The organism is Phycicoccus sp. Soil803 (assembly GCF_001429685.1).
Lineage (GTDB): Bacteria > Actinomycetota > Actinomycetes > Actinomycetales > Dermatophilaceae > Pedococcus.
Genome location: NZ_LMST01000001.1, coordinates 114,811 through 230,153, shown reverse-complemented (window position 1 = coordinate 230,153; position 115,343 = coordinate 114,811). Strand labels below are relative to the sequence as shown.

Annotated in this window: 103 protein-coding genes and 4 tRNA genes (2 of these 107 only partly in view); 61 read left to right on the top strand and 46 right to left on the bottom strand. The window is 71.3% G+C overall.

Going from position 1 to position 115,343, the window contains the following annotated elements; translation table 11 throughout:
* Positions 1-58: the start of an NAD(+) synthase gene (locus ASG95_RS01035; protein ID WP_057376236.1), read on the bottom strand. Its footprint begins 2,048 nt before the window's first position; the window shows 58 of its 2,106 coding nt (coding positions 1-58); its start codon is at positions 56-58; its stop codon lies beyond the left edge, outside the window.
* Positions 59-107: 49 nt separating this feature from the next.
* Here ASG95_RS01035 and ASG95_RS01030 point away from each other — a divergent pair, with 49 nt between their 5' ends.
* Both ASG95_RS01030 and ASG95_RS01025 read left to right on the top strand, forming a co-directional pair.
* Positions 108-425 carry a hypothetical protein gene (locus ASG95_RS01030; RefSeq protein ID WP_057376235.1) on the top strand — a complete coding sequence of 106 codons (318 nt, stop codon included), beginning with the start codon at positions 108-110 and terminating at the stop codon, positions 423-425.
* A 166-nt stretch (positions 426-591) separates the two neighbouring features.
* Positions 592-984 carry a cyclic nucleotide-binding domain-containing protein gene (locus ASG95_RS01025; protein WP_057376234.1) on the top strand — a complete coding sequence of 131 codons (393 nt, stop codon included), beginning with the start codon at positions 592-594 and terminating at the stop codon, positions 982-984.
* A gap of 30 nt (positions 985-1,014) precedes the next feature.
* Here ASG95_RS01025 and ASG95_RS01020 read toward each other — a convergent pair whose 3' ends face one another.
* The 4 genes from ASG95_RS01020 to ASG95_RS01005 all read right to left on the bottom strand — a co-directional run bounded on the left by ASG95_RS01020 (position 1,015) and on the right by ASG95_RS01005 (position 4,402).
* A complete protein-coding gene (locus ASG95_RS01020) occupies positions 1,015-2,175 on the bottom strand; it encodes an RNA polymerase sigma factor (RefSeq protein WP_057376233.1) in 1,161 nt (386 codons plus the stop codon).
* Between the two features lie 10 nt (positions 2,176-2,185).
* Positions 2,186-2,599, bottom strand: coding sequence for a YciI family protein (locus tag ASG95_RS01015; RefSeq protein ID WP_057376232.1), 414 nt, complete (start codon positions 2,597-2,599; stop codon positions 2,186-2,188).
* Positions 2,600-2,677: 78 nt separating this feature from the next.
* Positions 2,678-3,604: an alpha/beta hydrolase gene (locus tag ASG95_RS01010; RefSeq protein WP_057376231.1), complete on the bottom strand. Its 927-nt coding sequence runs from the start codon at positions 3,602-3,604 to the stop codon at positions 2,678-2,680.
* 9 nt (positions 3,605-3,613) lie between these two features.
* Complete coding sequence (locus ASG95_RS01005; protein WP_157581670.1) at positions 3,614-4,402, bottom strand: MOSC N-terminal beta barrel domain-containing protein; 789 nt, start codon at positions 4,400-4,402, stop codon at positions 3,614-3,616.
* 113 nt (positions 4,403-4,515) lie between these two features.
* On the opposite strand from ASG95_RS01005, the gene ASG95_RS01000 reads away from it, so the two are divergent.
* A complete protein-coding gene (locus tag ASG95_RS01000; protein WP_057376229.1) occupies positions 4,516-5,067 on the top strand; it encodes a dihydrofolate reductase family protein in 552 nt (183 codons plus the stop codon).
* Between the two features lie 15 nt (positions 5,068-5,082).
* Here ASG95_RS01000 and ASG95_RS00995 read toward each other — a convergent pair whose 3' ends face one another.
* Both ASG95_RS00995 and ASG95_RS00990 read right to left on the bottom strand, forming a co-directional pair.
* On the bottom strand, positions 5,083-5,907 hold the full coding sequence (locus ASG95_RS00995; RefSeq protein WP_057376228.1) for a hypothetical protein: 825 nt from the start codon (positions 5,905-5,907) through the stop codon (positions 5,083-5,085).
* Positions 5,908-6,079: 172 nt separating this feature from the next.
* A tRNA-Leu gene (locus tag ASG95_RS00990) sits at positions 6,080-6,162 on the bottom strand.
* A gap of 175 nt (positions 6,163-6,337) precedes the next feature.
* On the opposite strand from ASG95_RS00990, the gene ASG95_RS00985 reads away from it, so the two are divergent.
* The 7 genes from ASG95_RS00985 to pknB are packed head-to-tail and all read left to right on the top strand — an operon-like array spanning position 6,338 to position 15,015.
* A complete protein-coding gene (locus ASG95_RS00985) occupies positions 6,338-7,186 on the top strand; it encodes a DUF3662 and FHA domain-containing protein (protein WP_057376227.1) in 849 nt (282 codons plus the stop codon).
* A gap of 9 nt (positions 7,187-7,195) precedes the next feature.
* Positions 7,196-7,693 (top strand): FHA domain-containing protein, encoded by a 498-nt coding sequence (locus ASG95_RS00980; RefSeq protein ID WP_056921327.1) that lies wholly within the window; start codon positions 7,196-7,198, stop codon positions 7,691-7,693.
* Positions 7,694-7,705: 12 nt separating this feature from the next.
* The gene (locus tag ASG95_RS00975) at positions 7,706-9,040 is read left to right on the top strand and encodes a PP2C family serine/threonine-protein phosphatase (protein ID WP_056921328.1); all 1,335 of its coding nucleotides are present in this window, start codon (positions 7,706-7,708) and stop codon (positions 9,038-9,040) included.
* Complete coding sequence (locus tag ASG95_RS00970) at positions 9,037-10,413, top strand: FtsW/RodA/SpoVE family cell cycle protein (protein WP_057376226.1); 1,377 nt, start codon at positions 9,037-9,039, stop codon at positions 10,411-10,413. The genes ASG95_RS00975 and ASG95_RS00970 overlap by 4 nt, the downstream gene beginning before the upstream one ends.
* Entirely contained in the window at positions 10,410-11,867 is a 1,458-nt protein-coding gene (locus ASG95_RS00965; RefSeq protein WP_057376225.1) for a penicillin-binding protein 2, read from the top strand. The genes ASG95_RS00970 and ASG95_RS00965 overlap by 4 nt, the downstream gene beginning before the upstream one ends.
* The gene (locus ASG95_RS00960; RefSeq protein WP_082592239.1) at positions 11,864-13,171 is read left to right on the top strand and encodes a serine/threonine-protein kinase; all 1,308 of its coding nucleotides are present in this window, start codon (positions 11,864-11,866) and stop codon (positions 13,169-13,171) included. The genes ASG95_RS00965 and ASG95_RS00960 overlap by 4 nt, the downstream gene beginning before the upstream one ends.
* Complete coding sequence (pknB, locus tag ASG95_RS00955) at positions 13,168-15,015, top strand: Stk1 family PASTA domain-containing Ser/Thr kinase (RefSeq protein ID WP_057376224.1); 1,848 nt, start codon at positions 13,168-13,170, stop codon at positions 15,013-15,015. Before ASG95_RS00960 ends, pknB begins: the two co-directional genes overlap by 4 nt.
* Positions 15,016-15,036: 21 nt before the next feature.
* Here the strand turns inward: pknB and ASG95_RS00950 are convergent, their stop codons facing one another.
* The 4 genes from ASG95_RS00950 to ASG95_RS00935 are packed head-to-tail and all read right to left on the bottom strand — an operon-like array spanning position 15,037 to position 17,341.
* On the bottom strand, positions 15,037-15,693 hold the full coding sequence (locus ASG95_RS00950) for an aminodeoxychorismate/anthranilate synthase component II (RefSeq protein ID WP_057376223.1): 657 nt from the start codon (positions 15,691-15,693) through the stop codon (positions 15,037-15,039).
* The gene (locus ASG95_RS00945) at positions 15,693-15,887 is read right to left on the bottom strand and encodes a hypothetical protein (protein ID WP_369820344.1); all 195 of its coding nucleotides are present in this window, start codon (positions 15,885-15,887) and stop codon (positions 15,693-15,695) included. Before ASG95_RS00945 ends, ASG95_RS00950 begins: the two co-directional genes overlap by 1 nt.
* A gap of 3 nt (positions 15,888-15,890) precedes the next feature.
* On the bottom strand, positions 15,891-16,592 hold the full coding sequence (locus ASG95_RS00940; protein ID WP_057376222.1) for a class E sortase: 702 nt from the start codon (positions 16,590-16,592) through the stop codon (positions 15,891-15,893).
* Positions 16,589-17,341 carry a DUF881 domain-containing protein gene (locus ASG95_RS00935; protein ID WP_056921334.1) on the bottom strand — a complete coding sequence of 251 codons (753 nt, stop codon included), beginning with the start codon at positions 17,339-17,341 and terminating at the stop codon, positions 16,589-16,591. The genes ASG95_RS00940 and ASG95_RS00935 overlap by 4 nt, the downstream gene beginning before the upstream one ends.
* Positions 17,342-17,405: 64 nt before the next feature.
* Between ASG95_RS00935 and ASG95_RS00930 the strand changes: the two genes are divergently transcribed.
* Positions 17,406-17,654, top strand: coding sequence for a cell division protein CrgA (locus tag ASG95_RS00930; RefSeq protein ID WP_056921335.1), 249 nt, complete (start codon positions 17,406-17,408; stop codon positions 17,652-17,654).
* Positions 17,655-17,782: 128 nt separating this feature from the next.
* Here ASG95_RS00930 and ASG95_RS00925 read toward each other — a convergent pair whose 3' ends face one another.
* Together ASG95_RS00925 and ASG95_RS00920 are read right to left on the bottom strand one after the other, a co-directional pair.
* Complete coding sequence (locus ASG95_RS00925) at positions 17,783-18,664, bottom strand: rhomboid family intramembrane serine protease (protein ID WP_057376221.1); 882 nt, start codon at positions 18,662-18,664, stop codon at positions 17,783-17,785.
* A 96-nt stretch (positions 18,665-18,760) separates the two neighbouring features.
* A complete protein-coding gene (locus tag ASG95_RS00920) occupies positions 18,761-19,279 on the bottom strand; it encodes a peptidylprolyl isomerase (protein WP_057376220.1) in 519 nt (172 codons plus the stop codon).
* Between the two features lie 185 nt (positions 19,280-19,464).
* Here ASG95_RS00920 and ASG95_RS00915 point away from each other — a divergent pair, with 185 nt between their 5' ends.
* The 6 genes from ASG95_RS00915 to ASG95_RS00890 all read left to right on the top strand — a co-directional run bounded on the left by ASG95_RS00915 (position 19,465) and on the right by ASG95_RS00890 (position 24,530).
* On the top strand, positions 19,465-20,286 hold the full coding sequence (locus ASG95_RS00915) for a hypothetical protein (RefSeq protein ID WP_057376219.1): 822 nt from the start codon (positions 19,465-19,467) through the stop codon (positions 20,284-20,286).
* Positions 20,287-20,325: 39 nt separating this feature from the next.
* Positions 20,326-20,865: a MauE/DoxX family redox-associated membrane protein gene (locus ASG95_RS00910; protein ID WP_057376218.1), complete on the top strand. Its 540-nt coding sequence runs from the start codon at positions 20,326-20,328 to the stop codon at positions 20,863-20,865.
* Between the two features lie 20 nt (positions 20,866-20,885).
* The gene (locus ASG95_RS00905) at positions 20,886-21,740 is read left to right on the top strand and encodes a hypothetical protein (RefSeq protein ID WP_162259337.1); all 855 of its coding nucleotides are present in this window, start codon (positions 20,886-20,888) and stop codon (positions 21,738-21,740) included.
* Positions 21,741-21,831: 91 nt separating this feature from the next.
* The gene (locus ASG95_RS00900) at positions 21,832-22,431 is read left to right on the top strand and encodes a hypothetical protein (RefSeq protein WP_057376216.1); all 600 of its coding nucleotides are present in this window, start codon (positions 21,832-21,834) and stop codon (positions 22,429-22,431) included.
* A 36-nt stretch (positions 22,432-22,467) separates the two neighbouring features.
* Entirely contained in the window at positions 22,468-22,977 is a 510-nt protein-coding gene (locus ASG95_RS00895; protein WP_057376215.1) for a hypothetical protein, read from the top strand.
* Positions 22,974-24,530: an LGFP repeat-containing protein gene (locus ASG95_RS00890; RefSeq protein ID WP_057376214.1), complete on the top strand. Its 1,557-nt coding sequence runs from the start codon at positions 22,974-22,976 to the stop codon at positions 24,528-24,530. The genes ASG95_RS00895 and ASG95_RS00890 overlap by 4 nt, the downstream gene beginning before the upstream one ends.
* 75 nt (positions 24,531-24,605) lie before the next feature.
* Here the strand turns inward: ASG95_RS00890 and ASG95_RS00885 are convergent, their stop codons facing one another.
* From ASG95_RS00885 to ASG95_RS00875, 3 genes are all read right to left on the bottom strand, one after another.
* Positions 24,606-26,066: a selenocysteine-specific translation elongation factor gene (locus ASG95_RS00885; RefSeq protein ID WP_057376213.1), complete on the bottom strand. Its 1,461-nt coding sequence runs from the start codon at positions 26,064-26,066 to the stop codon at positions 24,606-24,608.
* Between the two features lie 6 nt (positions 26,067-26,072).
* The gene (selA, locus tag ASG95_RS00880; protein ID WP_057376212.1) at positions 26,073-27,374 is read right to left on the bottom strand and encodes an L-seryl-tRNA(Sec) selenium transferase; all 1,302 of its coding nucleotides are present in this window, start codon (positions 27,372-27,374) and stop codon (positions 26,073-26,075) included.
* A gap of 15 nt (positions 27,375-27,389) precedes the next feature.
* Positions 27,390-27,485: transfer RNA gene (locus tag ASG95_RS00875), tRNA-Sec, on the bottom strand.
* Between the two features lie 24 nt (positions 27,486-27,509).
* Here ASG95_RS00875 and selD point away from each other — a divergent pair.
* From selD to ASG95_RS00850, 5 genes are all read left to right on the top strand, one after another.
* Entirely contained in the window at positions 27,510-28,508 is a 999-nt protein-coding gene (selD, locus tag ASG95_RS00870; protein ID WP_057376211.1) for a selenide, water dikinase SelD, read from the top strand.
* Positions 28,509-28,564: 56 nt separating this feature from the next.
* Positions 28,565-28,885 (top strand): hypothetical protein, encoded by a 321-nt coding sequence (locus ASG95_RS00865; RefSeq protein WP_057376210.1) that lies wholly within the window; start codon positions 28,565-28,567, stop codon positions 28,883-28,885.
* A 72-nt stretch (positions 28,886-28,957) separates the two neighbouring features.
* On the top strand, positions 28,958-29,392 hold the full coding sequence (locus ASG95_RS00860; RefSeq protein WP_056921348.1) for an SRPBCC family protein: 435 nt from the start codon (positions 28,958-28,960) through the stop codon (positions 29,390-29,392).
* A gap of 110 nt (positions 29,393-29,502) precedes the next feature.
* Positions 29,503-29,685 carry a YegP family protein gene (locus ASG95_RS00855; protein ID WP_056921349.1) on the top strand — a complete coding sequence of 61 codons (183 nt, stop codon included), beginning with the start codon at positions 29,503-29,505 and terminating at the stop codon, positions 29,683-29,685.
* 50 nt (positions 29,686-29,735) lie between these two features.
* The gene (locus tag ASG95_RS00850) at positions 29,736-30,188 is read left to right on the top strand and encodes a hypothetical protein (RefSeq protein ID WP_157581669.1); all 453 of its coding nucleotides are present in this window, start codon (positions 29,736-29,738) and stop codon (positions 30,186-30,188) included.
* A gap of 214 nt (positions 30,189-30,402) precedes the next feature.
* Here the strand turns inward: ASG95_RS00850 and ASG95_RS00845 are convergent, their stop codons facing one another.
* The 9 genes from ASG95_RS00845 to ASG95_RS00810 all read right to left on the bottom strand — a co-directional run bounded on the left by ASG95_RS00845 (position 30,403) and on the right by ASG95_RS00810 (position 39,882).
* Positions 30,403-30,891 (bottom strand): DUF6584 family protein, encoded by a 489-nt coding sequence (locus tag ASG95_RS00845; RefSeq protein ID WP_157581668.1) that lies wholly within the window; start codon positions 30,889-30,891, stop codon positions 30,403-30,405.
* A 148-nt stretch (positions 30,892-31,039) separates the two neighbouring features.
* The gene (locus ASG95_RS00840) at positions 31,040-31,960 is read right to left on the bottom strand and encodes an SMP-30/gluconolactonase/LRE family protein (protein ID WP_057376207.1); all 921 of its coding nucleotides are present in this window, start codon (positions 31,958-31,960) and stop codon (positions 31,040-31,042) included.
* 197 nt (positions 31,961-32,157) lie between these two features.
* Positions 32,158-32,233, bottom strand: a tRNA-Ala gene (locus tag ASG95_RS00835).
* A gap of 44 nt (positions 32,234-32,277) precedes the next feature.
* Complete coding sequence (locus ASG95_RS21925) at positions 32,278-32,397, bottom strand: DLW-39 family protein (RefSeq protein ID WP_235543224.1); 120 nt, start codon at positions 32,395-32,397, stop codon at positions 32,278-32,280.
* Between the two features lie 43 nt (positions 32,398-32,440).
* Positions 32,441-32,517 (bottom strand) — tRNA-Ile (locus ASG95_RS00830).
* 163 nt (positions 32,518-32,680) lie between these two features.
* Positions 32,681-33,133, bottom strand: a complete 453-nt coding sequence (locus ASG95_RS20630) for a DUF3566 domain-containing protein (RefSeq protein WP_235543222.1) — start codon at positions 33,131-33,133, stop codon at positions 32,681-32,683.
* 53 nt (positions 33,134-33,186) lie between these two features.
* Entirely contained in the window at positions 33,187-35,883 is a 2,697-nt protein-coding gene (gyrA, locus tag ASG95_RS00820; RefSeq protein WP_057376206.1) for a DNA gyrase subunit A, read from the bottom strand.
* A gap of 107 nt (positions 35,884-35,990) precedes the next feature.
* Positions 35,991-37,985 (bottom strand): DNA topoisomerase (ATP-hydrolyzing) subunit B, encoded by a 1,995-nt coding sequence (gene gyrB / locus ASG95_RS00815; RefSeq protein WP_057378654.1) that lies wholly within the window; start codon positions 37,983-37,985, stop codon positions 35,991-35,993.
* 436 nt (positions 37,986-38,421) lie between these two features.
* Complete coding sequence (locus ASG95_RS00810) at positions 38,422-39,882, bottom strand: protealysin inhibitor emfourin (RefSeq protein ID WP_057376205.1); 1,461 nt, start codon at positions 39,880-39,882, stop codon at positions 38,422-38,424.
* 83 nt (positions 39,883-39,965) lie between these two features.
* Here ASG95_RS00810 and ASG95_RS00805 point away from each other — a divergent pair, with 83 nt between their 5' ends.
* The 5 genes from ASG95_RS00805 (at position 39,966) to ASG95_RS00785 (ending at position 46,400) form a co-directional block, all read left to right on the top strand.
* Entirely contained in the window at positions 39,966-40,547 is a 582-nt protein-coding gene (locus tag ASG95_RS00805) for a hypothetical protein (protein WP_057376204.1), read from the top strand.
* A gap of 156 nt (positions 40,548-40,703) precedes the next feature.
* Positions 40,704-43,331, top strand: a complete 2,628-nt coding sequence (locus tag ASG95_RS00800; RefSeq protein WP_235543220.1) for a response regulator — start codon at positions 40,704-40,706, stop codon at positions 43,329-43,331.
* Positions 43,328-43,711, top strand: a complete 384-nt coding sequence (locus ASG95_RS00795) for a response regulator (protein WP_057376203.1) — start codon at positions 43,328-43,330, stop codon at positions 43,709-43,711. The genes ASG95_RS00800 and ASG95_RS00795 overlap by 4 nt, the downstream gene beginning before the upstream one ends.
* Entirely contained in the window at positions 43,708-44,838 is a 1,131-nt protein-coding gene (locus tag ASG95_RS00790; RefSeq protein WP_056921355.1) for a response regulator, read from the top strand. Before ASG95_RS00795 ends, ASG95_RS00790 begins: the two co-directional genes overlap by 4 nt.
* A complete protein-coding gene (locus tag ASG95_RS00785; RefSeq protein WP_057376202.1) occupies positions 44,835-46,400 on the top strand; it encodes a peptide ligase PGM1-related protein in 1,566 nt (521 codons plus the stop codon). Before ASG95_RS00790 ends, ASG95_RS00785 begins: the two co-directional genes overlap by 4 nt.
* Before the next feature lie 27 nt (positions 46,401-46,427).
* Here the strand turns inward: ASG95_RS00785 and ASG95_RS00780 are convergent, their stop codons facing one another.
* Positions 46,428-46,613, bottom strand: a complete 186-nt coding sequence (locus ASG95_RS00780) for a hypothetical protein (protein ID WP_057376201.1) — start codon at positions 46,611-46,613, stop codon at positions 46,428-46,430.
* Between the two features lie 143 nt (positions 46,614-46,756).
* Between ASG95_RS00780 and ASG95_RS00775 the strand changes: the two genes are divergently transcribed.
* Positions 46,757-47,413, top strand: coding sequence for a Crp/Fnr family transcriptional regulator (locus ASG95_RS00775; protein ID WP_056921358.1), 657 nt, complete (start codon positions 46,757-46,759; stop codon positions 47,411-47,413).
* A gap of 51 nt (positions 47,414-47,464) precedes the next feature.
* Here ASG95_RS00775 and ASG95_RS00770 read toward each other — a convergent pair whose 3' ends face one another.
* The 6 genes from ASG95_RS00770 to dnaA form a co-directional block, all read right to left on the bottom strand.
* Entirely contained in the window at positions 47,465-47,923 is a 459-nt protein-coding gene (locus ASG95_RS00770) for a thioesterase family protein (protein WP_057376200.1), read from the bottom strand.
* A 51-nt stretch (positions 47,924-47,974) separates the two neighbouring features.
* Positions 47,975-48,580: a DUF721 domain-containing protein gene (locus ASG95_RS00765; RefSeq protein ID WP_369820343.1), complete on the bottom strand. Its 606-nt coding sequence runs from the start codon at positions 48,578-48,580 to the stop codon at positions 47,975-47,977.
* A complete protein-coding gene (gene recF / locus ASG95_RS00760) occupies positions 48,573-49,775 on the bottom strand; it encodes a DNA replication/repair protein RecF (RefSeq protein WP_057376199.1) in 1,203 nt (400 codons plus the stop codon). Before recF ends, ASG95_RS00765 begins: the two co-directional genes overlap by 8 nt.
* Before the next feature lie 29 nt (positions 49,776-49,804).
* Positions 49,805-50,866 (bottom strand): phosphogluconate dehydrogenase (NAD(+)-dependent, decarboxylating), encoded by a 1,062-nt coding sequence (gene gnd, locus ASG95_RS00755; protein ID WP_057376198.1) that lies wholly within the window; start codon positions 50,864-50,866, stop codon positions 49,805-49,807.
* A 111-nt stretch (positions 50,867-50,977) separates the two neighbouring features.
* A complete protein-coding gene (gene dnaN / locus ASG95_RS00750; protein ID WP_056921362.1) occupies positions 50,978-52,111 on the bottom strand; it encodes a DNA polymerase III subunit beta in 1,134 nt (377 codons plus the stop codon).
* 704 nt (positions 52,112-52,815) lie between these two features.
* Positions 52,816-54,318 (bottom strand): chromosomal replication initiator protein DnaA, encoded by a 1,503-nt coding sequence (gene dnaA / locus ASG95_RS00745; RefSeq protein WP_057376197.1) that lies wholly within the window; start codon positions 54,316-54,318, stop codon positions 52,816-52,818.
* A gap of 469 nt (positions 54,319-54,787) precedes the next feature.
* Here dnaA and rpmH point away from each other — a divergent pair, with 469 nt between their 5' ends.
* The 8 genes from rpmH to ASG95_RS00705 all read left to right on the top strand — a co-directional run bounded on the left by rpmH (position 54,788) and on the right by ASG95_RS00705 (position 60,895).
* Positions 54,788-54,925 carry a 50S ribosomal protein L34 gene (rpmH, locus tag ASG95_RS00740; protein ID WP_056882794.1) on the top strand — a complete coding sequence of 46 codons (138 nt, stop codon included), beginning with the start codon at positions 54,788-54,790 and terminating at the stop codon, positions 54,923-54,925.
* Positions 54,926-54,935: 10 nt separating this feature from the next.
* Positions 54,936-55,304, top strand: coding sequence for a ribonuclease P protein component (rnpA, locus tag ASG95_RS00735; RefSeq protein WP_057376196.1), 369 nt, complete (start codon positions 54,936-54,938; stop codon positions 55,302-55,304).
* Positions 55,301-55,552, top strand: coding sequence for a membrane protein insertion efficiency factor YidD (gene yidD / locus ASG95_RS00730; RefSeq protein ID WP_056921365.1), 252 nt, complete (start codon positions 55,301-55,303; stop codon positions 55,550-55,552). The genes rnpA and yidD overlap by 4 nt, the downstream gene beginning before the upstream one ends.
* Before the next feature lie 102 nt (positions 55,553-55,654).
* Complete coding sequence (gene yidC / locus ASG95_RS00725) at positions 55,655-56,695, top strand: membrane protein insertase YidC (protein ID WP_057376195.1); 1,041 nt, start codon at positions 55,655-55,657, stop codon at positions 56,693-56,695.
* An 11-nt stretch (positions 56,696-56,706) separates the two neighbouring features.
* Entirely contained in the window at positions 56,707-57,408 is a 702-nt protein-coding gene (locus tag ASG95_RS00720; RefSeq protein WP_057378653.1) for a R3H domain-containing nucleic acid-binding protein, read from the top strand.
* Between the two features lie 40 nt (positions 57,409-57,448).
* Entirely contained in the window at positions 57,449-58,270 is an 822-nt protein-coding gene (gene rsmG, locus ASG95_RS00715; protein WP_082592235.1) for a 16S rRNA (guanine(527)-N(7))-methyltransferase RsmG, read from the top strand.
* Between the two features lie 406 nt (positions 58,271-58,676).
* Positions 58,677-59,747 (top strand): ParA family protein, encoded by a 1,071-nt coding sequence (locus ASG95_RS00710; RefSeq protein ID WP_082592234.1) that lies wholly within the window; start codon positions 58,677-58,679, stop codon positions 59,745-59,747.
* An 11-nt stretch (positions 59,748-59,758) separates the two neighbouring features.
* Positions 59,759-60,895, top strand: a complete 1,137-nt coding sequence (locus ASG95_RS00705) for a ParB/RepB/Spo0J family partition protein (protein WP_057376194.1) — start codon at positions 59,759-59,761, stop codon at positions 60,893-60,895.
* Between the two features lie 51 nt (positions 60,896-60,946).
* On the opposite strand, the gene ASG95_RS00700 is transcribed toward ASG95_RS00705, so the two are convergent.
* From ASG95_RS00700 to ASG95_RS00660, 9 genes are all read right to left on the bottom strand, one after another.
* Positions 60,947-62,119: an N-acetylmuramoyl-L-alanine amidase gene (locus ASG95_RS00700; RefSeq protein WP_082592233.1), complete on the bottom strand. Its 1,173-nt coding sequence runs from the start codon at positions 62,117-62,119 to the stop codon at positions 60,947-60,949.
* A gap of 228 nt (positions 62,120-62,347) precedes the next feature.
* On the bottom strand, positions 62,348-62,806 hold the full coding sequence (gene trxA / locus ASG95_RS00695) for a thioredoxin (protein WP_255358345.1): 459 nt from the start codon (positions 62,804-62,806) through the stop codon (positions 62,348-62,350).
* On the bottom strand, positions 62,803-63,807 hold the full coding sequence (trxB, locus tag ASG95_RS00690; protein WP_057376193.1) for a thioredoxin-disulfide reductase: 1,005 nt from the start codon (positions 63,805-63,807) through the stop codon (positions 62,803-62,805). Before trxB ends, trxA begins: the two co-directional genes overlap by 4 nt.
* Before the next feature lie 188 nt (positions 63,808-63,995).
* A complete protein-coding gene (locus ASG95_RS00685) occupies positions 63,996-64,829 on the bottom strand; it encodes a hypothetical protein (protein WP_157581667.1) in 834 nt (277 codons plus the stop codon).
* Positions 64,830-64,914: 85 nt separating this feature from the next.
* A complete protein-coding gene (sigM, locus tag ASG95_RS00680) occupies positions 64,915-65,463 on the bottom strand; it encodes an RNA polymerase sigma factor SigM (RefSeq protein WP_057376191.1) in 549 nt (182 codons plus the stop codon).
* 28 nt (positions 65,464-65,491) lie between these two features.
* On the bottom strand, positions 65,492-67,588 hold the full coding sequence (locus tag ASG95_RS22185) for a hypothetical protein (protein ID WP_157581666.1): 2,097 nt from the start codon (positions 67,586-67,588) through the stop codon (positions 65,492-65,494).
* A gap of 66 nt (positions 67,589-67,654) precedes the next feature.
* Positions 67,655-69,298, bottom strand: a complete 1,644-nt coding sequence (murJ, locus tag ASG95_RS00670; protein ID WP_057376189.1) for a murein biosynthesis integral membrane protein MurJ — start codon at positions 69,296-69,298, stop codon at positions 67,655-67,657.
* Between the two features lie 10 nt (positions 69,299-69,308).
* A complete protein-coding gene (locus ASG95_RS00665; protein ID WP_157581665.1) occupies positions 69,309-71,420 on the bottom strand; it encodes a DUF6049 family protein in 2,112 nt (703 codons plus the stop codon).
* Positions 71,420-71,914 carry an NUDIX hydrolase gene (locus ASG95_RS00660; RefSeq protein WP_057376187.1) on the bottom strand — a complete coding sequence of 165 codons (495 nt, stop codon included), beginning with the start codon at positions 71,912-71,914 and terminating at the stop codon, positions 71,420-71,422. Before ASG95_RS00660 ends, ASG95_RS00665 begins: the two co-directional genes overlap by 1 nt.
* A 74-nt stretch (positions 71,915-71,988) precedes the next feature.
* On the opposite strand from ASG95_RS00660, the gene ASG95_RS00655 reads away from it, so the two are divergent.
* Positions 71,989-73,449 carry a CCA tRNA nucleotidyltransferase gene (locus ASG95_RS00655; RefSeq protein ID WP_057378650.1) on the top strand — a complete coding sequence of 487 codons (1,461 nt, stop codon included), beginning with the start codon at positions 71,989-71,991 and terminating at the stop codon, positions 73,447-73,449.
* Positions 73,450-73,502: 53 nt separating this feature from the next.
* Complete coding sequence (locus tag ASG95_RS00650) at positions 73,503-74,744, top strand: lamin tail domain-containing protein (RefSeq protein ID WP_082592231.1); 1,242 nt, start codon at positions 73,503-73,505, stop codon at positions 74,742-74,744.
* 50 nt (positions 74,745-74,794) lie between these two features.
* On the opposite strand, the gene ASG95_RS00645 is transcribed toward ASG95_RS00650, so the two are convergent.
* Complete coding sequence (locus ASG95_RS00645) at positions 74,795-75,724, bottom strand: class I SAM-dependent methyltransferase (protein ID WP_057376185.1); 930 nt, start codon at positions 75,722-75,724, stop codon at positions 74,795-74,797.
* A gap of 121 nt (positions 75,725-75,845) precedes the next feature.
* Between ASG95_RS00645 and ASG95_RS00640 the strand changes: the two genes are divergently transcribed.
* Positions 75,846-77,018 (top strand): acyltransferase, encoded by a 1,173-nt coding sequence (locus tag ASG95_RS00640; RefSeq protein WP_157581664.1) that lies wholly within the window; start codon positions 75,846-75,848, stop codon positions 77,016-77,018.
* A gap of 26 nt (positions 77,019-77,044) precedes the next feature.
* Here the strand turns inward: ASG95_RS00640 and ASG95_RS00635 are convergent, their stop codons facing one another.
* The gene (locus tag ASG95_RS00635) at positions 77,045-79,747 is read right to left on the bottom strand and encodes a glycosyltransferase (RefSeq protein ID WP_057376183.1); all 2,703 of its coding nucleotides are present in this window, start codon (positions 79,745-79,747) and stop codon (positions 77,045-77,047) included.
* Between the two features lie 401 nt (positions 79,748-80,148).
* Here ASG95_RS00635 and ASG95_RS00630 point away from each other — a divergent pair, with 401 nt between their 5' ends.
* The 14 genes from ASG95_RS00630 (at position 80,149) to ASG95_RS00565 (ending at position 103,897) form a co-directional block, all read left to right on the top strand.
* Positions 80,149-80,622 (top strand): hypothetical protein, encoded by a 474-nt coding sequence (locus ASG95_RS00630; RefSeq protein WP_057376182.1) that lies wholly within the window; start codon positions 80,149-80,151, stop codon positions 80,620-80,622.
* Complete coding sequence (locus tag ASG95_RS00625; protein ID WP_235543218.1) at positions 80,619-81,440, top strand: PP2C family serine/threonine-protein phosphatase; 822 nt, start codon at positions 80,619-80,621, stop codon at positions 81,438-81,440. Before ASG95_RS00630 ends, ASG95_RS00625 begins: the two co-directional genes overlap by 4 nt.
* A complete protein-coding gene (locus tag ASG95_RS22255) occupies positions 81,437-83,014 on the top strand; it encodes an FHA domain-containing protein (RefSeq protein WP_057376181.1) in 1,578 nt (525 codons plus the stop codon). The genes ASG95_RS00625 and ASG95_RS22255 overlap by 4 nt, the downstream gene beginning before the upstream one ends.
* On the top strand, positions 83,011-84,648 hold the full coding sequence (locus ASG95_RS00615) for a serine/threonine-protein kinase (protein WP_057376180.1): 1,638 nt from the start codon (positions 83,011-83,013) through the stop codon (positions 84,646-84,648). Before ASG95_RS22255 ends, ASG95_RS00615 begins: the two co-directional genes overlap by 4 nt.
* 2 nt (positions 84,649-84,650) lie before the next feature.
* Positions 84,651-85,376, top strand: a complete 726-nt coding sequence (locus ASG95_RS00610) for a hypothetical protein (protein WP_057376179.1) — start codon at positions 84,651-84,653, stop codon at positions 85,374-85,376.
* Positions 85,373-91,726, top strand: a complete 6,354-nt coding sequence (locus ASG95_RS00605; RefSeq protein ID WP_235543205.1) for a fibronectin type III domain-containing protein — start codon at positions 85,373-85,375, stop codon at positions 91,724-91,726. Before ASG95_RS00610 ends, ASG95_RS00605 begins: the two co-directional genes overlap by 4 nt.
* 90 nt (positions 91,727-91,816) lie before the next feature.
* Positions 91,817-92,785: a MoxR family ATPase gene (locus ASG95_RS00600; protein WP_056921384.1), complete on the top strand. Its 969-nt coding sequence runs from the start codon at positions 91,817-91,819 to the stop codon at positions 92,783-92,785.
* A gap of 2 nt (positions 92,786-92,787) precedes the next feature.
* On the top strand, positions 92,788-94,296 hold the full coding sequence (locus tag ASG95_RS00595) for a DUF58 domain-containing protein (protein WP_057376177.1): 1,509 nt from the start codon (positions 92,788-92,790) through the stop codon (positions 94,294-94,296).
* Positions 94,293-96,728 carry a transglutaminase domain-containing protein gene (locus ASG95_RS00590; protein WP_057376176.1) on the top strand — a complete coding sequence of 812 codons (2,436 nt, stop codon included), beginning with the start codon at positions 94,293-94,295 and terminating at the stop codon, positions 96,726-96,728. The genes ASG95_RS00595 and ASG95_RS00590 overlap by 4 nt, the downstream gene beginning before the upstream one ends.
* The gene (locus ASG95_RS00585; protein WP_057376175.1) at positions 96,725-101,221 is read left to right on the top strand and encodes an FtsK/SpoIIIE domain-containing protein; all 4,497 of its coding nucleotides are present in this window, start codon (positions 96,725-96,727) and stop codon (positions 101,219-101,221) included. The genes ASG95_RS00590 and ASG95_RS00585 overlap by 4 nt, the downstream gene beginning before the upstream one ends.
* 123 nt (positions 101,222-101,344) lie before the next feature.
* Complete coding sequence (locus tag ASG95_RS00580) at positions 101,345-101,614, top strand: WXG100 family type VII secretion target (RefSeq protein WP_157581663.1); 270 nt, start codon at positions 101,345-101,347, stop codon at positions 101,612-101,614.
* A gap of 70 nt (positions 101,615-101,684) precedes the next feature.
* Complete coding sequence (locus ASG95_RS00575; RefSeq protein WP_057376174.1) at positions 101,685-101,981, top strand: WXG100 family type VII secretion target; 297 nt, start codon at positions 101,685-101,687, stop codon at positions 101,979-101,981.
* A 105-nt stretch (positions 101,982-102,086) separates the two neighbouring features.
* Entirely contained in the window at positions 102,087-103,334 is a 1,248-nt protein-coding gene (locus ASG95_RS00570) for a WXG100 family type VII secretion target (protein WP_057376173.1), read from the top strand.
* Between the two features lie 86 nt (positions 103,335-103,420).
* Positions 103,421-103,897, top strand: a complete 477-nt coding sequence (locus ASG95_RS00565; protein ID WP_057376172.1) for a hypothetical protein — start codon at positions 103,421-103,423, stop codon at positions 103,895-103,897.
* Positions 103,898-104,089: 192 nt separating this feature from the next.
* Here the strand turns inward: ASG95_RS00565 and ASG95_RS00560 are convergent, their stop codons facing one another.
* Both ASG95_RS00560 and ASG95_RS00555 read right to left on the bottom strand, forming a co-directional pair.
* The gene (locus ASG95_RS00560; protein ID WP_057376171.1) at positions 104,090-105,181 is read right to left on the bottom strand and encodes an inositol-3-phosphate synthase; all 1,092 of its coding nucleotides are present in this window, start codon (positions 105,179-105,181) and stop codon (positions 104,090-104,092) included.
* Positions 105,182-105,192: 11 nt separating this feature from the next.
* Positions 105,193-105,807 (bottom strand): PadR family transcriptional regulator, encoded by a 615-nt coding sequence (locus ASG95_RS00555; protein ID WP_057376170.1) that lies wholly within the window; start codon positions 105,805-105,807, stop codon positions 105,193-105,195.
* A gap of 269 nt (positions 105,808-106,076) precedes the next feature.
* Here ASG95_RS00555 and ASG95_RS00550 point away from each other — a divergent pair, with 269 nt between their 5' ends.
* From ASG95_RS00550 to ASG95_RS00520, 7 genes are all read left to right on the top strand, one after another.
* Positions 106,077-108,314 (top strand): transglycosylase domain-containing protein, encoded by a 2,238-nt coding sequence (locus ASG95_RS00550; protein WP_057376169.1) that lies wholly within the window; start codon positions 106,077-106,079, stop codon positions 108,312-108,314.
* Entirely contained in the window at positions 108,311-109,714 is a 1,404-nt protein-coding gene (locus ASG95_RS00545) for a glycosyltransferase 87 family protein (protein ID WP_057376168.1), read from the top strand. Before ASG95_RS00550 ends, ASG95_RS00545 begins: the two co-directional genes overlap by 4 nt.
* Positions 109,715-109,873: 159 nt before the next feature.
* Positions 109,874-110,161 carry a 30S ribosomal protein S6 gene (rpsF, locus tag ASG95_RS00540; RefSeq protein WP_056921396.1) on the top strand — a complete coding sequence of 96 codons (288 nt, stop codon included), beginning with the start codon at positions 109,874-109,876 and terminating at the stop codon, positions 110,159-110,161.
* 73 nt (positions 110,162-110,234) lie between these two features.
* Positions 110,235-110,786 carry a single-stranded DNA-binding protein gene (locus ASG95_RS00535; protein ID WP_056921397.1) on the top strand — a complete coding sequence of 184 codons (552 nt, stop codon included), beginning with the start codon at positions 110,235-110,237 and terminating at the stop codon, positions 110,784-110,786.
* Between the two features lie 189 nt (positions 110,787-110,975).
* A complete protein-coding gene (gene rpsR, locus ASG95_RS00530) occupies positions 110,976-111,212 on the top strand; it encodes a 30S ribosomal protein S18 (protein WP_056884210.1) in 237 nt (78 codons plus the stop codon).
* Positions 111,213-111,231: 19 nt separating this feature from the next.
* Complete coding sequence (gene rplI, locus ASG95_RS00525; protein WP_056921398.1) at positions 111,232-111,678, top strand: 50S ribosomal protein L9; 447 nt, start codon at positions 111,232-111,234, stop codon at positions 111,676-111,678.
* Between the two features lie 144 nt (positions 111,679-111,822).
* Positions 111,823-113,496 carry a DUF3352 domain-containing protein gene (locus ASG95_RS00520; RefSeq protein WP_057376167.1) on the top strand — a complete coding sequence of 558 codons (1,674 nt, stop codon included), beginning with the start codon at positions 111,823-111,825 and terminating at the stop codon, positions 113,494-113,496.
* A 12-nt stretch (positions 113,497-113,508) separates the two neighbouring features.
* Here the strand turns inward: ASG95_RS00520 and ASG95_RS00515 are convergent, their stop codons facing one another.
* On the bottom strand, positions 113,509-114,246 hold the full coding sequence (locus tag ASG95_RS00515) for a GntR family transcriptional regulator (RefSeq protein ID WP_057376166.1): 738 nt from the start codon (positions 114,244-114,246) through the stop codon (positions 113,509-113,511).
* A gap of 155 nt (positions 114,247-114,401) precedes the next feature.
* Between ASG95_RS00515 and ASG95_RS00510 the strand changes: the two genes are divergently transcribed.
* Positions 114,402-115,343 carry the 5' portion of a Gfo/Idh/MocA family oxidoreductase gene (locus ASG95_RS00510; RefSeq protein WP_057376165.1) on the top strand. Its footprint extends 63 nt past the window's final position, so the window shows 942 of its 1,005 coding nt (coding positions 1-942); its start codon is at positions 114,402-114,404; its stop codon lies beyond the right edge, outside the window.

The window sequence follows — 115,343 nt, the reverse complement described above, 5'->3', positions numbered from 1 at the left end:
GGGCGAAGCCGTGCCGGTAGGCCGACGCGAAGTTCGAGGGTGCAGCCCCGGTGTCCATGGTTCCGAGTCTGTCAGAGAAGGCGCGACCGCCAGGACGGATCGCTACGGTGCGGGCGCTCGACATCTACTCGGACAAGGCCCCGGCGGACGTGACCGCGGACGCGTTCGGCGACCCCTTGCCGTTCGAGGTCCCGTACTGGGCCGGCGAGCACGCCGAGGTCGACGACTACCCGCATCCGTTCCACCCGTTGGAGCTGGGCGAGGCCGCGATGGCGTGGATGTTCGGCAGCTCTGGCGAGGGCGCCCCCGGCGATGCGGTCCAGCGCGAGCTCGGCGAGCTGCTCGACCCGTTCGACGTGCCGATGCGCGGGTTCCGGATCGGCAAGCCGGCACGGAAGGGACTGCTCAGCCGCCTCTTCAGCTGACAACCGGCCAATTGCCCGGTTCTCGGCGCGCAGAGTCCCCCTGTGCGGCCCACAACCGGGCAATTGGCCGGTTTCCTCGGGCCAGCGGCGTGCGTTCGGTGGTGGTTGACGGGATCACGCGCGGGGTTCATCGTGAGGCGAGGGTCACCGGGTTCAGGGAGGCGTCATGGATGCTGAGGAGCTTGCCTCGATACCGCTTCTGGCCGACCTGACCACGGAGCAGCGGGCGATGGTCGCGGAGAAGCTGAACGAGCGCGAGGTCGACGTCGGCACCGTGCTCGCGCGCGAGGGCGACTACGCGTACAGCCTGTTCTTCGTCGTCGACGGCCTGGCCGCCGCGGCCCACGAGACCAGGCTGCTGACCACGCTGCGCCCGGGCGACTGGTTCGGGGAGATCGGGGTGCTGACCCACAGCACGCGTTCGGCGAACGTCGTCGCCCTCAGCAGGATGCGGCTGCTAACCCTGATGGCCTGGGACTTCTCCGACCTGATGCACGAGCTCCCGGCGCTCGGGACCCGGATCCGCGAGCGGGCGCTGGAACGGCTGGAGCGCGACTGACCGCTCGCCCGCGGCAGCAGCCCGGGCGACTCAGGTGCCGGCTGCGTGCAGCCGCGCTGCCTGTCGGGTGAGGTGGTCGCGCTCCGCAGCGCTGGTCGCCGCCCTGGCGGCCACGGCATACAGGTCCCTCGCCTCGACGAGGTCGCCGGCGCGTTCGTGGAGGTATGCCGCGACGGCGGCATGGCGGGGTACGCCCGGGTCGACGGCGGCGAGGGCGCGCAGGCCGGCCAGCGGTCCGTCGGCCTCGCCGACAGCGACGGCCCGGTTGAGGGCGACGACCGGGCTGTCGGTGAGCCGGGTCAGCTCGTCGTACCACTCGAGCACCTGGGTCCAGTCGGTCTCCTCGGCGGACCGGGCGTCGGCGTGCAGCGCGGCGATGGCGGCCTGCGCCTGGTACTCCCCGAGCCGGTCGCGGGCCAGCGCGAGCTGGAGGAGGTCGACGCCCTCGGCGATCAGGGCGGTGTCCCACAGCGACCGGTCCTGCTCGGCGAGCGGCACCAGCTCACCCGCAGGGGTGCGGCGTGACGCCCGGCGCGCGTGGTGCAGGAGCATCAGCGCCAGGAGTCCCTGCACCTCGGGCTCGTCGCTGCCCGCGGCGAGCTGACGGGTCAGCCGGATCGCCTCAGCCGCCAGGTCGACCTCGCCGCCGTAGCCCTCGTTGAAGATCAGGTAGAGGACGTGCAGGACGGTGCGCAGGTCGCCCGGCTGGGTGAGCCGCTCACCGGAGATGGTGCGCTTGGCCCGGCTGATCCGCTGGGCCATGGTCGCCTCGGGCACCAGGTAGGCCTCGGCGACCTGCCTCGTGGTGAGCCCACCCACCGCCCGCAGGGTCAGTGCCACCGCCGACGCGGGGGAGAGTGCGGGGTGGCAGGACAGGAAGAGCAGGAGCAGCGTGTCGTCGGCCTGTTCGGTGGCACCGGGCTCGGGTTCGTCGTGGAACCGCTCCTCGCGACGGCGGCGGGCCACCTCGGACCGCACGATGTCGAGGTACTTGCGGGAGGCGACCGTGACCAGCCAGGCCCTCGGCTCGTCGGGGAGCCCCTCCGGCCAGCGCCGGAAGGCCTCCACCATCGCCTCCTGCACGGCGTCCTCGGCCGCTGCGAAGTCGTCTCCGCGGCGGACGAGGACACCGAGCACCTGGGGGCCGAGGTGCCGGAGCAGGTCCTCGAGCTCGGCGGGTCGGGGGGTCACGGCGAGCTGGTCACTCGGTGACGGTGGGCGGCTCCGCCATGAACGCGCGCACCTCGATCCACTCCCGCAGCGGCACCCCGCCCGGGCCGGGCGCCGACGACAGGAAGGCTGCGGCCTCGTGCGCCCGCTCCTGCGAGTCGACGTCGATGATCATCCAGCCGGCGATCAGGTCCTTGGTCTCCGCGAACGGCCCGTCCGTCACTGGGGGCCGGCCCTCGCCGTCGAACCGGACGAACGTCCCGTCGGGCGACAGCCCGTCTGCGCTGACGAACTCCCCACGGTCACGCAGCGTGTCCGCCACGTGGTGCATGAAGTTGATGTGGTCGGTGATCTCCTGGGGCGTCCACTGGTCCATCGGGACGCAGCCCTCGGGAGTGCGCTCGGGTCCACCTTGGTAGTGCTTGAGCAGCAGGTACTTCGCCATGGTTCCTCCTCGGTCCGTGCCGGCCATTCTGGCCGCCATCACCCCGAGGACGGAGTCACCGGCCGGTTCTCGACATCCTCAGGGAAGGTGCGCGTCGAGCCACTCGACGACGGAGTCCATGACCTCGTCGCGGTTGGTCTCGTTCAGCATCTCGTGGCGACCCTCCGGCCAGAGCCGGAGCGTGACGTCACCCACCCCGAGGCGGCGCAGCTGGTCGGCCACGGCCGTCGGGCCCTTGCCCTTGTCGCCGACCGGGTCCTGCGCGCCCGAGAAGACGAAGACCGGCAGCGTCTTGGGCACCCGGCTGACCGAGGCGTCGGAGTTGATGGTGCCGAGCCCACCCAGCAGGTCGGCGAAGAACCCGCTGGTGAAGACGTTGCCGCAGCGCTCGTCCGCCACGTACTTGTCGACCTCGGCCTCGTCCCGGGAGAGCCAGTCGAACTTCGTGCGGTTCGGCTTGAACGCCGCGCCGTACTGGCCGAAGGTCAGCTGGTCCATCAGGCCACTGGGGTGTCGCCGGCCGCGGAGCCGCGCCTGGGCGGTCGCGAGCGCCAGTCCCACCTTGCCGAGCGCACCGGGGTCGCCGGCCGTGCCGGACAGGACGAGACCGTCGAGGTCGCCGCCGAACCGGGTCGCGTAGGACCGGCTCAGGAACGAACCCATGCTGTGGCCGAAGAGGAAGAACGGCAGGCCCGGGTTCTCCTCGCGGGCGTGGTCGCTCACGAGGTGCAGGTCCTCGACGACGGTGTCGAAGCCGTGGTCGTCGGCGAAGTAGCCGGCCTCTGCAGCGGTGCGCGCCGTGGCACCGTGGCCGCGATGGTCACTGGCGTACACGGCATACCCGGCAGCGGTGAGCCGCTCGGCGAACCGGGCGTAGCGGTCGGAGTGCTCGGCCATGCCGTGAGCGACCTGGACCACGGCCTTCGGGGGGCCGTCGGGCAGCCACCGGTTCACGTGCAGCTGGGTGCCGTCGGGGGTGGCCAGGGAGAAGCTGCTGGACTGCATGCGCTGACCCTAGTGCGACGGGTTCTCCGGCGTCGCCGGGTCGCCCATCTCCACTCGCCCGGGCTGCACGACGCGGGCATCCACGCCGAAGGTGAGCAGGCCCTCGTGGCGGTCCAGGTGGGCGAGCACCGGGACGTCCCGGCGGCCGGTGGCCGGGTCGACGTCCACGACGGCGCAGCGGTCGATGCGGCGGGCCACCTCGATCGTGGCCGTCCCCACCCGCAGCCGGGTGCCCGGCTCCGGGTCCTGCTCGGCGTCGAGCGTGATCGTGGCCCGGAACCGCTCGTCCAGTGCGATCGGTGCCGTGAGTCCCGCGCCCAGCATCCGCTGCCTCAGCCGGTCGAGCTCGCCGGTGGTGACGACCGAGACCGCGCCCGCCCAGACGACCTCGCCGGGCTGGGTGGCAGCCAGCCGCACCGGACGACCGAGGTATGCCGCGAGCGCGGTGCTGTGCGGGCCGTCCAGGAGTCGTGCGGTGGCAGCTCGACCCCAGTAGTCGACAGTGAGCAGAGGGTCGACCGTGAGCGGTGCCTCGTCGGTCGCCTCGAGTGGGCCGACGACCTCTCGACCGTCGGGCCAGCGCAGGCGCAGCTCGCCGCCGTCGCCGGTGGTGGCTTCGACGCAGGTCAGCGTCGGGTGCTCGACGGTGCGCAGCACCCGCGCGGACTCCGGGTCGACCAGGCAAAAGGCGCGGTCGCCCACCGGCCCGTCCGCCGCCAGGGTCACGGCGTCGCGGGCGAGGTGCCGGGTGCCCTTCACCGCGGCGAACCCCAGCCTGCGGACCCGGGCGCTCGTCATGGCGACCACGGTAGGGCCGTCCGCGCGCGATGACTTCCCGGGGCTGGCAGGGTCTGCATCGACACCACCACCCGGAACCCTGCACCGGATCGCCCACCCAGGAAGGCCGCACCATGCCACGCAAGGTCACCGCCCACCAGTTCAACTCGGTCAACGGCGTCGTCGAGTCGCCGAACGAGTGGCAGTTCGACGCGTTCGGCCCCGAGGAGGGGCAGCTGATGGGGGAGGCGATCGGGGGCATCACCGACGTCGTCATCGGCCGCAAGCTGTGGCAGGAGTGGTCGGAGTTCTGGCCGGCGGCGGCGGAGGGCGACTTCTTCGCGGGGTTCATCAACCCGGTGCGCAAGCACGTCGTCACCTCGACGCTGTCCGGCGACCTCGGCTGGAACAGCACCGTCGTCCACGGTGACCCGGTGGCCTACGTGTCGGAGCTCAAGGAGGGAGAAGGAGAGGGCGGGATCAGTGTCGTGGGCGGCATCGACACGATCCGCTCGCTCTTCCTCGCCGGGGTGATCGACGAGCTCACCCTCACGACGCACCCCGTGGTCGGGGTCGGCCGACGGCTGTTCGACGAGTCGGTGCCGGTCACCCGGCTCGAGCTGGTCCGCAGCCAGAGCACGCCCGCCGGCAACGCCGTCCTGACCTACGCCCTGAAGCAGGACTGACGCCGGGGGAACGCCTCAGTCGGCCGGACGGAAACCGGCGCGCTGGGCGGCGTCGGCGTCGGTGAACCACACGTCCGGCTCCGCCTCGTCGTAGTGGTCGTGGTCCTCGGTGACGAAGGTCTTGGTGTCCTCCCAGGCCTTGACCGGGTGGCCCAGCGGCAAGGCGCCGTCGTGGAGGGTGGCCGCCGAACCCACGCTGTAGCCACCGTCCCTGACCTCGTCGAGCTCGGAGACGCGGCGCCCGCCACCGGACGACGAGCCGGCAGGGGCACCGTCGCCGCTGTCCGTCTCGTCGGACGCACCGGTCGGCTCGCCTCCCTCGGAGACGAGGTTGCCCTCGTCGTCGAAGACCTGTGGACCTCCGGCCTCGTCCGCGGTCCAGTCCCCGGGCTGGCGGAACTCCTCACCGGCAGCGACGTCGTGGTTCGCGGGGTCGTGCTCGGCCGCGAACTCCTCGGCCGACTTCTGCCGGTCATCCTCCGACTTCTCGTCCGGGCCGTCGTCCGGGCCGTCATCCGACGCCCGTTCGGTGTCCCGTTCGGTGTCCCGTTCGGTGTCCTTGTCGGTGTCCTTGTCGGTGTCCTTGTCAGGCGAGGTGGAGCGCGACGGCGTCGGGGCGGTCGGCGGTGCTGCCTCGCTGCCATCCGCATCGGAGGCGGTGTCGGCCTCCGTGTCCTCGGCCTCCGTGTCCTCGGCCTCCGTGTCCTCGGCCTCGGTGGCGTCGGTCTTCTCGGTGGTCTCGGGTTCCACGGCCTCAGCGGTCTTCGTGGCCTCGACGGCTTCGGCCTCGTCGGGTCCGGTTGCGGCAGTAGAGCTGGCCGGCTCAGGCGTCGTGCTCATGGCGTCCTCCTTGACGAGTGCGGCGGAAGGCTCCGCTGTCGTCAGGCTATGCCCGATGGGCGTCGCCCGCAGTCCGGCGCAAGTCCCTGACCTGCAGGTTTCCGCCCTCCACGGCCTCCACTCACGACGGAAGGCCCCCAACCGAAGTGGTTGGGGGCCTTCACTGTCAGGGTGCGCGAGGGGGGATTTGAACCCCCACGCCCTTTCGGACACTGCGACCTGAACGCAGCGCGTCTGCCGTTCCGCCACTCGCGCGTGGGACCGGCCAATTGTGGCGGACACCCCCCGGATTCACCAAACCGGCTCACTGGGGGGTTTCTCCCGGCGCGCGTGAGCGACCAGCCCAGACCAGCCGGTTACGATCGTGGACCAGACCGGACCGGCCGATGTCCGACTGGCGTCCCGGGCAACACGTGAGGAGGTGGCACCGATGGGTCTGTTCGACCGCGTCGAGCAGCGTCTCGAGCGTGCCGTCAACGGTGCCTTCGCGCGCGCCTTCAAGTCCGAGGTGCAGCCGGTGGAGATCGCCTCGGCGATCCGCCGCGCCATGGACGACCGCGCCGCCGTCCTCGGCCAGGGCCGCACGATCGTGCCCAACCTGTTCACCGTGGAGCTCTCCGACACCGACTACGACCGCCTCGGCGGCTACGACGAGGAGCTCGAGGTCGAGCTGATCGCCGCCGCCCAGGAGCACGCCGAGTCGCAGCGCTACCAGCCGGGCGGACCGCTCCAGGTCACCTTCGCCAGCGCCAACGACCTCGAGACCGGCGTCTTCCGGCTGCGCACCTCCACGGCCCGCCGCCCCGGCACCAGTCCCGGCCGGGGTGAGGAGGGGTATGCCGCCGCGCCGGCTCCCAGCCCCGTCGCACCGGCGCCGGCCGCGCCGGTCCCGAGCCCGCGGCACACCGAGGACGACGGGCTTGAGGCGACCCAGCGCCAGGCCCCGGTCGCACCCCCGGCCCAGCCGCGGCGGGTCAACCCGGCCGACCGGCCATGGCTCGACGTCGACGGCGAGCGCTACCCGCTGATGGGCGCCATGACGGTGCTCGGTCGCGACGACAGCGCCGACATCATCCTCGACGACCCCGGGATCTCCAGGCGGCACAGCGAGATCCGGGTGACCAACGACGGCCCGCACCTGGTCGCGAGCATCCGCGACATGGGGTCGACCAACGGCACGTTCGTCAACAGCGAGCGGATCACCAGTCAGCGCCTGTCCGACGGGGACCGGATCACGGTGGGGCGCACCTCCGTCATCTACCGCGCCGGGCGGCGGTGATCCCCACGCATGAGTGAACTCACCCTCACGATCATCCGCCTCGGGCTCCTCGTCCTCCTGTGGATCTTCGTCTTCAGCGTCGTCGGCGTGCTCCGGGGCGACCTCTACGGCACCCGGGTCGTGAGCCGCACCGCCCGCAAGCCCGCGCCGGCCGCCCGTCGGGGCGACGGCCAGGGGGCACCCCAGAAACGCCCGAAGCGACAGCCGCACTCGACTGCTCCCCGCACCCTGGTCGTCACCGGCGGCGCACTGACCGGCACCAGCCTGCCGTTGCGCGAGGCCGGCACCGTCATCGGCCGCAACCCCGAGTGCGCGCTGGTCCTGGACGACGACTTCGCCAGCGGTCGGCACGCGCGGATCTTCCACCGTGACAACGCCTGGTTCGTCGAGGACCTCGGCTCCACCAACGGCACCTTCGTCGGCACCGAGCGCCTCACCGGACCCGTGCGCGTCGAGGCCGGCAGCACCCTGCGGATCGGCAAGACCGTCATCGAGCTCAGGCGATAGGCAGCGACGACGATGCCCTTCGCCTTCCACTACGCCGCACGCTCCGACGTCGGCATGGTCCGTTCGGAGAACCAGGACTCCGGCTATGCCGGGCCGCGCCTCCTCGCGATGGCCGACGGCATGGGCGGCCACGCCGGGGGTGACATCGCGTCGTCCACCGTCATCGGTGCCCTGGTCGACCTCGACGGCGAGGCGCTGGGCAGCAAGGAAGCGAGCACCGCTCTCCTGCAACGGATCTCGGCCGCCAACGATGAGCTCGCGGAGATGGCGAAGGCCGAGCCGCGCCTGCAGGGGATGGGCACGACGCTGATCGCCATCCTGCGCTCCCAGAACAAGCTGGTGCTGGCCCACATCGGCGACTCCCGCGCCTTCCTCGCCCGCGACGGCAAGCTGACCCAGATCACCAAGGACCACTCGTTCGTCCAGAGCCTCGTCGACGAGGGGCGGATCACCGAGGACGAGGCGATCGGCCACCCGCAGCGCTCCCTCGTGACCCGCGTCCTCACCGGCCAGCAGGACGACGAGCCCGACGTGATGGTCCGCGAGGCCCGCATCGGCGACCGCTACCTGATCGCCTCCGACGGCCTCACCGACTACGTCGCGGGCGACACCATCGCCGAGATGGTCCTGGCCGGGCAGCCGCCGGGCGCCACGGCCGACCGCCTGGTCGACCTCGCGCTGAAGGCCGGCGCACCCGACAACGTCACCATCGTCATCGGCGACGTCGTCGACCTCACCAAGGTCGCCGCCCCGCCGACCCAGCCCCAGATCGTCGGCGCCGCGGCCACCCGCACCAGGGGCACCCGGCCGATCCCGGTCACGCCGGCCGCCAAGGCGGCCGCCCTGTCGCGCGAAGCCTCCGGTGAGGAGGACGTCGAGGACGTCACCCTCGCCGAGGAGGGCCCGGCCTCGGGGCCGGGACGCTGGCTGCGCCTGATCGCCGTGCTACTGGTCGTGCTCATCGTCGTCGGTGGGGGCGCGTATGCCGCGTACACCTGGTCGCAGCGCCAGTACTTCGTCGGCGCGCACGACGGCAACGTCGCCATCTACCAGGGGGTGACTCAGGACGTCGGCCCGATCGGCCTCTCCCACGTGAAGTCCGAGTCCGACGTCCGCGTGGCCGACCTCCCCGACTTCTACCGGACCAAGGTCGAGGACCGGGTGTCGACCGACACCCTCCAGGACGCCGAGGCACTGGTGAGCCAGCTGCGCACCGAGGCGCTGCGCTGTGCGGCCAGTCCCAGCACCTGTGACGACTCCGGCACCGGCAGCACGCCGACCACGCCCTCGACCACCACCAGTCCGACCACGACGACGTCGTCACCGTCGTCCACGACCACGCGATGACGACGGTCTCCAGCGTCGCCCCCCGCACCCGCCGCAACGTCGAGCTGGTCCTGTTGCTGCTCGCCGTCGCGATCGTGGTGCTCGCCTACGTCAACGTCGGCCTCTCCGTCTCCGGGGCCTTCCCCCCGGGACTGGTCACGCACGGCACCGGGCTCCTGGCCATCTCGCTCGCCTTCCACCTGCTGCTGCGCTGGAAGGCCGCCTACGCCGACCCGCTGCTGCTGCCGATCGTGACGCTGCTCAACGGCCTGGGCCTGGTGATGATCCACCGGCTCGACATCGCCGAGGGGCGCGACATCAGCGAGGGACTGGCCCTGCGCCAGCTGACCTGGAGCGCCCTGGCCGTGGCGATCGCGGCCGTGGTCCTGTGGTTCCTGCGCGACCACCGGATGCTGCGCCGCTACACCTTCACCGCCGCGGTCGTCGGTTTCGGCCTGCTCATCCTCCCGCTGCTCCCGGGGATCGGGCGCACCGTCAACGGCTCACGCATCTGGATCGGCCTGGGGCCGTTCACCTTCCAGCCGGGTGAGGTCGCCAAGATCGTGCTGGCGGTGTTCTTCGCGGGCTACCTCGTGCAGACCCGTGACGCCCTGTCGCTGGCTGGTCGCAAGGTCCTCGGGTTCACCTTCCCGCGCGGGCGCGACCTCGGCCCGATCATCGTCGCCTGGGTGCTCAGCCTCCTCGTGCTCGTCTTCGAGAAGGACCTCGGCTCCTCGCTCCTGCTCTTCGGCCTGTTCGTCTCGATGCTCTACGTCGCCACCGAGCGCACCTCGTGGATCGCGATCGGCATGACGTTGTTCTGCGCCGGCGCCTACGTCGCCTACCTCGCCTTCGGCCACGTGCAGGCGCGGGTGCACCTGTGGCTCGACCCGTTCGCACCCGACCAGTCCGACCAGGTCGCCAAGGGCCTGATGGGTATGGCGGCCGGTGGCCTCCTCGGCACCGGCCTGGGTCGCGGGCGTCCCGACCTGACCTACTTCGCCGAGTCCGACTTCATCTTCCCGAGCTTCGGCGAGGAGCTCGGGTTGGTCGGCCTGTTCGCGCTGCTGGTCCTCTACGTGCTCCTCGTCGAGCGCGGCCTGCGGACCGCCCTCGGGGTGCGCGACGGGTTCGGCAAGCTGCTCGCCAGTGGCCTGGCCTTCTCGGTGGCCCTGCAGTGCTTCGTCGTCGTCGGCGGCGTCACCCGCGTGATCCCGCTGACCGGGCTGACCATGCCATTCCTCTCCTACGGAGGCTCCTCCCTGCTGGCCAACTGGTCCCTCGTCGCCCTGCTGCTGCGCATCAGCGACGTCGCCCGCCGACCCGTCGAGGAGGTCCGGACCGGCCCCAGCCCGTCGGGTGAGGCCAAGACCGAAGTGGTGGCGATCCGGTGAACTCCCCGATCCGCCGCCTGTCCACCGTCGTGGCCATGCTGTTCACGGCGCTGCTCATCTCCACGACCTACATCCAGTTCGTGCAGGCCAAGTCGCTCCAGGACCGCCCGGAGAACCGGCGCACCCTGCTGGCCAACTACGCCCGCGAGCGCGGCCAGATCCTCGTCGGTGGCAAGCCGGTCGCGAAGTCGACGGCCACCGACGACGAGCTGAAGTGGCTGCGCACCTACCCGCAGGGTGAGCTCTACTCGCACCTCACCGGCTACTACTCGTTCACCTACGGCGCCGGTGGCGGCATCGAGGGGGCCGAGAACGACCTGCTGTCCGGCTCGTCGGACAAGCTCTTCTACCGCCGGGTCTCCGACATCCTCACCGGGAAGGACCAGACCGGGGCGAGCATCGAGCTCACCATCAACGCGAAGGCGCAGGCCGCGGCCGACAAGGCGCTGGGCAACCAGCGCGGCGCGGTCGTCGCCATCGACCCCACCACCGGTGAGATCCTCGCGCTGGTCAGCCACCCGGCATACGACCCGGCCTCGCTGAGCAGCCACGACACCGACAAGGTCGTCGCAGCCTGGAAGCGGCTGAACGCCGACTCGACGCAGCCGATGGTCGACCGGGCCATCGCCGGCAACCTCTACCCCCCCGGCTCGACCTTCAAGGTCGTCACTGCCGCGGCCGCGCTGGAGTCCGGGAAGTACACCGAGGAGAGCGTGATCCCCGGGCCGGCCGTGCTCGACCTGCCCCAGACCGACGACGACCTGCCGAACGACTTCCGCGGCTCGTGCGGCGCCAACAACAAGACGACGCTGACCCACGCGCTGGAGATCTCCTGCAACACCGCCTTCGGCTGGCTGGGCATGCAGGTCGGCGCCGACGACTTCCGGGCCCAGGCGGCCAAGTTCGGGATGGGCGACCGGCTGCAGATCCCGATGTCGGTCACGCCCAGCTCGGTGCCCGCCGAGCTCGACCAGCCGCAGCTGGCCCAGTCGGCGATCGGCCAGTACGACGTGCGGGTCACACCCCTGCAGGTCGCGATGATCTCGGCCGCCATCGCCAACAACGGCGTCGTCATGCGCCCCCACCTGGTCAAGAGGGTGACGTCCTCCGACCTCGAGGTCATCGACGAGCCCCAGCCCGAGCAGCTCTCGCAGGCCGTGTCCGCCGACACCGCCGCGGCGCTGACCCGGATGATGGAGGCGGTCGTCAAGAGCGGCACCGGCCGGGCCGCCCAGATCAGCGGGATCGACGTGGCCGGCAAGACCGGGACCGCCCAGCACGCCAAGGGCAAGCCCCCGCACGCCTGGTTCACCGGCTTCGCGCCGTCGAACGACCCCAAGGTCGCGGTCGCGGTCGTCGTCGAGGACGGCGGCAACGCGGGCAACGAGGCCGCCGGTGGCCGGGTCGCCGCGCCGATCGCCAAGGCCGTCATGGAAGCGGTGCTGGGCCGATGACCTACGCACCGCAGGACCTCATCGCCGACCGCTACCGGCTGGTCGAGCGGATCGCGGCCGGTGGCATGGGCGAGGTGTGGCGGGCCCACGACGAGACCCTCGACCGCGCCGTCGCCGTCAAGGTCCTGCTGCCGGACAGCGCCCAGGACGAGGGCTTCGTCGAGCGGTTCCGCGCCGAGGCACGGCTCAGCAGCCAGCTCTCGCACCCCAACGTCGGCACGGTCCACGACTTCGGCGAGCACGACGGGCAGGCCTTCCTCGTCATGGAGCTGATGACCGGGGTGCCGCTCTCGACCCTCATCGCCGAGCGCGCCCCGATGCCCCACGCCGAGGTCACCGAGATCCTCCACCAGACCGCCCTGGCCCTGCAGGCCGCCCACGACGCGGGAGTGGTCCACCGCGACGTCAAGCCGGCCAACATCGTCGTGGACCCCCAGGGCTACGCCAAGCTGACCGACTTCGGCATCGCGCGCGCCCTCGGCGAGGCCTCGCTGACCCAGACCGGTGAGGTCCTGGGCACGCCCCACTACCTCGCCCCCGAGCAGGCCAAGGGCGCGCAGGCCGGTCCCCTGAGCGACGTCTACGCGCTGGCGGTCGTCGGCTACGAGATGCTGACCGGGGAGCGACCGTTCTCCGGTGAGTCCATGGTGGCCACCGCCCTCGCCCACGTGAGCCAACCCGCTCCGCAGCTCTCCGAGGACATCGAGGATCCGCTGCGCACGACCGTGATGGCGGGACTGGCCAAGAACCCGGCGCAGCGCCCCCAGAGCGCGGCCGAGTTCGCCGAGGCCCTGCGGCTCCCCGCGGGCGAGGCGCCGGAGCACCTGCGGGCCGGTGCGGCTGCGGCGGTCACCCCGACGATCGTGGGGACCCCGCTCGACCTGGCCCCCGACCAGCCCCTGCCGACGTCGGTGATCCCCACCTCGGCACCACTCGGCGTCGCGGTCGCGGTCGCCACGTCGGTCGACGACACCACGGAGCACGACACCACGGAGCACGACACCGGGGAGCACGACACCGGGGAGCACGACACCCGGCGTCCGGCCTGGCTGCTCCCCGTCGCCGCCGCGGCGGTGGTCCTCGTGGTCGTGGTCGCGGCGATCGCCCTGGGAGGTGGGGGGTCAGCGCGCACGCCGGCCGAGACGCAGCAGACGAGCACGCCGCTGGTTGCGACCACCACGCCACCGACGACGCCGTCCGCCACCAGGACGGCCACGGCGTCGCGCACCACCACAGCCACGGTTTCACCCAAGCCCTCGCCCGGGAAGGGCGACGGCAAGGGCAAGGGGGGAAGGAAGAAGTGAGCGCACCACGTCTGCTCGGGGGACGCTACGAGGTCGGGGAGCTCCTCGGCCGGGGCGGGATGGCCGAGGTCCACCTCGGCCACGACACCCGGCTCTCGCGACCCGTGGCGATCAAGATGCTGCGGTCCGACCTGGCCCGAGACACCCAGTTCCTCAACCGGTTCCGCCGCGAGGCACAGTCGGCGGCCGGCCTGAACCACGCCTCGATCGTGGCGGTCTACGACTCGGGCGAGGACCACGCGATCGAGACCGGGGGCGCCTCGGTCCCGGTGCCCTACATCGTCATGGAGTTCGTCGAGGGTCGGACCCTGCGCGAGCTGCTCAACGCCAGCTCGCCCCTCGACCCGGCCGAGGCCGCCCGCATCACCGAGGGTGTGCTCGACGCCCTGGCCTACAGCCACCGCATGGGGATCGTGCACCGCGACATCAAGCCGGCCAACGTCATGATCGGGCCCCAGGGCCAGATCAAGGTGATGGACTTCGGCATCGCCCGGGCGGTCGCCGACGCGAACGCCACGATGACGCAGACGCAGGCCGTCATCGGCACCGCCCAGTACCTCTCCCCGGAGCAGGCCCAGGGCCACCACGTCGACGCCCGCTCGGACCTGTACTCCACCGGCTGCCTCCTCTTCGAGCTGCTCACCGGCCGTCCACCGTTCCAGGCCGACTCGCCGGTCGCCATCGCCTACCAGCACGTCGGGCAGCCGCCGCCGCGACCCTCCACCCTCAACCCGGCGGTCGACCCCGCGCTCGACGCGGTCGTCCTGCACTCGCTGGCCAAGGACCGCGAGGCCCGCTACCAAGACGCCACCGCGTTCCGCGCCGACCTCCAGGCCGCCCGGCTCGGGCGCCCGATCAGCGACGCCGCGCGCGGCACTGCCGGGAGCGCCGCCGACGCCACCGTCGCGATCGCCACCCCCGTGGGAGCCGCCGCGACGACGGTGTTCGCGCCGACCGGTGGGTACGACGACCCGCCGGAGCCGGTGGGCTCCAACACCGCCAGCCTGCCCGCCATCGGCCACGACCCCGACGACGAGCCGCGCAAGCGGCGCGGGCTGGCCTACTTCCTGCTCGTGCTCGCCGTCCTCGGCGCGCTCGTGTTGTTGGGTGTCGCCGGCAAGGCCCTGCTCGACCGGCCGCCGACGGACGCACCGAAGGTGGCCGTGCCGGCTGTCATCGACCTGCCGCAGGCTGCGGCCGAGGCCAAGATCAGGGCCGTCGGGCTGGTGCCCGAGGCGACCCAGGTCGCCAGCTCCAAGGACATCGGGGTGGTGGTCGACCAGAACCCCGGCGCCGACGAGATGGTCGCCGACGGCAGCAAGGTGGGCATCAGCGTCTCCGCCGGACCGGACACGGTCGAGCTGCCCGACCTCAAGGGGTTCACCCAGGACGAGGCCACTGCGCGGCTCGCGGCGCTCGACCTCAAGGTCGGCACGGTCAAACAGGTCGACGACACCGGGCTGGACAAGGGCAAGGTTTTCACGACCTCGCCGGCCGCCGGCGAGGAGGTCCCGGTCGGCTCGGCCATCAACCTCAACGTGTCGTCCGGCAAGGTGACCGTGCCCGACGTCGTGGGCAAGACCCGCAACGAGGCCGCCGACATCCTCGGTGAGCTCGGGCTCAGCGTGAAGACGACCTACGTCGACAGCACGGAGGCCGAGAACTCGGTGCTCAAGCAGAGCATCAAGGCCAAGACGAAGGTCGAGGACGGGTCGACGATCACCCTCACCATCGCCCAGCCGCCCCCGCCGGTGCAGACCCCGACGACTCCCCCGACGACGGCCACCACCGAGCCGACCACGCCACCGACGACGTCCACCACGGTGCCCACCATCACGCCGTAGCCCCCGGACCGCAAAACGGGTCTAGCCGGCCGCGACCGCCCGCGCCACGCCCTCGGCGTCGTGGACCAGCGGGCTCAGGCCGGCCGAGCGGGCGACCGCGTCCTGGAGCCCGCAGCCGACCAGCCAGTTGGCGAGGATCCGGTGGCCACCCTCGGTCAGCACGCTCTCCGGGTGGAACTGCACGCCGTGCAGCGGTAGGTCGCGGTGCCGGGCGGCCATGATGATGCCCGATTCGGTGTGCCCGTTGGCGACCAGCGTGTCGGGGACGGTCGCCGGGTCGATCGTCAGCGAGTGGTAGCGGGTCGCGGTGAACGGCGACGGGAGGCCGGCCAGCACGCCGGTGTCGTCGTGGAGGACCCGGGAGGTCTTGCCGTGCAGGAGCTCGGGCGCCCGCCCGACCGTGGCGCCGACGACGACCCCGAGGGCCTGGTGGCCGAGGCAGACGCCGAGCATCGGCTGGGACCGCTCGGCACAGGCCTCGATCATCGCCATCGAGACGCCGGCCTCCTCGGGGGTCCCGGGCCCGGGGGAGATGAGCACCCCGTCGAAGTCGGCTCCGTCGGCCGGACCGAGCGCGTCGTTGCGCACGACCTCACACTCGGCGCCCAGCTGCTGGAGGTAGCCGACGATCGTGAAGACGAAGCTGTCGTAGTTGTCGACGACGAGGATGCCGGTCATCAGACCTCCCTGACGTGCGCGACGACCCCGGCGCTCGGGTCGACGGTGTTGTCGTTGAACGGCATCAGCGGCGCGATCCGGGGGAACACCCACACGAAGAGGACCGCGACGACGGCCAGCACCAGCACGACGGCGAGCAGCACCCGGACGACGAGGGGACCGGGCAGCGCCCGCCAGATCGCGGAGTAGATCATCGGTCAGGCCGCCTTCTTGGAGGAGCTCAGGGGAACGGTCAGGGTGCCGGCGGGGAGGCCGTCGGCGTGCGGGTACGTCTTCACGAGCTGCGCGAACACCACGTAGCGCTGCGCCGCGCTGTACTTCGGGTGGCACGCGGTCATCGTCATCCAGCGCTCCGTCGGCTTCACGCCCGGCTTGTCGGGCACCGGCGCGACCACCTGGACGTCGGTGGGCGCCACGATCTCGTGCCGCTTCACGGCATACACGCTGTATGCCGCCTTGGTCTCGACCACGATCAGGTCACCGGTGCGCAGGGTGTCGATGTCGTGGAACGGGCGACCGTAGGTGGTGCGGTGCCCGGCGACGGCGAAGTTGCCGACCGCGCCCGGCAGGACGGTGCCGTCGTAGTGGCCGATGCCGTCCTGGAGGATGTCGCGGCTGGTGCCCTCGAGCACCGGGCGGGCGTAGTCGGCGCCGAAGCGGGGGATCCGCACGATCGCGAACGCCGACCCGAACGGCACCGCCTTGGGCGTCTCGGTGCCCGGGGCGCTGGCCGGCGGCTTCGCGAAGTCACGGGTCAGCCGCGAGACGGTGGCGTCCTGGGTGCGGTTGGCGGTGACGTCGGTGAACCAGAGCTGCCACCCGACGAACAGGAGCAGGACGAGTCCGGCCGTGACCAACAGGTCGCCGACGATGCCGAGGGTCCAGCGGGCCAGCTTCACCGGGTGGTCCTTGCTCTCTCGAGGTTGATGGAGCCCGCGTAGGCGGGGAAGGTCTGCTCACGACGGGACTGCACGTCGTAGCCGACCCCGACCGCGCCGACCCACTGCTTGTAGATGGCGACCGCCGGGCTGCGATCGAGTGACGCGCGCAGGTCGGTCTGGTTGCCGATGGCAGTGATCACGTAGGGAGGGGAGTAGACCCGGCCCTGGAGGATGAGGGTGTTGCCGACGCACCGGACCGCGCTGGTGGAGATCACCCGTTGGTCCATCAGCATCATCGCCTCGGCACCGCCCTCCCAGAGGGCGTTGACGACGGCCTGGACGTCCTGCTGGTGCACGACGTAGTCGTCGACCGAGATGCCGTCGGGGAGCACGGAGGGGACGTTGCGGGCATCCGTGAGGGTGACCTGCACCGTCGGGCCCGACACCGCCTGGGTGCCGGCGGCGAGCGCGAGCTGGTCGCCCTCCCTGGTCAGCTGGGTCACGCGCAGGTCGCCGGGCGCCTGCTGGGCGGACAGCCGGTCGACCTCGGCACGCAGCGAGGCGACCCGGGACGCCAGCGCGGAGTTCTGGCGGGTCTGCTCGCGGATCAGGCCGGGGAGGTCCCCACCGGAGGAGCGCAGATCGGTGCCGCGGGCGGTGGCCGCGCTCAGCGCGAAGAGCACGCCCGCACCCAGCGCGACCAGGGGCACGACGGCCGACCAAGCGGTAGGGCGGCGTGTCAGCCACGTCAGCCGCTGGTCCGCCATGGCACTACGCTATGCCACACGTCGCGACGGTGATGGCGCTGTCCGAGCTACGAGGAGTGTTTCCGTGCCTGAGTCCAAGGGTCGCGCCAAGCGCGCGTACACCCCGCCGAGCAAGCCCGCGAAGGCCAAGGTCGGGAACCCGCCCTGGTTCGTGCCGGTGATGCTGACGCTCATGGTCGTCGGCCTCCTGTGGATCGTGGTCTTCTACATCACGAGCCAGCGGTTCCCGATCGAGGCCTTCGGCCGGTGGAACCTCGGGGTCGGTTTCGGCCTGATGCTCTCCGGCTTCGCGATGACCACCCGCTGGCGCTGACCGACCCTCCGGAGCCGTCCACAGGGGTTGTCCACACCCGGTTGTCCACAGGGTTCTCCACAGCTGGGGACAAATGACAGCCGTGTAATCCACCCGGGATGGGGTGGGTTGGGGTGGGAGCCGCAGCCTCAGGCGAGGATGTCGCCGGGCGCCACGGCATACTTCGCGACCGCGACGGCGACGACCACGAGCAGCACGAGCACGACGCCCGGCCACTGCCAGCGGCGGCGCTCCTTCGCGGTGGTCGCGGCGATGACGCCGGCCACGGCGGCACCGGTCACCAGCCCGCCGAGGTGGGCCTGCCAGGCGATGCCCGGCACGACGAACCCGATGACGGCGTTGAGGCCGATCGTCGCGTACATGCCGGCCGAGGACCGGCCGAGGTGCCGGTTGAGCACGAGCAGGGCACCGAAGAGGCCGAAGACGGCGCCGGAGGCACCGACGGCTCCGATGTACCACGAGCTGGGGTTGCCCGGCTGGAAGGGCACGGCCGGTGACAGCAGGAGGTAGCAGGCCGAGCCGCCGATCGCGCTGACGAGGTAGACCGCCGCATACCGGGCACCACCGAGCAGTCGCTCGAGGTACTGCGCGCCCACCATCCACAGGGCGAGCATGTTGAACAGGATGTGGGTGATCGTGGCGTGGGCGAACGCCGAGGTGAGGAACCGCCACGGTTCGTGGGCACCGAGGTAGGGCACGAACGAGATGTCGCGGCTCAGGCCGGGGCGCGCGGTCTGGAGCACGAAGACGACGACACAGATCGCGATGATGGCGTAGGAGACCCGCGGGGTGTCGGTGACGTTGCCGCCGAACACCGTGCGGGTGGTGCGCATCGTCTTGGCCTGGGCCTTCACGCAGTCCACGCACTGCACCCCGACGGCGGCCGGGCGCTGGCAGTCCGGGCAGACCGGACGGCCGCACCGCTGGCAGCGCACGTAGGCGACCCGGTCGGGGTGCCGCGGGCACACCGGAGGCGCCTGCTGCTGCGGGTCTGCGGTGGGCTCACTCATGCGTCGCGCTCCGGGGTCTCGGGGTCATCGCGGGCCATCGGCGCGAGGTGCCCGGCCCGTGCGGGCCGGGCACCTCGAACCAGGTGTCGGTCGCGGTCAGTCGTTGACGACGACCGACTCGATGACAACGTCCTCGAGCGGCTTGTCGTTCGCACCCGTGGGGACGGCCGCGATCTTGTCGACGACCTCGCGGCTGGGGCCGTCGGCCACCTCACCGAAGATGGTGTGCTTGCCCTGGAGCCAGGCGGCGTTGCCGACGGTGATGAAGAACTGCGAGCCGTTGGTGCCCTTGCCCATCCGCTTGCCGGCGTTGGCCATGGCGAGCATGTAGGGCTTGGTGAAGTCCTTGTCGGGGCTGATCTCGTCGTCGAAGGTGTAGCCGGGGCCGCCGAAGCCCTGCCCCAGCGGGCACCCACCCTGGATCATGAAGCCCGGGATGATGCGGTGGAACACCAGTCCGTCGAAGAACGGCGTGGGGTTCGAGCGGCCGGCGTCGTCGCGGTACTCCTGCTCGCCCTTGGCCAGTCCCACGAAGTTCTTGACGGTCTTCGGGGCGTGGTCGGGGAACAGCGTGACGTTGATGTCGCCGTGGTTGGTCTTGAGGGTGACGTCCATGTCACGCATCCTTCCATGCGGACCCCCTCGGGATGGCTCCCAGTACCCCCACGGGCTTGCCCACCAGCGGAAACAAGGCAGGATGGGTAGGGAGAAGTCGTCCGTCCGGCCTGGGGCCGGGGCCCCACGGGGCACCGGTTCACCGGCGTCACGGAGTCCAGATCCGCCAAGTCACAGGAGGCACGGTGTTCCGCACCAAGACCAAGACTGAGCAGGCCACCGAGGCAGTCAGCAGCTCCGCCCAGAGCGCCGCCGACTACGCATCGTCACTCAAGGACCGGGTGGCCCCGGCCGCCGAGGTCGCCAAGGAGCGTGCCGTCCAGGCCAAGGACTGGGGCAAGCCGCACGTCGAGCACGGCATCGAGGCCGCCCGCGACTGGGCCAAGCCCCGGGTCGACCACGGCATCGAGGTTGCCGCCCCCAAGCTGCAGGGCGCCGTCGAGGGCCTGGCCCCGAAGGTCGACACCGCGCGCGACACCATCGTCGACACCCTGCTGCCCAAGGTCGCCGAGGCCATCGCGGCCGTCGCCGCGGCCTCGGCTGCTGCGAAGACCGCTGCGGCCGACACCGCCGACCGCTCTTCCGACGCCTACTCGGTGCTCAAGGGCGACGCGGTGGCCAAGCCGCGTCGGCGCAAGGGCCGGTTCCTGCTGATCCTCGGTCTGGCCGCGGCCGTGGCCGCCGGTGTCGCGGCGTTCCGCAAGTCCGCGCCCCGCGAGGACCCGTGGGCCACGCCGCTCGACGACCCCTACACCGCGCCGACGACCGGTCGTGACTCCAGCACCAGCAAGGTCGCGAACCTCGCCGACGCTGCCAAGGACAAGGCCAGCAGCGCCGCGGAGACGGTGAAGGACAAGGCGACCGAGGTGAAGGACAAGGCCTCCGAGGCGAAGGACAAGGCCACCGAGGCTGCGTCCGACGCCAAGGACAAGGTCACCGCCAAGGGCAAGCACGTCGCCGACGAGACCGCTGACGCCGCCGACGACGTGGCCGACAAGGTCGACTGACCCGAGTCTCCGGGGCTGCCTCGACTACGGTTGGACCACATGTGGGACCTGGCAGCCGGACCGTTCCTCGCCGCGGCGGGGCTGCTCGTCGTGGCCGGGGTCCCGAAGGTCGTCGACCCGCTGCCCCTGGTCCGCGCGCTGCGCGGCGCCGGGGTGCCGGTCCACCGCCAGCTCGTGCGCGCGTTCGCCGTCATCGAGGTCGCCCTGGGTGTCTGGGCGCTGGTCGCACCGAGTCGGTATGCCGCGGGGCTGGTCGCCGCGGCATACCTCGTCTTCACTGCCTTCGTGGCCCGGGTGCTGGCGCGCGGCGGCGTCCTCGGGTCGTGCGGCTGCTTCGGCAAGCCTGACACCCCCGCCACCCGCGCCCACCTCGTGCTCACCGCGCTGGCTGCGCTCACCGCGCTGCTGGTGGCCGTCGACCCGCCCGCCGCGGCGTGGGCCGGCGTCGACGGGGCCACGGTCACCACGGCCGGCTTCGCGGTCGTCATCGGGTTCCTCGCCTGGCAGGTGCTGGCTGTCCTGCCGACGACCTCGCCCGCGGCCATCCGCACCACGGCCGCTCCGACCCCGAAGGGCTGACCCACAGAATGCTTGCCGTCGTGATCGCCGAGGGCGTCGCCATCGTGCTCCTCGGCGTGCTCGTCCTCGGACTGCTGCGCAGCCATGCCCTCATCCTCAAGGCGCTGCACGAGCTGGGCGCGGGTCTCGAGCTCGAGAAGGAGGCCGGCACCGGGGTGAGCCTGGCGACCACCGGTGGCAAGCCCGGCCCCGTGCCGGTCGAGCTGGAGACCGGCGTGGTGCAGGCCACCCGCAAGGACTCCACCACGGCCCACGACATCGTCGGCACCGACCTCGACCGCCGCGAGCAGCAGGTCACCGTCACGGCCCCCGGCAGCCGCACGCTGCTGGCCTTCCTGACCAGCGGCTGCTCGGTGTGCCAGACCTTCTGGGACGAGTTCCAGGGCTCGGTCGACGTGCCGGGCGAGGGGTCGCTGCACATCATCGCCAAGGGCTCCGCCGAGGAGTCGATCTCGAGCCTGCGGGCGCTGGCCGGCGACCGCGACGTGGTGCAGTCGTCCGCGGCCTGGGTGGACTACGACATCCCCGGCTCGCCCTACTTCGTCTACGTCGAGGACGGCGTGGTCACCGGCGAGGGCTCGGCGACCACCTGGGCCCAGGTGCGTGGCCTGATGGCGCAGGGCGTGGCCGACAGCGAGGAGGCCCGCACCGCCGCGGGCCGCTCCGGCCCCGGGCTGCTCGTGGGAGACGCGATGGGGGCCGGCGGGCGCGACAACCTGTCGCGGATCGACGCCGAGCTCCTGGCCTCGGGCGTGCGCCCGGGCGACCCCAGCCTCTACCGCGCCCAGGACGAGGACTCCCTCGCGGCGCCGGGCCACCACGACCACGGGCACGACCACCAGACCCACGACCACACGCACCAGCACGACCACTGACATGTCGGTGACCGCGCTCGCCCTCGCTCTAGGTCTCCCGATGGCCGCGGTCGCGGCCGTCCGGGCGACCTGGTCCCCTTGAGGTGAGTCGATGCTCTCGAGCATCAGCCCGCTCGGCGAGCGGGCCCGACACTCCCGGTGGTGGCTGACCACCACGGCATACCTCCTCGGCTCACTGGTCGGGGGACTCGCGGTCGGTGGGCTGGCCGCCACGCTCGGCGGGCTCCTGCCCGACGGGGTGCGCACGTCGCGCTGGACCCTCGTCGCGGTGGCCACCCTGCTGCTGGTCGGGCTGGTCCTGGACCTGCGCAACCAGCGCTCGGTGCCGTCGTGGCGCCGCCAGGTCGACGAGCGCTGGCTGACCCGCTACCGCGGCTGGGTCTACGGCGTCGGCTTCGGGGCGCAGCTCGGGTTCGGCCTGGTCACCATCATCACCAGCACGACGACGTATGCCGCGGTGCTGCTGGCCGCGCTCACCGGCCACCTCGGCGCCGGGCTGGCGATCGGCGCGACCTTCGGGGTGGTCCGGGCGCTGCCGTCGCTGCTGATGGCCCGGGTGGTCGACAGGGGCGACCTGCACCGGGTCTTCATCCGGGTCGAAAGATGGGCAAATCCGGCACGAGCCCTCGCTAAGGTGGCTCTGGGAGGAGCGGCTGTGATCGTGCTGGCCGCCGCCGCAGTTGGAAGTTGATCGCAGTGGAGCTGACCCCGGGGAGTTGAGAGAGCTGTGGCTGACCACTACGGGATGCGGGCTGACGCACCCCCGGGCTGGCAGGTGGCCGTCACCCGCAGGCCCGGGACCGAGCCGGGCAGCGCAGCGCGGAGCGCCGACGCCGAGGGTGACGTGACCCGCCCGGTGCTGCACGCCTGCACCCGGCCGATGCCGGCCGACCGCGGCGACTTTGGCAGCAACGTCGTCGACCTGCTGGGGCCCGACGACGTCTTCGTGGCCCTCGTCGACTACGGCACCGAGGTCGCCGACCAGGGGCTGTTCGAGCGGCAGGGGATGCCGAGACTCGCGCCGTCGCAGTTCGGGCCGAACCGGTTGCAGCGACCGCTCCCGGGGCTCAGCGCCTCGCAGCACTTCTTCAGCTCCGGCGGCCGGGCGTTCTGCCTGTTCACCGTCGTGGGCAGCCACGCGCGCCGGATGGCCTCCGTGCCCCGGGCCGCGGCCCTCGTCTCGACGATCAGGATCACCGACCGGGCCACCCTGGCCCGCCAGGGAGGACGACCGTGAGCACCCTCGACGACCTCAACGCCGGGCCGGGGGGCATGGCGGGCTTCGTGTCCGCGCTGACCCGCCGGATGCGCCCGGTGTCGCGCCGCGACGTGCTGGTCGGCGCCACGGTGGCCGCCACGGCGCTGGTCACCAAACCCAAGGAGTACGCGCTCACCCCGGTCGCGGCATACGCCACCATCTGCGGACCGGGCAACACGGCGTCGAGCGGCTGGACGGTGTTCTGCTCCACCGTCAACAAGGGCGTCAACACCTGTCCGCCGGGCAGCTTCGCCGCGGGCTGGTGGAAGGCCGCCGACTCGTCCTGGTGCGGAGGCGGCTACCGCTACATCGTCGACTGCAACGCGAGCTGCTCCAAGTGCACCACCGGCTGCAGCGACGGCATGTGCGACTCCCGGTGCTGGAGCTGCTCGTGCGGCACCGGGTCGTCGGCGACCTGCGACCAGCGCCGGGTCTGCTGCAACGCCTTCCGCTACGGCCAGTGCAACACCCACGTGAAGTGCTCCGGTGGGGTGCACTGCCGGGTCGTCAGCTGCGTGCCGCCGTACAAGTTCGCGAACTGCACGACGGCGTCGCTGTCCGACAACCGCACCAGCGAGCACAGCGCCCCGAGCCTGCCGCGCTGGGAGGCGATCACCCAGAAGTACCACGCGATGGGTGAGCAGGCGTCGTACCTCAAGGCCTCCAAGGGCCCGGTCAGCTATGTCGGCGACGGCCTCGGCCGGTACGTGCTGTTCCAGGGTGGGGTCATCTACTACACGTCGAAGTACGGCGCGGTGGCCGTCACCGAGTTCATCCGCAAGATCTACGCGACCCACGGCGGACCACGCGGCGCCCGGCTCGGCTACGCCACCGCCGACATCGTGTACACCGCCGACAAGGGCTGGCTGCAGACCTTCGAGCGCGGGGCCATCACCGACTCGGCGAGCACCACGACGCAGGTCGTCTGGGGCACCCGCTGGACCATCTGGAAGGCCAACGGACGGGAGGGCGGGATCCTCGGCTACCCGACGACCGCTCCCACAGTCGGCGCGCAGGACGGGACGCTCCAGCTCTTCCAGAAGGGCGCCATCGTCGACTCCCCGTCCACCACCACCCAGGTGGTCGCCGGGTCGAGCTACTGGAAGTGGAGCCTGCTGTCGCGGGACCGCGGCCCGCTCGGCTACCCCACCGGTCCGCAGCAGACCCTGCCCGACGGCTGGATCCAGCTGTTCCAGAACGGCGCGATCTGCGGAGGTCCGGTCACGACCGAAGCCGTCCCGGCCCCGATGTACGCCCCGTGGGTCGACGCCGGGCGCGAGTCCGGCGTGCTCGGCTACCCGACCGGGCCGAGCCACACCGAACCCCGCGGCCGGGCGCAGTTCTTCCAGCGGGGTGAGCTCTGGGCGCTCGGCGCGGGGTCGCCGCCGCGTCGGGTCCATGGCGCGGTGCTGACGGAGTGGAAGTCCCAAGGGGGGGCCACCGGCAGCTACGGCTACCCGGTCACCGACACCACCCAGGCCGGCGGCGGCCGGCTCACCTGCACCTTCGAGGGCGGCACCATCACGGCCTGACCGCTCCGCAGGTTTCTCACCCCATGGGAACGATGTTGACGCCCGAGAGCGCCAATGTCGTTCCGACTGGGTGGATCACCGTCGCCGCACCTCGCGGGTGCCGTCCGGCAGCCGCCGGGTCACCAGCGTCGAGTCGAGCCGTTCCAGCAACGGGACCGCGACGCGTCGTGACGTGCCCATCGCCCGGGTGGCGGCGCCGACGGTGAACGGTTGGTCGAGCTCGCGCACGACCGCCTCGGCCCGGTCCACCGCGTCGCCGGTCAGCACGACGCCGCCGAGCCGGGTGACCTCGCCCCGGTCGGCCGCGGCAGCCAGATCGGCGGCCGTGACCGCCCAGCCGTCGAGCTGCTCGCGCGACGGCGCCCGGAGGGGGTGGGCACCGAGCCAGGCCACCAGCGCCCGAACGCCCGGCGGCGTCTCGTCCCCCGTCTTGACGTCTCCTGGGTATGCCGCGGCCTCGCGGCGGTCCCGCCGCTCGCCGCGGCGGGTGGGTGGGTCCACGACCCGCACCCGCACGCCCGCGAGGACCTCGTGCCGACCGGGGTCGCGCAGCACGGCCCGGTCGCCCACGACCAGCGGGAGCGGGTGGGCCAGACGCAGCCGGACCCGGCCGTCTGGCAGCACCTGCGTGCGCACCGGCACCGCCGCGGTGCCCGCGTGCAGGGTGAGCTCGCGGGCCAGCCGAGGGGTCGCGAAGGCTGTCGGCTCGGTGGTTTCCGACCCGAAGGGGACCAGGTCCACGTCGAGCACCGACGGGTGGGCCGGCCAGTGGACGTCCGTGAGCGCGGTGCCGCGGCCGACGCGGCCCACTTCGACGCCCCGCAGGTTGACCGCCACCCGAGCCGGACCCACCACGACGGGCACCTCCTCGCCGCAGGTCTGGAGCCCTCGCACCCCCACCGCCTCGCCGTCCAGCAGCAGCTCGTCGCCCACCGCGATCCGGCCCTGCGGCAGGGTGCCGGTCGCGACCGTGCCCGCGCCCCGGATGCTGAACGAGCGGTCCACCCAGAGCCGCACCGGATCATCCGGGGACCTCGGCGCCGCGGCTGCCGCGAGCCGGCCCAGGGCAGCGCGCAGCTCGGGCAGACCGGCTCCCGTCGCTCCCGACACCAGCACGCTCTCCGCGGCCTCGACGCCGAGGGCTGCCAGCCGGCCGAGGGACTGCTCGCGGGCCGGGACCCCATCGGCCAGGTCGCACCGGGTCACCACGAGCAGCAGGTGCTCGATGCCCAGCGCGGCGACGGCCCGGGCGTGCTCGCGGGACTGCGCCGACCAACCGTCATCCGCCGCCACCACGAACAGCACCGCGTCCACCGGACCCAGCCCGGCCAGCATGTTGCCGGTGAAGTGCTCGTGACCCGGCACGTCGACCAGGCTCACCCGCTGCCCGTCGATGTCGGTCCACGCGTAGCCGAGGTCGATGGTCAGGCCACGACGCCGCTCCTCGGCCCACCGGTCGGGCTCCTGCCCGGTAAGCAGGCGCACCAAGGTCGACTTGCCGTGGTCGACGTGCCCCGCCGTCGCGACGACAGCCATCGTGACCTACTCCCCGGCGTCGCGAATCGCCTGTGCCACCACCGCATCCGCGGCCGCGGGGATACACCGCAGGTCGACCAGGCAGCGGCCCCGCTCGACGCGGGCGAGGACCGGCCGGGCGAGCAGCCGCAACGACGCGGCATACGACTCGGGCAGGGCGACCGCCCAGCCGGGCAGCGCCTGACCCGGTGCGCCGCCACCACCCACGACGCCGTCGGCGGGGACGACGGAGGCAAGTCCGTCGGGCAGGCTGGCGGCGACCGCCTCGCACCGGACGCGGAGCACCGCAGGGTCGGCCTCGAGGGCGTCCCAGACCGGGGCGCGTGGTCCGCGCAGCGTGGCCTCGAGGGCGGCCAGAGTGGTCTTGTCGGCCCGGACCGCCCTGGCCAGCGGGTGCCGACGCAGGCGGGTGACGGTGTCGGAGCGGCCGAGCACCAGCCCCGCCTGGGGACCGCCGAGCAGCTTGTCGCCGCTGCAGGTCACCACTGCGGCCCCGTCAGCGAGCGAGCGCGCGGCATCGGGCTCGTCGGGCAGCAGCGGGTGCGGGCGGAGCAGGCCGCTGCCGATGTCGTGCACGACCGGCGGTCCGAGCGCCACCAGCTCGGCGACCGGGACCGCCGAGGTGAAGCCCTCCACGCGGAAGTTGCTCGGGTGCACCTTGAGGAGACAGCCGGTGTCGGGGCCGATGGCCGACTCGTAGTCGGCGAGCGTGGTGCGGTTCGTGGTGCCGACCTCACGCAGCCGCGCACCGGCGCTCGCGATCAGGTCGGGCAGCCGGAACCCGTCACCGATCTCGACCATCTCGCCACGGCTGACGACAACCTCGCGACCGGCGGCCAGCGCGGTCGTCGCGAGGACCAGCGCGGCGGCGCCGTTGTTGACGACCAGTGCGGCCTCGGCCTCGGGGAGCATCTCGAGGAGCGCAGCCGTCGTGCCCCGGCCCCGGGCCGAGCGCTGGCCGGTGCCGAGATCGAGCTCGACGTCGACGGTGCCGGCCGCCGCTGCCATCGCCTCGACCGCCGCGGCCGACAGGGGTGCCCGGCCGAGGTTGGTGTGGATCACGACGCCGGTGGCGTTGAGCACCGGCGTCAGGGTGGTCGCCCGCTGGGGCAGCGCGGCCAGCGTCGCGTCGACCACGTCGTCGGGGCCGATCCGACCGGCCCGCACCTGCTCCTGCGCAAGCTGCACGGCAGCCCGCACGACGTCGCGACCCAGGCGTGAGATCGCCTGCGCCACAGCGGGTTTGGCGAGCACAGCGTCGGTCCGGGGCACGAGGCGACGCGCGTCCGTCGGGTGCGGCTGCGGCATACGCCCTCCTGTCTGTGGCGGAGGCGGACGGGAATCGAACCCGCCCAGCCGAGGTGCTCGGCTGCACCGGTTTTGAAGACCGGGAGGGCCACCAGGCGCCTGTACGCCTCCGCGAGCGAGGCTAGCGTAGGGACCATGACCGAACAGGGTGTGTCCGTGCGGCTGACGCAGTACGCCGCCGGGGGCGGCTGTGCCTGCAAGATCCCACCGGGGGAGCTTGAGGAGGTCGTGCGCGGGCTGGGTGGCCAGGTCGCCGATGACCTGCTGGTCGGGCTGGACGACGGGGACGACGGCGCCGTGGTGCGGGTCGCCGACGGCACCGCGGTGATCAGCACCGCCGACTTCTTCACCCCGGTCGTCGACGACGCCTACGACTTCGGCCGGATCGTCGCCGCCAACGCGCTGTCCGACGTCTACGCGATGGGTGGCCGACCGGTGCTCGCCATCAACCTGGTCGGCTGGCCGCGGTCGGTGCTCCCGCTCGAGCTGTTGCGCGAGGTGCTGCGCGGTGGGCTCGACGTGGCTGGTCTGGCCGGGTGCCCGGTGGCCGGGGGTCACTCGATCGATGACCCCGAGCCGAAGTACGGCATGGCAGTGACCGGTGTCGCCGACCCGGATCGCTTGCTGCGCAACGACTCTGCCCGGCCCGGGCTGCCGATCTCGCTGACCAAGCCGATCGGGGTGGGGGTGCTCAACAACCGGCACAAGGCCACCGGTGAGGTGTTCGAACACGCGGTCGCGTCGATGGTGTCACTCAACGACGAGGCGAGCGCTGCGGCCGTGTCGGCCGGGGTGCGGGCCGCGACCGATGTCACCGGGTTCGGGCTGTTGGGCCACCTGTTCAAGCTGCTGCGGGCCTCGGGGGTCGGGGCGGTGCTGGACTCGGCGGCCGTGCCGGTGCTGGACAGTGCGTGGGAGTCCCTGCGCGAGGGGTACGTCAGCGGTGGCACCCGTCGCAACCTCGACTGGGTCCGACCGCACCTCGACGTGGCTGGTGGGTCGGTCGACGAGGACGTGCTGCTCATGCTCGCCGACGCCCAGACCAGCGGTGGGCTGCTGGTCGTGGGCGAGGTGCCCGGCGCACCGGTCATCGGCCACACCGTCGCGGGAGCCCCGCGGATCGAGCTCCGGTGAACTGCTGCTGCTCGAAAGGTCTTGTGAGTGAGTGCGGTTCGGCGCACGCTGGGGGCATGGCCAGGTACGAGCTCATCGCCCACGACCGCGCCGGACGCCCGTCCGGGCGCCCGGTCTTCGTCACGGCGTCCAGCCCCGGCGAGGCGGTCATGGTGGGTGGACCGGCGCTGCGCCGGGTCACCGAGCGCGACCGCACCCACGCCGACCTGTATGCCGTGTACCGCCACCGGCGCGTGCGCGGCCGCCGGCTGGTGGGCGCGTTCCTGCCCGACGACCCGGGTGACGGCCTGGCCGGTGTGCGCGAGCCGCGGCGCCCGCTGCCCACCCCGCCGAACCTGCGCGCGGAAGCCGAGCGACCGGCATACCCGGACATCTGAGGCAGGCTCTCCTGTGGGGACCCGGCACGCAGTAGCGTGTGCCCACCCACCCCACCTTGTCGGAGGCCCCCCGTGCCGCGCTTCTCCCACACGCTGTCCGTCAGCGCACCTCCCGCTGCGGTCTTCGCGATCGTCGACGACTTCACCAAGACGCCCCTCTGGCTGTCGCGCTGCACCGGCATCGACAAGCTGTCCGACGGGGCGAACGACGTCGGCACCGAGCTGAAGTACCACTACGACGACGGGCGCCGCACCGGCACCATGGACGGCCAGATCATCGCGCACGAGCCGGACCGGCACTTCGCGATGAAGTTCACCGACAAGCTGATGGATGTCACCGTCGACTTCGTCGCGGCCTCCGACGGGGTGGGCACGACGCTGACGCACAGCATCGACATCGCCACCAAGGGGATCGGCAAGCTCTTCACCCCGCTGATCCGGCGCGACCTGCCCAAGCAGACGATGGACGCGATGACCAAGCTCAAGGCGATGGCGGAGTCGGCCTGAGCCGGGGTCAGCTGGGCTGAGCTGGGCTGGGTCGCTGGGCCTGTACGGGGCATACCGGCGGCCCTAGGCTGCGAAGGTTCGCAGTCTGGTCCACTGACGGAGGTGCAGTGATGGCGGGGAAGTTCGAGCTCTACCAGGACAAGGCGGGCAAGTACCGCTTCCGGCTGAAGGCCAGCAACGGCCAGGTGATCGCCGTGGGTGAGGCGTACGAGTCGAAGGCCGCGGCCGAGAACGGCATCGCTTCCGTGCAGGAGAACGCGCCGGGGGCCCCCACCGTCGAGGTCGACGGATAGCCCGCCAGGGGGAGCAGTGGCGGGTCTGGGCTGCGCGCATCGCCGTGGTGGTGGCTGCGGTGGTGGTCTTCGTCGCGCTCTCGAAGCTGTGGACCTTCGCCAACGCGGATGACCCCGACGTCGTCGAGCAGGGCGCGATCCTGCGGATGGCCTCGTCGGCCTGCGCCCAGATGCGCGAGTCCGCCGCCGCGGCCGCGGTCGCCCCGACCGCATCGATCCCGCGTCGCGTCGGGGCGATCAACGCCCAGAACGACGCGGTGGTCGAGCTGATCACCGCGATGCAGACCCTGGGGGCGGAGCGGCTCCAGGCCGACCAGCCTGCCGCCGAGTGGGTCGAGGACTGGCAGCGGCTCGTGTCCGCGCGGGATGCCTACGCGCGGTCGCTGGCCGCCGGCAAGCCGAAGCCGATGAACCTGCCGACGATCGACGGCAAGCCCTTGATCGAGCGGCTCAACAACGTCGGCCTCAACTGCCGAGTCCCCCTCGTCCTCCTCGCCCCCTGACCCTCTCCCACTTCTGGCCACCAGTCCCTCACCGGACCCCTGTTTCGGTCGGTCCGTGAGGCACCAGTGGCAACACGTCCCGGCGGTCACCGACTTGTTGCCACCTGTCCCTCACCAGACCCCTGTTTCGACCAGTCCGTGAGGCACCAGTGGCAACAAGTCGGGGCGTCTCACCCTCGCGGATGACCGGCTGGTGACCGGTTGCAGCTGACGCTCAGCCCCAGATCCACCGTGCGACGGTCCACATCCCGATGACGATCATGCTGAGCACCCAGACCACGAAGACAACGGCACCTCCGCCGAACACGATCGGCTCCCACCACGCTTCCTGAAACGGCTTGCCTCTGTGGACCCGGGCCCGACCCTGCTGCTCCCGCGACGCTGAGGCCTTCAGCAAGCTCAGCTCATGGCTCTGCGTTTCCCTACGGACGACGGCCGGGATGCTCCGCCACCGGTCGTGATCGTCGCCATGTCGCTCCTGCCATGCCTCGATAGCACTGCGCGCCAGTTCGTCATCGCGCCCCGTCACGAACCACAGAGCCCCAGCGGCGGGAAGGTTATTCATCTGCTGATGCACGGTCGCGAGAAGATCCAGGACCTCTTCGTCCTGGCGATGGATGAGGAGCCCAGTCAGTCGATCCCGGGCTTTCCACGCTCGCCCCGCTGCCAGGTCAGCCCGCGCCCGGCCCATTGCGTCGTCCACGCGGTGAGGATGGCACCCTCCCGATCGGTATGCCAGCGCATTTGCTCCGGGTGGCCGACTTCTGGCCACAGGTGCGCTACCTGGGACCGGAGATGGCACCCTGAAGGCCATGGCCGAGCGCCTCACCCCACCTTGATCAGGCGCTCGCTCAGCGATCGACGACGACGACCTCGTACTCGCTCGCGGTAGGGGGCAGTCCGGTGTCGAACTTGGCGTTCACGACGGCCAGCCGGTCACCGAACCGGGCCACCGTCGTCGGCACCTGGAAGGCGTCGCTGGTGATGACCTTGGTCAGCGACCCGGACGACAGGTCGCCGCTGAGCCGGAAGGTCGAGATCTGGTTGCTGAAGTTCTGCACCGCCCACAGGGTCCGTCCCTCGAGGAGGATGCCGTCGACGTTGGGGGTGCCCACCCCAGCGATGGTCCGGCTGGCTCCGGTCATCGGGTCGACGACGTTGACCGCGCCCTGACCGCTGTGCGCGACGAGCAGGCTCCTGCCGTCCGCAGTCGCGGCGATGCCATTGTTGTTGAACTGACCTGTCGTGTCCGCAGCAGGCCCGCTGAGAGCCAGGGTGCGGACCGGCCCCGTCGCGGCGTGGCTGGCCGGGACGAAGTAGAGCTCGGCCGCATTGGAGTTGGTGAACCAGGCGCCGGTCCGAGTGACGGCCACGTCGTTGATGAAGGATGTGCCGGGCGCGGCCAGCTGGCGGGTGGCGACCGAGGCCCCGGTGGCGAGGTCGTAGACATAGGCCTGACCGGTGGGCCCTCCCGCGACGAAGAGCAAGCCGTGCGCCACGTCGGCCTTCAGGCCTACCGCCACCCGGCCGGGCGGGTTGTCGATGAAGCGCTCCACGGTCCCAGTGGCCAGGTCGCCACGGAACACGTCGCCGGCGAAGAGGTCGGTGGCGTAGAACGTCGTGCCTGCCCCCCGGGCGATCCCCTCCGTGCTCGACGCGCCGGGCAGCACGATCACCCGGTCGGCATGGGCACCGACGGCGGCCGGTGCGGCGAGCAGCACCACCGCGACGGTCGAGACGATCGATCCGAGGACCGTCCGGGCACGGAACATACGACCCACCTCGCTCACGACAGCCACCGCGCCACGTGCGAGGTGGACCTCAGCCAGCCTGCGCCCGCGTGGTCGGCCAGCACATCCACCAACCTGCGTAGGGAGCCCTACCAACGAGCACTTCTGGCCACCTGTGCGGGTGGGGCCGCGCAATCCGGCCAGCCGTGCGGCATACCTGGCCAGGAGTGGGGAGGAGATGGTGGAGCCAAGGGGACTCGAACCCCTAACCCCCTGCTTGCAAAGCAGGTGCGCTACCAATTGCGCCATGGCCCCTGGGTGTCACACGTAGGTGACAGGCGGCCAGGGCCGCCCCGGTGCTAGCGAGGGGAGTCGGTCGCCTCGGCCCAGAGGTCCTTCTCGGCCTTCTGGGCCTTGAGCTTCCGCTGGATTGCCGTGGCGCCGATGGCCGTCACGATGAGGAGCAGGAGCTTCTTCATGGGCCGTCGCCTTCCCTCGCAGAGCAACCGCGGGGATCGGGATTGGTGGGCCTAACAGGACTTGAACCTGTGGCCTCTTCCTTATCAGGGAAGCGCTCTAACCGTCTGAGCTATAGGCCCGTGAGCCCAATCTCCGCTGCGCCACGGGAGGTGGCGCGAGGCACGAGGTTACAGCACGCGCACACGCACTTCCAAAACGGTTACCGCCCACCATCCCGAGGGGGACGGTGGGCGGTTCGAGGTATGCCGCGGGGCCGGCTTCGAGGGCCCGCCAGGACCCCGGTCAGTCGTCGGTGAGGGTGAGCTGGAGGCCGCCGACGAGGGCCGAGCAGATGTTGTAGAGGAAGGCGCCGAGGGTCGACAGGGCGGTCAGCAGGATGACGTCGATGACCCCGATCACGATCGACAGGGACAGCACCCGGCCGAAGCCGAGGAAGTCCATGATGTCGAACGGGTTCTCCGAGTCGCTGATGATCGTCCCGACCAGGCGGTTGACCTCGCTGAAGACCCCCATGCCGGACAGGATCATCCACAGCACGGCGACCATGACGACGCCGGCGATGCCGAGGGCGACCGAGATGAGGAACGACATCTTCATCGCCGACCACGGGTCGACCCGCGAGACGGTGAGCTTGACCCGCCTGGCGCGGGCGGCCTGGGCGGCCGTCGGGGCACCAGCGGGACGCGCACCGGCCGGCCGGGCACCACCCTGGGGCAGGGACTGGGTCGGGCTCACCGGAGCGGCTCCTCCCTGAGGGAGGGCCGACCTGCTGGTCTGGCCTGCCGTGCTCACTCGCTACCTCCAGTGGCGTCGCTCTCAGGTGCGTCCGAAGCCTCCGCGGAGGCCTCCACACCCTGCTCGTTTCCAGACGACGGTACGGCATCAACCCGTGTGGAGTCGCTTTCCGCGGCAGCGGACGTCGTGATTGCTGCGCCAGCGGACGTCGTGATTGCCGCGCCAGCGGCGGACTCGATTGTCGGGGTCGCGCCGGACTCGGTGGTGGCGTCCTCGTCCGCCTCCTCGACCGCCCGCTCGGGGTTTCGCGCGAGCGCGACGACGGTGTCCCCGTTGCCCGGGTTGGCGAACTTCATGCCCTGGGTGTTGCGGCCGCGCCGCGTCACCGGGCTCACCGGCATACGCACGATGTTGCCCTTGCCCATGATGACCAGGACCTCGTCGTCCTCACTGACCGTGAGGGCGCCGACCAGGTCACCGTTGCGCTCGGTGATCTTGGCGACCGCCACCCCGAGGCCACCACGGCCCTTGGCGTTCCAGTCGGAGGCCGGCGAGCGCTTGGCCATGCCGTTCTCGAAGACCACGAACACATCGGGGTCCTCGCCCTCGTGGATGACGCTGAGCGACAGCAGCGAGTCGTCGCCGCGGAACCGCATGCCGGTCACCCCACTGGTGGCCCGACCCATCGGCCGGAGCTGGGCGTCGGTGGCGTGGAACCGCACCGACTGGGCGTGCCGCGAGACCAGGAGCAGGTCGTCGGTGGCCGAGGCCAGGTCGGCCGCGACCAGCTCGTCGCCCTCCTTGAGGTTGACGGCGATCAGGCCGCCGGACCGGGGGGAGTCGTAGTCGGCGAGTCGGGTCTTCTTGACCAGGCCGTTCTTCGTGGCGAGCACGAGGTAGGGCTGCTGGGCGTAGTCGCGCACGTCGAGGACCTGGGCGATCTTCTCGTCCGGCTGGAAGGCCAGCAGGTTGGCGACGTGCTGGCCCTTGGCGTCCCGACCGGAGTCGGGCAGCTCGTAGGCCTTGGCCCGGTAGACCCGGCCGAGGTTGGTGAAGAACAGCAGCCAGTGGTGCGACGTCGTGGTGAAGAAGTGGTCGACCATGTCGTCGCCGCGCAGTGAGGCCCCGCGCACGCCCTTGCCGCCGCGACCCTGCGAGCGGTAGGCGTCGACCCGGGTGCGCTTGGCGTAGCCGCCGCGGGTGATGGTGACGACCACGTCCTCCTCGGGGATGAGGTCCTCCATCGACATGTCGCCGTCGAAGAACTCGATCCGGGTGCGGCGGTCGTCGCCGTACTTGTCGACCAGCTCGGCCAGCTCGTCGGACACGATGGTCCGCTGCCGCTCGGGCTTGGCGAGGATGTCCTCGAAGTCGAGGATCATCGCCTCGAGCCGGTTGTGCTCGTCGATGATCTTCTGGCGCTCGAGGGCGGCCAGGCGACGCAGCTGCATCTCGAGGATCGCGCGGGCCTGGACCTCGTCGATCTCGAGCAGCTCGATCAGCCCGTCGCGGGCCGCCTCGACGGTCTGCGACCGGCGGATCAGGGCGATCACCTCGTCGAGGGCGTCGAGCGCCTTGAGCAGACCACGCAGGATGTGGATCTCGTTCTCGGCCTTGCGCAGACGGAACTTCGTCCGGCGCTGGATGACCTCGATCTGGTGCTCGACCCAGTGCCGGATGAACGCGTCGATCGGGAGCGTGCGCGGCACCCCGTCGACCAGGGCGAGCATGTTGGCGCCGAAGTTGTTCTGCAGCTGGGTGTGCTTGTAGAGGTTGTTGAGCACCACCTTGGCCACCGCGTCGCGCTTGAGCACGATGACGAGGCGCTGGCCGGTGCGGCCCGAGGTCTCGTCGCGGATGTCGGCGATGCCGTTGAGGCGACCCTCCTTGGTGAGCTCGGCGATCTTCTGCGCGAGCGTGTCGGGGTTCACCTGGTAGGGGAGCTCGGTGACCACGAGGCACTGCCGGCCCTGGATCTCCTCGACCTCGACGACCGCGCGCATGATGACCGAGCCACGGCCGGTGCGGTAGGCGTCCTCGATGCCCTTGCGGCCCAGGATCAGCGCCCCGGTCGGGAAGTCGGGTCCGCTGATGCGGGCGAGCACCGCGTCGAGGGCCTCGTCGCGGGAGGCCTCTGGGTTGGCGAGCATCCACTGGGCGGCGTCGGCCACCTCGCGCAGGTTGTGCGGCGGGATGTTGGTCGCCATGCCGACGGCGATGCCCGAGGAGCCGTTGACGAGCAGGTTCGGGAACCGGCTCGGCAGGACCACCGGCTCCTGCGTCTTGCCGTCGTAGTTGTCGCGGAAGTCGACGGTCTCCTCGTGGATGTCGCGGACCATCTCCATGGCCAGCGGCGCCATCCGGCACTCGGTGTACCGCGGGGCGGCGGCCGGGTCGTCGCCCGGGCTGCCGAAGTTGCCCTGGCCGTCGACCAGCGGGTAGCGCAGCGACCAGTCCTGGACGAGCCGGACGAGGGCGTCGTAGATCGAGGAGTCACCGTGCGGGTGGTACTGACCCATCACCTCACCGACGACGCGGCTGCACTTGTTGTAGCCGCGGTCGGGGCGGTAGCCACCGTCGTACATGGCGTAGACCACGCGACGGTGCACCGGCTTGAGGCCGTCCCGCACATCCGGAAGCGCCCGACTCACGATCACCGTCATCGCGTAGTCGATGTAGCTGCGCTGCATCTCCGTGTTGAGGTCGACCGCCTCAGTGCGGTCGTACTCGATCGGCGGTATTTCAGTCATGAATTCCCTTGTCCGTCAATGCCATTCACCAGCCATGCCATTCAAGTGCAGTGGGTATGCCGGGTGGCTGGGTTCCACGTGAAACCGCGCCACGCGGCATACCAGGTCTAGATGTCCAGGAAACGCACGTCGCGGGCGTTGCGCTGGATGAAGCCGCGGCGCGACTCGACGTCCTCGCCCATCAGGATCGCGAAGATCTCGTCGGCCGCCGCCGCGTCGTCGAGGGTGACCTGCAGGAGCACCCGGTGGTCGGGGTCCATCGTGGTCTCCCACAGCTCCTGGTAGTCCATCTCGCCCAGACCCTTGTAGCGCTGGATGCCGGCGTCCTTCGGCAGCCGCCAGCCCTGGCCCTGACCGGCCAGGATCATGGCGTCGCGCTCGCGGTCGGAGTAGGCGAACTCGTGGGGGTGGTTGCTCCACTTGAGCCGGTAGAGCGGGGGCTGCGCGAGGTAGACGTAGCCCTCCTCGATCAGCGGCCGCATGAACCGGAACAGCAGGGTCAGCAGCAGGGTGCGGATGTGCAGGCCGTCGACGTCGGCGTCGGCCATCAGCACGATCTTGTGGTAGCGAGCGCGGGTCTTGTCGAAGTCCTCGCCGATGCCGGTGCCGAACGCCGAGATGAGCGCCTGGACCTCGTTGTTCGCCAGCACCTTGTCGATGCGGGCCTTCTCGACGTTGAGGATCTTGCCGCGGATCGGGAGGATCGCCTGGTTGTGCGGGTTGCGTCCACGCACGGCCGAGCCGCCGGCGGAGTCACCCTCGACGATGAAGACCTCGGAGATCGCCGGGTCCTTGCTCTGGCAGTCACGCAGCTTGCCGGGCAGGCCGCCGGACTCGAGCAGGCCCTTGCGCCGGGTGGCCTCGCGCGCCTTGCGAGCCGCCATCCGTGCCGCAGCCGCCTGCACCGACTTGCGGACGATGTCGCGACCCTCGGTCGGGTGCGCCTCGAGCCAGTGGCCGAACTCGTCGGTCATGGCACGCTGGACGAAGCCCTTGACCTCGGAGTTGCCGAGCTTGGTCTTGGTCTGGCCCTCGAACTGCGGCTCGCCGAGCTTGACCGACACGACGGCGGTCAGGCCCTCGCGGATGTCGTCGCCGGTGAGGTTGTCGTCCTTCTCCTTGAGGAGGTTCTGCTTGCGGGCGAAGTCGTTGATGAGCTTGGTCATCGCCGCCCGGAAGCCCTCCTCGTGCGTGCCGCCCTCGTGGGTGTTGATCGTGTTGGCGTAGGTGTGCACCGACTCCGAGTAGGCGTTGGTCCACTGCATCGCGAGCTCGAGGCTCAGCTGGCGCTCGGTGTCCTCGGACTCGATCGAGATGATGTCGGCGTGCACCGGCTCTGACTTCTTCGACGAGACGAGGTGCGTCACGTAGTCGACCAGGCCGTTGTCGTACTTGTAGGACACCTTGCGCGGCTTGCGCTCCGAGGCGTCGACGGTGTCGGCGTCGTCCTCGGCGGTCTCGGGCTGGCGCTCGTCGACGAGGTTGATGGTCAGGCCCTTGTTGAGGAAGGCCATCTGCTGGAACCGGGCCCGGATCGTCTCGAAGTCGTAGGTGGTCGTCTCGAAGATGTCGCCGTCGGCCCAGTAGGTGATCGTGGTCCCGGTGCGGTCCGACGCCTCCATCTTCTCCAGGGGCGCCACCGCCTCACCGTGGTCGAACGTGACCCGGAAGACGTGGCCCTTCTGGTGGACCTCGGCGTCGAGGCGGGTCGACAGCGCGTTGACCACCGAGGAGCCGACGCCGTGCAGGCCACCGGACACCTTGTAGCCACCGCCACCGAACTTGCCGCCCGCGTGCAGCTGGGTCAGCACCAGCTCGACCGCGGACTTGCCCTCGGCCGGGTGGATGTCGGTGGGGATGCCGCGACCGTTGTCGGTCACCCGCACGCCACCGTCGGCGAGCAGGGTCACGTCGATGGTGTCGGCGAAGCCGGCCAGGGCCTCGTCGACCGAGTTGTCGACGATCTCCCAGACCAGGTGGTGCAGGCCGCGCTCGCCGGTCGAGCCGATGTACATGCCGGGGCGCTTGCGGACCGCCTCGAGACCCTCGAGGACGGTGATCTGGCTGGCGTCGTAGTCGGACCCGGGGGCCGCGCCGACGATCTCGGCCTCGACGACCTCGCGAGCAGCCTCGGCCTCGGCGGCCGTGAGGTGCTCGGTGGGGGGCGGCTGGGGGGCCGGCTGGTCGGGGGTGCTGGCTGCGGCGTCTGCCGGGGTGCTGGCTGCGGGGGCGTTCTGGTCTGGCGTGTGGTCAGCCTCGGACACGGTGCTCCTTCTCCGGTGGCACAACGAACAGGGGGTGCCCCCCTGGCTCGTTGGACCCGCTCATGGCACGCGACCAGACTGGAGACCAGCTGGCCGCGAATTCACCTCTGAGTCTACCTGTCGTGGGTGTCAGATCTCGCGTCAGGAGGCCCGGGAACGCGGATTTGCGCCAAATACCTGCCCTTTCACGGGTGGGGATACGTCTCCCACCCCCTGAGCGCCCGATTCTCGCGTTTCGTGACGCCGAACGGCCCGGGTCCGGCCCCGGTCCCGGTCACCCGCCGAGGGTGCGTTGGAACAGGTCGCGCACCGGCTCCGGTATGCCGTGCTCGGGCAGGGTGACCTCCGCACCGTCCGGGGGGCACGCCACGTGGTAGGTGAAGGCGTCGGGGACGGGTCGGTGCGGTGCGGCGGCGGCCAGCGCCTCGAGGCGGTGCTCGCTGAGCAGCGTCCGCCAGCCCTCGGCGTCGTCGTCGGGCAGCTCCGCCAGCGCCACGGTGCGGGCGCGGCGCTGACCGGCCAACCCGCCGGTGCGCCGGACCTTGACCTGCGTGGCCGAGGGCACCGGCTCCGGCACCGGCTCAGGCACCGGTCCGGGCGCCGGCTCCGGCACCGGGGCTGGTCCATCGTCGGCGGGCACCTCGGTGGAGAGCACGCCGACCTGCTCCCAGGCCGACCGGATGGCGCTCGCCTGGGCCGACCCCGCGGCATACCGGTGCTCTGCTGCGTCGACGGTGAGCCGCGCGAACGCGGCGAAGTCGGCCGTCGCGGTCAGCCGACCGCCGGTGAGCACGTCGAACCAGACCTGGCCTGCGACCTCCCACGCGGGGCCGCCGAGCGCCGTCGCCGCGAGGTAGAACGCGTGGTTGGGGATGCCCGAGTTGACGTGCACGCCGCCGTCGTCGTCGGTGGTCTCGACGTAGTCGGCCATCGTCGCGGGCTGGGGGTCCCGGCCCAGCTGGGGGTCGTCGTAGGCCGTGCCGGGAGCCTTCATCGACCGCAGCGCCACCCCCTTGACCTGCGCGGTGAACAGCCCGGCGCCGATCAGCCAGTCGGCGGAGGCGGCGTCCTGGCCGAGCGCCTGCTGCTTGACCAGGGAGCCGAACACGTCGGAGATGCTCTCGTTGAGCGCCCCCGACTGGCCCCGGTAGACGAGCGCGGCGGTGTGCTCGGTGACCCCGTGGGTGAGCTCGTGCCCGATCACGTCGACCGCGATCGTGAACCGGTTGAACACCGTGCCGTCGCCGTCGCCGAACACCATCTGGGTGCCGTCCCAGAAGGCGTTGTCGTAGCCGCGGCCGTAGTGGACCGTGCCGAGCAGCGGGAGCCCCTGCCCGTCGAGGGAGTCACGGCCGTAGGTCCGGTCGAACAGGCTCCAGGTCTGCCCGAACCCGGTGTAGGCCTCGTCGGCCGCGGGGTCACCCGTCGCCGGCTGCCCCTCGGTGCGGACCGTGGTGCCGGGGGTGGTCTGGGTGCCCTTGGCGTCGGCGATGGTCCGCTGCGGGCCGGTGCCGTCGTCGGCATGGGGGGCGGCGAGCCCGCCCTGGTGCTCGACCGGGTGGTCGGTGGTCGAGGAGGTGCGCGGCACCCCGGCGGAGCGGTGCTCGCGCAGCGTGTGGTCCCGGTCGAGCGAACGGCGGGCGCACTCCGCGACGACCTCGTCACGGTGCCCGGTCAGTGCGGCCAGCAGGTAGGGCGGGACGATCGTGCAGGCGTGGGTGGGACGTTCGGGCATGGATCCATCGTGCGCTGCCCGGGTGACAGCCGCATCCTCGCCGTTCGGGCCCACCCGGCCCGCTCGGTCGCTAGATTGCGCGCGTGCGGCGAGCCCCGGTCCTGGTGGTCCTGGTCGCCCTCCTCATGGGGGTGAGCGGGTTCCTCGGCGTGCGCGCGGTGCGAGCGCCGCACGAGCTGGTGGTGGCCAGCCCCGCGCTGCGGTTCGCCCTGCCCGACGGCTGGCACCGCTACGAGCGCCCGGCCGACCCGAGCGCGGCGTGGGTGCGGGAGGCGGCGGCCACGCAGCACTACACGGCCCGGGACTACGTCGAGCACCTTGCGGCCAGCACGCTGGCCTCCGCGGTCGGGCCCGCGTCGGGCGGGCGCTACCAGGTGGTCGACGTGCAGACGAGCGGCTTCGCGGCGCTGCCGACCGCCGAGCAGGTCGCGAGCCGGATGACCCAGCAGGCCATGCAGGTCGACGGGACGCGCACGGTCTCGACCGGCGCCGGCGAGGTCGTGGTGGCGCGCGGTCACTACCCGCTCGCCGAGGGCCGCACCGACACCGAGGTCATCCACCTGGTGTCCCACGGGAAGGCGCTCATGATCACCGTCAGCGCCGTGGGGGCCGGCGACGTCGAGGCGGTCACGGCCGAGATCCTGGCCACCCTCCGCACCAGCTGACCCGGGGCCGTCGGGTCCGCCGGGGTCGCGCCCGCGGCGCCGCGGGCTCCCGCGATTTCCGCTGGTCAGGGCCGCGCCCAGGGTGGACACTGCCAAGTGGAAGTCGTCGCAGGGACGCGAGTGCTCGAGTGCTGCTCGTCCAGGGGAGGCTGCGACGTGACCACACCGGCAGGGCCGGGGGAGCTGGCGGCCGAGCTGCGGGAGAGCCGTGAGCAGCTCGCCGCCGTCAACGAGGTGCTCTCGGCGGTCGGCCGCTCGGCGGGAGACCCCGAGATGGTCCTCGCCACGATCGTCGAGAGTGCGCGACGACTGTGCCGCTCCGACGCGGCACAGCTGTGCCTCCTCGACGACGAGCGCGTCTTCCAGCTGATCAAGGCGGTCGGCATCAGCGACGAGGCGATCGCCTACATCGCCGAGCACCCCCTGCCGCTGGACCGGGACACCCTGATGGGCCGGGTCGCCCTCGACCGCCGGGCCCAGCAGATCGAGGACGTCGTGGCCGACCCGGAGTACGGCCGCCTGGACCTCCAGCGGGTCGCGGGGTTCCGGACCACGATGGGCGCACCGCTGGTCGTCGACGACGAGGTCGTCGGGGCGCTGGTGCTGTGGCGCAACCAGGTCAGCCCGTTCGCCGAGCGTGAGCTGACCATCGTGACCGCCTTCGCCGGGCAGGCGGCCCTGGCCATCAACGGCGTCCGGCTCGTGCAGGAGCTCCAGGCCGGCCGGGCCGAGCTCGCCCGCCGCGTCGACCAGCTCGAGGCCCTCGCCGAGGTCGGGGAGGCCGTCAGCTCCAGCCTCGACGTCGACGAGGTCCTCACCACGATCGTGAGCCTCGCCGTCGAGCTCTCGGGCACCGACGGTGGCTCCCTGATGGAGTTCGACGAGCAGACCCAGCTGTTCTCCGTGCGCACCACGTTCGGCACCGAACCGCACGTGGTGCAGGCCTTGCGGGCCACCCGGATCCACATCGACGAGACCCTCGTGGGCCGGGCCTGCCTCGAACGCTCGCCACAGCAGATCGAGGACCTCACCCGGACGGAGCGGGACCCCCACCTGGCCGTCCTGTATGCCGCGGGGTGGCGTTCCGTCGCTGCCATCCCGATGGTGCGCTCGGACCGGGTCGTCGGGGCCATGGTGGTGCGCCGCAAGGCGCCCGGGTTGCTCAGCGAGGAGACCTGCGAGGTGCTGGAGGCGTTCGCCAGCCAGTCCACGATCGCCCTGACGAATGCCCGGCTCTACCAGCAGCTGGAGCTGCAGAGCGCCGAGCTGGCCGAGGCCAGCCAGCACAAGTCGGAGTTCCTGGCCAGCATGTCGCACGAGCTGCGGACCCCGCTCAACGCGGTGATCGGCTTCTCCGAGGTGCTGCTCGAGCGGATGTTCGGCGACCTCAACGAGCGGCAGGAGGACTACCTGCGCGACATCCTCAACTCGGGCCGGCACCTGCTCGCGCTGCTCAACGACGTCCTCGACCTGAGCAAGGTCGAGGCCGGGCACATGGAGCTCGACCCCACCGAGTTCGACGTCGCCGAGACGGTGGACTACGCCCTGTCGATGGTCCGCGAGCGCGCGGTGGCGCACGGCATCACGCTGACCCGGGAGGTGGCGCCAGAGGTCGACCTGATCCGGGCCGACGAGCTGCGGTTCAAGCAGATCCTGCTCAACCTGCTCAGCAACGCGGTGAAGTTCACCCCGGACGGCGGGAGGGTCGAGGTGCGCGCCCGGGTGGTCGGCGGCGACCTCGAGCTCACCGTGTCCGACACGGGGATGGGCATCGACCCCGCCGACCAGCAACGGATCTTCGACTCGTTCCAGCAGGGTGGCCGCACCGCCCGCCAGGTGGAGGGCACCGGTCTCGGGCTCACCCTCACCAAGCGGATCGTCGAGCTGCACGGCGGGCGGCTCTGGCTCACCAGCGAGGTCGGCCACGGCAGCACCTTCGGCTTCTCGATCCCGCTCGACCGCAGCCTCACCGCGACCCCGCTGGCTGACCGCTCGGTCGAGACCCCGGACGAGCGCCCCGTGGTGGTCGTCGTCGAGGACGACCGCAGCTCGGCGGAGCTGATGTCGCTGCACCTCGAGGCGGCAGGGCTGCGCCCGGTGGCGGTGCCCAACGGACCGGACGGGCTGGCCGCCGTGCGTGAGCTGGCCCCGGCCGCCGTGATCCTCGACATCCGGCTCCCGGGGATGGACGGCTGGGACGTCCTCGGCGCGATCAAGGGCGACCCGCACACAGCGTCCACCCCCGTGGTGGTGGTCTCGGTGATCCACGAGCGCGGCCGGGGGTTCGCGTTGGGTGCCTCCGACTACCTCGTGAAGCCCGTCGCCCGGGACGACCTGCTCGCGGCCCTCCGGCGGCTCGTCCCGCTCCCGGTCGACCAGGCCCAGCGGAAGGTGGCCGTCTTCGTCGACGACGACCCGCTGGCCCTCGAACTGGTGCGACTGGCCCTGGAGCCGGCCGGCTGGGTGGTGCACACCTGCACCACCCCGGACGTCGCCCTGGCGCTGATCCGGACCCACCAGCCCTCGGTGGTCCTCGTCGACCTCCTCATGCCGGAGACCGACGGGTTCGAGGTGGTCGACCTGCTGCGGTCCGACCCGCAGACCGCCTCGGTCCCGGTCGTGGTCCTCACCGCCAAGACCCTCACCTCCCACGACCGCGAGCTGCTCGACGGACGGATCGAGTTCGTCACGTCCAAGAGCGCCGTCGACCTCGGGCTGCTGGCCGTGCGGCTGGCCCAGATCACCGCCGGACCGGTCCGGTCCCGCGGTCGGGAGGCGGGATGAGCAGTCGGGTCGTCCTCCTCGTGGAGGACAACGAACGCAACCTCAAGCTCGCCCGCGACGTGCTGGAGTATGCCGGCTTCACCGTCCTCGTCGCGACGACCGGTGAGGAGGCGGTCGCCACCGCCCAGAGCTCCGCCCCGGACGTCATCCTGATGGACCTCCAGCTGCCGGGGATCGACGGCCACGCCGCCCTGTCCCTCCTGCGGGCCGACTCCTCCACGTGGCACATCCCGGTGGTGGCCCTGACCGCCTTCGCCATGGCGCAGGACCGGGACCGCGCCCTCGCGGCCGGCTTCGACGGGTACCTCGAGAAGCCGATCAGTGTCCGCAGCTTCCCCGACCAGGTACGAGCCCACCTCAGAACGGAGGACCCCCGATGACGACCGACGACGCCGTGATCCTGGTGGTCGACGACCTTCCGCAGAACGTGAAGCTGATGGATGCCGTCCTCACCCCGCGAGGGTTCACCGTCCACACGGCGGCGTCGGGGGAGGAGGCGCTCGAGTGGCTGGCGACGCAGGTCCCCGACCTCGTGCTCCTCGACATCCTGATGCCCGGGATCGACGGCTACGAGACCTGTCGCCAGATCCGCGCCAACGCGGCCACCTCCTTCCTGCCCGTGGTGATGGTGACCGCCAGCGGCCAGGAGCAGAAGCTGCGCGCCATCGAGGCGGGGGCCGACGACTTCGTCACCAAGCCCTTCGAGCAGGCCGAGCTGCTGGCGCGGGTGCGCTCGCTCGTGCGGGTGAAGCGCTACCACGACACGATCGAGCGGCAGGCTGCCGAGCTGGCCGACTGGAACCGCGAGCTCGAGGCCAAGGTCGCGGCCCAGGTGACCGAGCTCGAGCGGGTTGGGCGGCTGCGCCGGTTCCTGTCGCCGCAGGTGGCCGGGCTCGTCGTCGAGAGCGGCGACGACACCTTCCTGCAGAGCCACCGCAGCGAGATCACGGCGGTCTACTGCGACCTGCGTGGCTTCACCAGTTTTGCCGAGACGGCCGAGCCGGAGGAGGTGATCTCGGTGCTGCGGGAGTACCACGAGGCGCTCGGTGACCTGGTCTTCCGGTTCGAGGGGACGCTCGAGCACTTCGCCGGTGATGGCTTGCTGGTCTTCTTCAACGACCCGATCCCGTGTCCGGATGCGCCGGAGCGCGCGGTGCGGATGGCGGTGGCGATGCGGGGCCGGGTCGCCGAGCTGGCGGAGGGCTGGCGCAGCCGCGGTCACGACCTCGGGTTCGGGGTTGGCATCGCGCAGGGTTACGCCACGCTCGGCCGGGTCGGGTTCGAGGGGCGCTACGACTACGCGGCCATCGGCACCGTGACGAACGTCAGCGCCCGGCTCTCGGACCTGGCCCAGGCGGGGCAGATCCTCGCCACCCAGCGGGTCGTGACAGGGGCGGCCGAGGTCGCGGTGACCCGCTCGCTCGGGCCGACCGAGCTGCGCGGCATCACCCGGCCGGTCGAGGTGTTCGACGTCCTCGGCCTCGACGCGGCCAGGGTCGCGCCGTGACCACGCTCGACGTCTCGCGGCCGCTGGGTGAGCTGGACGAGCAGGAGCGCAACGCGGCATACGACCGCCTGCAGAGCCGGCTGCCCGCGGTCTGGAGGTCCATGCGGCTCAACGAGCCCGGCGAGTCCGTCGTGGTGGTGCCGTCGGTGTCCCTCGACCGCGTGACGGCCAAGGTAGGGGCCATCAACCAGGCGATGGAGGAGCGCTACCTGTTCCTGTTGCTGCTGCTGCGGCAGCCCCGGCTGCGGATGGTCTACGTGACGTCGGGCCCGGTGGACCCCGCGATCGTGGAGTACTACCTCGCGCTCCTGCCGGGCGTCATCCCCAGTCACGCCCGCGCCCGCTTGTCGCTGGTGTCGGTGGGGGACCTCACCGCCCGTCCCCTCACCGAGAAGCTGCTGGAGCGGCCCCGGATCCTCGCCGACATCGGGGCGCTCATCCCCGACCGCAGCCGCTCGCACCTGGTGCCCTACACGACCACGACCCTCGAGCGGGACCTCGCCCTCGAGCTCGGCATCCCCATGTACGGCGCGGATCCGCGGCACTTCGCGCTGGGGACGAAGACCGGGTGCCGGCGGCTGTTCGACGAGGCCGGCGTGGACTACCCCGCCGGCTTCGAGGACCTCCGCTCGGTCGATGCCATCGTCGACTCCCTGGCCCGGCTGCGCGCGCGCCGACCCGGCATCGAGGAGGCGATGGTCAAGCTCAACGAGGGCGTGGCCGGCGCCGGGAACGCCCTCGTCGACCTCCGGGGACTCCCACCCACGGGGTCGCCGTCGGAGCGGGCCGACCTCGAGGGCCGGGTGCGGACGATGGAGCTGGAGGGCAAGACCGTCACGCACGACCTGTACTTCGCGAAGTTCGCCGAGCGCGCCGGCATCGTCGAGGAGCGGATCATCGGCCAGGAGGTGCTCAGCCCGAGCGTGCAGCTGCGGATCACCCCGCTCGGGGAGGTGGAGGTGCTGTCGACGCACGACCAGATCCTCGGCGGCCCCACCGGTCAGTCCTACCTCGGGTGCCGCTTCCCGGCCGACCCCGAGTACGCGGGCACCATCACCCGGCAGGCGAGCGCGGTCGGGGCCCGCCTGGCCGAGCTCGGCGTGCTGGGGCGGTTCGCCATCGACTTCGTGGTGGTCCGGCGCGGCGCCGGGTGGGAGTCGTACGCGATCGAGGTCAACCTCCGCAAGGGCGGGACCACGCATCCCTTCCTGACGCTGCAGTTCCTCACCAACGGTCGGTACGACAGCCAGACCGCGTTGTTCACGACTCCCGCCGGGCGGGAGAAGCACCTGGTCGCCACCGACCACCTCGAGGACCCCAGCCTGCGCGGCCTGCGCGTGAACGACCTCTTCGACGTCGTGGCCCGGACCGGCCTGCACTTCGACCCGGCCAGCCAGACCGGCGTCGTGTTCCACATGATCAGCTCGGTGACCGAGGCCGGCCGGGTGGGGATGACGGCGGTCGGCGACACCGCGGCGAAGGCGCAGGAGTGGTACGACAGGGCGGAGCGGATCCTCCTCTCCGAGGCCCGCTCCGCCGCCACCCCCCGATCGCTCCCCTGAGGGGGTGGCCCCGAGCGCGTCATGAGCTCAGGCAGCGATGGTGGTGGCGTGCCGCAGCGCCTCGACGACGACCTGGTGCCAGTTCAGCTGGCTCAGGTCGGTGCGGCAGGACGCGCTGCCGCACTCGCAGGACCACACCCACCTGCCGCGCACCTTCTGGACGACCGGGTGGTGGTGGGCGAGGTCGGGGTGGTGTCGGTGGTTCCGCTTCATGACCGCCTCCTTCGTCCGTCCCTCCCGGGTGGTCCGGGTGGTCACTCCACGGTCGCGGTTGGCGACTGGACGGTCTGTGCACGGGCGGACGCAGCGAACGTGCTCGTCGTGACACAGTGAAATCGCCTGTGGTGCACTGAGTCATGGAGTGGCAGCTGCTTCGCGCCCTGACCGAGGGGGAGCGCCGTGAGGTCCTGGCCATGGCGCGGCGTCGTCAGTTCAAGCGGGGCGAGATCCTCTTCCACGAGGGTGACCCCGCCGACACGGTGCACTTCATCGCCGAGGGCCGCGTGATGGCCCGGCGGACCTCACCGATGGGCGACTCGGTGGCCTTCCGGGTGATCGGACCGGGGCGCGCGCTGGGTGACGTCGCGGTGGTGTCGACGGCCCAGCGCCGGAGCTCCACCGTGACCGCGCTCGAGCCCACGACCACCCTCAGCCTGACCTTCGGCGAGTTCGCCCAGCTCTGTGCGGCGCACCCCGGGATCCAGACCCACCTGGCCACCCTCCTCGCCGCCCGGGTGAAGCGGCTGTCCGACCACCTGCTCGAGGCGCTGTTCCTGCCCACCGACCGCAGGGTCGTGCGCCGGCTGCTCGACCTGTGCGAGCAGTACGAAGCCGGGCCCGACCGTCCCGTCGTCATCCCCCTCACCCAGACCGACATCGCTGAGCTGGCCGGCGCCACCCGTCCGTCGACGAACCGGGTGCTGCGGGCCCTGGAGACCGAGGGCCTGCTGCGGTTGCGCCGCGGACAGGTCGAGGTCGTCGACCGAGCCGGCCTGCGCCGCAAGGACCGCTGACCCCGGCCGACAGCCCTCACGTCTGCTGGCAGAACTGGGGGTGAGGGGCGGTCAGCGCTGGGCCACGGCCCGCTCGAGGAGGTCGCGCACCGCCGCCGGCATGGGCACGGTGCCACGCGAGTCGCGGTCGATGTAGACGTGCACCCAGTGGCCGAGCGCGGCGATCGCGGTGTCCTCCGCGTCGAACAGGCCGAGGCCGTACGTGATGCTGCTGCGACCCAGGCGCTCCACCCGCACCCCGACGTCGAGCGGCCGCGGGTACTCCAGCTCGCGGAAGAAGCGGCAGCCCGACTCGGCGACGACCCCGAGCTCGGGCCCCGCCATCGCGTCGGACTCGCCTGCGGTGATCAGCCAGGCGTTGATCGCGGAGTCGAAGAGCTCGTAGTAGACGGCGTTGTTCAGGTGGCCGTACATGTCGTTGTCCGACCAGCGCGTGGTGACCCGGGTGACGTGGTCGAAGTGCTCGCGGGTCAGGGACCGGTCCTGGGACCGGTCGGCGTCGGCCGTCATGGTCCGATCCTAGGCAGGGAGCGGTCCGGGCCAAGCAGGAGATCCAACGCCCTACCCGTAGGTGTCCCGCGGACCCGGTCCGGTCGACCGGCGCGGTCCCTTCTTCCACGAGGGCGCGCTCGGACCGACGATCTTGAGGGCGGTCACGGTGTCCTTGCCGACCTCGCCCTCGAGCCGGGTCATGATCGACGACTCGAGCAGCTTGAGCTGGGTCGCCCAGGCCGTGGAGTCGGCCCGCACGGTGAGGACCCCGAACTCGAAGGTCACCGGCGTGCAGTGCTGCGCCACCTCCTCGCCCACGATGTCGGGCCAGCGCCCCATCACCGAACCCACGGCCACATCGACCTTCCACCCGCGGTCGGCCATCAGCCGGTCCATCTGGTCGCCCAGCAGCAGCGGGTCCCGGCGGTCGGTCGGAGCGCCCGGGGTGGGCCGCCCGATCTGCCTGCGGCGCATCGGTTTCAGCCCGGGTCGCAACCCCTTCTCGCGCGCCGCCGCACGGGCCCGCTGGAGCGCGGCCTCGGCCGCGTCGTCGACCAGGGCGGTGTCGTCGAGCAGGGATGCGTCCGCACCCGGGTCCACGTCAGGGGAGTCGTCCGGCGCCTCGCTGGTGCCGTCCCCGCCTGACCCGCGGCCGTCGTCGGGCTCGTCACCCACGCCGCGCCACCTCCCCGAGCGTGACCGTGAAGGTCTGGCCCACCAGGCTCTTCGGCACGTCGGCGTCGACGGCGGCGGTGATCAGCACCTGCTCGCAGTCGGCGACCATCGCGGCCAGCCGTTCGCGGCGCCCGGTGTCGAGCTCGGCGAACACGTCGTCGAGGATCAGCACCGGGTCCTCACCGAGGTCGTGCCGCAGCAGCTGGTATGCCGCGAGCTTGAGTCCCAGCGCGAACGACCAGCTCTCGCCGTGGCTGGCGTAGCCCTTCGCAGGCAGCTCGCCGAGCGACAGCACGAGGTCGTCACGGTGCGGTCCGACGAGGGAGATCCCGCGTTCGACCTCCTTGTCGCGCACCTCCTCGAAGGTGGCCAGCAGCTCGGCGCGCAGTGCCTCGATCTCGGGTACCTCACCGGCAGCGAGCGAGGCCGCGGCCGACTCGCGCAGGCTGCTCTTGTAGGAGGCCCGGGCGTCGGACTGCCCGGCGCTCACCTCGTCGTAGGCCTTGGCGAGGTAGGGGCCCAGGTCGCGCAGCAGGCGCAGCCGCGCGTAGAGCAGCTGCGACCCGACCGCGGCCAGGTGGTCGTTCCACACGTCGAGGGTGTGCAGGGCCGATGCGCGGGCGTCGTCCACCGGTTCGTCGACAGGGCGCGACGGGGGTCGGCGCCGAGATCCCTTGCGCAGCAACGGTTGTGCCGACTTCAGCAGGGCGTTGCGCTGCTTGAGTGCCTTGTCGTAGTCGCTGCGCACGCCGGCCCACCGTGGTTGCCTCGCGACGAGCAGGTCGTCGAGGAACCGCCGGCGCTCCGAGGGGTCACCCTTGACGAGGGCCAGGTCCTCCGGTGCGAAGAGCACGGTGCGCAGGGTGCCGAGCACGTCGCGCGGCCGCGACACGGGGGAGCGCCCGAGCCGGGCGCGATTGGCCCGCCCGGGGTTGAGCTCCAGCTCGAGCATGGTCTCCCGGCCGTCGCGCACGACGGCCCCCCGGATGACGGCTTGCTCCGCCCCGAACCGCACCAGCGGCTGGTCGGTCGACACCCGGTGGCTCGACAGCGTCGCGAGGTAGCCGATCGCCTCGACCAGGTTGGTCTTGCCCTGTCCGTTGAGCCCGACCAGCGTGGTCACGCCCGGCTCGAGCGGCAGCTCGGCCGTGGTGTAGCTGCGGAAGTCGGAGACGGTCAGGTGCCGGACGCGCACGGTCCTCGCTCAGGCCTGGCAGTTGGATGTCATCGTGCAGCACGCTTGCGCGTCGACCCGCTGCCGGACGACGGACCGGCCGTCGCGGCCTTGCGGCCCTTCGCCGCCGCCTTGGCCGCGCTCTTGGTGGGCTTCTCCTTGGGCTCCACCTTGGCCTCGACCGCCTTCTCGTGCTTGGGGGCACCGTCGGCGCGCAGCTGCTCGCCCTCGGCCACCGACATGACCTGGTGTCCGCCGAAACCACCACGCAGCGCCGCGACGGCCTGCATCGTGGGCGACTCCTGCTGGCGGGACGCGAACCGGGAGAACAGCGAGGCCGAGATCACCGGCATCGGCACCGAGTTGGCGATCGCCTCCTCGACCGTCCAGCGCCCCTCGCCGGAGTCGACCGTGTAGCCCGAGACGTCCTCGAGGTGCGGGTTCTTCTCCAGCGCGTCGACCAGCAGGTCGAGCAACCAGGACCGGACGACGGTGCCGCGGGTCCAGGCCTTGAAGGCGCCGGGTACGTCGGTGACGATGTCCTTGGCCTCGAGCAGCTCGTAGCCCTCGGCGTACGCGGCCATCAGGCCGTACTCGATGCCGTTGTGCACCATCTTCGCGTAGTGGCCGGCGCCGACCTTGCCCGCGTGGACGAAGCCTTCGTCGCGCGGGCCCTCGGGACGCAGCGCGTCGAAGATCGGCATCGCCTTGCGGACGTTGGCCGCAGTGCCACCGACCATCAGGCCATAGCCGTTCTCCAGACCCCAGATGCCACCGCTCACCCCGCAGTCGAGGTACGCGATCCCCTTGGTCTTCAGCAGCTTCTCGTTCTCGAAGTCATCGGTGAACCGGCTGTTGCCACCGTCGATCACCATGTCGCCCTTGTCGAGCAGCTTGGCCAGCTGGGCCACCGTGTCGGTGGTCGGCGCACCCGACGGCACCATCACCCACACCGTGCGGGGGGCGTCGAGGGCCTTGACCAGGGCGGCCAGGGTCTTGACGTCCGACACCTTCGGATCGCGGTCGAAACCCACCACCTCGTGGCCGGCGCGGCGGATCCGCTCGCGCATGTTGCCGCCCATCTTGCCGAGACCGATCAGACCGAGCTGCATGAGACGACGCCCTTTCAAATGGGTGGAGCGTGTGGGTGGTGCGGTATGCCGCGGAGCCGGCTGCGCGGCACACCTTCGGGTGCGGCCCGCTCAGGCTACGCCCGGGTGTGGTCAGCTCGCGAAGCGAACGGGCATCAGCACGTAGCGGTAGGTGGTGTCGGCCTCACCGTCCACCTCGTCCTGGCCGGACAGGACCGCCGGGCGCGACGGCTGGGTGAACGAGAACCGCGAGTAGTCGGTGCCCACCGCCCCGAGTCCGTCGAGCAGGAACTGCGGGTTGAAGGCGATCTCGATCTCGGGCCCGGTCAGGGTGGACTCGACCGCCTCGGAGGCCTGGGCGTCGTCGCCGGTGCCCGCCTCGATGGCCACCTGGCCATCGCTGAACTTCAGTCGCACGGGGGTGTTGCGTTCGGCCACGAGGGCGACGCGCTTGACCGCCTCGATGAGCTCGGAGGTCTTGATCACGGCCTCGGTGTCGACGCTGGTCGGGAAGATCGAGGTGACCTTCGGGTACTCGCCGTCGAGCAGGCGGGTGGTGGTGCGTCGCTGTCCGGCCTCGAAGCCGACCAGGCCGTCACCGCCGGCGGAGGAGCCGAGCGCGACCTCGATCGAGCCGGAGGCGCCGAGGGCCTTGGCCGTCTCGGACAGGGTGCGGGCCGGGACCAGGGCCAGGTGGCTGGCGTCGGTGGCCTCGGGGTTCCAGGTCAGCTCGCGCATCGCCAGCCGGTAGCGGTCGGTCGCGAGGAGGGTCATCTTGTCGCCCTCGATCTCGACCCGCACGCCGGTCAGGATCGGGAGGGTGTCGCCGCGGTCGGCCGCGATCGAGACCTGGGCGACGGCCTGGGTGAACACGTCGCCGGCGATCGTGCCGCTGGCGGTCGGGGAGGTCGGCAGGGTCGGGTAGTCGTCGGCCGGCATCTGCATCAGGCTGAACCGCGACGAACCACAGACGACCGAGACCTTGTTGCCCTCGGTCGCGACGTCGACCGGCTTGGACGGCAGGTTGCGCGAGATGTCGGCGAGGAGCCGGCCCAGCACCAGGACGGTGCCACCCTCGGCGACCTCGGCCGCGACGGTGATCTTCGCGGAGACCTCATAGTCGAAGGCCGAGAGGGTGAGGGTGCCCTCCTCGTTCGCCTCGAGCAGCACTCCCGCCAGGACCGGCACCGGCGGACGGGCCGGGAGGCCGCGGGCCACCCACGTCACGGCATCGGCGAGGACCTCACGTTCGACCCGGAACTTCACCGTGACTACCTGCCCTTCGCGTGCGGCACCGCCGCTGAAAACTTCAAGAATGTGATTGCGGACTGACCCTAGTGCTCACCGTGCGGTCGGCCAACCCGGATCGGGCAATCCGCCGGCCCCGATCTCGGCGGTCGAACGTCCAGGCATTTCCGGTGTTCCTCCAGAGGGCGGGCCCAGGTTTGGTACTCGGGGCTGGATCCATGACTAGGGAGGGGTAGTCGTTGTCATAGGGGGTGTGGATCCTGTGGATGAGCGGCATCGGTGCAGGTCAGCGCGGCGCGTCCGGTGTGCACGAGAGGTGGACGGGCCGGCGGACAAGATGGTCCTGGTTGTGGAGGCGGTGCGGCCGCCCACATGGTCTCCACACGGCATACCCCCGTTGTCCCCAGTCCCGAAGGGGTCGTGCACTCGTTGTCCACCGGTTGTCCACAGGCCTTGGGAAAAGATCATCCATTCAGACGATGGCAGTGGGGGCCGAATACATACCCACAGAGTTGTCCACAGGTGTGGACCACGGGATCTGCGCCGTGTTTGTCCGTTTCCCGAGCAGGGTGCGTGCTCGTCTGAGCACGTCCGACGGGGCTCCGGACCAACATGTCGGGAGGATGAACAAACCTTCACAGCTGTGCACAAGCCTGTGGAGAACGTCTCGGCGACTGGGGACTGCGCTGGGGACTGGACCTGATCAGGTGCCGATCGACCGGTCAGCGGGACTGCTGCTTGATCCGGTTGGTCAGTTCGGTGACCTGGTTGTAGATCGCCCGGCGCTCGGCCATCAGCTGCCGGATCTTCTTGTCGGCGTGCATCACGGTGGTGTGGTCGCGGCCGCCGAACTGCTGACCGATCTTGGGCAGTGACAGGTCGGTGAGCTCGCGGCAGAGGTACATGGCGATCTGCCGGGCGGTCACCAGGACGCGCGAGCGGGATGTGCCGCAGAGGTCCTCGATGGTCAGCCCGAAGTAGGCCGCCGTCTGGGCCATGATCGTCGCGCTGGTGATCTGGGAGCCCTGCTCGTTGGGGATCAGGTCCTTGAGCACGATCTCGGCCAGGCCCATGTCGACGCTCTGGCGGTTCAGGCTGGCGAACGCCGTGACGCGGATCAGGGCGCCTTCGAGCTCGCGGATGTTGGTCGAGATCCGGCTGGCGATGAACTCGAGCACGTCGTCGGGAGCGCTCATCCGCTCCTGGATGGCCTTCTTGCGCAGGATCGCGATGCGGGTCTCGAGGTCGGGCGGCTGCACGTCGGTGAGCAGACCCCACTCGAACCGGCTGCGCATCCGCTCCTCGAAGCCGCTCAGCAGCTTGGGCGGCAGGTCGCTGGTGATGACGACCTGCTTGTTCGCGTTGTGCAGGGTGTTGAAGGTGTGGAAGAACTCCTCCTGCGTCTGCACCTTGCCCTGGAGGAACTGGATGTCGTCGATCAGGAGCACGTCGACATCGCGGTAGCGGCGCTGGAAGTTGCTCGCCTTGTCGTCGCGGATGCTGTTGATGAAGTCGTTGGTGAACTCCTCGGAGTTCACGTAGCGCACCTTCACGTGCGGGTAGAGGTTGCGCGCGTAGTGCCCGATCGCGTGCAGCAGGTGGGTCTTGCCCAGCCCGGACTCGCCGTAGACGAACAGCGGGTTGTACGCCTTGGCCGGCGCCTCGGCGACGGCGACGGCGGCCGCGTGGGCGAACCGGTTGCTCGCGCCGATGACGAAGGTGTCGAAGGTGTACTTCGGGTTGAGCCGGGTCGCCGACTCGTCGGTGACGCTGAGCACCTCGTCGCGCGGGCGGCGTTGCTGCTCGGTCGCGGGCGTGAGCGCGTAGACGTTGTCGCCCTGGCCGGGCACACCCATGCCGGAGCTGATGGTGCCCTGCAGGTCCGAGCCGAGCGTGAGGACCGGGGTGCCCGCGGCCTCGTCGGCGTAGCCGGTCGTGTCCTCGGTGTGGTGGGCGTCGTCGAGTGAGGTGTCGACCGTGACCGCGAGGTGGACCTGCTCCCCGAGCTGCGAGGAGAGCGCCCGGGTCACGGCGTCGCGCACGCGTTGCTCGACGACGTCCTTGGTGTAGTCGTTCGGGACCTTGACCAGGGCGGTGCCGTCGAGCAGGCCGGCCAGGCGGGCCAGCGTGAGGAACGCGCGCTCCCGCGCGGGGAGGCCGTCGGCGTCGAGGGTGGCGATGGTGTTCTGCCAGATCTGTGTGAAGTCCAGATCTGTGTCACTCACCGGTCCCACATCCCTTTCGACGGTCTTCGCGGATCTGCCCTGTCGCAGGGTCTGTGCTGGTCTGCCGTGCCTCAGCATGCCTTGTCCACATGGTTATCCACAACCTGTGGGCAAGGAATGGGACGAGGAGGGACGCTAACAACAGGGGCGGCACCTCGGCAACCGAAACGGCCGAAAATTGGCCTCCCCGGGCCAAAATCGAGGTGTGACCTCGGCGTGTCCCCGGGGCGAACCGGGACCAGCGGTGCTAAAAGCCCCGGGTATGCCGGGTGGTCGGCGCTGGTTTGACCCTGCCCGTCGCGCTCGCGTACCTTTGACCAGGCCTGTCGGCCGTTTTCGCATGCCCGTGACGCCCCTGGATCGTCGGTGAGTCCCACCGGTGGTCGAGGCGCGGGCCTCCGATTGCGGCCGAACAGGCGCCCCAAGCACTCAGCAGGCCACCCGGGCCTGACCAGTAACGGAGATCCTCGTGAGCAAGCGTACTTTCCAGCCGAACAACCGTCGTCGGGCCAAGACCCACGGCTTCCGCCTGCGCATGCGCACCCGTGCGGGTCGCGCCATCCTGTCGGCCCGCCGCGCCAAGGGCCGCTCCGAGCTCTCCGCCTGAGGCCGACCCCGTGCTGCCCGCGGGGCACCGGCTCCGTGCGAGCTCGGACTTCGCGGCCACCTTCCGGGGGCCCAGGGGAGCCCGAGCTGGCTCCACGCTGATCGTGGTCCACGCCAACCAGGCCGACGCGCGTGCGGGACAACCGCCGCGGGTCGGTTTTGTTGTCTCCAAGGCCGTGGGCAACGCCGTGGTCCGCAACCGCACGAAGCGGCGGCTGCGCGCCCTGATGGCGGCCCGGCTCTCGGCTGTGCCCGCTGGGACTGACCTCGTCATCCGCGCGAATCCCGTTGCAGCACAAGCGAATTCGGCTTCCCTCGCGATCGAGCTCGACACCCTCCTGGCGCGGGTGTCCGCGCGGCTGGGGGCGACTCGGGCGTGACCACCCTCAAGCGAGCCACCGCGGCGCCCCTGATCGGGCTGCTGCTGTTCTACCAGCGGTTCATCTCCCCGATGACGCCGCCGACCTGCCGTTACTACCCGTCCTGCTCGTCGTACGCCCTGACCGCCATCCGCCGCTTCGGACCCGTGAAGGGAACCTGGCTGGCGCTGCGGCGGTTGGGTAGGTGCCACCCGTGGGCAGCCGGCGGGGTCGACCACGTACCTGCCCGACACGCCCACGCCGCCTAGCGGCCGGGCACCAGACCTGCCGGCCACGCGGCATACCCACCACGCGACCGGAACCACCGGTGGACCGTCACCTCGACGGGACACCACCAGATTGAGGACGACATGAGCTTCAGTGACCTGATCTACCCGTTCGAGTGGATCGTGGCGTGGATCCTGTACGGCTGGCACACCCTCTTCACGACCCTCGGCATCCCGTCGGCGTCAGGGGTCGCGTGGACGCTGTCCATCGTCGGCCTGGTGGTCGTCATGCGCGCCGCGATGATCCCCCTGTTCGTGCGGCAGATCCACGCCTCGAGGCGGATGCAGCTCATCCAGCCCGAGATGCAGAAGATCCAGGCCAAGTACAAGGACAAGAAGGACCCCGACTCCCGTCAGGCGATGACGCAGGAGACGATGGACCTCTACAAGCGGACCGGCACCAACCCGTTCAGCTCCTGCCTGCCGATCCTGTTGCAGTCCCCGTTCTTCTTCGGATTGTTCCGGGTCCTCAACGGCCTCAAGAAGATCTCGGACGGGACGACCGACCCGATCGGTCCGATCTCCCGCAAGCTGGCCGGCGAGGCGGAGGCATCCACCTTCTTCGGTGCGCAGCTGTCCGACCGGTTCATCGGTGCCAACAGCCTGACCGTGCAGATCGTCACCGTGGTCCTCATCATCGCGATGTCGGCCAGCACGTTCACCACCCAGCGCCAGCTGATGATGAAGAACATGCCGGCCTCGGCGCTGGACAACCCGTTCGCCAAGCAGCAGAAGATGCTGCTCTACCTGATGCCGATCTTCTTCGCGATCTCGGGCGTCAACTTCCCGATCGGTGTCCTGCTCTACTGGCTCACCACCAACGTCTGGTCGATGTGCCAGCAGTTCTACGTGATCCGCAACATGCCCGCACCCGGGTCGCAGGCCGAGAAGGCCATGCAGGAGCGCCGGCGCAAGAAGGGCAAGCCGGTCGAGGAGTTCACCGTCAAGGGCCTCGACAAGCCGACCGACGAGGCCGAGGCCCCCAAGCCCAGCGGCCAGCGCGTCCAGCCCTCCCGGAACAAGAAGAAGAAGGGTGCCGCGGCCAAGCCGGCCACCAAGGCGACCGCGAAGCCCGCGAAGGCGCCCAGCGCCACCACCGACCCCAAGCCCCAGACCGACAACTGAGAGTGATCACCATGACCGAGCACAACGACACCGTCGTGGACGACACCCCCGCCAGCGACCAGGCCGCCGACCAGGGCGTCGACGCGACCAGCGAGACCACCGCGCCGATCGGTGCCGAGCAGGCCGACGTGACCACGGACGACACCGACACCGACACCGACACCGACGCGGACGGTGACAGCGACGCGGACGGCGACAGCGAGGAGGCGGACCCGTCCGCGACCTCGCGCCGGCGTCCGGCCAAGGTGGCCGACCTCGAGCGCGAGGGCGAGGTGGCCGCCGACTTCCTCGAGACCCTGCTGGACATCGCCGACCTCGACGGCGACATCGACGTGGACGTGGATGGCGACCGCGCCGCCGTGTCCATCGTCGACTCCGACGAGGGTCGGGTCCCCCGCCGCCTGGTCGGCCAGGACGGCAAGGTGCTCGAGGCCCTCCAGGAGCTGACTCGGCTCACCGTGCAGTCGGCGACCGGTGAGCGCAGCCGCCTCATGCTCGACGTCGCCGGCCACCGCGCCGAGCGCCGGTCGACCCTGGTCGAGCTCGCCCACACGGTGATCGAGCAGGTCAAGGCGACCGGCGAGAAGGCCGCCCTGGACCCGATGACGGCGTTCGAGCGCAAGGTGGTGCACGACGAGGTGCTGGCCGCAGGCCTGTCCTCGGAGTCGGACGGCGTCGAGCCGCGCCGCTTCGTCGTCATCCTCCCGGCGTGACCCGAGCGACGACCACCGTGTTTCACGTGAAACAGCGCGCATGACATCGCACGAACGCACCGACGGCGGGCGCGGGACCGGGGAGACCGGGACCGCGCCCGTCGCGGCATCAGCGGCCGAGGAGTCGGCCGCGCCGGCTGCGCCGGACAGCCGCGCTGTGGCGCCGGTTGCCCCGCCGGCCGCAGCCGCGGTGTTCGCTGACCGCCTGCCGCTCGCCGAGCAGTTCGCGGCCATCCTGGCCGACACCGGGGTCTCGCACGGGCTGATCGGGCCCAGGGAGGTGCCGATCCTCTGGAACCGGCACATCCTCAACTGCGCGGTCGCCCATGAGGCGTTCCCCGAGGGCGTCGCCGTGGTGGACGTCGGGTCGGGCGCCGGGCTGCCCGGTCTCGCCCTGGCGATCGTCCGGCCCGACCTGCAGATGCACCTGGTCGAGCCGATGTTGCGCCGCACGACCTGGCTCTCGACGACGATCGAGCAGCTCGGACTCGACAACTGCACCGTGCACCGTGGCCGCGCCGAGGAGTTCGCCGGTGTGGTGTCGGCACCCTTCGCCACCGCCCGCGCCGTCGCCCGCATCGACAAGCTGGCGCGCTGGACCTTCCCCCTCCTCCAGGACGGCGGGACACTCGTCGCCCTGAAGGGTGGCTCGGCCGCCGAGGAGCTCGACGCGGAGCAGAATACGCTGCGCAAGCTGGGCATGACGTCGGCCCGGATCGAGACCTACGGCGCCGACCTGCTGCCCGTGCCCACCACGACGCTCCAAGTGACGATCGGCTCCCGCCCGGCACCGAAGGGCCGTTCCAAGGGCGCAGCGCGTCGAGCCGCCAAGGGCAAGGGCACTGCTCGACCCGCTCCCTGACCAGTCACGGCTCGCGGCCGAGGGTCCCAGGGCCGGTCGGCGACCGTCTGTTTTCGGTCGGGTCTGGCAGGCGCTGCCTCCCGCGTTGTGACTCTGCGGCGCCGTAGGGTTGGATGATGTCCATGGCCAACGAGGTGACTGTGTGAGCACAGCAACGCTGCAACTGACCCAGGGACTGCAACTGACCCAGGGACTGCAACTGACCCAGGGACTTGGATGGCCTCAGCGGCTCGGCCGCGCCAGCACGGCGCTCGGCTGGCCAGCGCTGACCCAAGCCGCCGACGAGGCGGCTGTTTCACGTGAAACGCGGATCGAGGTGGAGGCCGCCGCCGGGGCGAGCCAAGCAGAACCCACCGACGTTTCACGTGAAACGCCCCCGAAGGTCGAGGCGGTTCAGGAGACGACGATGGAGTCTGACGCGGTCTCCGAGGCGCCGCCACACACCGGGGACTCGGTGGCTGCGGCCGAGGCGCTGGAGGCCCTGGCCGCCGTGGTTTCACGTGAAACGGACGACCGCGAGGAGGTCGCCTCGGCGCTGCCGCAGGGCGACCGGGACACCCCATTGGCTCGGGCAGTCGCCGCTGATGCGCGCAAGCGGATCGCCCTGACCGGCCGGGTCTTCCCGAAGCCGCCGACCACTCGCGTGCTGACCGTGGCCAACCAGAAGGGCGGGGTGGGCAAGACCACCACCACCGTCAACGTCGCCGCCGGGCTCGCGCAGGCCGGGCTCACGGTGCTCGTCATCGACATCGACCCGCAGGGCAATGCCAGCACCGCGCTGGGGATCGACCACCACGCGGAGGTGCCGAGCATCTACGACGTGCTGGTCGAGGGCACCCCGCTCGCCGACGTGGTGCAGGAGTGCCCCGACATCGCCGGCCTGTGGTGCGCGCCGGCCACCATCGACCTGGCGGGAGCGGAGATCGAGCTGGTCTCCCTGGTTGCCCGGGAGACCCGGCTGCAGAAGGCGATCGCCGCCTTTCTCGAGCAGGGTCCCGCCGCCGGACGTCCGGCGCCCGACTACGTGCTGATCGACTGTCCGCCCAGCTTGGGCCTGCTGACGGTCAACGCCTTCGTCGCGGCGCAGGAGGTCTTCATCCCGATCCAGTGCGAGTACTACGCCCTCGAGGGCCTCTCGCAGCTGCTCAAGAACATCGAGCTGATCCGCAACCACCTCAACCCCACGCTGCACGTGTCGACCATCCTGCTGACCATGTACGACGGCCGCACCCGGCTGTCGGCCCAGGTCGCCGAGGAGGTGCGCAACCACTTCCCCGAGCAGGTGCTGCGCAACACGGTGCCCCGCTCGGTGCGGATCTCCGAGGCGCCGAGCCACGGCCAGACCGTGATGACCTACGACCCCAACTCCAGCGGCGCGCTGTCCTACCTCGGTGCCGCCGCTGAGCTCGCCGACCGCGGCGCCGCCACCGCCGCCCACCAGACCGCATCCGCGCAGCCAGCGGCCACACGAGAGTGAGAGAAGAGATCATGAGCGAGAAGCGTCGCGCCCTCGGCCGGGGCCTGGGTGCCCTCATCCCCAACGCCCCGACCTCCCCGAACGGCCGTCCCGTGGACGTCTTCTTCCCCGACTCGCGCCCCGGTGCCACGGCGTATGCCGGTGGGTCACCGGCGGGTGAGGGTGACCAGGGTGGGGGAGTTGCCGTGGCGGACGTCGACGCGGTCGATGCCGCTGCTGCGGACACCGCGGCCCGCGGGGCCGAAGGGGCCGACCAGGCATCCGCGGAGCGGACGGCTACCGACGGCTTCGACCTCGCGCCGGTGCCCGGGGTGTCCTACGGCGAGATCCCGGTCGAGCAGATCCGGCCCAACCCGCGCCAGCCCCGGTCGGTCTTCGACGAGGACGACATGGCCGAGCTGGTCCACTCGATCCGCGAGATCGGGGTGCTCCAGCCGATCGTGATCCGGCCCATTCCCGCAGGTCAGGGGCCTGACGAGCTCGACAACGCGGCCGACGGCGTGCGCTACGAGCTGATCATGGGTGAGCGGCGCTGGCGCGCGTCACAGGAGGCCGGCAAGGCCACCGTCCCGGCCATCGTCAAGGAGACCGACGACGACGACCTCCTGCGCGACGCCCTCCTGGAGAACCTGCACCGCAGCCAGCTGAACGCGCTCGAGGAGGCCGCGGCATACCAGCAGCTGCTCGAGGACTTCGGCTGCACGCACGACGAGCTGGCCGCCCGGATCGGTCGCTCGCGACCGCAGATCTCCAACACGCTCCGGCTGCTCAAGCTCCCGCCGCTGGTCGCCCGCCGGGTCGCCGCCGGCGTCCTGTCCGCCGGTCACGCCCGGGCCCTCCTGGGGCTGTCCGACGGCGCCGCGATGGAGCGGGTCGCCCAGCGGATCGTGGCCGAGGGGCTCAGCGTCCGCAACGTCGAGGAGATCGTGGCCGTGGGTGGGCCCGACGAGGTGGCCAAGCCGCGTCGGCCGCGGGCCGGCAACCGGCACCCCCAGCTCGACGACCTGGCGGCCCGGCTCTCCGACCGGTTCGACACCCGGGTGAACATCGCCCTGGGGCAGCGCAAGGGCAAGCTCACCGTCGAGTTCGCCTCGGTCGAGGACCTCAACCGGATCGTCGACATGTTGGGGCTCGAGCGCAGCGCCTGAGCGGGAAAACCGTTGGGGCAGTAGCGGATTCGCGCTGTGCTTCTGGCTGGGTCAGCTGTGTGAGGCGAGGTAGGCGCGCAGGTCGCCGAGTCGCAGCACCCCGGTGGTGGCGGTGTCGTCGTCGCCCATGTAGAGCCGCTGGAGGCTGACCAGGACGGCCTCGGCCAGGGTGTCGCGGAAGAGCGGGTCGGCGAGCCGAGCCGCGTCGTCGGGGTGCGAGAGGTAACCGGCCTCGATCCGCACCGCCGGCATCCGGGTCTGCTGGAGCAGGGCCCACGAGCGGCCGTGCGAGCGGCAGTTCTCGAGGCCGGTGCGGGCCACCACCTCGCGCAGGACGAGGTCGGCCAGGTGCTCACCCACGGCCGACCAGGAGGTCTGGCGGTCGCGACCGAAGAAGAAGGTCGCCACCCCACTGGCATCGCCGGCGTCGTGGGAGTCGCAGTGCAGCGAGAGCACGAGGTCGGCACCGGCATCGTTGGCCAGCGCGGCCCGCTCGTCCTCGGTGGGGGAGGTGTGCTCGGTCCGGGTGTAGACGACGGACACGCCGATCGCGGTCAGCCGGCCCTCGATGCGTCGGGCCAGGTCCATCACCACCTCGGACTCGACCAGCCCGTGGGCCACGGCTCCGGTGTTGCTGCCGCCGTGCCCGGGGTCGAGCACGACGGTGCGCCCGGACAGGCTGTGACCTGAGCGACGGACGAGCTCGCGCTCGCGCAGCACGTTCGCCGAGCCGCCGGACACCGACCTGCGCAGGTCCTCGAAGGCCCGCAGGGTGTTGGGACCCACGGAACCGTCCCCGGACAGGCCGTAGGCCCGCTGGAAGCTGCGGACCGCGCGCTCGGTCTCGGGTCCGAAGCGACCGTCGACCCGCCCCGCGGCGAAGCCCAGGGTGTTGAGCCGCTCCTGCAGGGTGACCACGTCCTCACCGCGCTGGAGGTGTCCAGGGGTGTGCAGGAGGATCCGGTCACCGAGCGCCCAGCGCGCGCCGTCGATGGCGGTGAACGTCTCCACGCCCACCACGCCGTCGACGATGAGGCCCTTGTGCTGCTGGAAGGCCCGCACGGCCCGCTCCAGGGCGGCGTCGAACACGGTGGGGTCGTCGGCCTGCAGGTCCGGGCGCTCGGGCAGCTGGTCGGGGGGCAGCGCGGCCAGCCGGGCCCGCACGTCGGCGACCGCGGGGCCGTGGCTGCCGAGGCCGAGCAGGCCGTACTTGCTGTCTGACACGCGGCCTCCTCGGGATGGTGGGCGACGCCCGGTGAACGGATCATCGCAGTTGGATGTTTGTGCAGGTCAGCGGTGGTGCAGGGGCACGGGTGGCCGGGCTCGTCGCAGACCGGGTCCGACTCCCGAGCCTAGGTCAGAACGGCGTCGCGGACCAACCGGACCGGCCCGGCAATGACGATGCCGGTCGCGCCCTCCTCGGGCGCGACCGGCATCCGGTCACGGGGTCACTCAGCCGAGGTAGTCGGCGAGCTCACGCACCAGCTTCGGCTTGGGCATGGCGCCCACGAGGGTCTTCACGACCTCGCCACCGACATAGACGTTGAGGGTCGGGATGCCGGTGATGCCGTAGCGGCTGCTGACCGCGAGGTTCTCGTCGGTGTTGAGCTTGACGATCTCGATCTTGTCGGCATGGGCGACGGCCAGCTCCTCGAGGATCGGGGCGACGGCGCGGCACGGGCCGCACCAGGGCGCCCAGAAGTCCACCAGGACCGGCTTGTCTTTCTGGAGGACGTCGGCCTCGAAGGTGGCGTCCGTGGTGTCCTTGATGGCTCCCACTCGGGGGCTCCTTTCGGTGGTGCTGCGGTTGGTTGGCTGGGTGTGCGGTGTGGCTGGGTGGGACTGCGTCTGCTGCCATGATCCCCGCGGGGTCTGACAGGCGGACGGGTGGGGTCGGTGCGTCGGGGTCAGTGCGTCAGGGCGGGCTCATCGGTGAGGGCAGCGTCGGTGGCGGGGGCGCCGGCGTGCTCCCGGTCGGCGAGGAACCGCTCGGCGTCGAGCGCCGCGGCACAGCCGGAGCCCGCCGCCGTGATGGCCTGCCGGTAGGTGTGGTCGACCAGGTCGCCCGAGGCGAAGACGCCCGGGAGGTTGGTCCGCGTGGTGCGGCCCTCGACGAGGACGTAGCCCTCGTCGTCGAGGTCGACGACGCCCTTGACCAGCTCGTTGCGCGGGTCGTGGCCGATCGCGACGAACAGGCCGGTGACGGGCAGCTCGCGGGTCGCACCGGTCTCGGTGTCGCGCAGCGTGATGCCGGTCAGCTTCGCGTCGCCGTGGATCGCCTCGACGGCGGAGTTCCAGGCGAACTTGATCTTGTCGTTGGACAGCGCGCGCTCGGCCATGATCTTGGAGGCGCGCAGCTCGCCGCGGCGGTGGACGATGGTCACCGAGCGGGCGAACTTGGTGAGGAAGGTGGCCTCCTCGACGGCGGAGTCGCCGCCGCCCACGACGGCGATGTCCTGGTCACGGAAGAAGAACCCGTCACAGGTCGCACACCACGAGACGCCGTGGCCGGACAGCCGCTTCTCGTCGGGCAGACCCAGCTCGCGGTAGGCCGAGCCCATGGCGAGGATGACGGCGTGCGCGCGGTAGGTGTTGCCCTCGGCGTCGACGACCGTCTTGACCTCACCCTCGAGGTCGACGGACTCGACGTCGTCGGTGATGATCTCGGCGCCGAACCGCTCGGCCTGGGCCCGCATGTTCTCCATCAGGTCGGGGCCCATGATCCCGTCGCGGAACCCCGGGAAGTTCTCCACCTCGGTGGTGTTCATCAGGGCGCCACCCGCGGTGACGGCGCCTTCGAAGAGCAGCGGCTGGAGGTTGGCACGGGCCGCGTAGACGGCGGCGGTGTAACCCGCCGGGCCGGAGCCGATGATGATCAGACTGCGGATGTCGGCGGGTGCGGTGGTGGTCACGCGGTTACAGCCCCTTGTGGTCGAGAAGGCGGTGCACCGCAACATACGGTGCCGGACTCTTCAACCGATCGTAGGGCCTGAATGTTCCGGCGGCCCCGCGACACCCAGCTCCCCGGCAAAACGGCAGCTGCCCTCACTGCCGCCCGTCTGCAGCTGCGCCCAAGGGGACGCAGCTGCCGTTGTGCGGGTCAGGGGAGGGTGAGGGGTCCGGCGAGCAGCCGGGGGTGCTGCGCGTCGCAGTCGGGCGCCACGGCATACACCGACTCGGTGCTGCCCCGGTCGACCAGCACGATCACCGCCGGGACGCCGTCGAGGGTCGCCACGTCGCCCCGCACCGGGAGCCCGTCGGGCACACCCAGCGCGGTGAGGCAGCCCCGCAGCCCGGCCTCGCCGTAGGGCACGGCGTGGTCCTTCGCGGCCGAGGAGGCCTGGAAGGTGGTGCCCAGCGTCGCCGCCTGGGTGGCCAGGCCCGAGGTCGTGTATGCCGTGCCGGTCGCCGCGAGGGCCACGTCGCCGACCGAGCTGCGCACCCGCTTGTCGGGGACGGCCGGCCCGGGGGTCGCCGTGGAGCCGGGGGCTTCGGGAGCACCACCGGAGTCGGCGACGGAGCCACTGTTGCCCTCGGCGCTGCTGGCGCTGTCGGCGGAGGAGGTGCCCTTGAGCGAGGCCATCACGTCGCCGGGGCCGGTGCCGGTCAGCAGGGCGGGCAGGCCCACCGCGAGGACCACGGCGGCAGCGGCGGCAGCGCCCAGGTGCTGCCAGCCCCAGCTGCGCCGGCGAAGGGGCACGACGGTGCCGCCCTCGCGGGCGGACTGCTCCTGGGCGATCGAGGCACTGATCCGGGCGACCAGGTCGGGAGGCATGGGACCGGGGTCGGGCAGCGCCGAGAGGAGCGCCCGGATGCCGGTGGGGTCGTGCTCGACGTCGTCGGGCCGCCCCGGGCCCGCGACGCGCGGGTCCCGCGGGCTGCTGCCGTGCGGGGGGACGCCACTGTCCGCCGGGGGCACGGGGGGTGTGCTCACCACGACTTCCTCCAGACGATGGGTGTCGGTCTCGTGGTCGCGCGGCTGCCGGTGCGGGCACGGCGGTGGCGACATGTGTACGACGTCACGGCTGCCCCGATGGTTCCCGCAGGAGCTCGGCCATGGCATCGCGACCCCGGCTGCACCGCGACTTCACGGTGCCCTCCGCGACCTCCAGCACGGCGGCCGCCTCGGCGACCGACAGGCCGTGCATGTCGACCAGGATCAGCGCCATCCGCTGGCCCTCGGGGAGGCGCTCGAGCGCCTCCCGGACGTCGAGACGGGTGTCGACCGACGACTCCGCGTCGTGGCGGTCGGCCAGCTCGTGCTCGGGCAGCTCGCTGGTGGGCTTGTCGCGCCGCAGCCGGTCGAGGCAGGCGTTGACCACGATGCGGTGCAGCCACGTGGTGACCGCCGCGTCGCCCCGGTAGGACCCGGCCCGCCGGAAGGCCGAGATGAAGGCGTCCTGGACGCAGTCGGAGGCGAGCTCGCGGTTGCGGGTCGTGCGCAGGGCCACCGCCCACATCCGGTCGCGGTGCCGGCGGAACAGCTCGCCGAACGCGTCGGGGTCGCCCTCGACGTGCGCGCGCAGCAACGCGCGGTCGTCCTGCTCGCGCAACGGGAGGCTGCTCATGGGTGTGCCGGTCGGCCGCCGCGACGGCTCAGCTGACCGTGACCTCGGCGACCGTGGCGCGGAACCGGCCGTCGGACACCTGGGTCACCGCGGTGAACCAGACGAAGACGTACTGCCCCTTGACGATCGAGGGGGCCTTGAGGGTCACCGCCCCGGACTTGCCCTGCGAGGAGCCGATCTTGGTGGCGCTGCCCAGGCTGTCGCGGTCCTGGCCCACGTAGACGGTCACGTCCGCCGCGTTGGGCAGCACGAGCTCGACCGTGGAGACACTGCGGTTCTGGCCGAGGTCGAGCCGCAGGCCGACGCCCTTCTTGAGGCCCCCGAGGTTCGGGCTGGCGTAGCCCTCGGAGCTCCAGTAGGTGTTGGTCTTGCCGTCGAAGACGCGAGCGGCCTCACCGTTGCGCTCGGCGCCGTCGCCCTCGGGGTCGAATCCGGTGGCGCTGAGGATCGCGAACGACTCGCCGCCGCCCTCGTCAGGGGCCGTGGGGGTGACCGTGACGGCCGGGGCAGTCACCTTGACCGTGCCCTTCGGGGTGGGGGTGCCACCGAGCCCGAGGTCGCTGTTGGAACCGATCCTCGAGGCACCCCAGAAACCGAGGATCGTGGCGACGACCAGGAACGCCGCCATGATCGCCAGGACCACCTTGGCCTGGTCCCGGGTCGGGGCCGTGCCGGTCTCGGCGGAGAGCATCGGCAGGGGCGGCCCGAGTGGCTCCTGCCCCTCGACGAGGGCCTGGTTGAGCGAGATCCGGCGCTCCTCGGCGCGCTCCTCGGCGGCCTGGCGCTGGGCCCGGTGCTCGGCTGCCTTGTCGGCTGCTGCCCGGGCGAAGCTGCCGACCCGGTGGGCCGCGGCACCGGCGGCCTGTCCGGCGGCGTGGCCGGCCGTGCCGAGGGCGGTACCCACTGCAGTCGCCGCAGCGGACGCCTGGGCGGCAGCGGCGGCGCCGGCGCCCGGCTGCCCCGGTTCCTGGTCGACGCCGTCGTCGGAGTCGTGGTCGGAGTCGTGGTCGGCGTCGTGGTCAGTGGCGGGACCGACCGGGCCCTCAGGGAGGCCGGCTGCCCCGGTGGCGGGCGTGAGCGGCTGGGTGGGGGTGGGCTCGCCGAGCGCGGCGGCGCCGACCGCGGCACCCGCGGGAGCAGCCCACGGTGCCTCGTGCCGGCCCTGCCCGGCTGCCTCGCCGGGGCCCTGCTCGTCGGGGTGGACCGGCGGCGGGGGGACCGGCGGCGGGGGGACCGGCGAGGCCGGCACGGAGGCGAGCGCCGCGTCGAGCTCCTCGCGCGGCATCGCGATCGTGCGGGTGCTGCCGTCGTCGACCGGTCGCGTCCCCCCGAGGCCCTGCACCTGCGACATCGCCCACGGGGCGATCTGGCTCGCGAAGTCGCCCGGCGTGAGCGGGCCCTGGTCCTCGTTGAGGGTGAGCCGGCACAGCGCGTCGAGGTCGCCGGGCACGCCGGCCGCGATCTCGGACGGGGCCGGCACGCCGCCGACGACGTGGGGCGCGGACTCGAGCCCGGCGACGTGGCCGGGCAGGGGCCACCGGCTGGTCAACGCGGCATACGTGATGGCCACGACGCCCACGGCGTCGGTGCGGGCCGCGCGGGCGGCGTCGACGTCGTCGTCGGTGGCCATCGCCGCGGTGGTGGCCACGCCCCGCACCTTGATGGTGCCGTCGTGGGCGCGCAGGATCGAGTGGGGGGTGAGCCGCAGGTGGTGCAGGCCACGACCGCGCGCCGCCTCGAGGCCGGTCGCGGCCTCGCCGGCGATCCGCCGCACCTCCTCGGCCGGCAGGCCACCCTGCTCGAGGAGCTGGGTGAGGGTGTGGGCGTCGTGGATGGCCTCCTCGACGAAGAACGCGATGCCCTCGGAGCGGCCGACGTCGAGCACGCGCACGAGCCGGTGGTTGTCGAGGCCGGCGGCCCGGCGGGCGGCGTCGAGGGTGGTGTCGGCGTGGGACTCCTGCTCGGAGAAGCAGACGATGACCACATCGCGCTCGAGGGTGGTGTCGTGGGCCGACCAGCGTTCGGCCTTCGGCAGCTGCTCGAGCCGGCGCTGGACGGCGTAGCGACCGCCGAGCACCGTCGAAGGGCCTACCCCGTGCACGCTGCCTCCTACGGTCTCGTCCACCACGTCACACTCGATGCGCCACCCCGGCTGGCCAGCCGGCCGCGGCCTCATCCTAGGGCGTGCGGATCAGGAGGGGCGGCGACGCAGGCGGCGCAGCAGTGGGTCGAGGAGCAGCGCGACCTCCTGGACCCGCATGACGTGGGCGAGCGTGAGCGCGATGAGGACGAACACCCCGCCGCCGGCCACGACCTCGACGAATGCGCCGCTCCAGGACGCGCGGTCGACGCCGAGCGCCTCCACGGCCCGAAGTCCGAGCCAGGTCAGCACCCCGGCGACGGCGGAGGCCAGCGCCAGCCGGACGTAGCCGCGGATGCTCGGCCGCAGGTGCAGCGACCCGAGCCTGCGACGCAGCAGGACGAACCCGAGCAGCGCGGCGGCGAGGTTGCTCAGGGTCTGCCCGAGCCCGACCACGATCCCGGTGTGGGTGGGGTCGACGGTGGCGGCGACGAGGTTCGCGCCGGTCGCCACCACGGTGACGACGAGCTGCAGGCGGAAGGGGGTCCGGGCGTCCTCGTAGGCGTAGAAGACGCGCTGGATGAGGTAGAGCCACCCGAACGGCACCAGGCCCAGCATCATCGCCACCATCACCCGCCCGATCGCGGCGGACTCCTGCGGGGTGTTGTCGAAGAAGGCGACCCGGGCGACCTGGGTCCCGAGCACGATCATGGCGACGGTGCCGGGCACCAGCAGCACGGCCGGCATCCGCAGGCCGCTGCCGAGGTCGGCCACCACCGCCGCGCTGTCGCCACGGTGGGCGGCCTGGGACAGCCGGGTGAAGAGCGCGGTCACGAGCGAGACCGTGATGAGAGAGTGGGGGAGCATGAACAGCAGGAAGGCATAGCCGTAGGCGGCGAGTCCCGCGCCCACCTCGTCGCGGCCCTCCAGCAGGTGCGTGGCGCGAGTCATCACCTGGGACGTCACGATGTAGCCGGCCTGGCTCAGGGCGACCGCGGCGAAGGTCCACCCCGCGACCTTCGACGCGCTGCGCAGACCCACCCCGCGGAAACCCCACACCGGGCGGTAGCGGAACCCGCTGGCCCGCAGGGGCAGCCACAGTGCCGCCGCCTGCACCGCGACTCCCAGCGTCGCGGTGCCGGCGAGGATCCAGATCATCCCCGGGGTCCACTCGCCGACCTTGACGGTGTCGGGGTAGGCCACCTTGAACCAGAGCAGCCCGCCGATGGCGACGAGGTTGGCCAGCGCCGGGGCCCACATGTAGGCCGCGAACTGGCCGCGGGCGTTGAGCACCTGGCCGAAGAGCGTGTAGAGGCCGTAGAAGAAGACCTGCGGGAGGCAGATGAACGCGAACGCCACGGCCAGCCCGACCGCGTCGGAGTCCCACTCCCGCGTCGCGAACACCCGGACCAGCAGGGGCGCGGCGAGGGTGACGAGGACGGTGGCGCCGACGAGGAGGGCCAGCGAGAGCGTCAGCAGGCGGTTGACGAAGGCGTGGCCGCCGTCGTCGTGGCTGGCCGCCTTGGTGATCTGGGGCACCAGGACGGCGTTGAGGACCCCACCGGCGAGCAGGAGGTAGAACTGGTTGGGCAGCGTGTTCGCCACCTGGAAGGTGTCGGCGGCCAGGCCGATGCCGACCGCGCCACTGAGCAGCGCGGCTCGCCCGAACCCCAGGACCCGCGAGACGACGGTGCCCGCGGCCATGAGGGCGCTGGACCGGGCGAGGCTGCGCTCGCCGGACGGTGCGTCTGTCATCGATCCAGCGTCATGCGGTGGTGGCCTCTCGGGGCAGCGGGTCGGGGGCGGCCGGCGGCGGTGACCCGGTGGAGTGCACGGACCCGGTCGGGTCCGGACCGCTGCCCGGCCTACGTCGGAAGGTCCGCACGATACCCAGCAGGAGGATCGCGCCCGCCACGCCACCCAGCCCCCAGTAGATCCAGTGACCGGTGGGGGTCACCCGGACCTGCACGTCGGCGCCCTGCCCGATGACCGTCCCGTCGGGGGTGGTGAGCGTGGTGCGCAGCGGCACCGGACCGGCGGCGAGCGCGGTCACCCGCACCGTCACCGTGGCGCGGCTGCGCGGCCCGATCCGCAACACCGCTGGCTGGCTGTCGATCCGCAGCCGGGGGTTCGACGCCTCGACGGTGAGCTTCACGTCGTCGACCGGGACGGCCAGGTCGTTGGTCACGGTGATCTGGAGGCGGCCGGAGTCGGCGAGGAAGTTGATCGTGCTGGCCGAGACCTTGACCGCGGTGGTGGTCTGTCGCGCGGCCTCGGAGACCCGGCCGCTGAGGGTGTTCCAGGCCGTGGGCGCGGCTCGCCAGCGGGTGGAGGCGAGCTGGTCGGCGGCGCGGGTCCAGGTGCGCAGGAACGCGTCGCCGTCGTCGCGGATCTGGGCCACGCCGCGGACCGTGCGGACGGTCTGCTCGAGCTGCCCGACCCGGGCCGTCGTCAGCACCGCACGTCCGCCGGTCGCCGGCACGCTCGGCCGGGTCACCGGGGCAGAGCTGGTCGGGACGGCCCGCCGAGCCTTCGCGAGCATCGCGTCGGTCGTGGTCGGCGCCAGCCACGGAATCGTGGCCGTGGCGGCGAAGAAGCTCCGCGCGGTGTCGGGGTCCGGGTTGAACGAGCGCGGGGCGGCCACGAAGACGCTGCGTCCCTCGGTGCCCGGGAGCTCGTTGAGCAGGGCCACCGAGTCGGCGACGAACTGCTGGGTGCTGAGCACCCCGTCCGAGGCGGACGTGGTGCGGGCCAGCAGCCCGCTCAGGGAGTCGTCGTAGGCGAGCAGCGGCAGCCCGGTCGTGCTGCGCTGCGCGGCGCTGGGGGTGTTGGCCGACCCCGCGGGGGTGAGCGCCGACCCGGACGTCACCTGCCCCGCGAGGGCCGGCACCCGGAAGACGCGGCGCAGGGCGCTCTCGCGGGTCGCGGTGTAGCCACCGTCGGCGGGCCACGCGATGTCGGCGCGCCCGTCGAGCTTCGCGGCCACCCCGTCGGCGCGGTCCACGAAGCTGCGCATCAGCGGCTCACCGGCCCGGATGCCCGCGACGGCGGCCAGGTCGGCGTCCGTGTCGGGCAGCACCCAGGGGCTGTGCTGTGCGGCGAGGTCGGTGATCCGGTCCTCGGTGGCGACCCGGATGGCGCTCTCCTGCCGGCCCTGCGCGGAGTCGGCCTCGATGTCGACGTCGTCGGGCAGCAGGGTGGGGGTCAGCGTCGGGTCGATCGCCCAGGTCACCGGCGCGTCCTCGGTGGCCCGGATGACCCGCGCCACCCGCGATCCCTCGCCCAGCGCCTCGCCCCAGGCGGTCTCGCGGGCGGCGCCGCTGCCGCCGAACAGGTTGGGGTCGGGGTCGAGGGTCAGGGGGGCGGCCCAGCTGATCGACATCGGCTGGTACTGCTTGGTCTGCTGGTAGCCCGCGAAGGTCCGGATGCTCGCCGCCCCCGACTGGATGCTGAGCGGGATGGCGCCGTAGGCGGCCGGGCCGAGCGTGGCCAGCTTCGGGACCCGTACGGAGAAGGTCTGGCTGCCGCCTGCGGGCACCGAGCCGGTCAGTCGGCTCTGTCCCACCACCTTCCCGGCGGCCGGACCGGTCTGCGCGGCCCAGTCGCGGACCGCCTTGCGGGTCGGCTCCATCGACCCCATCACCACGGCGACGGTCGGGCGGGCCAGCGCGGAGCCGCCGCCGTTGTGCAGCGTGCCGGTGACGACCAGGTCGTCCCCGGCCTTCGCGACCGCCGGGGTCACCGAGCTGAGGTCGAGGGTGACGTCGGCCGCGGACGGTGCCGCGGACGCCGGGGTCGCCGGGGTCGCGACGGCGCACCACGCGGGCACGGCCAGCGCCGCCGCGGTGAGCACGCGGCATACCGAAGCGCGGTGCATCACCCGTCTCCGGCCAGTCGCTGCCAGGCCTGCCTCGCGATGCGGCGCTCGTTGGGGAAGGTGAGGTGCTCGTGCGCCTCGCGCAGCGGCAGCCAGGCGACGTCGATGGCCTCGTGGTCGGGGTCGTTCTCGATGGTGAGGTGACCGCCGGTGGCCTCGAGGAGGTAGTGGTGCACGAACTTGTGGATCCGGCGCTCGCCGGTGGCGAACCAGTAGTCGATGGTGCCGAGCTCGGTGAGGACGCGGCCCTCGATGCCGGTCTCCTCCGCCACCTCGCGGGCCGCGGCCTGCTGCAGCGTCTCGCCGTGCTCCATGTGGCCCTTGGGCAGGCACCACTCGATCCGCCCGGCCCGGTTGCGCCGGGCGATGACCGCGATCCGGGCCACCCCTTCGTGCACGTCGACGACGATCCCCCCGGCGGAACGCTCCTCGACCGAGGGCAGCCGAGGCCGGCTGGGCGCCAGTCTCTCGGGGTCGCGAGCGGGGGAGGTCACCGTGCCACTCTAACGAGCGCCTACCCTTGACCTCCGTGTCCACCGCCGATCCCCGCGAGCCGCTGCCCGAGCTCATGCGCCGGGCCACCGCGCACCTCGCACCGGTGGTGCCGCTGCTCACCGAGCTCGGCGAGCTGTTCGCGGCGCAGGGCCACGAGCTCGCCCTCGTGGGGGGGCCGGTGCGCGACGCCTTCCTCGGGCGGATGTCGCCCGACCTCGACTTCACGACCAGCGCGTCGCCCGACCAGACGCTGGCCATCCTGCGCCCGTGGAGTGACGCGCACTGGGACATCGGCCGCGAGTTCGGCACCATCGGCGCGCGCCGCGGTGACCACGTCGTCGAGGTCACGAGCTACCGCGCCGACGCCTACGACGGCCAGACCCGTCGGCCCGTCGTCGCCTTCGGCGACAACCTCGAGGACGACCTGGTCCGGCGCGACTTCACCGTCAACGCGATGGCCATGCGGCTGCCGTCGATGGAGTTCGTGGACCCGTATGCCGGGTTGGCCGACCTCGCCGCCCGTCGCCTGCGCACGCCCGGACCGCCCGAGGTGTCGTTCGGCGACGACCCGCTGCGGATGATGCGGGCCTGCCGCTTCGTGGCCCAGCTCGAGGTCGACGTGGTCCCCGAGGTGCGCGACGCGATGACCGCGATGGCCGCCACGATCGAGATCGTGTCGGCCGAGCGGGTCCGGGACGAGCTGACCAAGCTCCTGCTCGCGGCGTCCCCGCACGCGGGGCTGCGCCTCCTGGTCGACAGCGGGCTGGCCGACCACGTGCTGCCCGAGCTGCCGGCCCTCAAGCTCGAGATCGACGAGCACCACCGGCACAAGGACGTCTACGAGCACTCGTTGCGGGTGCTCGACCAGGCGATCGCGCTCGAGGGACCGGCCGACGGCCCGGAGTCGTCGGTGCCCGGCCCCGACCTGGTGCTGCGCCTCGCCGCGCTGCTCCACGACATCGGCAAGCCGGCGACCCGCAGGTTCGAGCCGGGGGGCGGGGTCTCCTTCCACCACCACGAGGTGGTCGGCGCCAAGCTCACCGCCAAGCGGCTCAAGGCCCTGCGCTACGACAAGGACACCGTCAAGGCGGTGACCCGGCTGGTCGAGCTGCACCTGCGGTTCCACGGGTACGGCGACGGGGCGTGGACCGACTCGGCCGTGCGCCGCTACGTCACCGATGCGGGCCCGCTGCTGCAGCGCCTGCACCGGCTCACCCGGTCGGACTCGACCACCCGCAACGCCCGCAAGGCGGCTCGGCTGTCGCAGACCTACGACGCGCTCGAGACGCGGATCGAGGCGCTCATGGCGGCCGAGGAGCTGGCCAAGGTCCGCCCGGAGCTCAACGGCAACGAGATCGCCGAGGTGCTCGGCATCCCGCCCGGCCCGGTGCTCGGCCGCGCCTACTCGTTCCTGCTCGAGCTGCGGCTCGACCAGGGCATGGTCGGTCGCGACGCGGCCGTCGCGGCGCTCCGGGACTGGTGGGCCCAGCAGCCGGAGGCGGGAACTCCCGGGTCGCCCCATCGGTCCACCTGACCTGAACGTTCGGCGGATGTGCCTCCAGAAGTACTAGTACATACACTGGAGGGATGAAGGCTGTCTCCGTGCGTATGACCTTGGTTGCGTCCATCTGTGGTGTCTCGTTGTTCCTTGCTGCAGGCCAGGCAGCGGGGGTTGCCGGAGCCGAGCACGGCAAGGTGACCCGAATCGTCGACGGGGACACGGTGGAGGTTGACGTCTGGGGCGACGGAACACCCACGCCGGTGACCGTCCGCAACGCCGGCATCCAGACCATGGAGCTGGGCGAGTGCCATGCCGCGGCCGCCACCAGCGTCATGTCGTCGCGCACCCTGGGCAAGGTGGTAAACCTGTCGTCCAAGGACGCTGCGTCGAGGTCGCAGGGGCGGTGGGTGCGGTTCGTCGACGTCCCGGTGTCGGGGCAGCCATCCGTCGACCCCCAGCTGGCCAGCCTCCAGCAGGGCCAGGCGCTGTGGCTGGTCATCCCGCCAGAGGACGGACGGGCAGCGCAGTACCACTTGGCCATGGAACAGGCTGCGGCCAAGAAGATCGGGCTGTGGGACGACGACGCGTGCGGGAGCGGACCTGCCCAAGATGCCAAGATCGACCTGTCGGTGAACTACGACGGTGATGGTGACGATGCGGCCAACCCCAACACGGAGTACATCCGCCTGCGCAACACCGGCACGTCCACCGTCGCCCTGGGCGGCTGGGTGCTGCGCTCCGGTGGGCCGGACAGGTACACCATCCGATCCGGCACGACACTCGCGCCGGGCGCCAGCTTCGTCCTGCACGTGGGTAAGGGCACCAATTCCAACTCGGTGCAGTACTGGGGCGGCTCTGCACCGCGTTTCCAGAACCTCAATCTGCCTGGAACCGTCGGTGGTGGCGCGTACCTGTTCGACCCCGATGGCGACATCCGCGCCCATGCGAGCTATCCGTGCGTCCTCTCCTGTACGGATCCGACGATCGGCAAGGTCACCATCCGGGCCAACTACGACGCGCCGGGCGACGACATGACCAACCCCAACGGGGAGTACGTCCTCATCACATCGACTTCTGCCACTCCTGTCGACCTGTCCTGGTACGTCATCCAGGTCGGTGAGAGCACTCGCGAGCTGGGTCCGGGGACGGTGTTGAAGACGAAGGGCTCGACACTCAAGCTCTACGTCGGCAAGGGCACCAGTGGTTACACCACGAAATACTGGGGAAAGTCCTCAGCGATCATGCCCAACACAGGCGGTACCGCGGTGTTGCGGACCACCGAGACCATCCGGATCGTCTGCACCGCCTGGGGCACCGGCCGCTGTTGAGAAAGGGCTCGGCGTCGGTGCTCTGAGAACTGAGGACCGCCTCCGGATGGTCAGATCCTGGGGTACGGGCTGATCAGCCGGGCAACCTTGCGTCGTCCGCGCAGCACGACACTCTTCGGGCCACCGCCAGCGATCGCGGCGTTGACGGCTGCCCGCTCGCGACGGCGCTCCTCACCCAGGGCGGCGTCGCGGGCCTGCCGGTCAGCCGCCTTGGCCCGAGACTCGAGCTGGCTCGAGGTCAGCTTCGTGAAGACACCCATCTCCTGGCCTTGCTTGCTGCCATAGTCCCCAGCGAAGGTGAAGTCCCATCCGCCGAACGTCCCCGCCCACTCCAAGTCGGCGGAGTGGTACCAGAAGATGTTGGTCTCGTTCAGGTAGGAGCGGCCGCCCTCCCGAAGCGTGTAGACGTGGTCGTACGGAGTCTCCGGTGGTTGTCTGAAGTAGCTGGCGTAGAACTTTCCGCCGGGCTTCATGACCTTTCCAAGTCGGTAGAGGCACAGCCGCACGTGGTTCAGGGAGACATGGGTAAACACTGACTGCGCGATGGCGTAGTCGAACTGAACCCCGAAATCGGTGTTGAACCGGTCATTGCTCCGCAGGTTCCCGACCGGGAGGCGGTCGCGCTGGCCCTGCGTGAGCTCGCGGTTGTACCCGATCTCGAGGAGAGACTGGTTCGCGTCGATGCCGTAGTAGCGGCCTGGCTCCAGATAGTCGACGAAGTGGCGTCCAGCGCGCAGGGCCCCACATCCGATGTCAACGATACGGTGCTGCGCCTGAAGGCCCTGGGTGCGCAGGTATTCGAGCTGGTTCCTGCCGTCGGCCTCCCACTCTGCTCCTAGACCAACCACGAAGTCTCGGTGTGCACCGCGCTCGATCTGTGCCTCGGTGAACGAGACGTTGGTGTAGTCGGGAACGACCACGTTGGTTGCCTCAACCAGTCGGTGGATCGTGACTGGTCCGCGGCTGGAGTCCTGGGGCATGGTTCCACCGTAGCGGGTGCCGGTGTGGTGTCTGGGATCGTTTGGCCGGCAGTGCCCCCGCTTGCATCTATTCTTCCCCGCAGACGCGCTTGCCGAGCGCACCGCATTCGAGAGGGCTTCCATGGATCCGATCCTGACCGGATCGACGGACACGCAGGAGCGGAAGGTTGACTCCCCGAGCCCAGGCCCCTCGCGGCGACCCGGAGCGCGGCCTGCGTCCATTCGACGCCTCCGGGCGATGGACGGCTTGCGCCTGGTGGCGGCGCTCGCAGTCCTCGTCTTCCACTTCACCGCTCGGAGCAGCGATGCCTGGGGCCAGCCGACCCGCGAGGTCTGGCCGGGAGTCTCACGCCTCAGCCAGTATGGCGAACTGGGTGTCAACCTCTTCTTCCTCATCAGCGGCTTCGTGATCCTCATGTCCGCCTGGGGCCGAACCGTCGGAGACTTCGCCGTGTCTCGCGTCGTGCGTCTGTTCCCCGCCTACTGGTTCGGTGTGCTGGCAACCGGTTTCCTGTTGATGGTGATCTGGCCGGACAAGCAGGTCCGGGCCTGGCAGGTCCTGGGCAATCTCACGATGGTGCAGTCGGCTCTGGGCGTCAGCCACGTCGACGGTGTCTACTGGACGCTCTGGGTGGAGCTGCGCTTCTACCTGCTGATGGCTCTCTTCGTGGCCATCGGGATTACCAGGACCCGGGTCATCGGCTTCATCCTTGTGTGGCCCGTCCTCGCCAGCTACGTGCACCGGTTCGACGGCGGACTTCTCGCTGCACTACTCAACTGGGAGTTCGCGCCGCACTTCGCGGTGGGCATGGCACTGTGCCTGCTCTACCGCGAGGGGTCCACGCTGGTGAACTGGTTGGTCTTGGGCTACGCCTCTGCGTGCCTGCTCGGGCGTACTGCGGCCGAGTTCAGCACCGACGCGCGCGCCACGACCGGGATGCACCCGTCCCTGACGGTGAACCTCGTCGTCCAGGCGGTATCGATCCTTGCGGTCGGCCTGTGTGCCACCCCCGCCGTTTCGAGACTCGACTGGCGGTGGCTGTCGACGGCGGGGTCGCTCACCTATCCGCTTTATCTGTTGCACGAGTACTGGGGCTGGTACGTCATCCACCTGGTCCACCCGCACTTCGGCAAGTGGACGACACTCGTCGCGGCCACCGCTTGCTGTCTCGTCGCGGCCGCCGCAGTCCACAGGTGGGTCGAACGCCCACTCGCGCCGCGGTTGAAGGCGACCTTGTCAGCAAACCTCGCGACCATCCGCGTGCGAGACCGGGATGACGCGGCGCGGCGCTGAGACGGCTTCCGCTGTGGTTGGTGCGGTCAACGGCGTCTGGTCGATGCCTGCTCGTCGAGTTGTCGGCGGGACCCGGTCGGGTCTGCCGCGTCTATCTTTGGCCTGTTCTCTGCCCCGGTGGAGGGATCATCCACCCAGTCCTCCGACCGCCGGAAGGCAGCCTCGATCCCGTTGCCCAGTGCCGGCTCGGCTCCGATCGCGCTGAGGAACTGGTGAGCCGCGATCTGGTTGTAGGCGACGTAGTCGAAGTCGACCTGATCCACCGCACCGCGAAGGAAGGCGGACATCCCGTCGGCGAGCGCTTCAGGCGTGAGGTCGGTCTCGTAGCCCACGCCCTCGGGCAGGCTCCCGCGTACGGAGGGGAACCTCGTCGTGACGATGGGTAGCCGAAGGGTGAGCGCCTCGAGAAGCACCATCGGCTGTCCCTCGTAGTCGCTCGAGAGGACGAAGCAGTCGGACTGCGCCATGACGGCATACGGATTGCCCACCTGACCGGTGAACTTGACCGCGCGGCTGAGGCCGAGCTCCTTGGTGAGGCTCACCAGGGACCGCTCTAAGGGACCGGACCCCATGATGACCAGGCGGGTGTTGGGCTCCTGCCGGTGCACGATGTCGAAGGCGCGAATCAACCGCTCGTGGTTCTTCTCGGGTGACAGCCTGCCCGCCGTCACGAAGGTGACGACATCGGGTACGTAGGGCAGCGCCGAGGAGATGGCGGCGCGGCGAGCGACTTCGGTGCGCACGTCGCTCAGCGGATGGAAGCCAAGCAGCGCCTCGATCGTCCCCGGGAGGTTGGTGAGGTCGACCGGACGCGGCTCGTGCGACTGCACCAACTCGGAGCTGGGCCGGGCCCTGAGCAACGCCTGAGCCTCCGGGCGGAACAGCTCACGGTCGACGTCCGTGAGACCCCAGGCCAGGCGAAGCACCTGGTCGTGGTCGAGAGTGTTGGACGCGAAGGCGAACGCTCCGGGTCGGGCGTAATGTCCCAGGTTGGCTGCGTTGACCTCCGACAGCGCTGGCGAGACGGAGACCAGCCGGTCGAACTGGTCGTAGACCGAGAAGAACGCGGGAAGTCGCGAGGCGTGTGGACGGCGCCCGTTCACCACCTTCTGGGTTTCGGCCATCAGGTCGTTGTGGAGAAACACCGATGTCGTGGTGGCACCTGACTGAGCCAGCAGGAGCGCCCAGAACGAGGCATACCCGCTGAAGTCCACCACGTGGTCGAAGTGCGCTGACCCGAAGCAGCGCTCCCACTCCTCTCGCAGGATGCGCCGCTGGGTGGTCATGTTCACACCGCGGGCGTTGGCCCCGTGCTCGGTCAGCTGACGACGCCCGTAGGAGAACCGCTTGCTGTGCGTCATGCCCCCGATGCGCGGGAACACCCGGACGTTGGGGTTGATCATGTTGATGTTTCGGACCTTCTCGCGTGATCGCGAGTGGTTGTAGAGGACCGACACGTCATACCGGTCGTGGTCCAGCACATTGAGGAGGTTCAGCGCCGAATTGGTGATGCCGTTCGACAGCATGCCGCCGAGGTAGATGAGAATGGACGTCCGCTCGTCCGGCAGCCCGTCGTGCACCGTGCAGCCGGGCTCGATCCCCCGGAAGACGAGGTCGATGACGCGACGGGTGGCCCGGCCGTCCTCGAGCGGCGCGCGGTCGCTCAACGCTCGGGCGTACCTGTCGGCGTGCGTCACACAGGGGTCCAGCGGACCACCCGTGCCGATCGCCAGGACGTGGTCCGCCAGCTGCCCCACGGTTGCGACCACGGGCCCGGGCCACTCGTCCGGGTCGTCGTACAGCCCGCGTGAGGCGGCATAGCTCGCGACGTCGGGCGCGAGAAACAGCACCGGCCGCCCGGTCGGCAGGAAGTCGTAGAAGATGCTGGAGTAGTCCGTGACCAACGCGTCGGCGACTGCCAGCAGGGTGTTCGTCGGGAGGTCGTCCGGAACCAGCATGCCCTTGAGGGCAGGCTCGGACCGGGCATACGGGAAGGCGCGCTGGTGCACCTTCACCACCACGCGCCACTCGTCGCCGAGACGCTCGGACAGGGAGCGGACCCGATGGGCGAGCTCGAGGACGTCGTTGGTCGGACGGTAGTAGTCGCCGTGCCAAGTGGGTGCGTAGACGAGAAGCTTGCGGCCACGCAGGCGGACGCCACCGGCCTCCAACCGGGATCGGGCACACTCGGCCACCGGACTGTCCGGTCCGGCCAGAGTGCTGTCGACGCGCGGCGTGCCGGCCTCGACGACCTTCCCCGGGAAGATGCCCCGCAGCTTGTACCCACGCTCGTACATGCCCGAGGTCATGAAGGGGCCGGAGGACAGCAGGTAGTCGACCATCATCATGTTGCGGATGACGTTACGAGTACCCGATGCCCCGCCCGGTGAGTCGTAACCCATGCGCTTGAGCGGTGTGCCGTGCCACGTGTTGACGTACGTCTGGCCGTCGCGCTTGCGGAACTCCGGCGGGAACGTCGAGTTGTTGATGAGGTACTCCGAGGTGGCGAGAGCCCGGAAGTACTCCGCCGACCGGAAGCGGACGAAACGCACCCGCGGATGGTCGCCGAACTCGGCGACGGCCTGGGCCTGTACCGCAGCGCTGGACACCACCCAGACGTGGGTCAGGTGGTCGAACTCGTCATCATCCAGTAGCTGCTCGAAGATGGCCCGAGGGCTGCAGAGGAGGCCCCCGCCGAAGTAGCTCTCGTACAAGACCTGCCCGCTCACGAGAGGCTTATGCTGCCACGCGGCCCGTCGCTCCCAGCCGACGAGGCTCCGGACTCGACGCTTGGCGCGACGGAACTTCTTGAGTGGACTGGACACGCACTATCCCCCTGGCGAGAACTCTGGGTCGATGTCACACGAGTGACCCTGAATGGTAACGCCTGCGACAGCTTGGTCACCTCCTGCACACCCTGGCGGACCTGTCGAGATGTGCGGGAATGACGGGGGAAAGGGGGGTTTTCTGGGTTTGCCCTACTGTGGGAGCCTTGCGCGTGACTGCGACGGCGCGCGTCGGCAGGTGGGGTGTGGGCGATGGGGAGTTCTCCCCATTGGTCGAGGTCGCCATCGGGCCTAGCCTTCGCGGTGCATTCCCCGGTTGCCGCAAGGTTCCCCGAAAGGTCCCGATGCCCACCCTGAAGTACCCGAGCGAGCAGTTCCCGGGCCCGCCCTCGGTCACCGTCGACATCCCCGACGGCTGGTCGCCGGTGCGGGTGCCGGGCACGCTGCTGGCCGCCCGCCGCACCGACACGGAGGGCCGGTTCGCCCCCAACGTCGTGGTTCGTGGCTTCACCCGCTCGGGCGACTTCACCATCGGCCGCGCGCTCGCGGAGCTGAAGTCCTACGTCGAGGACCGCACCGACGGCGAGATGGACGCGCCCTTCGCGCTCGAGATCGAGTCGGTCCCGTTCGTGGGGGTCAACGTCTCGTGGACCGACCAGGCCGTGGGTGACGTGGTCCAGGCCCACCTGTTCGCCGGCGCCCGCCGCGGCCAGGTCGTCGACCTGCTGCAGGTGACCGGGTCGGTCGGCGGCGAACAGGTCGACGTCGAGTACTCGTCGCTCCAGCAGCTCATGCAGACCGTCCGGATCACCCGGTGACCGCGCCCGAGGCCCCCCACGGCGCGGGCCTGACCGTGCGCGCCGGTGCCGCGACCGACGTGGGCCGGGTGCGCAAGCACAACGAGGACAGCGTGCTGGCCGACCGCACCGTCTTCGTCGTCGCCGACGGCATGGGCGGTCACGCGGCCGGCGAGGTGGCCAGCGGCATCGTCACGGCCACCCTCGGCGAGCTCGCGCAGGCCCCGGTCCGGCGGCGTGAGGACCTTGTCGCCGCCCTCGCCCTGGCCAACCGGCGGATCCTCGAGTCGGTCGCCCAGCACCCCGAGCAGCACGGCATGGGCACCACCGCCGCCGGGCTCGCCGTGGTCACGGCAGGCGGGTCCGACCACTGGGCCGTGTTCAACGTCGGCGACTCCCGCGTCTACCGGTTCGTCGACGGCCAGCTGCGGCTGGTCACGGTCGACCACTCCGAGGTGCGCGAGCTGATCGATGCCGGGCTGATCACCGAGGAGGAGTCGGCGCGCCACCCGCTGCGCAACGTGGTGACCCGCTCGATGGGTTCGGAGTCGTTGCCGACCCCGGACATCTGGGTGTTCCCGCCGCACGCCGGTGAGCGGTTCGTGATCTGCTCCGACGGCCTGTCCAACGAGCTGAGCACGGAGCGGATCCGCCAGCTCGTCGCCGAGCACGACGACCCGCAGGCCTGCGCCGAGGCACTGGTCGCCGCAGGCGTCGACGCCGGCGGCCGCGACAACGTCTCGGTCGTCGTGGTGGCCCTCGACTCCGACGACGACGACCTCGACGACATCGACACCGCGCCCCGGGCCGGCGCCGGGGCGGCGGGGGGCGCCGCATGACGGCCGTCCCCATCGAGCTGCCCGACGAGCCAGGATGGTCGACCGTTTCGGTCGGCCACATCCACGTGCTCGTGCGCGCGGGTGGCGCCCTGGTGGAGCGCGTCCGCCTGGCCGCGCAGGACGGTGACCTCGACGACGTGCTCGACGCGTTGTCGGCCGACGGGGTGCGGGCCACCCCCGACTTCGTCGCCGTGCTCGAAGGGTCACCACTGCGCGTGGTGGCCCGGGGCAGCGGGTATGCCGTGGCGTCCGGCCCCGCAGGAGCCATCGAGCTGCGCGCCACCGGCCGTGGCCCGTGGGTCGACCAGGACGCGGCGGCCGACGTCACTGCCGTCACGCTCCACGCGGGCGCGGCCAGCCCGCAGCCGGCGACGCCGGTCGCCGACACCCAGCTCCCGCCCGCCAGCGAGCCGGGGTCCGACGGTGGGACCGGCTGGAAGCTGCCCAGCGTGTTCGCCCGGGGTCGCGCCGAGGAGCCCGAGCCGCAGCCTGCCTCCGACAGCGGTGCCCCGGCCACGGACGCAGCCGCGGCCGACGAGCCGGTCACGCCGCCGGCCGCCGAGGTCGAGGACCTCCCGAGCTACGACCACCTCTTCGGCGCCACCCAGCACGACCGGTCGTCGTACCTCGAGAAGCACGACACCCAGGGGATCAGCGAGCCGCCGATCGGGCACGCGCCGATCGAGGCTGCCGGGGGCTTCGACCCGCGCGACTCCCTCGCCGAGCAGGCCCCACCGGCCCACCCCGAGCACACCCTCGCCCCGCCGCGCGACACCATCCAGCCGGGCGCCAGGCCTGCGCCACCGGCTGGGTCGCCCTCGGCCGACCCCGCGCCGCTCCCGCCTCCGCCGAAGACCGGCCTGATCGACTCGGTGCCGTGGCGCAGCGGCGGTTCGAACGTGCCTGCCCCCGACCCGGCGCCGCGGCCGGCCCCCGTGACGCCGCCACCCCCCACAGTCATCCCGCCCGCCATCCCTCCCGCCGCTGCCCCTGCGAAGCCGGCAGCCGAGCCGCCCGTCGCCCCGGCTCCGACCTCCGACGGCGGGGCCGACGCCGACGCCACGGTCGACCGCAGTGCGCTCCTCGCCGGGCGCGGCGCCACGGCCAGTGGCCCCGCCGTGCTGGCCGTCCTCTGCCCCGCGGGCCACACCAGCCCGCCCCATTCGGGCGTCTGCCGGTGGTGCGGGCGCGAGATCCCGCCGCAGCAGCCGTTCCAGACCGCTCGGCCGCCGTTGGGCCTGCTGCGCCTGGCGTCCGGTGACGTCGTGCACCTCGACCGCGGCGTCCTGCTGGGGCGCTCGCCGAAGGTCAATGCCGAGCTGGCGGCGGCGGACCGCCCGCACCTGGTCCGGGTGACCTCCGCGCAGAACGACATCTCCCGCAACCACGTCGAGATCGTCCTCGAGGGCTGGCACGTGCTGATCCGCGACCTCGGCTCGACCAACGGGACCACCGTCGCCCTGCCGGGCCAGCACCCCGTGCGGCTGCGCCCGAGCGACCAGCAGGTCATCGAGCCCGGCACCGTCATCACGCTGGCCGACGAGGTCAGCCTGACCTACGAGGTCGGCCCGTGAGCACCTCGACACCACCCGAGATCCCGGGTCTGGTCTACGTCCAGCCGGTGGGGTCGGGTGGCTACGCCGACGTCTTCCTCTACGAGCAGCAGATGCCGCGGATGAACGTCGCGGTCAAGGTGCTCAAGGGCGAGGGGCTGACCCCCGCGATCCGGCGCCAGTTCGCCGACGAGGCCGACACGATGGCCCAGCTCGCCGACCACCCCTACATCGTCCAGGTGTTCCGCGCGGAGACCTCGGCCGACGGCCGCCCCTACCTCGTCATGAAGTACTACCCGCCGCCGAACATGGCGATGCGGGCCCGCTCGGAGCGGTTCACCGTCGAGGAGGTGCTGCGCATCGGCATCCAGCTGGCCAGCGCGGTCGAGACCGCGCACCGGGCCGGCATCACGCACCGGGACATCAAGCCCGCCAACGTCCTGGTCAGCCAGTACGGCGCACCGGGCCTGACCGACTTCGGCATCGCCGGGCGCGGTGGTGCCGCGGCCGAGGAGGAGGCCGACGACGTCGGCGTCTCGGTGCCCTGGGCGCCCCCCGAGGTGCTCTTCGGCCAGTCCAACGGCGACGCCCGCGCCGACGTCTACAGCCTGGCCGCCACGCTGTGGCAGCTGCTCGTCGGCCGCTCGCCCTTCGAGGTCGGCGGCGGGGACAACTCGGCCTATGCCCTGATGCCGCGGATCCGGTCCAACCCGGTCCCGAGCACTGGCCGCGCCGACGTGCCGGTCTCGCTCGAGCGGCTCCTCGGGCAGGCGATGGCCAAGGACCCGGGCAACCGCCCCGCCACGGCACTCGCCCTGGCCCGGGCCCTGCAGGAGATCGAGCAGGAGCAGCGGTTCCCCCGCACCGCGATCGTCGTGCTCGACGAGCAGGGGCAGACCACCCTGGCCGACCAGACCCCGGGGCCGGTCAGCGACGAGGAGGACCGCACCCGGGTGCGCAGCCCGCAGGCGGTGCGCAGCGCCCAGGCGCTGCCGCAGCCACGACCCAGCCAGCCGGCATACCCACCGCTGAGCGGCTCGACGTCGATCCCGGCGGCCGCGCCCACGACCGTGACCTCGCCCCGCCCGGGTGCGGTGGCGCAGGGCGTGCCCGACGACGTCGCGGAGGAGGGCACCGTCCGGGTCGACCGGTCGCCTGCCGCGGTGGCTGCCGGCGGCACCGTCGCCCCGAGCCGGGCCGCGGAGGCACCGGCGGACGTCGAGCGCCACGAGATCAGTCCCACGATGCTGCTGACCGGCGTGACGGTGGTGGTGGCCGTCCTCGCCGCCATCGCGCTGTGGGCGGTCCTCGGCCCGGACGGCGGCACCCCGGTCGCCACGCCGACCAGGACCGTCGCCAGCCCGACCGACGACGACCCGGTGGCCATCGCGCCGGTCCCCACCATCTCGTCGCGCGGCACGACCGGTGGGGTGGCGTTCTCGTGGAGCTACCCGGGGGCCGAGAAGGGCGACGTCTACCGGTTCCGGAGCGCGGCCACCCTGGACGGCTTGAAGTCGGCGACCTTCGTCAAGACCGCCACCACGACCCGGGTCGTCAAGGCGGCCAAGGGCAAGCAGGTCTGCGGGCAGGCCCGCGTGATCCGCAGCGGGTCGGAGTCCAACTGGTCCGAGCCGCAGTGCGAGAAGGCAGGCTAGGCATGGGTGTGACGGTCGACTTCTGTGGCGAGCTGTTCGTGGCCGACGGGTCGCGTCCGCTCACCATCGGTCGGGTGGGTGACGTGGAGATCGACGACAACCCCTACCTGCACCGCAACTTCCTCCAGATCGTCGAGGACGGCGGGCTCTGGTGGCTGTCCAACGTCGGCACCACGCTCACCGCGACGGTGGCCGACAAGAAGGGGCTGTTCCAGGCCTGGCTCAACCCCGGCGCCCGGATCCCGCTGGCCCTCGAGCGGCTCACCGTCTGGTTCACGGCCGGGCCGACGACCTACGACTTCGACATCCTGGTCGACTCGCCCGCCTTCACCTCGACCGGCACGGACGAGGTGGTGGAGGACGACGCCACCGGCGAGACGACCGTCGGCAGGGTGTCCTTCACCCCCGACCAGAAGCTGCTCATCGTGGCGCTCGCCGAGCCGTTCCTGCGGCGCGGACAGACCGGCGCGGCCCAGATCCCGTCGTCGGCCGACGCCGCCGCGAGGCTGGGCTGGAAGGTCACGAAGTTCAACCGAAAACTGGACAATGTGTGCCAAAAGGTGGCCGATGCTGGTACACGTGGTCTCCACGGGGGGCCGGGGAAGCTCGCCAGCAACCGCAAGGCGAGGCTGGTCGAGCACGCGTTGTCGACCCGTCTGGTGACCGAGCCCGACCTGGTGCTGCTCGACAGCACCACCGATGGCAACCAAGGGGAGCAGGGGAAATGAGTCCGATGTCGACTCGACGGGTGGGGGTGGCGTCCGGTCTCGTGGTGGCGCTGGCCGCGACGAGCCTGACGTTCCTCGCGGTCACGTCCAAGGGCGAGACCGTGCACGAGGCCGACCTCAGCGACGGCGGGGTGTGGGTCTCGTCGGCCAAGGACGCGCGGTTCGCGCGGGTCAACAAGGCGGTCGGCCAGTTCGACGCCGGCGTGGTCGCCTCGAGCGGTCCCGGCGAGCCGGTCGACATCCTCCAGGACGACAACGCGGTCGCCGGCCTGGTCCTCGGCTCGGGGTCGTTCACCCCCATCGAGCCCAGGTCCGGCCGGCTCGCCGAGTCGGGCGGGGTCTTCGTCAACCCCCCGCGGGTGGCCACCAACCAGCGGGTCTTCGTGCCGGCCACCGCCGACCTGCGCGGCGGCACGGTGGCCAAGCTGTCGCCGACCACCGGCAAGGTGTGGGGGCAGACCTACGACCCGGAGGTCGGCCTGGGTGCGCTCGCCGGACTCGCCGACGGGGCCCGCAAGCTCGCGACCGTGGGCGCGGTCTCCGCGATGGCGGTCGATGTCAAGGGCAACATCCACGTCGTGTCCGGCGCGACCGGCAAGGTCGTGACGATCCCCCGCACCCCGACCGGGTTCGGCAAGCCGGTCACCGAGACGATCGCGGTCAAGGACGCCAAGGTCGTCGACATCACCGCCGTCGGCACCCGGTGGGTGGTCTACAGCGCCGGCGACGACAAGCTCTACTTCCAGGGCAGCGACCAGGCCGTCGACGCCGGCACCACGCGCGAGCAGGGCAAGCCGGCGTATGCCGCGTTGCAGCAGCCCGGCCCGGACGCCGACTCCGTGGGCCTCCAGGACTCCACCACGCTGCGGCTGATCGGGCCCGACGGCGCCTCCGGCACCGGCGTCCAGGTCACCATCGGTGACGACGAGACGCCCCCGCTCCCCTCGCGGCCGCTGCGCACCGGGGCGTGCATCCACGCCGCCTGGGCCAGTGTCGTCAACAACTACTACGGCAAGGACTGCGGCGGCTCCGACCAGCCGGCACCCGCCGTGTCGATCGAGCGGAAGACCGCGGAGCCGGTGCGCTCCGGTGTCTCCCTGCGCACCAACCACGGCCTGATCGTGCTCAACGACCTCGACGGCGGCGAGGTCTGGGACCTCGACAGCAAGCCCAAGAAGCTGGACGAGTGGGACTCGCTGATCCCGCCGCCGCAGACGACCAAGGACACCAAGAAGAAGGACCCGAACCTCATCGACGAGACGTCGGTGGCCCAGCCCCCGACGGCCAAGCCCGACGACCTCAAGGTCCGCCCCGGTCGCACCTCGAAGCTGCACGTCCTCGACAACGACACCGACGCCGCCGGCTCGGTGCTGGCCATCTCCCCGGACGACCTCGGCCGCCCCGACATGGCTGGCGTCACCGCCAGCGTCGCCGCCGATGGCCAGAGCGTCGACGTCGCCGTGCCGGCCGAGCCCGAGCGCCAGTCGTTCTCGTTCACCTACAAGATCAACAACGGCAAGGCCCCCCAGAAGTCGGAGGCGAAGGTCACCGTGACCCTCGTCCCCGACGAGGTGAACTCCCCGCCGGCGCTCCGCCCGGGCACGGCCAACCTGACCAGGACGGTCTACCCGGTCATCCGCGGCAAGGTCCTGCCGGTGCAGGTGATCGGCGACTGGCGCGACCCGGAGAGCGACTCGCTCAGCCTCGAGGCGGTGGCCGACGGATCGTCGGTCGACGGCCTCGGCCGGCTCAACGTCCGCGCCCCGATGAAGACCGGCACCCAGGGGGTCGAGTACTCCGTCAACGACGGGCGGGTCGGCTCCACGGGCACCGTGACGGTGAAGGTGCTCGGCCAGGACGACTCGCTCGTCAAGCCCGAGACGCAGCCCGACGTCGTCCGCGGTGTGGTCGGCAAGCCCCTGCAGCTCGAGCCCCTCGGCAACGACATCCCGGGTGCCGACCCGACCGAGCCCGACGCCACCTTGCGGCTCAGCCGCGAGCTGCAGTCCACCGGTGCGCTCGCCGTCGACACCAACCTCGACACCGGCGTGGTCACCGTGACCGGGTCCGCCGCCGGCACCTTCGAGCTCAGCTACGGCGCGCAGGTGGGTGGCGGCATCGCGGCCGGCCGGGTCCGCGTCGACCTCATCGCCGACCCCGACCCCGATGCGCCACCGGTCGCCGTCCCCGACGCGGCCACCCTGCGCGACCAGACGCCCGTGCTCACCGACGTGCTGGCCAACGACTACAGCCCGCGGGCCGACGTGCTGGTCACCCGCTCGGTGTCGGTCACCGCCGACAGCGACTGGCTGCGCCCCTCGATCTACCAGGGCCGCTGGGTGCGCATCGAGGCGCTCGACCCGGCAGGCCAGGGCAGCCGACCCCGCACCGGCACCGTCACGTACACGATCAGCGACGGGGTCAAGACGACGACGGGTGAGGTGGCCGTCTCGCAGTTCCCCGCCGACGACCGGGCCGTGCCGGTGGTCGGTGACGACCAGGCGGTCGTCCGCGCGCAGGACACCGTCACGATCCCGGTGATGGACAACGACAGCATGGCCGACGGCATACCCCTGGTCCTCGACCCGGCCAGCGTCAAGGTCATCGACGGCGCGGGCGTCGCCTTCGCGTCGGGCAACGTCGTGCGCTTCGTCCCGAAGCACCAGTCGCCGACGGTGCAGGAGACCGTGACGGCCGAGTATGCGGTGTACCCGATCGGCGACAAGGCGAAGGCCACGACGGGTCGGATCACCATCGCGGTGCTGCCGCTGCCGACCGCCACCACCCCCAACCAGGCGCCCGTGGCGCGCAGCTTCTCCACCAGCGTCACCGCGGGTGACCCGCTCACCATCACCGTGCCGTCCTCGGGGGTCGACCCCGACGGCGACAGCGTGACCGTCGCCGGCCTGGTCGGTGCGGACGGTGGGGCGGTCGACCTGGAGTTCGGCCGGGTCACCGGGTTCGGGCCGTCGACCATCAGGTACGAGGCCTACCCGACCGCCGCGGGCACCGAGGTCCTCAACTACGAGGTGCGCGACCGCTTCGGCGCGACCAGCCAGGGCTTCGTGCGGATCGGGGTCGTGCAGCCCGGCGACCCGCAGCCGCCCGTCGCCGTCGAGGACGAGGTGCGCGCCAAGCCGGGCAAGACCGTCACGGTCGACGCGACCCTCAACGACCTCATCGCCCGCGGCGACAGCATCGACCTGGAGTACAAGGCGCCGCTCAACCCGGCGGGCGAGCTGGCCAAGTGGAAGGTCGACGAGGCCAACACCTACTTCACGACCAAGGTCCCGACCCCGCAGGCCGGGGTGCAGCACCTCACCTACGGCATCAGCAACGGCCTGTTCGACCCGTCGCGCTCGACCATCTCGGTGGTCCCCGACCCGACCGCCAAGAACCCCCCGGTCGCGGTCGACGACACGGCCCGGCCCAAGCAGGGCGAGACCAGCACGGTGGTCGGCGCACTGGCCAACGACCGGGACGTCGACGGCACCCGCGAGTCGCTGAAGATCACCTCGGTGCTGTCACCCGACGGCACCATCGAGGGCAACGGCACCCAGGTGCGGGTCCAGGTCAAGCCGTTCCCCTACACCGTCCCCTACGTCATCACCGACGAGGACGGCCTCACCGCCATGGCGCTGATCCACGTGCCCACCGGTGAGTCGGGGCTGCCCTTCGTCGTGTCGGGTGCGCTGATCGAGATGGACCAGGACTCCACCAAGACGATCAGGCTCGCCGACTACGTGAAGTCCCCGCGCGCGCGGGTCGTGAGCATCACGACGGCCGACAACGTCAGCGCCTCACCCAGGGAGCGGCTGCGGGTCGAGGCCGACGGCCGCTCCGGGCTCACCCTCACCTCCTCCGGCGGCTACATCGGGCCGGGTGCGGTGATGCTCGAGGTGAGCGACCAGGAGTCGGTCAGCCAGCAGGACTTCAAGACCGCCTACCTGTCGATCCCCGTGCAGATCGGTCCCAAGATCCCGTTGCTGCGCTGCCCCGACTACACGGTCAAGCTCAACGCCGGTGGTCGGGCGCGCAGCGTGGACATCCCCACGCTCTGCCACGCCTGGCTGCCGGTCGGGATGACCCTCGACGACGTCGTCTTCGAGAGCACGTGGAAGTCGGAGCCCAAGGACGTCGACCTGCGCAGGAGTGGTGCCGGTGACCGGACCCTCGAGCTCCGGGCCGGCAACCGCGCGCCGAGCAGCATCGACGGCCGGCTCGTGGTCAAGGCGCGCGGCGGACCGGAGTCGACCATCGCGGTCTCGGTGTTCGGCATCGACGGCGGTGCGGTCGACGCCAACGGCAACCCGCTGCCGAGCCTGGGGCCGCCCCGGCTGCGCCCGTTCTCGGTGTCGGGACTCGAGGCGGGGTCGTCGCGGACGGTCAACCTGCAGGCCTACCTGGACTCCCCGCTGGAGAGCCCGAGCTGCAGCATCTCGGCCGCCACCGTCCCGGCCGGCTCGGGGCTCACCGTCTCCCGGTCGGGCTGCGACCTCACCCTGACCGCCGGCGCGAGCGCTCGCGGACGGACCTTCGTCGACGTCTCGGTCGCCGACGGTCCGGGCCGCAACGCCCCGGGTCGTGGCACCGTCGAGATCCTCGGCAAGCCCGACGCCCCGACGGGAGTGGCCGCCGAGGCGGACCGCGTCAGTGGGGGCTCCGCCCGGGTGCGCTGGCTACCGCCCGCCATCGACGGGGGCAGCCCGATCACCGGCTACGTCGTCGAGGTCAACGGCCCCGGTGGGCGGGAGGTGAGCTGCTCGGCGTCGCCATGCACGATCACCGGCCTCACCAACGGGGCGTCCTACACCTTCCGCGTGGTCGCCGTGAACGCCATCGGCCGCAGCCCCGAGAGCAGGGCGAGCAACGCCGTCGTCCCGGACACGCTCCCCAACCCGGTGAACGGCGTCCGCATGGCCGCTCGCGGGGACGGCTCGCTCGACATCGCCTGGCAGGCCCCGGCCAAGAAGGGCAGTGACGTCACGTCCTACGACGTGCGCGTCACCGACACCTCCACCGGCGCGATCCAGTCGAAGACCGTGCCGGCCCCGGCGCTGCGGGCCACCGTCACGGGTCTGACCAACGACCACCAGCAGTCCGTCCAGGTCCGGGCGAAGAACAAGCTCGGCTACGGGCCGTTCGGACAGGCCGTGCGGATGCAGTCAGCCGGCACGCCGCCGGCCGTCCCGGCCCCGAGCGTCGACAACGCGGGGACCGGCCCGGCCGAGGGGTCGTCCCGACTGACGATCGCGTGGGACGAGGTGCGTCCCAACGGTCCGCCGCTGACCCAGTACACGGTGTACGAGAGCCGGAACAACGGTGCCTGGACCGCGATCGGCACCAAGTCGCCCGACCAGCGCTCGCTGGGGCACACCACCGTGTACGACGGGGCCAGCTACCGCTACGTCGTCACCGCGACCAACGGCGCAAACAAGACCGGTCCCAAGGCCAACCCGACGACGTTCAGCTCGGTCGGCATCCCGCAGGTCCCCGGACGACCGTCGGTGACGACCCCGCAGGCGGACCACAGCGCGACCGTCCGCGTCTCCCTCGGGGACTCCCGGTCCGGGTCGTTCACCCAGCTGCAGTGGCGCAACAGCGCCGGCCGGACCGAGACCGTCTCCTGCGGCTGCCCCGAGTCCTCGACCAAGCAGTTCGGCATCGCGGGGCTCGGGACCAGCTCGTCGCAGACCCTCCAGGTCCGCGCCTACAACGGGAAGAACTGGTCGGACTGGTCGACCGCCAGCAACAGCTACCGGGCCTACGGCCAGACCCCCGCGCCGTCGGGCCTGAACGCCAACCGCACCGGGAACGACATCACCTGGACCTGGAACAACCAGACCGACGGCCGGGCCATCCAGAACGTCCAGGTGTCCCTCAACGGCGGTGGGTGGCAGGGCCTCGGTGGCCCCAGGGAGTCCTACACGCGCTCCAACCTGTCACCCGGCACCTACAACCTCAGGGTCCGCACGATCGCGAACCGCAACAGCGGCGACCAGGCCGGCGGCGCGGGGACGTGGCAGTACAGCGCAGTCGCCGGACCCCAGGGCGCGACGGTGCCGCAGAACCCCACGGTGACCGTGCTCAAGGGCAACTCCTGCACGCAGCGGTCCTGCAACACCGGAAACGGCTCGTGCACCACCTCTGGCTGCGCGTGGATCAAGGTGCGGACCGCGGACTTCAACGGCAGCGTGACCTGCACCTTCCGCGAGAACGGCAGCACCGTCAGCGGGTGGCGCAACATGTCGATGGGTGCCAACGCCACGAAGGAGAGCGACAACTTCTACGGCGGCACAGGGCGGGTCACCGCCACCTGCGATGGGGTCAGTGGCTCACTCGACTGGTAGTACGGCCCACGACCCCAGCAACCACGCAGACCCGGCAACACAGACACAGCAACCTCGAATGACCAACGAAGACAAGGGAAAGCGACACCCATGACCGTCACCCACGACCAGGCCCAGTGGTTCGCCCAGGCGTTCACCCAGATGGTCGACAACGTCGACAAGGCCGTCCTGGGGAAGCAGCACGTCATCCGCCTCGCGCTGACCTGCATGCTCTCCGAGGGCCACCTGCTCCTGGAGGACTTCCCCGGCACGGGCAAGACCCAGCTGGCCAGGGCGATGGCCGGCACCGTGCAGGGCAGCAACAGCCGCGTGCAGTTCACCCCCGACCTGCTCCCCAGCGACGTGACCGGGGTGACCATCTACGACCCGGCCAAGCAGACCTTCGACTTCCACCCCGGCCCGATCTTCGCGAACATCGTGCTCGCCGACGAGATCAACCGGGCCTCACCCAAGACCCAGTCCGCGCTCCTCGAGGTGATGGAGGAGGGCCGGGTCACGGTCGACGGCGTGGCCCACCCGGTCCCCTCGCCGTTCATGGTCATCGCGACCCAGAACCCGATCGAGCAGGCCGGCACCTACCGGCTGCCCGAGGCCCAGCTGGACCGGTTCCTGATGAAGACCAGCCTCGGGTACCCCGACCACGAGGCGACCATCGCGGTCCTCGCCGACGCCAAGACCCGCGACCGCACCAAGGCCCTCGAGGCGGTGGTCACCAGCAACGTGGTCACGGAGATGGCCGCGCTCGCCGACGAGGTGCACGTCGACCCGGCGATCCTCGCCTACATCTCGCGCATCGCCGAGGAGTCCCGCCGGCACGTCTCGATCAAGCTCGGCCTGTCGGTGCGCGGCTGCCTGGCCTTCGTCCGGTGCGCCAAGACCTGGGCGGCCAGCCAGGGGCGCACCCACGTCATCCCCGACGACGTGAAGCTGATCAGCCACCCCATCCTGTGCCACCGGCTGCTCCTGACGGCCGAGGCGCAGTTCGCCAACATCACCGTCGACCAGGTCATCACCCAGATCCTCTCCGAGGTCGCCCCACCCGCCGAGCGAGTCGCCTGAGCATGACCGTCGACCAGGAGCAGGACCCCAGCCAGCTGGGCGAGGACGTGGGCCACACGACTCGCCGAGCCGACCTCAAGAAGGGGCGTCGGCGGTCCCGGCGCGCCCCGGGGACCTCCTCGACGCCGCTGGCCGCTCCTCCGTATGCCGCCTCGCCGGGTGCCCGTGGCGGCGCTGCGGGTGCCGCCGGGGCCGGCTCCACCCGGCCGCGTCGCCTCCCGACGCTGCCCACCATCACGGTCACCCGCCCGAAGGTGCCGAGCGCCGTCACCCGGGCCGGTCGGCAGGCCACGGGGGTGCTCGCCCGGCGCACCGAGCGCCTGCGCGGCGCGACGCGGCCGGTCTGGGGTCCGGTGGCGGCGGTCCTGCGCTGGGTCTCGCCACTGGGCTGGAGCATCCTCGCGCTCGGCGTGCTCTGCTGGGTGGTCGCGGCGGTGGCCGACTGGGCCGAGTGGGCGATGATCGGCGCCGGTGCGATGGCGCTCGTGCTGTGCTGCGCGCTGCTGGCGGTGGGCCGCACCCGGGTGCGGATCGACACCGAGGTCGACCCGCTGCGGGTCACCGTGGGGGAGCCGGCCACGGGTCGGATCGCGGTCACCAACGAGTCCCGGCGCGGGATGCTGCCGCTGCTGGTCGAGCTGCCGGTGGGGATCACCGCCGCGCGGTTCACCCTCCCGCCGCTCGGGTCGGGCAAGGTGCACGAGGAGCTGTTCGTCGTGCCGACCGAGCGCCGCGGCGTCATCGCCGTCGGCCCCGCGTCCACCGTGCAGGGCGACCCGCTCGGCATCGTGCGACGCACCCTGCGCTGGACCGACGTCACCGAGCTGTTCGTCCACCCGCGCACCACCTCGCTGGAGAGCCTGGGCGCCGGGCTGCTGCGCGACCTCGAGGGTGAGACCACCCAGGAGATGTCGATGTCCGACCTGGCCTTCCACGCGCTGCGGGAGTACCAGCCGGGAGACGACCGGCGCTACATCCACTGGCGCTCCTCGGCGAAGGCCGGACGACTGCTGGTGCGGCAGTTCCTCGACACCCGGCGCTCCCACCTGACCGTGGTGGTGGACGCCGACCCCGACAAGTACGCCGGGGGTGAGGAGGACGCGGAGACTGCGATCTCGGTGGCCGCCTCGGTGGGCAAGCGGGCCCACATGGACGAGCAGGACTTCACCATCGTGTGCCGCGACTCGTCCGCCTCCCGCACCAGCGCCCCGCTGGCCATGGACGCCCTGGCCAGGGTCGAGCTCGGGCCCAGCGACCTCTACGCGATGGCCGGCGAAGGGCTCTCCCTCGCCCCCGACACCTCGATGGCCGTGCTGGTCACCGGCTCGGCCACTCCCTTCATCCAGGTGCAGCGCGCGCTCGGCCGGTTCGAGTCGGAGGTGCTGCGGGTCGCCCTCACCATCGACCGGGACCAGCGGGTCGGGGTCAAGAACGTCGGAGGCATCACCCTGATGAACATCCACGCGCTCGGTGACCTGCGCGCGGTGCTGGTGGGAGTGATGGCGACGTGAGCGCCAGCCCCCTCGCCCCGCCACGCGAGTCGATGCTGTCCACCGAGCGCACCCGCGCCGACCGGGCGGCCGGCCTGCGCTCGCGCCTCCTGCCGTCCCGCGAGGACCTCGTCGACCTGGCCTTCACCGGGCTCCTGGTCGGGCTGGCGCTCTGGGGGTTCCGCACCGTCTTCTTCGGCTGGGAGTGGATCCTCGCCGCCGTCGGTGGCCTGCTGCTCGGGCTGCTGGTCGCCCACCTGGTGACCGCGTTCCGCCTGCCCTCGGTGGTGACGATGCTCGGTCTCGCCGCGGCATACCTGGTCCTGGGCGGGCCGCTCGCGGTCCGCGACCACCTGGTCGCCGGGGTGTTTCCCAGTGGCCGGACGATCGACGACCTCACCTCGACCGCGGTGCACGGGTGGAAGCGGCTGCTGACGCTGCTGCCCCCCGTCGACGCGACCGTCACCCTCCTCGCCCTGCCCCTCATCGTCGGCATGGTCGCCGCTGCCGTCACCTACACCGTGGCGCGCCGCCGCGCCGGCGGGTATGCCGTGGTGGCGCCCCCGTTGGCCGCGCTCGCCCTGACGATCGTGCTCGGCACGCTCGAGCCGGCCTCCCTGCTCGCGCAGGGCGTCGCCTTCGGCCTGGCCGCGGTCGGCTGGATGGTCGTGCGCAGCACCCGGTCGCGCCCCCCGCTCCAGAACGGCGCGGGCCGCGGCGCCCGCGCGGGGATCGGCACCGCGCTGCTCGCGCTGGCCGCCGTCGCCGGTCTCGTCGTCGGGCCGCACCTGCCCGGCGCCGACGGCGACCTGCGCCTTGTGGCCCGCACCGAGATCGTGCCGCCGTTCGACGTCGCGCAGTTCCCCAGCCCGCTCGCCGGGTTCCGCAAGTACACCGAGCCCAACGACGCGAAGCTCTACGACACCGAGCTGATGCGGGTCACCGGAGCCCCGGCCGGGACGCCGCTGCGCTTCGCCACCCTCGACCACTACGACGGCAGCGTCTGGGGGGCCGGCTCGCGGGCCGGGGAGGACTCGCCCCGACCGGGCACGGCGTTCCAGCAGGTCGGTGAGCGGGTCAGCGCGACCGGCGACGGCAGGCCGGCCACCCTGCGGGTCACCATCCCCGAGGGCGGCTACTCCGACGTGTGGCTGCCGACGGTCGGGCAGGTGACCGGGGTGACGTTCGCGGGTGCCCGCGCCGACCAGCTCGCCTCCCGGTTGTGGCTCAACACCGACACCAGCACGGCGATCGTGCCCGACCGGGTGTCGCCCGGCGACCGCTACACGATGCGCGTGCTGCTGCCGACGAAGGTGGTGCGCGACAAGCTGCCGACGTCGCTGTCCACCGCGACCGGCAACCTCGCCCAGAGCCAGGAGCTCGGCTTCCTCGACGAGCGGGTCGACGCCTGGAGCCACGACGCCGAGGGGCCGTGGGACGAGCTGCGGGCGGTGGCAGGGGCGATGCGCAACGACGGCGCCTACACCGACGGCGGCACCGAGAACTCCGTCGAGAGCTACTACCTCGCGGGTCACTCCCGCGGGCGGCTGGCCCGTTTCGTGGGCGCCACCCAGCTCGCCGGCAACGACGAGCAGTACGCCGCGACGCTCGCGCTCGTGGCGAACCGCCTCGACATCCCGACCCGCGTCGTGATGGGGGCCGTGCTGCCCGAGGGCGGGGTCGTCAGGGGCCGGGACGTGCACGCCTGGGTGGAGGTCCAGGACGAGACCGGGACGTGGATCCCGTTGCTGGCCAACACCTTCCTGCCCGACCGCAACCAGAAGCCCAACCAGCTCCAGTCCAAGACCGACGAGCAGAAGATCGGCGCCCTCGTGCCGCCGCCGGCCGGCACCAACCCGCCCAGCGTGCTGCAGGGACCCGACCAGGCGCAGAACGCCGTGAACCTCAAGAAGCCCCCGAAGAAGCTGTTCGACCCGTCGGCCTGGCCGGACTGGCTGCGCTGGCTGGTCTTCTACCTGCTCCTCCCACTGCTCGTGCTCGCGGCGGTCTACTGGCTGGTCCGCGGCGCCAAGGCCTGGCGTCGGCGGCGGCACGCCACCCGGGGCACGGCGACGGCCCGGGTCGCATGGGCCTGGGACGACCTGATGACCAGCGCGCGGTCGTTCGGCCACGCCCTGCCCCGCCGGGCCACCCGGCTGGAGCAGGCCGGCGCGCTCGACCGACTGGCCGGCGCGAATGCCCTTGCCACGCAAGCCAATGCGCTCATCTTCGGACCCGGCACGCCCGACGCGGACGACGCCAAGGCGTTCTGGGCGGCGACCAACGAGGCGCGTGGCGACCTGCGGGCCAACTGTGACTTCTGGCGCCGACTGCGCTCCGACGTCGACCCGCGGCCGCTGTTCGCCCGCGGACCGGCGACCCCGGGCCACCGCCGCACCCTGCCCACCCTGGCCACCCTGGCCACCCTGACCCGGAGGACGGCTGCCTCGTGAAGCTGAAGTTCACCCTGCGATCCTCCGGCGACGTCGACACCGACCTCGTCGCGACCGTCGACGGCACCACCACCGTCGGCCAGCTCGCGGAGTACCTCGTCCTCGCCGACCCTGCGCGGGGCGTGGCCCCGGTCCAGGCCGGGGTGGGTGACTTCACCCTGTCCCACGTCGCCGAGGGCTTCCGCGCCGTCGACCCGCGGTCGACCATCGCCGAGAGCGGCCTGCGCTCCGGCGCCCACGTCGCGGTCACGCGACGCACCGAGGGGTATGCCGATCGGGGCCAGTCCGTCGCGACCGCCGTGGTCGTGGCCGGCCCCGACACCGGCCGCGAGGTACCGCTCGGTGCCGGCACGGCATACCTCGGCCGCGGTCGCGGCTGCGAGATCCAGCTCAGCGACGCGCAGGTCTCCCGCCGGCACGCCCGACTGCTGGTGACCGACATCCTCGAGGTCATCGACCTCGGCTCGTCCAACGGCATCCAGGTGCAGGGACAGCAGGTCGACCGGGCCGTGCTCAAGAGCGGCGACCGGTTCCGGATCGGCGAGACCGAGGTCGAGGTGCGGGTCGCGGGTGGCAACACCGGGCTCGCTGCGGCCCGGGGCACGTCGCTGCCGTTCTCGCGGTCGCCGCGGATCGCGCCGCTCTACGTCGGGCGCGAGTTCCCGGTGCCGGCGCTGCCCGAGCGGCCCAAGCCCGAGCGCCCCCCGTGGATCGCGGCGGCGGTGCCGATGCTGATGGGCGTCGGCCTGGCCATCGCGCTCGACAACCTGCTCTACCTGCTCTTCATCCTGCTGACGCCGGCCATGCTGTTCGGGCACTACTTCGAGTCGCGACGCAACGCCCGCAAGGACTACGAGCAGGCCCTCACCGAGTTCCGCGAGGACCTCGCGATCATGGTCGAGCAGCTCGAGGAGGAGCAGGGCCGCGAGGTCGCCGGTCGCCAGGCCGAGCACCCCGCGAGCTCCGAGGCGGTCGAGGCGGTCGGCAGTGCGTCCAGCCTGCTGTGGACCCGGCGCCCGGGTGACCCCGGCTTCTGCGAGTTCCGGCTCGGACTCGGTGAGCTGCCCTCGCGCAACACCCTCAAGCTGCCCGAGCTCGGCCGCTCCCGGGCCGAGGCCTGGCTCGAGGCGTCCCAGGCCGTCGACGGGATGGGGACGGTCGACCCCGTCCCGGTGGTCGCCGAGCCGTTGCGCACCGGCGCGATCGGCATCTCCGGCCCCCGCCAGCGCGCCCTCGAGGCAGCCCGTGCGGTCGTCGTCCAGGCGGTCGCGCTGCACTCACCCGCCGACCTCGTCGTGGCGGCGGTCGGGTCGCCGGCCACGGCGCGCGACTGGGACTGGCTGAAGTGGGTGCCGCACACGGCCTCCCCGCACAGCCCGATCGACGCCCGGCACCTCGCGAACACCGGCCCGGCCAGCCTCTCGCTGGTCACCGAGCTCGAGGAGCTCATCACCAGCGGGGCGCCGTCCGCCGAGCTCCCCGACGACTCCACCGGCCCGCTCCAGGGGACGTTCACGCCGCCACGCCTGCCCGCCGGTCGCCCGGTCGTGCTGCTGGTCGTCGAGGACGACGCCCCCGTCGAGCGCAGCCGGCTGGTCCAGCTGGCCGAGCGCGGCTGGCGCTACGGCATCGTCGTGCTGTGGGTGTCGCCGACGACCGCGACCCTGCCCGCGGCCTGCCGCACCTTCGTCGAGCAGGGGCCGCAGCAGGGCGACGCCGTGGTCGGCTACGTCGGCGCGGCGGTGGTCCGGATGCCGGTCGCCGCCGACCACGTCGAGGCTCCCGACGTCGAGCGGCTGAGCCGGCAGCTGGCGCCGCTGGTCGACTCCGGGGTGCCGGTCGAGGACGAGAGCGACCTGCCCCGCTCGGTGTCGTTCGTCAACCTGGTGGGTCACGAGCTGGCCGAGGCCCCGGGCCCGGTCATCGAGCGCTGGGGGGAGAACCGGTCGATCCTCACCGGTCCCTACGCTGCCGCTCCGGTGGCCCGCCCCAAGCCGGGCAACCTGCGCGCCGTCATCGGGCAGTCCGCCGCAGGCACCTTCTCGATCGACCTGCGGGCCGACGGACCGCACGCCCTGGTCGGTGGCACCACCGGCGCCGGCAAGTCCGAGCTGCTCCAGGCCTGGATCCTCGGCATGGCCGTCGCCCACTCCCCGCAGCGGCTGACCTTCCTGTTGGTGGACTACAAGGGTGGCTCGGCGTTCCGCGACTGCGTGAACCTGCCGCACACCGTCGGCCTCGTCACCGACCTCTCGCCGCACCTCGTGCGCCGAGCCCTCGCGTCCCTGTCGGCCGAGCTCAGGCACCGCGAGCACATCCTCGCCCAGCACAAGGCCAAGGACCTGATCGAGCTCGAGCGCCGCGGCGAGGTGGCCGCGCCGCCGAGCCTGGTGATCGTCGTCGACGAGTTCGCGGCGCTGGTGCAGGAGGTCCCCGAGTTCGTCGACGGCGTGGTCAACGTGGCGCAGCGGGGTCGCTCCCTGGGGCTGCACCTGATCCTCGCGACGCAGCGCCCGGCCGGCGTGATCAAGGACAACCTGCGCGCCAACACCAACCTGCGGATGGCGCTGCGGATGGCCGACGAGGCGGACAGCGACGACGTGCTCGGCACGCCGGTGGCGGCCTACTTCGACCCGGCCCTGCCGGGCCGCGCGGTCTCCAAGGCCGGCCCTGGTCGGCTCACCCCGTTCCAGACCGGGTATGCCGGTGGGTGGTCCACCGGGGACGCGCCGACCGCGTCGCTGGACGTCGAGACGCTCGGCTTCGGGGTCGGTGCGGCCTGGGAGCTGCCCGTTGCCGAGGAGGCCCACGACGTCGTGCAGGAGGACCTCGGGCCGACCGACATCCAGCGTGTCGTCACCCAGATCGGGGCAGCGCAGGAGGCCGCCGAGATCCCCGACCCGCGCAAGCCGTGGCTGCCCGAGATGGCCCCCGTCTACGAGCTCGCCGACCTGCCGACCCGGCGTCGTGACGACGAGCTGGTGATCGGCATCAGCGACGACCCCGACAGCCAGACCCAGCCGCCGATCAGCTTCCGTCCCGACATCGAGGGCAACCTCGCGGTGTTCGGCGCCTCGGGGGCCGGCAAGAGCGCATTCCTGCGCACCATCGCCGTGGCGGCGGGCTTCACGGTCCGCGGTGGTCCGTGCCACGTCTACGGGCTCGACTTCGGCAACCGTGGCCTGGCCATGCTCGAGCCGTTGCCGCACGTCGGGAGCATCATCTACGCCAGCGACCACGAGCGGGTCGTCCGGCTGCTGACCATGCTCCGCGAGACGATCGACGAGCGGGCGCTGCGCTACTCGGCCGTCAACGCCGCCACCATCACCGACTTCCGGCGACTGGCCGATGCGCCCGACGAGCCGCGGATCATCGTGCTGGTCGACGGGCTGACCAGCTTCCAGGCGGCCTACGACAGCCACGCGGGGCAGCGCTGGCTCGACCTGTTCACCTCGCTGGCCGGCGACGGCCGGCCGGTGGGCGTCCACTTCGTCGTCACGGCCGACCAGCGCAACGGGCTGTGGGGCGGGTTGTCGTCCGCGATCCAGAACCGCGTGGTGCTGCGGATGGCCACCGTCGACGACTACCTGTCCCTCGACGTCGACGCCGACGTGCTGTCGCTCGGCTCCCCGCCGGGACGCGCGATCGTGCACGACCGGGAGGTGCAGGTCGCCGTGCTCGGCGGGTCCTCGGACTCGACCGTGCAGGCGCGGGCCATCCACGGTTTCGCCGAGGGCGTGCGCCGGGCCGGGGTGCCCGAGGCACCGCCGATCCGGTCGCTGCCCGAGTCGGTGTCGCTGGCCTCGCTGCCCGCCACGGACGCGTCCGGTCGACCCGCGATCGGGCTGTCGTCGACGACGATGCGCCCGATCGGCTTCGACCTGCGGGGCAGCCAGATCGTCCTCGGGCCCTCGGGCAGTGGCCGGACGACCGCGGTCCTGACCATGGCGCAGGCCGCCCTGCGTGCCCAGCCGGGGCTGCGCTGCTGGCTGTTCAGCCCGCGGCGGTCGGTGCTCACCCGGGCCACCGGCGTGTGGACCGAGAGCGCCGTCGGCGTCGACGACTGCCGGGCGCTGGCCAAGCGCCTGAAGGACGAGCTGGTCGAGGCCGGCGCCTCCGGGGCGACCGTGCTCGTCGTCGTCGAGCGGGCCCAGGACTTCGACGGGTCGATGGCCGAGGACGACCTGGTCGAGCTCATCAAGGCCGTCGTCAACTCTGAGCAATGCGTTGTGGCAGAGGCAGATTCAAGCTTCTTCAACTCCAACTACGGCATGTCCGGGGCGCTGCGGTCGTCGCGCTCCGGGCTGTCCCTGCAGCCCAGTGGCGACGAGGCCTCGGCGTTCGCCGCCGACTACCGCGGCGTCAGCCGGGACCAGCTCCTCGAGGGCCGCGGCTTCCTGGTGCGGCGGGGCAACCCCGAGCTCGTCCAGGTGGCGCTGCCGTTGTCCACGAGCGCCACGGGCGAAGGTGCGGTGGGGAGTGCTCCCCATTGAGGTACCCACTGGCCCGCACCTACGTTTTCACCTCAAGCACCGACTCACATCACGACTTGTCCTGTTCGACCACGAAAGCGAGTGCCACCAAGGGCGCTCACGACATGAAAGAGGGGAACCGTCATGGCTGAACTTTCCATGAACACCGGCACCGCCCGGACCCAGGCCGGCGTCCTGGACGACTCCGCCCAGAAGATCAAGAAGGCGAAGTCGGAGATCGACGACCTGATCGGCCAGCTCAAGAGCAGCTGGTGGGGTGAGGACCAGAAGAAGTTCGAGACCAAGTGGAACGGGCAGTACGCCGCGGACCTCACCAAGGCCGCGACCGGCCTGACCAAGGCTGCGGACCAGATCCGCACCGAGGCCAAGCAGCAGGACCAGACCTCGAACTGAGCGTAGGCACCACGCACCACGCACCACATCCGGTAGGACCCACGAACTTCACGCAGACAAGGAGACAACCATGCTTCCCACTCCCGAAGGTGGCGGCGGCGGCGACAAGAAGGGTATGGACCCGTCGAAGGTCCAGGACGTCATCTCTCGCCTCGGCAAGGCCAAGGCCGACCTCCAGCACGCCAAGCAGGACGCCGACCAGGCCGCGCACAAGCTGGCCAGCGCCTGGCACGGCCCGGACTCGACCCGCTTCCAGTCGCAGTGGAAGAACGACGCCACCCACATCGACCAGACCGTCCTCGACGTGACGGAGATGCACAAGCGTCTGCAGGCCGAGCTGTCCGAGCAGCGGGCCGCCTCGAACTGAGGCCGTCCACGCCGGTGGCTGCCCTGGCACGACCAGGAGCGGCCGCCGGCGTGACCTTCCCGCACGCTGACCACGTCGCACCACCAACCCAGAGAGCAGAGCGCCATGGGCGGCACCGACAAGAAGGGCATGGAGAACCACAAGGTTCGCTCCATCGCCGAACAGCTGTCCCGGGTGCACCGTGAGCTGACCGACGCCACCACCACTGCCGAGCAGGCGGTCCGTCAGCTCCGCGGGGTCTGGGTGGGCGAGGACGCCACGACCTTCTTCAACGCCTGGCCGGCCACCCGCACCACGCTGGACTCCAGCTCGGCCGGCGTCGACGAGCTGAGCAAGCGGCTGTCCGAGGAGATCGGTGACCAGGAGCTCACCTCGGGGGTGACCGGCGGAGACGGTGCTGGCACCGGCGGTGGCGACGGCGACGGCGACGGCGACGGCACGCCCGACGGCTCCGACCAGGACGACGACGACGACGGCACGCCGGACGACCAGGACGAGGACGACGACAACAACGGCGTCCCGGACGACCGCGACGACGACCCCGAGAACGACGACGACCAGGACGACGACGGGGTCGACGACAACAGCGACGAGGACGACGACAACGACGGCATCCCCGACGACGTCGACGACCACTCCGACAACGACCACGACGAGGACGGCATCCCGGACGGCGACGAGGATGCCCTCGACGACGACCAGGACGGCATCCCGGACGTCGAGGACGGCGACGACGACAACGACGGCACCCCCGACGAGGACGATCCCGAGCACGCCGCCGAGTCGCCGTTCGACAAGCCGGAGCTGAACGTCGGCATGACCCTGGCGGACGGCGAGCAGCAGCTGTGGGACCAGCAGGTCCTCGGCCACACCTGGGGCGACGAGGACGGCAACCACCTCTCCGCCGAGCTGCTCGGCACCGAGGGCAAGGCCGACTACGAGCTCGGCATCTCGAAGGACGGCCTGGTGGCCTCCGGTGGCGTGATGGCCGGCGCCTACGTCGCCAAGGTCAGCGGCGCCTACTCCAACAGCTACGGCACACAGGCCGAGGGCAAGGCCTACGTCGGAGCGGAGGCCAACGCCGACGCCGGCGTCAAGCTCGGTCTCGACGGAGCCAAGGCCAACGTCGGCGGCGAGGTGTTCGCCGGGGGCAAGGCCGAGGGCGAGGTCAGCCAGGACCTTGGCCCGGTCGACGTGGGCGTGGGCGGCGAGATCTCCTACGGCATCGGTGCGCACGCGGAGGCGGACGCCGAGATCAGCAGTGACAACATCGGGGTCTCGGTCGACGTCGGTGCCACCCTGGGCATCGGTGGCGGGATCAAGTTCGACATCGGGTTCGACCCGCCCTGGTAGCCCGGCCGGCCCAGCACCCCACGCAGCACCCCACGCAGCACCCGTGCAGCATCCGTGCAGCATCCATGAAAGGCAGCGCCAGCACCATGAGCACCCTCAGCTTTCCCTCCGAACGCTTCCCCGCGCCGCCGGCGGTGAGCATCGACGTGCCGGACACCTGGGAGCCGGTGTCGGCGCCGGCCGTCGTCCTGGCCGCGAAGCAGACCGAGGTCAACGCCGACTTCACGCCGAACGTCATCATCCGGATCGGCACACGCCCCGAGGGCGACCAGCCCGCCGACGCCCTGATGGAGCTGCGCGGCTCGCTCGACCAGCGCCCGCAGGCCGAGGTCGGGGAGCTCCGGACGGTCCAGATCAACGACCAGGAGTTCCACCGCGTCGACGTCTCGTGGGTCGACCCGCAGTTCGGGACGATCCGGCAGGTCCACGCCTTCGCGAGCCTGCCCCGGCCGGACGCCCTGCAGGACTTCGTCCACGTGACCGGATCGGCCGGTGGCGCCGGGGTCGACGCGGACGTGCCGGTCGTCGAGCAGGTCATCGCGAGCACCCGCATCACCCGCTGACCCACGAGCCGGACCCAGGCCCCCGCCGCGCCCCGCGGCATACCCCGCACTTCTGGCCAGCCGTGCGTCACGGGACCCGCGAATCGGCCGCTCCGTGCGGCACCGGTGGCCAGAAGTCGGGGGACATGACACGAGGGGCACCTTCCGCGCGGTGCGGAAGGTGCCCCTCTCGTATGCCGTGAGGAGGCTGGGTCAGCGCTCTTCGGTGCCGGCGATGAAGGCTTCGAGCTTGGTGCGGCCCTCGGTGTCCTCACGCTGCACCGGCGGGGACTTCATGAGGTAGGACGAGGCGCTGATCAGCGCGCCGCCGATGCCGCGGTCCTTGGCGATCTTCGCCGCACGGATGGCGTCGATGATGATGCCGGCGGAGTTGGGGGAGTCCCAGACCTCGAGCTTGTACTCGAGGTTCAGCGGCACGTCACCGAACGCGCGACCCTCGAGGCGGACGTAGGCCCACTTGCGGTCGTCGAGCCACGCGACGTAGTCGGACGGGCCGATGTGGACGTTGCGGCTGTCGGTCAGACCCGCGAGGGCGCCGGTCAGGTTGGACGTGACGGCCTGGGTCTTGGAGACCTTCTTGGACTCGAGACGCTCGCGCTCGAGCATGTTCTTGAAGTCCATGTTGCCGCCGACGTTGAGCTGGTAGGTGCGGTCCAGGGTGACGCCGCGGTCCTCGAACAGCTTGGCCATCACGCGGTGCGTGATGGTCGCGCCGACCTGCGACTTGATGTCGTCACCGATGACCGGCACACCAGCCGCCTCGAACTTCGCGGCCCACTCGGGGTCGGAGGCGATGAAGACGGGCAGGGCGTTGACGAAGGCCACGCCGGCGTCGATCGCGCACTGCGCGTAGAACTTGTCGGCCACCTCGGAACCCACCGGGAGGTAGGAGACCAGCACGTCGGCCTTGGTGTCCTTGAGGACCTGGACGATGTCCACGGGCTCGGCGTCGGACTGCTCGATGGTCTGGGCGTAGTACTTGCCGATGCCGTCGTAGGTGTGGCCGCGCTGGACGGTGATCCCGGTCGGGGGCACGTCGGCGATCTTGATGGTGTTGTTCTCGGAGTTGCCGATCGCCTCGGCCAGGTCGAAGCCGACCTTCTTGGCGTCCACGTCGAAGGCGGCGACGAACTCGACGTCACTCACGTGGTACTCACCGAACTGGACGTGCATGAGCCCGGGGACGTTGCCGGCCGGGTCGGCGTCCTTGTAGTACTCGACACCCTGGACCAGCGAGCTGGCGCAGTTGCCGACGCCAACGATGGCGACGCGAACGGATCCCATGGGAAGACTCCTCAGTTGTTGGGGGTAATGGGGGTGGAGGTGGTGCTGGAGGTGGTGCTGGAGGTGGCCGAGGACGGGATGTTCCGCTCGGCGGTGATCAGCTCGTTGAGCCAGCGGACCTCGCGCTCGGCGGAGTCCAGGCCGTGCCGCTCGAGGGCGGCGGTGTAGGTGTCGAAGCGCTCGCGGTTCTTGGCCGAGCTGGTGCGGATGGTGTCCAGCCGCTCCTCGAGCCGGCTGCGGCGTCCCTCGAGGATGCGGAGTCGGACCTCGGCCTCGGTGCGGGCGAAGAAGGCGAAGTGGACGTCGAAGGTGTCGTCCTCCCAGGCCGTCGGCCCGGCTTCCTTGAGCAGCTCCTGGAAGTGCTCCTTGCCGTCCGCGGTGAGCTCGTAGACGATGCGGGCACGCTTGGAGCCGGCCGTGGCCGCGGCGTGCTGGGTGCCGCTCGCCTCGGAGATGAGGCCCTGGTCGAGCAGGCCGCGCAGGCAGGGGTAGAGCGTGCCGTAGGACAGCGCGCGGAAGGCGCCGAGCGCGGCGTTGAGCCGCTTGCGCAGCTCGTACCCGTGCATGGGGCTCTCGTGCAGCAGTCCGAGGACCGCGAACTCGAGCAGTTCGGAGCGACGGCTCATGACTGGCTGCACCTCCCTTGCGTAGCTGGCCCACGGACCACGTCCGTGCAGGTCATCGAGTGGTCGACGACGAGGGTCAGCGTACACCAGATATATCGAGCCGATATATCTCGGGATTCGTGACCTTTCGCCCCCGGGGTTCGTTGACGCGGGGTCGGGCGAATGCACGATTCTCAAGGTCGCCAGTCATACTGAGCGTCAGTTGACGGTGCGGAACCGTGGCCAGAGGGCCGGGACCGTGCCTGTTGTATGCCGATCGGGAAGGTCAGATGAGCACCTCACGTCCGAAGACGCGCGCCCAGGCGAAGGCGGCGCAGCGCGCCGCCAAGGGCGGTGCCGGCACCGGCTCCGGCGCCCGGCGCGGCTCGACCAGCGGGGCCGGCAGGGGCAACGGAGGCAAGGGTGGCGGCGCCACGACCAGCCGGAAGAAGCGCTGGGCCAAGGGGCTCGGCATCGCCGCGCTGGTGGGCTTCCTGCTGGCGGTCATCGCGTTCTTCGTCGCCTACTCCCTCGTCGACACCCCGAAGCCGAACGACCTGGCCAACGCGCAGGCGTCGATCATCTACTACGCCGACGGCAAGACCGAGATGGACCGGATCAGCGAGGTCAACCGCGAGTCGGTCAAGCTGGCGCAGGTCCCCAAGCCGGTGCAGGAGGCCCACCTCGCCGCCGAGGACCGCAACTTCTACGAGAACTCCGGCATCAGCCCGACCGGCATCGCGCGCGCCGTGTGGGTCGGCCTGAAGGGCGGGGCGACCCAGGGTGGGTCGACGATCACCCAGCAGTACGTCAAGAACTACTTCCTCACCCAGGACCAGACGCTGACCCGGAAGGGTCGCGAGATCATCATCTCGATCAAGATCGCCAAGCAGGAGTCCAAGGACCAGATCCTCGAGAACTACCTCAACACCATCTACTACGGCCGCGGCGCCTACGGCATCCAGACCGCCTCGAAGGCGTACTTCAACAAGGACGTCTCCAAGCTCACGCCGTCGGAGGGCGCCTTCCTCGCCTCGGTCATCCGTGGCCCGTCGTTCTACGACCCGGCCCTGGGTGGGGAGCAGAAGGCCAACGCCGAGGCGCGATGGACCTACGTCATGGACGGCATGGTGACCGAGGGCTGGCTGACGCCGGAGCAGCGCGCCGCCGCCAAGTTCCCGACCCTGCAGAAGCCGCGCAAGACCACCGGTGCGTCCGGCCCGACCGGCTACCTGGTCGACCTGGTCAAGAAGGAGCTCAAGAGCAAGCTCAAGATGACCGACGCCGACATCGACAAGGGCGGGTACAAGGTCGTCACGACGATCGACCGGAACGCCCAGGCCGCGGCGGTCAAGGCCGTGAACGACCGGATGCCCACCGGCAAGGGCACCGGCTCCCTGCACGTCGGCCTGACCAGCATCAAGCCCGGCGACGGGGCGATCGTCGCCCTCTACGGCGGCCAGGACTACCTCAAGGAGCAGTTCAACACCGCCACCGACGCCAAGATGCAGGCCGGCTCGACGTTCAAGGTGTTCGCGCTCCTGGCCGGGCTGGCGCAGGACAAGCCGATCAGCACCAAGACCATGTTCAACGGCGCGACCCCGCAGTACTTCAAGGAGTTCGAGGACAGCGCGGGCGACGAGAACGCCCGACGGGGCCGGGTCACCAACTTCGGTGGCGAGAACTTCGGCCGGATCGACCTGCGCACCGCGACGGCCCACTCGGTCAACACCGTCTACGCCCAGCTCAACATCAAGGTCGGGCCGAAGAACACCAAGGCCGCCGCGGTCGCCGCGGGGCTGCCCGAGAAGGGTCTCGGCACCAACTACGCCAACGTGCTCGGCACCGACAGCGTGACCGTCCGTGACATGGCCAACGCCTACGCGACCATCGCCGCGAACGGCGTGCGGGTCACGCCCTACCTGATCAAGACGGTCAAGGGCGGTCCCGGCGACCTCGACTACAAGGTGAAGGTGACCAGGAAGGCGGCCTTCGACAAGGGGGTCACCGCCGACACCATCGACGCGATGGAGGGTGTGGTCAAGAGCGGCACCGGGCAGTACGCCCAGGCGCTGGGTCGTCCGGTGGCCGGCAAGACCGGCACGACGAGCAACAACAAGGCCGCCTGGTTCAACGGGTTCACCCCGCAGCTGGCCACGACCGTCGGCATGTACCGGACCGGCAAGGGCGGCACCGAGCTGTCGATGACCAACATCGGCGGCTACTCCGAGATCACCGGTGGCACGGTGCCGGTCCGGATCTGGACCGACTACATGCAGGCCGCCCTGAAGGGCAGCAAGGTGCTCGACTTCCCGCAGCGTGAGGGCCTCGGCGACGACCAGGTCTACACGCCGCCCCCGCCGCCGCCGAGCACCACGACGACCACCACGACCACCACCACGACGACGACCACGACAACGCCGCCCACGACGCCGCCGACCACCACGAAGACGAAGCCGACCAAGACGACCGGGCCACCGACGATCACCTTGGGCGGGGCACCACCCACGACCTCCACGACCCAGTGAGCCGTCGAGGGGATCTGCTGCCGAGGGGCTCGCTGGCTGTCGCCGGCGGGCCGCTCGGCCGTCACGTCTCGGCCCGGGCGGTGTCCTGGGTCGCGGCCGTCGTGCCGCTGCTCGTCGCGACGGCGGCCACCATGGCGCTGTCGGTGGCGGAGCGGACGCACTGCATCCAGAAGGGCTGGGTCGGCTCCGACCAGTTCTGGCACGCCTGCTTCTCCGACCTCCCGGCGCTCTACCAGCTGGGCAACCTCGACAACGGCCTGGCTGCCTACGTCGGCGGCGAGGGCGCCCGCGCCGACCACCCGGTGCTCACCGGTGCGGTGATGGCCTGGGTCGGCGGACTGGTGCCGGACGGCGCCTTCCTCGACCAGACCCGCTGGTACTTCGCCCTCTGGGCCCTGCTCGGCACCGCGCTCGCGGTCGCCGTCGTCTACCTCACCGCCGCGTCGCGTCCCCTGCACGTCACCGACGCCGCCCACGTGGCGTTCAGCCCGGTGCTGCTCCTCACCGCGATGCTGTCGCCCGATCTCTTCGGGGTGGCCCTGGCCAGCGCCGGCATCTGGGCCTGGAGCCGTCGTCGGCCGGTCGCGGCCGGGGTGCTGCTCGGTCTCGGGGTGATGGCGCGCACCTACCCGCTGCTGATCCTGCTGGCGCTGGTGGTGCTCGGACTCCGCAGCGGCCGGCTCGAGGCAGTGCGCCGGACCCTCGGTGCGGCTGCCGGTGCGTGCGCCGTGGTGCTGCTGCCCTTCCTCGTCGGGCTGAACACGATGGCCATCCTGCGCTCCACCCAGGTCTGGTGGGACAGCGCCGCGGGGCTGGGCTCGCCGTGGATGATCCCCCAGCTGCTCAGCCACCCGCTCCCGACCGGGGCGACCACCCTGCTCGCCGTGGTGGGCCTGCTGGTCGCCTGCGCGGTGGGCGCGGTGTTCGCGCTCAGCACCCCGCGACGACCCACCCTGGCCGAGGTCGCCTTCGTGCTGGTGGCCCTGGCGCTGCTCACCGGCAAGGCCTTCCCGGTGCAGGCCTCACTGTGGCTGCTGCCCTTGCTCGCGTTGTGCGGGGTGCGGTGGCGCGACCACCTGGTCTGGGCCGGCGCGGAGGCGCTGCACTTCGTCGCCGTGTGGCTCTACGTGGGCGGGCTCTCCACGCCCGACCGTGGCCTCCCGCCCGGCTGGTATGCCGTGTTCCTCGTCAGCCGCGTCGTCGCCGTCGCCTACCTCGTGTGGCGGGTCTGGCACACCGCCGCGGCTCGTGAACCCCTCCCCGACCCCGATGGTTCGGACGATGCACCGGACCAGGACCCGGTGGATCTTCCGGACGACGAGGAGCTGGACGAGGAGCCGGACGAGCTGGCCGGTGACTTCGCCGGTGCTCCCGACCGGCTGCTGGTGCGGCTCGCCTGAGCCTGTGGAGGAGGATTCGGTGATGTCCTCGCGGGCCGGTACGCTTTGTCAGGTTCTCCCGCAGCACGCCTCGACGGTGTGTCCACGGAGATCGCACTGCAACCCTCCTGTCACGGAGAGACCGTGACCGCCATAGACCAAAGGAGGCGGGTTATCAGCATGCGTCAGTACGAACTCATGGTCATCCTCGACCCCGAGCTCGACGACCGGACCGTCGCGCCGTCGCTCGACAAGTTCCTCACCGTCGTCACCAAGGACAAGGGCACCGTCGACAACATCGACATCTGGGGCCGCCGTCGCTTGGCGTTCGAGATCAAGAAGAAGGCCGAGGGCATCTACGCCGTCGTCAACTTCACCGCAGAGCCGGCCACGGCCAAGGAGCTGGACCGCCAGCTCGGCCTGAACGAGTCGGTCATGCGCACCAAGCTCCTGCGCCCCGGCGCCTGAGCTGCACTGATCTAGATCTGTTCTGCACCACAGCACCACCTGACCTGACCCAAACGAACAGGGGACACGCTCCATGGCTGGCGACACCGTCATCACCGTCATCGGCAACATCACCGGCGACCCCGAGCTGCGCTTCACCCCCTCGGGTGCTGCCGTCGCGAACTTCACCGTGGCCTCCACGCCGCGACAGTTCGACCGGCAGTCCAACGAGTGGAAGGACGGGGAGACCCTGTTCATGCGCTGCTCGGTGTGGCGGGACGCGGCGGAGAACGTCGCCGAGTCGCTCCAGCGGGGCACTCGCGTGATCGTCTCCGGTCGGCTGAAGTCTCGCTCGTACGACACCAAAGAGGGCGAGAAGCGCACCGTCATGGAGATGGAGGTCGACGAGGTCGGCCCCTCGCTCCGCTACGCCACGGCGAAGGTCAACAAGACCCAGCGGGGCACCGGCGGCGGCGGAGGCTTCTCCGGCGGTGGCGGCCAGCAGGGTGGCGGTCAGGGTGGCCAGCAGGAGGACCCCTGGGCCACCGGCCCGTCGTCCGCTCCTGCGTCGGCTCCCCAGACCGGTGGCCAGCAGGGTGGCGGCTGGGGCGGCGGCGCGCCGTCCTACGACGAGCCGCCGTTCTAAGGTCCAGATCACTCGGTATGCCGAGTGGCCCCGCCCGCGCGTGAGCGCGGCTGCAGGTTCGTCCTATTTGGGTGAGGAACCTGCACGGGGGAGCACCCGGCATACCCACTGTTTGAAAACTCGAAACACACCATCCCTGGGAGACCAGGGCTCATCCGCTGAGTCACTCGGCAGAAGGAGAGCACCACGATGGCCAAGCCCGTTGTGCGCAAGCCCAAGAAGAAGGCCAACCCGCTGAAGGCGGCGAAGGTCGAGAACATCGACTACAAGGACACTGCGCTGCTGCGCAAGTTCATCTCCGACCGCGGCAAGATCCGCGCGCGTCGGGTGACCGGTGTGTCCGTCCAGGAGCAGCGGCTCATCGCCACCGCGGTCAAGAACGCCCGCGAGATGGCGCTGCTGCCCTACTCGAGCTCGTCTCGTTGAGTCGGGAAGGACTGAGAAAATGAAGGTCATTCTGACCCACGAGGTCTCCAGCCTCGGCACCGCCGGTGACGTCGTCGACGTCAAGGACGGCTACGCCCGCAACTTCCTGTTCCGCCGTGGCCTGGCCACCGCGTGGACCAAGGGCGGGCAGAAGCAGGTCGACTCGATCAACAAGGGCCGTGAGGTCCGCGCGATCAACTCCCTCGAGGAGGCCAAGTCGATCAAGGGCAACCTCGAGAACAAGGCCGTCAAGGTCGCGGCCCACGCAGGCGCCTCCGGCCGCCTGTTCGGTGCCGTCTCCACCGCCGACATCGCAGCCGCGGTGAAGGCGGCCGGTGGCCCGGAGCTCGACAAGCGCAAGATCGAGATCACGACCCCGATCAAGTCGGTCGGCAGCCACGAGGCGCTGATCCGCCTGCACCCCGAGGTGCAGGCCAAGGTGACGCTCGACGTCGTCGCCGGCTGAGACGTTGGTCTGAGACCGACGTAACCATTCGGTCTGGATTGGCCCGGTTCGCCCCTCGGGGTGGACCGGGCCTGTTCTATCCTGCGGCGCAGCCGCCGAGCGACCGCGTGCGGCGAAGTCAGTCCGCACTGGGGGATCCACGTCATGAGCAACAACCCGTTCGAGCAGGTACCGCAGCCCGGCCAGCAGGGCCAGCCCGGCTTGTTCGGCCAGCCCGGCCAGCAGGGCCAGCCCGGCTTGTTCGGCCAGCCCGGCGAGCCCAGCCTGTTTGCCCGGCCCGCCCAGCCGACCCAGGCCGACCCGTTCGCCGCACCGGCGCCGTCGGTCCAGGTGGACCCGTTCGCCCAGCCCGGTGCCGAGCCGGTGGCGACGGGCCGGCCCGGCCGGGGCCGGACGGTGGCCCTGGTCGGCGGGATCCTCGCGATCGTCGCGGTGGGTGCAGGTGGCGCGCTCGCGTTCCAGCAGGTCGGCGGCGGGGGTGCCCAGCCCGAGTCGGCGCTGCCGGCGACCACGATCGCCTTTGCCAAGATCGACCTCGACCCCTCGGCGGGCCAGAAGATCGACGGCATCCGCTTCATCCGCAAGTTCCCCGACACCCGTGACGAGGTGAAGGAGGACTCCGACCTGCGCAAGGTCATCGTCACGCGGCTCCAGGCCGAGGGCCAGCTCAAGGGCGTGGACTACGCCAAGGACGTCGAGCCGTGGCTGGGCCAGCGGATCGGTGTCGGGCTCGTGCCGGGCGCCAAGGCCGACGACGAGCCGACCGTCGTCGTCGCGCTCGCCGTGACCGACGCCGACGAGGCCAGGGCCAGCCTGCCCACGATCGCCAAGGACAACGCGGCCGAGTGCCAGCTGGTCGAGGAGTTCGCGCTCTGCACCGACGGCACGGGGAAGGCCGCCGGGGTGGCTGCTGCCGCGGCGAAGGGCACGCTCGCCGACTCCGCCAACTTCCGCCAGGACATGGCCGACCTCGGCGAGGACGGCGTCGTCGCCGCCTGGTTCGACGCAGAGCAGGTGGCCAAGGCCACCAGGTCCCTCGACGTCAGCGGCATGATCCCCGGCTTCACCGGTGGACCGGCCACCTCGCAGACCGGCCGGGTCGCGCTGGCCCTGCGGTTCGACGGGCCGCACCTCGAGCTCGCGGGCCACACCAACGGAGCCAGCGTGAGGTTCGCCGGGTCGAAGGAGGGCACCGGTCTGGCTGACCTGCCTGACACCACCCTCGCCGCGATCAGCGTCGCCAACGCCGGCGAGCAGCTCAAGGCCGGCTGGCCGGCGATGGAGAAGGCGATCACCGAGTCCATGGGCAAGCAGGAGTTCAAGGGCGGTGTCGCCGAGCTCGAGAGCGAGCTGGGCATCGCCGTCCCCGACGACCTGTATGCCGCGCTGGGCAGCCAGTTCTCGCTGGTGTTCGGGGGCATGGGCGAGGACCACAGCGAGCTGCGCGTCGCCGCCGTCACGGACGGCGACCGGGACGTGCTCCAGAAGATCTCCGACGCGGGTCAGGGCCTGGGCTCCGGTGCGCTGACGCTCAAGTCCGATGGCGGCACGACCGTCGTGTCGCTGTCCGAGAACTACGCCGACGAGCTCGGGACGGAGCACGGGCTGGGGGACACCGACCGGTTCAAGGACGCGGTCAAGGGAGCCGACTCGGCCCGGGTCGCCGGCTTCGTCGACATCGCGGGCCTGCTGACCGAGTTCAAGGACGAGGTCGGCGCCGACGAGGCGAAGAACCTCGCCGGGCTCTCCGCCCTGGGCTTCACGGTGACCGGCGAGGGCAACAGCGCCGACTTCAGCCTGCGCCTGACGACTCAGTAGGTCGAGAGGGGCTCAGCGCTCGTCGACCATGACCTCGATCGTGTAGGTCGAGGCGCGGTAGCAGTGGTCGCCGTACTCGACCGGGTGGCCCACCTCGTCGAACGCGCTGCGAGTCATGGTGAGTACCGGCTCGTTGCCCCGCATCCGCAGGTGGCGACGCTCGCTGGGGCTGGGCGGCCTGGCCCCGATCCGTTGCCGCGCCACGACCGGGCGCACGCCACGGCGGCGCAGCACGGCATACAGGCCCTCGGCCTCGAGGTCCTCCTTGGTGACGTCGAGGTGCGACGGCGGTAGCCAGTTGCGCAGCACCGCCAGCGGTTCGGTGTCGGACAGGCGCAACCGCACGATGGCGAGCAGCTCGCTGTCGGGGGCCAGGTCGAGGGCACCGGCCACCCGCTCGTCCTGCACCACGTCGAGCGAGAGCACCGTGGTCGTGGGGTGGGCGCCGGCCCTGGTCAGGTCGTCGTAGAGGCTGGTGAGCTCGGCCCGCCGGTGCACCGTGCGGTTGGCGACGGTGGTGCCGACGCCGCGGCGTCGCACGAGCAGGCCGCGGGCGGCGAGCTCGGCGATGGCGCGGCGCACCGTGGGGCGGGAGAGGCCGAGCCGCAGCCCCATCGCGATCTCGTTCTCGAAGGCGTCACCGGGGTGCAGGGCCCCGTCGTCGATGGCGGCCGCGAGCTGCTCGGCGAGCTGGTGGTAGAGCGGCACGGGGGAGGACCGGTCGATCCGGATGTCGAGCTGGGTGGCCACGCAGGCACTCTAGCCGGTGCGGCTCACAGACATGAGAATCTCATGACGTCAGAATGTCCTTACAAATGGTTGACACGACTCCCGCCCCGACGGCACGCTGTCGTCGAGTGCCCCGGTGCCTCCCCCTGCCCTGCGACCGTGAACGGACCCTGCACATGCGTATCGGACTCGCCGGCGTCGGCCGGATCGGCGCCTTCCACGCCGACACCCTCCGCAGCCTCGACGCCGTCGACCAGCTCGTCGTGGCCGATGTCGACGCGGCGCGCGCCCAGCAGGTCGCGGCCGACCGTGGACTGGAGTGGGCGGCCACCACCGACGAGCTGCTCGACTCGGGCCTCGACGCCCTGGTCATCGCCACCGCGACGCCCGGCCACGCCCCGCTCCTGCGGGCCGGGGTCGCCAAGGGCATCGCGACGTTCTGCGAGAAGCCGGTCGCCTCGACCCTCGACGAGACGATCGAGCTGACCCGACTGGTGGAAGAGGCCGGTGTGCCCGTCCACGTCGGGTTCCAGCGGCGCTTCGACCAGGGCTACCGTCGGGCCCGCGACGTCGTGGCGTCGGGCGAGCTGGGCTTCGTGCACACCGTGGTGGCCCACACCCGCGACAGCGCGCCGCCGCCCGCCGCCTACGTGCCCACCAGCGGCGGCATCTTCCGCGACTGCAACGTGCACGACTTCGACATCATCCGGTTCGTCACCGGGCGCGAGGTCGTCTCGGTCTACGCGACCGGATCCAACCAGGGCGCGCGCTTCTTCGCCGACGCGGGCGACGTCGACACCGGCGCCGCCCTCCTCACCCTCGACAACGGCACGCTGGCCCAGGTCTCCTCGACCCGCTACAACGGGGCCGGCCACGACGTCCGGATGGAGGTGCTCGGTGAGCGCGGGGCCGTCGCCGTCGGTCTGGACGACTCGCTGGCCCTCCGGTCCCTGGAGGACGGTGTCGACTTCCCGCGTGGACCGGTCACGATGACGTTCATGGAGCGCTTCCTGCCCGCCTACCGGGCCGAGCTGACTGCGTTCTTCGACGTCGCGTCCCGGCGCACGCCCAGCCCGTGCACCCTCGATGACGCGCTCCAGGCGTTCCGGGTCGCGGAG

Bases quoted from the DNA above. Each gene is read 5' to 3' on its own strand.
- ASG95_RS01025 (WP_057376234.1), top strand. From the start codon at position 592: ATGGATGCTGAGGAGCTTGCCTCGATACCGCTTCTGGCCGACCTGACC.
- ASG95_RS01015 (WP_057376232.1), bottom strand. From the start codon at position 2,599: ATGGCGAAGTACCTGCTGCTCAAGCACTACCAAGGTGGACCCGAGCGC.
- ASG95_RS01010 (WP_057376231.1), bottom strand. From the start codon at position 3,604: ATGCAGTCCAGCAGCTTCTCCCTGGCCACCCCCGACGGCACCCAGCTG.
- ASG95_RS01005 (WP_157581670.1), bottom strand. From the start codon at position 4,402: ATGACGAGCGCCCGGGTCCGCAGGCTGGGGTTCGCCGCGGTGAAGGGC.
- ASG95_RS01000 (WP_057376229.1), top strand. From the start codon at position 4,516: ATGCCACGCAAGGTCACCGCCCACCAGTTCAACTCGGTCAACGGCGTC.
- ASG95_RS00995 (WP_057376228.1), bottom strand. From the start codon at position 5,907: ATGAGCACGACGCCTGAGCCGGCCAGCTCTACTGCCGCAACCGGACCC.
- ASG95_RS00985 (WP_057376227.1), top strand. From the start codon at position 6,338: ATGGGTCTGTTCGACCGCGTCGAGCAGCGTCTCGAGCGTGCCGTCAAC.
- ASG95_RS00980 (WP_056921327.1), top strand. From the start codon at position 7,196: ATGAGTGAACTCACCCTCACGATCATCCGCCTCGGGCTCCTCGTCCTC.
- ASG95_RS00975 (WP_056921328.1), top strand. From the start codon at position 7,706: ATGCCCTTCGCCTTCCACTACGCCGCACGCTCCGACGTCGGCATGGTC.
- ASG95_RS00970 (WP_057376226.1), top strand. From the start codon at position 9,037: ATGACGACGGTCTCCAGCGTCGCCCCCCGCACCCGCCGCAACGTCGAG.
- ASG95_RS00960 (WP_082592239.1), top strand. From the start codon at position 11,864: ATGACCTACGCACCGCAGGACCTCATCGCCGACCGCTACCGGCTGGTC.
- ASG95_RS00950 (WP_057376223.1), bottom strand. From the start codon at position 15,693: ATGACCGGCATCCTCGTCGTCGACAACTACGACAGCTTCGTCTTCACG.
- ASG95_RS00945 (WP_369820344.1), bottom strand. From the start codon at position 15,887: ATGATCTACTCCGCGATCTGGCGGGCGCTGCCCGGTCCCCTCGTCGTC.
- ASG95_RS00935 (WP_056921334.1), bottom strand. From the start codon at position 17,341: ATGGCGGACCAGCGGCTGACGTGGCTGACACGCCGCCCTACCGCTTGG.
- ASG95_RS00925 (WP_057376221.1), bottom strand. From the start codon at position 18,664: ATGAGTGAGCCCACCGCAGACCCGCAGCAGCAGGCGCCTCCGGTGTGC.
- ASG95_RS00920 (WP_057376220.1), bottom strand. From the start codon at position 19,279: ATGGACGTCACCCTCAAGACCAACCACGGCGACATCAACGTCACGCTG.
- ASG95_RS00910 (WP_057376218.1), top strand. From the start codon at position 20,326: ATGTGGGACCTGGCAGCCGGACCGTTCCTCGCCGCGGCGGGGCTGCTC.
- ASG95_RS00900 (WP_057376216.1), top strand. From the start codon at position 21,832: ATGCTCTCGAGCATCAGCCCGCTCGGCGAGCGGGCCCGACACTCCCGG.
- ASG95_RS00885 (WP_057376213.1), bottom strand. From the start codon at position 26,066: ATGGCTGTCGTCGCGACGGCGGGGCACGTCGACCACGGCAAGTCGACC.
- selA (WP_057376212.1), bottom strand. From the start codon at position 27,374: ATGCCGCAGCCGCACCCGACGGACGCGCGTCGCCTCGTGCCCCGGACC.
- selD (WP_057376211.1), top strand. From the start codon at position 27,510: ATGACCGAACAGGGTGTGTCCGTGCGGCTGACGCAGTACGCCGCCGGG.
- ASG95_RS00865 (WP_057376210.1), top strand. From the start codon at position 28,565: ATGGCCAGGTACGAGCTCATCGCCCACGACCGCGCCGGACGCCCGTCC.
- ASG95_RS00855 (WP_056921349.1), top strand. From the start codon at position 29,503: ATGGCGGGGAAGTTCGAGCTCTACCAGGACAAGGCGGGCAAGTACCGC.
- ASG95_RS00840 (WP_057376207.1), bottom strand. From the start codon at position 31,960: ATGTTCCGTGCCCGGACGGTCCTCGGATCGATCGTCTCGACCGTCGCG.
- ASG95_RS21925 (WP_235543224.1), bottom strand. From the start codon at position 32,397: ATGAAGAAGCTCCTGCTCCTCATCGTGACGGCCATCGGCGCCACGGCA.
- gyrA (WP_057376206.1), bottom strand. From the start codon at position 35,883: ATGACTGAAATACCGCCGATCGAGTACGACCGCACTGAGGCGGTCGAC.
- ASG95_RS00810 (WP_057376205.1), bottom strand. From the start codon at position 39,882: ATGCCCGAACGTCCCACCCACGCCTGCACGATCGTCCCGCCCTACCTG.
- ASG95_RS00795 (WP_057376203.1), top strand. From the start codon at position 43,328: ATGAGCAGTCGGGTCGTCCTCCTCGTGGAGGACAACGAACGCAACCTC.
- ASG95_RS00790 (WP_056921355.1), top strand. From the start codon at position 43,708: ATGACGACCGACGACGCCGTGATCCTGGTGGTCGACGACCTTCCGCAG.
- ASG95_RS00780 (WP_057376201.1), bottom strand. From the start codon at position 46,613: ATGAAGCGGAACCACCGACACCACCCCGACCTCGCCCACCACCACCCG.
- ASG95_RS00775 (WP_056921358.1), top strand. From the start codon at position 46,757: ATGGAGTGGCAGCTGCTTCGCGCCCTGACCGAGGGGGAGCGCCGTGAG.
- ASG95_RS00770 (WP_057376200.1), bottom strand. From the start codon at position 47,923: ATGACGGCCGACGCCGACCGGTCCCAGGACCGGTCCCTGACCCGCGAG.
- gnd (WP_057376198.1), bottom strand. From the start codon at position 50,866: ATGCAGCTCGGTCTGATCGGTCTCGGCAAGATGGGCGGCAACATGCGC.
- yidC (WP_057376195.1), top strand. From the start codon at position 55,655: ATGAGCTTCAGTGACCTGATCTACCCGTTCGAGTGGATCGTGGCGTGG.
- ASG95_RS00720 (WP_057378653.1), top strand. From the start codon at position 56,707: ATGACCGAGCACAACGACACCGTCGTGGACGACACCCCCGCCAGCGAC.
- rsmG (WP_082592235.1), top strand. From the start codon at position 57,449: ATGACATCGCACGAACGCACCGACGGCGGGCGCGGGACCGGGGAGACC.
- ASG95_RS00710 (WP_082592234.1), top strand. From the start codon at position 58,677: ATGGAGTCTGACGCGGTCTCCGAGGCGCCGCCACACACCGGGGACTCG.
- ASG95_RS00705 (WP_057376194.1), top strand. From the start codon at position 59,759: ATGAGCGAGAAGCGTCGCGCCCTCGGCCGGGGCCTGGGTGCCCTCATC.
- sigM (WP_057376191.1), bottom strand. From the start codon at position 65,463: ATGAGCAGCCTCCCGTTGCGCGAGCAGGACGACCGCGCGTTGCTGCGC.
- murJ (WP_057376189.1), bottom strand. From the start codon at position 69,298: ATGACAGACGCACCGTCCGGCGAGCGCAGCCTCGCCCGGTCCAGCGCC.
- ASG95_RS00665 (WP_157581665.1), bottom strand. From the start codon at position 71,420: ATGCACCGCGCTTCGGTATGCCGCGTGCTCACCGCGGCGGCGCTGGCC.
- ASG95_RS00655 (WP_057378650.1), top strand. From the start codon at position 71,989: ATGCGCCGGGCCACCGCGCACCTCGCACCGGTGGTGCCGCTGCTCACC.
- ASG95_RS00650 (WP_082592231.1), top strand. From the start codon at position 73,503: ATGAAGGCTGTCTCCGTGCGTATGACCTTGGTTGCGTCCATCTGTGGT.
- ASG95_RS00645 (WP_057376185.1), bottom strand. From the start codon at position 75,724: ATGCCCCAGGACTCCAGCCGCGGACCAGTCACGATCCACCGACTGGTT.
- ASG95_RS00640 (WP_157581664.1), top strand. From the start codon at position 75,846: ATGGATCCGATCCTGACCGGATCGACGGACACGCAGGAGCGGAAGGTT.
- ASG95_RS00630 (WP_057376182.1), top strand. From the start codon at position 80,149: ATGCCCACCCTGAAGTACCCGAGCGAGCAGTTCCCGGGCCCGCCCTCG.
- ASG95_RS22255 (WP_057376181.1), top strand. From the start codon at position 81,437: ATGACGGCCGTCCCCATCGAGCTGCCCGACGAGCCAGGATGGTCGACC.
- ASG95_RS00610 (WP_057376179.1), top strand. From the start codon at position 84,651: ATGGGTGTGACGGTCGACTTCTGTGGCGAGCTGTTCGTGGCCGACGGG.
- ASG95_RS00605 (WP_235543205.1), top strand. From the start codon at position 85,373: ATGAGTCCGATGTCGACTCGACGGGTGGGGGTGGCGTCCGGTCTCGTG.
- ASG95_RS00600 (WP_056921384.1), top strand. From the start codon at position 91,817: ATGACCGTCACCCACGACCAGGCCCAGTGGTTCGCCCAGGCGTTCACC.
- ASG95_RS00595 (WP_057376177.1), top strand. From the start codon at position 92,788: ATGACCGTCGACCAGGAGCAGGACCCCAGCCAGCTGGGCGAGGACGTG.
- ASG95_RS00580 (WP_157581663.1), top strand. From the start codon at position 101,345: ATGGCTGAACTTTCCATGAACACCGGCACCGCCCGGACCCAGGCCGGC.
- ASG95_RS00575 (WP_057376174.1), top strand. From the start codon at position 101,685: ATGCTTCCCACTCCCGAAGGTGGCGGCGGCGGCGACAAGAAGGGTATG.
- ASG95_RS00570 (WP_057376173.1), top strand. From the start codon at position 102,087: ATGGGCGGCACCGACAAGAAGGGCATGGAGAACCACAAGGTTCGCTCC.
- ASG95_RS00565 (WP_057376172.1), top strand. From the start codon at position 103,421: ATGAGCACCCTCAGCTTTCCCTCCGAACGCTTCCCCGCGCCGCCGGCG.
- ASG95_RS00560 (WP_057376171.1), bottom strand. From the start codon at position 105,181: ATGGGATCCGTTCGCGTCGCCATCGTTGGCGTCGGCAACTGCGCCAGC.
- ASG95_RS00555 (WP_057376170.1), bottom strand. From the start codon at position 105,807: ATGAGCCGTCGCTCCGAACTGCTCGAGTTCGCGGTCCTCGGACTGCTG.
- ASG95_RS00550 (WP_057376169.1), top strand. From the start codon at position 106,077: ATGAGCACCTCACGTCCGAAGACGCGCGCCCAGGCGAAGGCGGCGCAG.
- rpsF (WP_056921396.1), top strand. From the start codon at position 109,874: ATGCGTCAGTACGAACTCATGGTCATCCTCGACCCCGAGCTCGACGAC.
- ASG95_RS00535 (WP_056921397.1), top strand. From the start codon at position 110,235: ATGGCTGGCGACACCGTCATCACCGTCATCGGCAACATCACCGGCGAC.
- rpsR (WP_056884210.1), top strand. From the start codon at position 110,976: ATGGCCAAGCCCGTTGTGCGCAAGCCCAAGAAGAAGGCCAACCCGCTG.
- rplI (WP_056921398.1), top strand. From the start codon at position 111,232: ATGAAGGTCATTCTGACCCACGAGGTCTCCAGCCTCGGCACCGCCGGT.
- ASG95_RS00520 (WP_057376167.1), top strand. From the start codon at position 111,823: ATGAGCAACAACCCGTTCGAGCAGGTACCGCAGCCCGGCCAGCAGGGC.